The organism is Rhizobium lusitanum (genome assembly GCF_014189535.1).
Lineage (GTDB): Bacteria > Pseudomonadota > Alphaproteobacteria > Rhizobiales > Rhizobiaceae > Rhizobium > Rhizobium lusitanum_C.
Genome location: NZ_CP050308.1, coordinates 563,758 through 679,100, shown reverse-complemented (window position 1 = coordinate 679,100; position 115,343 = coordinate 563,758). Strand labels below are relative to the sequence as shown.

Genomic DNA, 115,343 nt, shown 5'->3' with positions numbered 1-115,343 from the left:
GCTGACCCGCAAAATCGGGCCGCGCATGCGCCGGCACCAGCTGATGCTGACCAATCTTCGCAATGCTTTTCCTGAGAAGAGCGAAGTGGAGATCGCTGAGATAGCATTGGCGAGCTGGGGCAATATGGGGCGGCTGGCGGCGGAGTATGTTTTCCTCGACCGGCTGTTCGATTTTGATCCATCTCGCGACGAGCCGGGCCGTATCGAAGTGTCGGGTATTCCGATCTTTCTCGACCTGCGGGAGAACCCTAGGCCATTCATCGTCTTTACCGGGCATACGGGCAACTTCGAGTTGTTGCCGGTGGCCGGCGCGGCCTTCGGACTGAAGGTCACCGTGCTCTTTCGACCGCCCAATAATCCCTATGTGGCACAGAAAGTCTTCGATTTTCGCGCCAAGCGCATGGGCAGCCTCGTGCCTTCGCATGCCGGATCGTCCTTTACCCTGGCCCGGCAATTGGAGGATGGTGGCGGGGTTGGCGTACTGGTCGACCAGAAGTTCCGCAAAGGGCTGAAGACCCTGTTTTTCGGTCGCGATGTCAAGACCAATCCGCTTTTGCCGAAGCTGGTGCGGCAGTTCAATTGCGAGGTTTATCCGGCTCGATGCATACGTTTGCCGGGCAATCGCTATCGTCTGGAGATCGAGCCGAGGCTGGAAATGCCTCGCGACGAGCGTGGAAACCTGGACTTGCCCGCTACCGCGCAAATGCTGAACGACAAGGTTGAGAGCTGGGTGAGGGAGTATCCCGAACAGTGGCTTTGGTATCACGACCGCTGGAATATCAAAAAGTCTGTTTTCTAAAATATTAGCGAAACAGAGTGGTTTGTGCCGAAATGAACCACTTTTAACCCCAATAGGTCCTGCCCCTGACCTTGGGTAAGCCTAAGCTTTCGAAAAATTCGCCTTTTCCGAGAACTTCCATTCATCATAGGATTGAACGTGAGGGTAAGTCATGTTATTTCAATTTACAGAAAGTTTGGTGAGATTGCGGACACCAAGCTGAAAATCCTTGGTCATGATGGTGTCGGGAATGAGGCCCGATATTTGTTTATGGGCAAGGGCAGGAGGGCAATTTGCTGGCACTCTTTCATGCCTTCTCCACGAAATGCGCCCAGATCCAACGTGCGATCAAGCTGGGTGATGATGAACTGGTTGGTTCTCTTGATCGCGAATTGGAGCCGCTGATAGCGGCTATTATGGCCTACAAAGCTAACAGTCTTCTTGAAATGTATATGCAGCTCCAATTCATGAGCAATCTCATTCGCGAAGAATCGGATGACCGTTCGCGTGTGTTGCGTAATTCAGCGTCGTTGTCGTTGCTGATCGATAGCTATTTTGGCGGCGCCGGCGATGCTGCGGCGGATGTGCTGATGGCTTTCTCCACGGAGAGAGACGAGCATGAGAGCGAGGCCTCGGGTTTCGACGAGGACAACGTTCTGAACGACGTCATTCTCGATAGCTTGCCGGATCGCGTCGCCGTCATCACGCGTGATTATCGTTATCTCTATAGCAATGCCGCCAATTCGGAATTCCTGAAGTCGAGGCCGATCGAGTTGGTCGGGCGGCACCTTGCTGAATTTATCGGCTCCGAATGCTTCGAGAGTAGTTTCAGGAGCAAGCTTGATGCATGCCTTGCCGGAGAGACGGTCGATTGCCTTTATCCGGCCCAGCATCCGACGGATGCCGGCAAGACCCTGCATTGCCGTATGACGCCTTTGCGGGCCACCAAGCCCAGAGGCGAGGTGATCGGTGCGTTGCTGGTTGTGCATGAAGTCAGTGTCGTTCCAGCCAACATGCTGGTGGCTTGATCACGCCGTTTCAGGCTCCGAACAACAAACGTTCGAGCGTGCCCGCAAATTTGCGGGCCGCCGGTTTGTCAACATTTGCCTCTTGATGATCGAAAGCCGTTGAAGCGGCTTTCGGGATTGCTGTCACTGGTCCTTTCTCGCCGTCTTCCGCTTCGCATTCGAAGCAGAAGCAGCGGAAGTTGATGGCTTGCGGTTTGCTCATGCGGCTGGCCTGTTCCAGCTTGCAAATGGGTCCGGCAGGTTCCTCCAGCGCTCGGGCGTGAATCCGTCTGTTTCGATCAGACAGGCATCCAGTTCCGCGGTGATCTTTTGCTGATCCATGGGATCGGCGCCGATGAAGACCAGTTCCTGGCGGCGATCGCCCCAGGTCGGGTCGAGATAGGGGCCGATGGCGCGCTTGAAGGCGGGATCGCTCGGCCATTGCTCCTGCGGTACGGCGGCCCACCAGAGGCCGATCTTGGCTGTGCGCACCAGTGCACCAGCCTGGCTCATTTCGCCGACATAATGCGGGCGGGTCGCGAGCCAGAAGAAGCCCTTGGCGCGTACGACACCAGGCCATGAGCGATTGAGAAACTCTTGAAATTTCATGGGATCGAACGGCTTCTTCGCGCGGTAGACGAAGGAGCTTATGCCGTATTCCTCCGTCTCCGGAACATGGTCCTTGAAACCGTGCAATTCCTTGTACCAGAGCGGATGCGTCTCGGCGCGGTCGATATCGAAGCGGCCAGTGCCGAGAACTTCCGCCAGCTCCACCTTGCCGAAGTCGGTCTCGATCAGACGTGCCTCCGGATTGAGGCCAACGACGATCTTACGGGCGGCATCCTGCTGCTCAGGGCTTGCCGCGCCAACCTTGTTGAGGATGACGACGTCGGCGAATTCGATTTGCTCGACGAGGAGATCGACGATGGTCCTGTTGTCGCCATCGCCGGCGGTTTCTCCACGATCGCCAAGGAAGTCGGTCGAACCGTAATCGGCCAGCAGGTTGGCGGCGTCGACGACGGTGACCATGGTGTCGAGCTTGGCGACATCGGAAAGGCTATTGCCGTCTTCGTCACGGAACTCGAAGGTCGTGGCGACGGGTAGGGGTTCGGCGATCCCGGTCGATTCGATCAGCAGGTAGTCGAAGCGATCCTGGGCGGCGAGCTGGCGCACTTCCTTCAGCAGGTCGTCGCGCAGCGTGCAGCAGATGCAGCCATTGGTCATCTCGACAAGCTGTTCCTCGGTTCTCGAGAGATTGGCGCCGCCGTCGCGCACCAGAGCGGCATCGATATTCACCTCGCTCATGTCGTTGACGATAACGGCGACGCGCAGGCCTTGGCGATTGTTGAGGATATGATTGAGCAGCGTCGTCTTGCCGGCACCGAGAAAGCCGGAGAGGACGGTGACCGGGAGCTTCTTGTTCATGGCAACCTCTTTTGTAATGTAATACTATTACATATATGGGTTTGAAAAAAGCGAGCAGATAGCTCGCTTTTTTCGGCGCTATAGGGCCTGTCTCAGGAGAGGCAGGTCTTCAAGGAGTTGGCGATGCCGCGCATCATGTCGAAATAGAGATCAGGGCCTTGCCGCAGGGTTGCCGCTTCCGGGTCAAGCACGCCGGATTTCGCGGATGTACCCTCCAGGACGACGTTGACCAGCTTCGGTTCGAATTGCGGCTCGGCGAAGACGCAGGTGGCGCCGAGTTCGGCGACCTTGCCATGAATCTCCGATATCCGCTGCGCGCCGGGAATGCTCTCCGGGCTGACCGTGATCGAGCCGGCGACACGTACGCCGTATCGGTGCTCGAAATATTGGTAGGCGTCATGGAAGACGATGAAAGGCTTGCTCTTCACCGGGGCGAGGGTCGAGACGATTTCCGCGTCGAGCGCGTCCAGCCTGTCGTCCAGTGCCTTCTGATTGGCTTCATAGGTCAGCGCATTGGCAGGGTCGGCCGCGACCAAAGTGGTGGTGATTTCGGCCGTCATCGCCTTCGCATTGTGCGGATCGAGCCAGAGATGCGTGTCGAATTCACCGTGATCGTGGTCATGATCCGCCGGTTCGTCACCATCATCATCCGCTTCGAAGGCGCCGCCCTCGCGGAACTTCAGCTTGGTAATGCCGGGCGCCTTGTCGAGTTCGACCACAAGGGCATTCGCGCTGAGAGCCGAAAGCGGCTTTTCCAGGAAGGCTTCCATACCGGGGCCGACCCAGAAGACCACCTTGGCGGCTTCCAGCGCTTTCGCGTTGGAGGGCTTCAGCGCATAGGTATGCGGCGAGGCGGCGCCATCGACGATCAAATCAGGCGTACCGACCCCGTCCATGATTGCGGCCACGAGGGAGTGGATAGGCTTGATCGACACCACCACATCCGGAGCATCGGCGGCCGTTGCGGCGGCCGCAAAAAATCCGGAGAACAGCAGAGAAGCGGCGAGGGGGAGGATGGTCTTTATCATGGTTACGCGCGATCGCCCTTGAATGGGTCTGTTATGTTATTACATCAATTGCGTTATGCTATAACGTGTGCGATAGCAAGGCGCAACAGCGCAAGTGGAAATTTCATGCTTTCTTCCGTGGACAATCAGAGACGGCCGCTGGTGTCGCTCCATGAGGTCGGCGTTCGCCGTGGCGGCCGCTGGCTGGTGCGTGGCGTCGATTTTTCGGTGAGCCGCGGCGAGATCGTCACGCTGATTGGTCCAAACGGTTCCGGCAAATCCACCAGCGCCAAAGCGGCGATCGGTGTGTTGAAGTCGGATGAAGGCAGCGTCGAGCGTATTGCAGGCCTCAAGGTCGGTTATGTCCCGCAGAATCTTGCCATCGACTGGACACTGCCGCTCAGCGTCCACCGACTGATGACCTTGACCGGGCCACTACCCGAGTCCGAATTGAGAGGCGCGCTGAAGGCGGTGGGTATCGCTCATCTAGCCAAGGCTGAAGTACAACATCTGTCCGGCGGTGAATTTCAGCGGGCGCTGTTGGCACGTGCTATTGCTCGTAAGCCGGACCTTTTGGTGCTGGACGAGCCGGTTCAGGGTGTCGATTTCAGCGGCGAGATTGCGCTTTATGATCTGATCAAATCGATCCGCAATTCCGAAGGTTGCGGTATTCTGCTGATCTCGCATGATCTGCATGTGGTCATGGCCGAGACCGATACGGTTGTCTGTCTGAACGGCCATGTCTGCTGCCGCGGCACGCCGCAGGCGGTGAGCCAGAGCCCGGAATATGTCCGGTTGTTCGGCACGCGGGCGGCACAGTCGCTGGCGATCTACAGCCATGATCACGACCATACGCATCTGCCGGATGGCCGAGTGCAGCATGCGGACGGCACGATCACCGATCATTGCCATGCTGATGACGGCCATCATGACCACGATCACGACCATCATCACGCCGAGGGAGAGCGTCATGTTTGACGACTTCTTCCTGCGCGCCGTCGTCGCCGGCGTCGGGCTGGCGCTGACCACCGGTCCGCTCGGCTGCTTCATCATCTGGCGGCGCATGGCTTATTTCGGCGATACGATCTCGCATTCGGCGCTGCTCGGCGTGGCGCTGTCGCTGCTGTTTCAGCTCAATCTGACGCTTTCCGTCTTTGCGGTCGCGGCCACCGTCTCGATCCTGCTGCTCTTCCTCCAGCGCCGGCAGGCGCTATCGGCGGATGCTTTGCTCGGCATTCTGTCGCATGCGACGCTGGCGATCGGCCTCGTCATCGTTGCTTTCATGAGCTGGGTCAGGATCGATCTTATCGCCTTTCTGTTCGGCGACATCCTCGCCGTCAGCCGCACGGATATTGCGATGATCTGGGGCGGCGGCATCTTCGTCTTGGCGGCGATTGCCTGGCTCTGGCGGCCGCTGCTTGCCTCCACGGTCAATCCGGAGCTGGCCGAGGCCGAGGGCTTGAAGCCTGAACGGGCGAAGCTGTTCTTCATGCTGCTGATGGCTGTCGTCATTGCCATCGCCATGAAGATCGTCGGCATTTTGCTGATCACCGCGCTGCTGATCATTCCGGCCGCCACCGCGCGCCGTTTTTCCGCGACGCCGGAGATGATGGCGGTGTTGGCCTCGCTCGTCGGCGCAGTCGCCGTTGTCGGCGGCCTGTTCGGGTCGCTGCGCTACGACACGCCGTCCGGCCCGTCGATCGTGGTCGCGGCGCTTATCCTATTTATCTTCAGTCTGCTGCCCCTTGTTCGCAGGGGTAGCGCGCCGGCGGCGCAACAAGGAGGACAGGAATCATGACCACTCCGATGCTCACGAAGAACCAGACCCTTGTTTTCGATGTCCTGACCAAGGCGGAGGGGCCGGTCAGCGCCTATACTATCCTCGACAAGCTGCGTGACAGTGGCTTCCGTGCGCCGCTACAGGTCTACCGGGCGCTGGACAAGCTGTTGGAATATGGCGTGGTGCACCGGCTGGAGAGCATCAACTCCTTCGTCGCCTGCGCCCATCCGCATGAAAATTGCCATAGCCACGGCCTGGTCGCCTTCGCCATCTGCGAGAGCTGCGGCCAGGTGACCGAATTCCACGACCATGAGGTGGACCATCGGCTGATGGGCTGGCTGAAATCGCAGAAATTCAAGGCGGAGAAGTCGACCATCGAAATCCGCGGCCATTGCGCGAGCTGCGCGGCCTAATCTAGGCGTTTCAAGTCCCGCGCAAAACGCTGCCAGTTGGCGACATAATTGCGAGCCGAGCGGCGCAGGCCCTCGATGGCGGCTTCGTCCAGCACGCGGATCGCCTTGGCTGGCGCGCCGACGATCAGCGAGCCATCTGGAAACTCCTTGCCTTCGGTCACCAGCGCATTGGCGCCGACCAGGCAGTTGTTGCCGATCTTTGCGCCATTCAGCACGGTTGCGCCCATGCCGATCAGCGAATTGTCGCCGATGGTGCAGCCGTGGATGATGGCGTGATGGCCGATGGTGCAGCCTTCGCCGATGGTGACAGGAAAGCGCGGATCGGTATGCACCATCACGCCTTCCTGGATGTTCGTGCCCTTGCCAACAACGATTGGCTCATTGTCTCCGCGCAGCACCGCGCCGAACCAGATGCCGACATCCTCGCCAAGCTCGACCTTGCCGATGACAGTGGCATCCGGCGCGATCCAGTAGAGGCCGGGTTGGGGCGTTTTCGGCACCAGGCCGGAAAGGGCATAGAGCGGCATGCTGTCCTCCTTGCGATCAAACCACGTTCAGCACCAGCGTTGCGACGCCATCGACGGCGCAGGTAATTCTGTCGCCGCGCGCGACGGGGCCGACGCCGGCGGGCGTGCCGGTCAGGATGATGTCGCCGGGCGCCAGCGTGAAGAGTTTTGACAGTTCGGCGATGATCTCAGGCACTTTCCAGATCATCTGCTGGAGGTCGCCGCGCTGCGCCGCCTCGCCGTTGCGCATCAGCCAGATGCCACCCTTGTCGGGATGGCCGACCTGGGTTGCCGGCACCAGCGCCGAGACTGGCGCGGAATGTTCGAAGGCCTTGCCGATTTCCCACGGGCGGCCAAGCTTCTTGGCCTCGCCCTGAAGGTCGCGGCGGGTGAAATCGATGCCGACGCCATAGCCGTAGATGCAGTCCAGGGCGCGTTCGGCCGGAATGTCGGCGCCACCACTTCTAAGCGCGATCACCAACTCGACCTCATGATGCACATCCGAGGACAGCGGCGGATAGGGGAAATCGCCCGACACCAGCAGGTTGTCCGGGTTCTTCTGGAAGAAGAAGGGCGGCTCGCGGCTGGGGTCATGGCCCATCTCGATCGCATGGTCGGCATAGTTGCGGCCGACGCAATAGACACGGCGCACTGGGAAGAAGGCATCCTCACCCTCGATCGGCAGCAGCACGGGTGCGGGCAGGGGAATGACTGTGGCAAGCGATTCGGTCATGGCTACTTTTCAACTATCCTGTCTGTATCTGGAAGACGTGCTGCCCTCCGACTCCGGTGGTCAACCTAGCATCATTGTTGCCGCCGGGAAAACTGGCCTTGGAGAAGGTTTTGGTGTAGATCGCGGGCAGAAAGGTTTCCCATGTACGCTGACGCCCTGAACAACGGCCGCAAGATTTTCGCGGTGGCCCCGATGATCGACTGGACTGACCGGCATTGCAGGTATCTGCACCGGCAGATTAGCCGCAATGCGCTGCTCTATACCGAGATGGTGGTGGCGGATGCGATCATCCATGGGCCGCGCGATCGGCTGCTGGGGCATGATGTCAGCGAACATCCTGTCGCGTTGCAGCTGGGCGGCTCCGATCCCGTCAAGCTGACTACCGCCTTGCAGATCGCCGAGGCTTACAATTACGACGAGATCAATCTCAATGTTGGCTGTCCTTCGGATCGCGTGCAGTCGGGCACTTTCGGCGCCTGCCTGATGCTGACGCCGGAGACGGTGGCGGAGTGCATCGCGGCGATGAAGGCGGTGTCCAGGGCGCCGGTGACAGTGAAATGCCGCATCGGCGTTGATGAGCAGGAGCCGGAACAGGCGCTGCCGGAGCTGATCACGCGGGTGCTCGATGCCGGTGCCGACGCCATCTGGATCCATGCCCGCAAGGCCTGGCTGAAGGGCCTGTCGCCGAAGGAGAATCGCGAGATCCCGCCGCTGGACTACGATATCGTCTACCGCATGAAGCAGCGCTGGCCCGATGTTTTCATTGGAATCAACGGCGGTATCCAGACGCTGGATCAGGCGGAAGGGCATCTCGCTCATGTCGACGGCGTCATGCTCGGCCGCGCGGCCTATCAGAACGCCGCCATCCTCGCCGATGTCGACCATCGTTTCTTTGGCGAAGCAGCCGTCGAGCCGGATTGGAATGATCTGCGCGACCGGATGATGGCCTATACCGCACGCCACATCGCCAATGGCGGCCGCGTGCACCACGTCGCCCGCCACATGGTCGGCCTTTTCACCGGTCTGCCGGGTTCCCGCCGCTACCGCCAGATCCTCTCAACCGACGCCAACAAGCCGGGGGCAGGGCCTGAGGTGATCGCGGCGGCGTTTGCGGCGGTGGATTTTGGTGGGGATGCGGAGCAGGCGAGCGCTTGATGCGGGATGCCCTATCTCGCCCCTTGCGGGCGAGAAAGCAAAATCAGCATTTAGCTTCAGCTAAGTGCTAGATTTTGCAAGAGATGGGGTAGGCAGGGACGCACGAAAACCCTGACTATGTTGTTCAAGAACGTGACCCCCGCTCTTGCAATTTCACTGGCTTAGAAATTGCGCTGAGTTTTGAGCATGTAGAGCGTCCGGGTTCGCAATTCCTAAACCAGTGAAATTACTTTCTCGCCCGCCAGGGGCGAGATAGGATCCTGAGCCTGCCGTTACCCCATCCCACGCAACAAAAAACGGCGCGGTTTGCACCACGCCGTTCGAAATCTCGTCTTTGGTATCAACTAAGACTTAGGAAGCCTGGATGTTGACAGCCTTCGGGCCCTTGCCCATGCGATCCGGCTCGGTGTCGAAGGTGACCTGCTGGCCTTCGCGGAGCGACTGGATGCCGGAAGCCTGGAGAGCGGAGATGTGAACGAATACGTCCTTAGCGCCGCCATCAGGAGTGATGAAGCCGAAGCCCTTGTCCTGGTTGAAGAATTTTACGATGCCCTTGGTGGCCATTTGGGATAGTCCTTTTCCCTACAGTCTGAATATCTGTCCGGAAAACTCCCGGACGGCTTTGCCCCCGCAAAATGCGAAAGCCAGTCGAGAAGTTCACGAACGGGGAAAGAACGTCTACGCAGAGGTTAACCCCCTGAGGCTGCCTCGCGCAGTCGGCATTGCCAAATCAGTCCAGTCACCGGCATGCAAATGCCCGAGCGCAATATGGGTGACAGGATTTTCGGGAAAAGGCAAGAGGGAATATTAGGACGGAGCCAAGAAAGAAGAGGGATTGGAGGGGGATTTCAAGGGGTTGGAAAGGAGAGCATCACGATCGCCGCCAGAAAGCGTATAGCTAAATGCTATTTACACGAAAAGCATTGCTGACGTGCACCTTGATTGAGTTGGGGATTTAAATTCAACCTGGTCGCTACTGACTCAATTTTGGTTGTGCCACTACCGGCCTCAATCCTCCACCAAAGTAAAAACCGCACAAGGCTCCACAATCCCCCGCAACTCATGCTCGCCCAGCGGCATCAAAGCCATTTTCGTCTCCGCCGCAACCGCGCCCGAAATTAGCACATTGTAGCCAAGCGGCTTGCAGAGGCCTTCGAGGCGGCTGACCAGGTTTACGGCGGGGCCGATGGCGGTGAAGTCCAGGCGGTCGGCGGCGCCGATGTTGCCCCATAGTATCTCGCCGAAATGCAGGGCCATGCCGAAGGGGAGCGGCGGCAACCCTTGCGTCTGCCGCACGCCATCGAGATGGGTCATGCCGGCGCGGACGGCTTCGACCGCGCGCAGTGCTGCGTCGCAGGCTTCGCCCGGTGTGCCGGTGACCGGGAAAATCGCCAGTGCGCCGTCGCCGATGAATTTCAGCACCTCGCCGCCGAAGGCGTTCACCGAGCCGGTGACGCGGTCGAACCAGGCGTCGAGGATAGCGATCACTGCCGCCGGCTCCGTCACTTCGGACAGGGCGGTGAAATCGCGCAGATCGGCGCAGAGCAGGGCGGCGCGGATGGTCTCGCCGGTGCCGCGCGAAAGCGAGCCGGCCTGCACCCGGGCGGCGCTGCGCCGGCCGAGATAGGCCTCGAGCAGTGCTGACAGCGCCGCGCGCGCCGCGAGGGCGGCCAAGGGGGCGGCGGCAAAGCGTGCGGTCTCGTGCAACCGGTTGGTCTCGGCGGGGCTGAAGGGCCGGGTTCCGGCCCAGCCCAGCAGCGGACTGTCCAGCGCCGCGCCGATCGTCGTTTCCTGCACCGGGCCGAGGCCGGCCAGCCAGTCGTGCCCGGCATGGCTGAGCGGACTGCCGGCGAAACCCAGCGCCTCGATCACATCACCGATTTCCGCGCGCCATAGCCAGGTGCGGCGGGCAATGATCGGATGCGGCACCGCCAGCGTCAGGGCGCCGCCGGCCAGAGGCAGGCCGTTGGCCAGCAGCCGTCTACCGAGTTCGGCCAGGAAGGATTCAGGGCCGGGCGAGGTGCCGGCCTCGTCAACCAGCCAGGCAAGGGGGGTGGGCAGATCCATGCCGCGATCATGGCACGGCAGTCAAGGGTTGTCATCCGCGTCATGGTAATGGTGTTTGTGCCCGCCCTCTCGCACGGGTGCGCAAGAAGCGCCGATCACCCGGGAAGGGCCATCGGCTCAAGAGGAACGAAAGCGGAAAGCCGTCACACCCTGCCGGACCAAGGGTCCGGAGCCGGCTCGCGCCCGCCCGCGACCTCGGCCAGACGACCGAGGTAATGAGCCCAGCCTTCCGCATGGCCGGCGCATTGGTCGGCATTGGGCAGGCCGGTATGGGTCAGGCGCAGCAATGTTCCGTCCGGCTGTTCGATCAGGTCGATCTCGACCAGGCTCGACCCAGGCGGCACGATTTCACTGCCGTCCCAGCCGAAGCTGTAGGCGAGGCGATGTACCGGCACCACCTCGCGAAAGGAGCCGCGCGCAAAACGGGCGCCGGTGACATTGACGAGATAGAGCCCTCCCGGCTGAGGCTCGATCTGCGCCTCCGTTCCCATCCAGCGCAGTATCTTTTCCGGATCGGTCAGCAGGGCAAACACGGCGGCGGGCGGAGCCGCGATATGTGTCTCGCGGCGAACGACGAGGGCCTCTTGCATGTCTCTCTCCCATTGTTGTTGTCGCTTTACCCCGCTTGGCGGGGCGTCTCCTCACCCGGCAGCATGTAGGCAAAAGCGCGGACTCAACAAGGGTAGCGTGTATCCTACCGCCCGGGACGCCCCGTCTTGCCCTTTGTGCGGCTCTTGCGCTGCTTCTCGTCCACCGCATCCTCATAGGACCCGACACCCGGCTTCGCCCGAATGATCGGCTTGTCCGGCACCTTGCCGATCACCGGCTTTTCCGTGCGGCCGACGGTCATTTCGTCGAGGCTGTTTTTGCGGAAGAGCGGCGTGCCGGCGTCGCTGCCAGGACCCATTTCGTCCAGGCTTGGTTTGGCGAAGTAGGAGGTCGATTGATCGGAGTTTGCCTCTGCCGCAGCCGGTCCTCGGGTCGAGCCCGAGGATGACGGGCTCGCGCTGCGCTTGCTCGAGGATGACGGACCTTTCCCCTCGAGGCTCTTCGCCTCTTCCCTTGCCATCGGATCGTCCATGACGGCGAGTTCGGCGGCCTTGAGGCGCTTGATCTCGTCGCGCAGTCTCGCGGCCTTTTCGAAGTCGAGATCGGCGGCGGCGTCGCGCATGGCTTTTTCCAGCGCGTTGAGATGGGCCTGCAGATTGTTGCCGACGAGGTGGCCACCATCGGCGAAGCCCTTGCCGGAGACGCCGCCGATATCGGCGCGGACGTGGTCCTTCTCGTAGACGCTGTCGAGAATGTCGGAGATCCTCGCCTTCACCGATTCCGGCGTGATGCCGTGTTCGGTGTTATAGACCGTCTGCTTTTCGCGGCGGCGGCTGGTTTCTTCCATCGCCCGCTTCATCGAGCCGGTGATATTGTCGGCGTAGAGGATGACCTTGCCGTCGACGTTACGCGCGGCACGGCCGATGGTCTGGATCAGTGAGGTCTCGGAGCGTAGGAAGCCTTCCTTGTCGGCATCGAGGATGGCGACCAAGGCGCATTCGGGAATGTCGAGACCTTCGCGCAGCAGGTTGATGCCGACCAGCACGTCGAAGGCGCCCAGACGCAGATCCCTAATGATCTCGATGCGCTCCAGCGTGTCGATGTCGGAGTGCATGTAGCGGACGCGCACGCCCTGTTCATGCAGATATTCAGTCAGGTCCTCGGCCATGCGCTTGGTGAGCACGGTGCAGAGGGTGCGATAGCCCTTGGCGGCGGTCTCGCGGATTTCGCCGAGCACGTCGTCGACCTGGCTGCGGGCGGAGCGGACTTCGACGGGCGGGTCGATCAGGCCGGTCGGGCGGATGACCTGTTCGGCAAAAACGCCGCCGGATTGGTCCATCTCCCATGCGCCTGGGGTCGCCGACACGGCGATCGTGTCCGGGCGCATGGCGTCCCATTCCTCGAAGCGCAGCGGCCGGTTGTCCATGCAAGAGGGCAAGCGGAAACCGTATTCGGCCAGCGTCGCCTTGCGCCTGAAGTCGCCGCGATACATGCCGCCGATCTGGCTGACCGAGACATGGCTCTCGTCGATGAACAGCAGGGCGTTGTCGGGGATGTATTCGAACAGGGTCGGCGGCGGCTCTCCAGGGTTGCGGCCGGTGAGGTAGCGCGAATAGTTTTCGATGCCGGCACAGGAGCCGGTGGCTTCCAGCATTTCGACGTCGTAGCGGGTGCGCTGCTCCAGGCGCTGCGCCTCCAGCAGGCGGCCGGCCTTTTCCAGCTCGGCGAGGCGGATCTTCAGCTCTTCCTTGATATGGCGGATGGCGCCGTTCAGCGTCGGGCGCGGGGTGACATAGTGTGAATTGGCATAGATCTTCACCGATTTCAGGTCGCCGGTCTTCTGGCCGGTCAGCGGGTCGAATTCGGTGATGCTGTCGATCTCGTCGCCGAACATGGAGACGCGCCAGGCGGCATCCTCCAAGTGGGCCGGGAAGATTTCGATCGTGTCGCCGCGTACGCGAAAGGAGCCACGAATGAAGTCCATGTCGCGGCGCTTGTATTGCTGCGCCACCAGGTCGGCGAGCAATTGCCGCTGGTCCAGCCGGTCGCCGACATTCATCTGGAAGGTCATGGCCGTATAGGTCTCGACCGAGCCGATACCGTAGATGCAGGAGACCGAAGCGACGATGATGCAGTCGTCGCGCTCCAGCAGCGAGCGCGTCGCCGAGTGGCGCATGCGGTCGATCTGTTCGTTGATCGAGGATTCCTTCTCGATGAAGGTATCCGAGCGCGCCACATAGGCTTCCGGCTGGTAATAATCGTAATAAGAGACGAAATATTCCACCGCATTGTCGGGGAAGAAGTTCTTGAATTCGGAATAGAGCTGGGCGGCCAGCGTCTTGTTCGGCGCGAGGATGACGGCGGGGCGCTGTGTCGCCTCGATCACCTTGGCCATCGTAAAGGTCTTGCCGGAGCCGGTAACGCCGAGCAGCACCTGGCTGCGGTCGCCATTGTCGAGACCCTCGACGAGATCGCGGATGGCGGTCGGCTGGTCGCCGGCGGGCTCATAGTCCGAGACCATGCGGATCGGGATGCCACCTTCGGATTTACTTGGTCGGGCAGGGCGGTGCGGCGTCCAGAGCTTGCCGTCCTTGAAGAGCGGATTGCCGCTCTCGATCAGCGCCGATAGCGCCTCGACCGTCGCTGTCACCGCAGTGCCGGCATTGGCGGCATTCTCCAGCGAGGTGTCCATGCCGGAGACCGGGTTCAGACCGGCGGCAGCGCGCGTCTTCGGATCGGTCGAGCCGCCCATGGACGTGCCGCGTGCTGATTTGGAGGCGGCGATTTCCACCTTCTTGCGGTGCTTGCCGGCCTTCGAGGCGATCTGCCGCTGCGTCTCGATGCCGGATGTCTCGGCTTCCGATTCCAGTTGCTTCACCCAGTCGGCGACACCGCCGCTGAGCGGCGCGCCTTCAAACGGTGCTTGCGGCGCCTCTTCGAAACCGGTCGGGGCGGGGGACTTTTTCGGTGATCTGGCCATCGGGCGAATATGGCGAGAGTCAACGCCGATGTGAAGGGGGGAAGAGTACAAAAGGGAAACAAGCAGCGGATTTTTCCATTCGCCCAATATGTCAAATATGTTACAAGCCAAAGCTGGCTGGTGCGTTATCGCTGATCTCGTCGGCGTAGCGCGATCCTCACAGGCGCCAAGGGAGGAGCCGGCCGCAACGTCGACATGCCCGGCTCACGCCGGGTCCCCCCAGCTTCGACGGCATCCGGACTTTGCCCGCCTCGCCGCCGCCATCCGGTCGGAGGATTATGATGACCGCATTGGATAGCTTACGTTCTTTGTCCCCCCAGCAACGCAACACCGTCATCGCCGCCTATCTCGGCTGGACGTTGGATGCATTCGATTTTTTCATATTGGTCTTCGTTCTCAAGCATATAGCGGAGGAGTTTCATACCGATGTTCCGGCCGTTGCGGTGGCGATCTTCCTGACGCTCGCCATGCGGCCGCTCGGGGCACTGATTTTCGGTTATGCCGCTGACAAATACGGCCGGCGCGCGACGCTGATGGCGGACGTGCTGCTCTATTCGGTGTTCGAGTTCCTCACCGGCTTTTCGACCGGCCTGACCATGTTCCTCGTGTTGCGAGCGCTCTTCGGCATCGCCATGGGCGGGGAATGGGGTGTCGGCGCGTCGCTGACGATGGAGACCGTGCCGAAGGAGGCGCGTGGTATCGTGTCCGGTATCCTGCAGGCCGGCTATCCCTCGGGCTATCTGCTGGCTTCGATCGTGTTCTTTCTGCTGTTCCCGGTGATCGGCTGGCGCGGCATGTTCATGGTCGGCGCTCTGCCGGCGCTGCTGGTGCTCTATATCCGCCGCAACGTGGAGGAATCGCCGGCTTTCGTGGAGCGGCAGAAAAAGCCGCAACGGCCGTTCTTCACGGTGTTGCGTGAGAACATTCCGCTGTTCCTGTGGGCGGTATTGCTGATGACGGCGTTCAATTTCCTCAGTCACGGCACCCAGGATCTCTACCCGACCTTCCTCGAAACCCAGCGTCAATATGACAGCCACACCGTCGGCGCCATCGCCATTGTCTATAATATCGGTGCGATGATTGGTGGGCTGACATTCGGCGCGCTGTCTCAGCGCATCGGTCGGCGGCGGGGCATCGTTATAGCCGCGCTACTGGCGATCCCGATCGCGCCACTCTGGGTTTATGCGCATGGGCCGGTCATGCTCGCCGTCGGCGCCTTCCTGATGCAGTTCTTCGTGCAGGGTGCCTGGGGCATCGTGCCGGTGCATCTCAACGAGCTGTCGCCGGATGAGATACGCGGCACGTTCCCGGGTTTTGCCTATCAGCTCGGCAATCTGCTGGCCTCGGGCAATGCGTCGATTCAAGCGGGCCTGGCGATGCATTGGAACGGTGACTATGCTTTTGCGTTATTAATCGTGGCGGTTATCGTCGCTGCCGTGGTGGCGGTGCTTGCCGGCTTCGGTTTCGAGAAGAAGGATATTCGCTTCGGCGAGACAGGGGTGGAGGAGCCCCGGAGCGTGACGCAGACTTAAATCTCCGCGCCCTCATCGAAGCGTGGCCGGCGGCTTAATGCCGCCGGCCTCCAATCTATTTGCCGCAAATCTCGGAAATCTTCGCCTGCGCGAAACCGCGGGCAAGCTCCTGCATGCCCCCGACCGAGGATATCAGGATGCCCCCGACCGAGGATATCAGGTCGCCGATCGGACCGCTGATGCCGACATGCGAATCGGTGATGCGGCAAGCGCCGACATCGACCGTCACCGAGGCTTCCAGCTGTCCCTTCACCGTTGCCTGTAGCACGCCATGTGATTTGCAGGCGATATCGGCATGGGCCGTGATCTGTACGCCTCCGGGCGCGCTGCATACATCTATCGATTTAACCTCGAATTTTTCCTTGTGATCCAGCCCAGGCAGCTTCTTGCAGGGGTCGGCCTCGTTCACCGATTTCTCGATTTGCGGACCGAACTTACTTTGCAGCAGCGACCAGCAGGAGCCGGGCGCCGCCTGTGCTTGCGCGGATGCCATGGGCAGGGGCGAGAGCGGCAGGACGAAGGCGACGGCCAGCAGCCCCATACGGAGCGGTGGAAGAAGCGATGAGAGCAATGCAACGGAAGTCTTGGTCACGATGGTCGACCCCTTGGCGGCTAGGATGGGAGGCAGCGGTATTCTTCACCCATCGAGCCGATGTAGCAATGCCGCATCTGCGGCAAAGATGAGGCGTAGTGGCTCAGGCCTTCATCACTTTGCAGCCGCTGAAGCGATCATAAAGGGTTTGGCCGCGCCAGACGATCAGGGGGTAAATCCACCAGATGAGGCCTAAGATGAGGACGATTAGGGTCAGCGAACCGGAAACCGTTGATCCGCCGGCTGCGACGATGTTGCCATCACGCGCCTGCTGAATCATCTGCTGGATGAGGTGGTCGAAATCGGTCTGCACCGGTTTCGGGACGAAGAACCAGATGATATTGAGGAGGGCGAGGATGACGATCGGCAGGAATTTCAGCACTTCGCGTTTCAACTCCGTGCTGAGCCCGGGCGGTCCGCCGTCGACCGTCGCGACATGGAGGGACAGCAAGCGTTTTCCGGGCGTACGGCGGCCGTTTGCCGAGCCATAAGCGAGGGCGAGCGGCATGATGAGCAGCACGACCACGGACATCAGTGTGTTGACGGCCGTCCCCGAATCCACGGGGTTGCCGCTTTTATCGACCGCAGCTGAAAACGATCGGGTGTAGGTCATCGCGCCATCGTGCGATGAGACGGATGAGATGAATAGGTCATAGCCCTCGCTGCCAAGCCAGGAGATATGGCAGAGTTCATTGACGCGCGTTTCTCCCGGTTTCAGCGGCCATTGTGCTTCGACCTTCTCGGCAAGAGGTCCGGATGCAGCCGGCGAACATTGTCTATTCTGGAAGAACGGGATGCTCAGGTTCCACGGCGTCACCATCGAGAGTGCGAAAAACAGGATAACCAGCGCAATCTCAATGATGATGACATCGACAAGATATGCGACCACCCGTCGCCAGAAATGCCGCGGCGGTAGACTGCTGAATTGTGGTGCGGCACTCATGAGGTCTCCGATTCTGATCCGAAGCGTTAGGCTACGCCGCCCCGGCAATCGATCAACTTCGTCGCGCAGCTATCCGTGATCATTTCGTTTCATTTTTGTACTGCTGTCACTGCTGCATTTCAGCGCAGGGCTCCACTCTTGAAATTTTATGGGTAAGACTGCGCCGCTTACGCTGGGGGAACGCGTCTGCGCCTTCAACAAGAAGATGATGGAAGGCAGTTGGGTCTCAAAGGATCTGCCCGACATTGCGGAGCGTTTCGATACGCGCTGGCTTGCCGACAATTACGAAGCCGGCGATATCATGCTGCTTGGCCGCCTGCGCCTGTCGACCGACATTCGCTACCAGAATGTCGAGGATGAGATCGACGCCCGATGGAGTAACCATTGGACGCTTGGGGATATGCTGTGAGTGAGAACCTTTCCGCTCAGTTCAACTGATCGAGAATGCTCTGTGCTGGCGCATACCCTTGAGCGGCGGCTTTGCGGAACCAGGCTATCGCCATGTTGCGGTCCCTGGTGACGCCGTCGCCGCGAAGGTAGGCGTAGCCGAGGTGGAATTGCGCTTTGGGCAGGTCTTGATCGGCGGCTTTGGCAAACCAGGCGATGGCCTGGGCATAATCCTGTGGAACGCCTTTGCCCAGGGCATAGAGGCTGCCGAGATTGTCCTGCGAGGTCGCGTCTCCCTGGTCCGCCAGGGGCTGCCAGGAGGAAAGGGCGCTGCCGTAATCGCCTTTGTCATAGGCTGCTTGACCATCCTCGGCATGGGCATGGAAGGCGATCAAGAGTGTCAGCGTCAGTCCGAGGCCTATCTGTTTGAGCCGCATCCGGCGATCTCCCATTTGTGATTCCAGTTCATGCAAGAGCTAGGCCTATTCCCCGGTGCTTGGGCAAGATTGGGAACGGCCTTGTTTGTCCGCTCACCTCAGATCGGAATGCTTTTCCGCTGCAACGGCATATCCTCGTTGCCATCAGGCTCATTATCGTCGCCATTCATGGCCTTGGCCCGGCTGAACCACTCCAGGGACTTCACCCGATCCGCGGGCACGCCGTCGCCATCACGATACATGACGCCGAGATTGAGAGCCGCGTCGGCGTAGTTCTCGGCAGCCGCCTTTTTGAACCAGCCGACCGCTTCGGGACCGTTCTTCGCAACACCTTCTCCGTCGCGATACATCACGCCGAGGTTATATTCGGCCTCGACGTCCCCCTGATCCGCCGCCTTGCGAAACCAGGTGATGGCTTCGGCGTCGTCTTCAGCGATCCCATCGCCATCGGCATACATGGTGCCAAGATTATATTGCGCGTCGGCGTCGCCCTGGTTGGCGGCCTTGCGGAACCAAGCGAGGGCCTGAGCACCATCCTTGGGCACACCGGCGCCGTCGCGGTACATGACCGCGAGGTTGTATTGCGCCTCGACCTTGCCTCGGTCGGCCGCTTTGCGATACCAGGCGAGGGCCTGACCGCTGTCCTTGGTCATGCCTTCGCCGCTGTCATACATGATGGCGAGATTATATTGGGCATCGACATTGCCCTGGTCGGCGGCCTTCCGATACCAGGCGATGGCCTGGCTCTTGTCCTGATCGACGCCATCGCCGTTGTCGTACATCACCCCGACATTGAACTGCGCGTCGGCATTTCCCTGTTCGGCCGCCTTGCTGTACCAGACGAAAGCCAGGGTCCTGTCCTTAGGCACGCCTTCGCCCTCGTCATACATGATGCCAAGATTGTATTGCGCGTCGGCATAGCCTTGATCGGCGGCCTTGCGGTACCAGAGAATGGCCTGTGCATGGTCCTTGGCGACGCCTTCGCCTTTGTCGTACATGGCGCCGAGATCGAATTCGGCCTTCGCATTGCTTTGCTCGGCTGCTTTGCGATACCACTTGAGAGCCTGCTTGAGATCTTTCTCGATGCCATCGCCCAGCTTGTACATTTCGCCGAGCTTCAATTGTGCCGCCGCATTGCCCTTGTTTGCGAGCGGGCGCCAATAATCCAGCGCCGCCTTGTAGTCGCCCCGGTCATAGGCATTTTGTCCGATATCGGCATGGGCAAGGCCGCTGGATGCCAGCGCGAAGAACAGTGCGATGGCCGCTCGCTTGAAATGCAAAATCTACCCCTCAATCAGTCGTCTTTTGTGTGTGAATACTAAATAATGTGGCGGGCGAGGGCGCAAGGCGCCTCCGCGCGCATACATGATCGGCTCATGGCAACAGCGTCGCCAGTATCTGGAGAATGATCCAGCCAGGTGTTTCGCCCTGGCTGGTCTTCGTGGTCGGTTCTTCGCCGTTGGCTGCCAAATAGCTCAGGCTATGCTGCGCTTCCGGCAGTCCCTGGCTCGCTGCCTTGTGGAACCAGTTGGTGGCCTGGCCGATATCCTTCGGCACGCCGTCGCCATTATAGTACATGGAGCCGAGGCCATACTGGGCGCGGGCGTTGCCTTGTTCTGCGGCTTTGCGAAAGAAGTCGGCGGCTAGCGCATAGTCCTTGGGAACGCCACTGCCATTGTAATAGAGATAGCCGAGGGCATACTGGCCTCCCGCGCTGCCCTGGTCGGCGGACTTGCGATACCAGGTGGCTGCCTGGCCTTTGTCCGGCGCCGTGCCTTGACCCTTCTCATAGATATAGCCGAGCGCATATTGCGCGTCCGGATGGCCTTGCGCGGCTGATTTTCGGTACCATTCCAGCGCCTTGCCATCGTCCTTGGAAAGGCCACGGCCGCCGGTATACATGGTGGCAAGGGCGTATTCGCCCTGCGCGTCGCCTTGAGTAGCGGCTTTGCGGTACCATTCGACAGCGACGTCGTTGTTGACCGCAACGCCCTTGCCGTTGGCATAGAGATAGCCGACGGCATATTGCGCATCGGCGCGGCCCTGATCAGCCGCCTTGCGATACCATTGCAGCGCCAGCTTGTAATCCCGGGGAACGCCGAGGCCGTTGGCGAAGCTGTAGCCAAGCCCATATTGCGCGTCGGCTTGGCCCTGCTCGGCGGATTTCTTGTACCAGGAATAAGCCAGAGCATCGTCCTGATCGACGCCCCGGCCGTTGGTATAGGCGTAGCCGAGCGCATATTCGCCCTGGGGGTCACCCTGATCCGCAGATTTTTGATACCAGTCGATCGCCAGATTTTGGTCCGCAGCCGTGCCAAGGCCGTTTTCGTATATGTACCCGAGCGCATACTGCGCATCGCTGCGCCCCTGATCGGCCGATTTGCGATACCAGCTGAGCGCTATCGCATCGTCCTTGGGCACCCCGAGCCCCTGCGCGTACATGTAGCCGAGTGCATATTGCGCTTGTGCTTGATCGAGAGCGGCGGATTTTTGATACCAGCCGACCGCCTGCTCGTTATCGACATCCATGCCACGGCCATTGGCATAGGAATAGCCGATGGCATATTGGGCGTTGGCATAGCCCTGTTCTGCCGCCTTGCGATACCAGGCGTTCGCCTGTTTCAGGTCTTTATCGACACCGAGGCCGTTGGAATACATATAGGCGAGGGCATATTCAGCCTGCACATTCCCCTGCGCGGCAGCCTTTCGATACCATTGCACGGCCTGCGCGTCGTCATGCTCTACGCCCTGGCCCTTGGCGTAACGATAGCCGAGGCCATATTGGGCGGTGGCATTGCCGTCCTTTGCGAACTGGATCCAATATTTCAGCGAGATCGATGTATCGCCGGATGCTGGGGCTGGATCTTCGGCATGAGCAAGTGGCGCCAGCGAAAGGGCTATCGCCAGTCCAAATGCCAATCTTCCGATTTTCAAAGCTTACTCTCCCCGCCCGCGCTGAGGCGCAATCGATCTGAACAATATGGCGATGTCTTGGCCGATGGTGGCAAGGTCTGGGGATGAAGGGTGTTTTCTTGTGATCGCGCCCCATGACGGATCACTGCTTCTATCCCGGCAGCAGGTCATATTGCCGGAAGATCCAGGTGATTTGATAGATCAAGCCGATGATCACGAAGGCGGCCTGGAAGCGTCTGTTAGCGGTGATAGCGGCGATGATGCAAAGGACGATGTAGACGATGTTGCGGGTCGGATATTCCCACCCGAGCGATCGGAAATAGGTTTCTCCCTTGAGCAGCGTGTCGATGAGATCGACGGCATAGGTGACGGCGAGGAGACCGAAGAACCAGCGGCGGCGGGAGATGAAGTATTCCTCGAAGCCGCCATAGTCCTCGATCGAGGGAGGGTTCAGCAGCACGCAGAGGAAATAGAACAGGCAACAGAAGCAGATGAGGAAGAGGTAGACGCCGAAACTGATCTCGGCCACGGATTGCAGCCGATATTCCCACCACCAGAAATGGATGATGAACAGGAACATCGACAGCACCCAGCCGAGATGGACGAGATAGACGCGGTGCTTGCCTGGCGCCTGCACGAAGCCGGCGAGCCGCGTCAGGAGCTGGGCGAGCGAAAGGCCGATGACCATGCTCATGACCGTCCTGATATAGACGTAAACCTCCGGCGTCCGCGCGGCTTCCATCATCCTGTCAGCTCTCCGCGGGAACCGGTTTCGGCGCGCCGTTTTCGTCGAGCGCGACCATGATGAACGTCCCGGCGATGACCTTCTCCATCTGGTTATAGCGCGAACGGTGCGCCCAGGCTTCGACGACGAGCGTGATCGAGGTGCGACCGACGCGTTCAATTTCGGTATAGACGCTCAGCGTATCGCCGATCTTCACCGGCAGTTCGAACGCCATCTCCTTGACGGCGGCTGTGACGACGCGGCCGCGCGCGCGCTCGGCGGCGCGGATGCCGCTCGCCAAGTCCATCTGCGCCATGACCCAGCCGCCGAAGATGTCGCCGGCGGGATTGGCATCGGCGGGCATGGCCAGCGTGCGCAGGGTCAACTCGCCTCTCGGCTTGGGGCTGTCGTTCATTCACTCGCTCCTATCGATCAAGGCTTGATTCCGGTATTCAACCTACGCAATCGCGCCGGAATGGGAAAGCTCCGTCAATGTTTCGTCACCAGTCAATCGCGCTCGAAAGTAACCTTTCCCTATAGGTCTCATGCTTTTTGCGGGCGTCCCGATAGACGGCCACATGGACGGTAAGCATTCATTCACCGTTTTTATTTAATCTTCGTAAGTGTTGTCGACCGTGGCTGGGGCAGCGAGAGCGGATTCTAAGTATGGCGTATTTATCCTTTCTGCGGCGGGCGGCGCTGCCATTGCTGTTGTCGTCGGCGCTGGTCGCCTGTACGGCCGATAGCCTCGTGCCGCCGTCGGGCATCGACAGCAGCCGCGTAGGCTCGATCAAGCCGCACCGTAGTGTGCCATCGCGGCAATTTACCTATCAAGGTGGCCAAGCGCCCGTGAACTCCGCTTCCACCAACTATGCCAACACCTATGATGCCTCCGGCAATCCGCAAAATGCAGCGTCATTGCCGGCGGCCAAGCAAGGGCGCCTGCCGACAAGCGGCAGTGACGAGGCCGTCACCACCACGGATGTCGAGCAAGGTCTGACAAGACAGTCGAACATGCCGTCCCAAGGCGTCAACATGGATGCCGAGCTCGGCGTCGGACCGGACGAGGAGACCCAATCCGGGTCGGTTGTCGGGCTGGCGCAGGAAGAAGAGCAGAACATTGCCGAAGGCCAGACCGAACAGCCGGTTGTCGATGGCATCGGCTCAGACGCGCCGGTGCAGACCAACCGATCTATCATTCAGCGCCCGGCCGCGCAGGCTGAACTGAACCAGTCGCCGATCCGCCGGCAACAGCCGGACACGCAGGTGGCAATGTTGCCCCGCGTCGACAATCCAATGCCGCGGATCGACCGGCAGATGGAGGCGCCGCAGTCATTGCCAGGCATGATGCCAGCTTCGGAAATCGCCTGCCGACAAGAATTGCAGCGCATGGGTGTCGCTTATACCGACAAGCCGGCGATCTCCAACGGCGCAGCCTGCCAGGTTCCTTACCCGGTTTCGTTGAGTGGCCTCTCTGGCAATATTGCCGTCAGGCCGGCTGTGACCCTGAATTGCCAGGTGACGCTCGCCTTCGCCAAATGGGTAAAAAACGAATTGGCGCCGGCGGCGCGCACGCGCTACTGGTCGGGCATTGGCACGATCGTGCCGATGGGAGGCTATTCCTGCCGACGGATGAACAATAGCCGGCAGCGCTACAATCCGATGTCGGAACATGCGCATGGCAACGCCATCGATATCGGCACCTTCATCCTGAAGAGTGGGCATGTGATCGATGTGCGCAAGAAGGGTCTGTTCTCCTTCCGCGAGGGGCGGTTGCTGAAGGCGGTGCGCAGCGATAGCTGCCGCTATTTCGACACCGTGCTCGGTCCGGGCAGCAACGCCGAACACTGGAATCATTTCCACTTCGATCTCAGGGATCGCAAGGGCGGGCGGCGTTACTGCAGCATGTAACAGCCGGTTTGCCGGGACAAACGCGGTTTACCCCTAAGGGGAATCGCAGTTAACTACGGCTCGCTAAAGTAGGAGAATTATTCGATGGAAGACGTTCCGAGAAGGAAGGGAAGCTTTGGGAAGGCGCTGATCGCGGCCCTGGTTGCGATCGTTCTCGTGATCGGCGGCCGCTGGTATGCCTATGTCGCTTATGCCGACGATCCGTTCGATGAAGTCGGCATCGGTCTCAACACGATGATGCCAGGCCCGATCCGCGAAAAGGGCTGCGCGATGCTGAAGGCTCGCTTCGAGAACAAGACGCTTCCGCCGGCCGGTTGCGGCGTGAACGGCAGCTGGTAATCCGCTGCCCTTTTTAGCGATTGATCGATACTTAGCCGGCAAAAAAAAAAGCCGGCACGAGGGCCGGCTGTAGTGGTGCTCAGCTAGGACAGGGGATCTTTGCTGGCTCCAGAAAAAACTATATCGCGCAATGATGCATGCAATATGGATACGAGGGCAATCAGTCTTCAAGTATCATCGGCGCTGACACTGTCGCCAAGAGGCATTGGGCGGGGTTGCGACAGCCGTTGCTCACCTAGCCAAAGATATGCCCGACCAAAGTCACGGTTTGATGACAACCTATTCGTTTAGGCGAACGCACTGTTCCGTCATGCGGGATGGTAAAAGCCTGTTCCCGGCTATATAGCGAGCAAACGCCGCGAAAATAATCACAAAGCCGGACTTTGCCTGCATCATGGCCCCGATCATTTCCATTCGTAATCTTACCAAGACCTATTCTAATGGGTTTCAGGCGCTAAAAGGTATCGACCTCGATATCGAACGGGGCGAAATCCTGGCGCTGCTCGGACCGAACGGTGCCGGCAAGACGACGATGATCTCCATCGTCTGCGGCATCGCCAATCCGAGCGGGGGCATGGTGACTGTCGGCGGTCACGACGTGGTGAAGGAGTTTCGCGCCACGCGCGCGATGATCGGGCTGGTGCCGCAGGAGCTGACCACCGACCTGTTTGAAACTGTATGGAACACGGTGAGCTTTTCACGCGGCCTGCACGGCAAGAAGCCTGATCCGGCTCATATCGAGCAGGTCCTGCGCGACCTGTCGCTCTGGGACAAGAAGGACAACATGCTGCGCCAGCTCTCCGGCGGCATGAAGCGGCGTGTGCTGATCGCCAAGGCGCTGTCGCACGAGCCGGAGATCCTCTTTCTCGACGAGCCGACGGCGGGCGTCGACGTGACGCTGCGCAAGGATATGTGGCACGTTGTCGAGCGGCTGCGCGCCAACGGCACCACCATCATCCTGACGACGCATTATATCGAGGAAGCCGAAGAGATCGCCGACCGCGTCGGTGTCATCAATGGTGGCAAGCTGCTGCTGGTGGAAGATAAGAAGACGCTGATGACCAAGCTTGGCCGCAAGCAGCTCATTCTCGACTTGACCGAGCCTCTGGATGCTGTCCCACCTTGCCTCGACGGCAATGGTCTCTCGCTGGGGCCGAACGGCACGACGCTGATCTACGATTTCGATGCGGAACATGAGCAATCGAGCATAGCGGTGTTGCTGTCACGCCTGTCGGCTGAGGGCATTCATTTCAAGGACCTGTCGACGCGGCAGAGTTCGCTCGAGGACATCTTCGTATCGCTGGTAGGAGAGAGCAAATGAACTTCGAGGCGATCAAGGCTATTTATGGTTTCGAGATGGCGCGCACGCGCCGCACGCTGTTGCAGAGCGTCGTCTCGCCGGTCATCTCGACGTCGCTTTATTTCATCGTCTTCGGCGCCGCGATCGGTTCGCGCATCCCACAGGTGGAAGGCGTCTCCTATGGGGCTTTCATCACGCCGGGACTGATCATGCTGACGCTGCTCGGCCAGTGCATCAGCAACGGTTCCTTCGGCATCTACTTCCCGAAATTTTCAGGCACGATCTACGAGGTTCTGTCCGCACCCGTTGCCATGACGGAAATCGTGCTTGGCTATGTCGGCGCGGCTGCGACCAAGGGAATGCTGATAGGGCTGATCATTCTGCTGACGGCCAACTTCTTCGTCGATATCACCATCGAACATCCGTTCATGATGATCCTGTTTTTCGTGCTGACGGCGGTAACCTTCAGCCTGCTCGGCTTCATGATCGGCATCTGGGCCGGGAATTTCGAGCAGCTCAACCTCATTCCCATGCTGGTCGTGCCGCCGCTGACCTTCCTTGGCGGCAGCTTCTATTCCATCAATATGCTGCCCCCCTTCTGGCAGGCGGTCAGTCATCTCAATCCTGTACTCTATCTCGTCAGCGGCTTTCGCTGGAGCTTTTATGGCATTGCCGACGTCAACCCGGTGTTGAGCCTTGCCATGATCACGCTATTTCTCGTCATCTGCCTTGCGACCCTTTGGTGGATTTTCAAGACGGGGTATCGGTTGAGGAGCTGATCGGCAGAGCGTTTTTTCCGCAAACATCACGGTTGCAATCGCGGTTCTCGCGGCTCATAAACTTCGCGCCCATGTCGCAGGCGGAGCAGGGTGGTAGGTCATCGGGAAGCGGGGGCGAGATGACGGCCATGCAGCATGCCCGGGCATTCAAGTCGATCCTTTTTGCAGGTGTTCCATGCCCTTAGTCCCCCAGCAGCATTTACTGCCCGATGTTCTCTCGCGCCTCGACCGGTTGACCAATTGGGAGCGCAAGCCGCGCGGGGAGATGCGGGTTGGCCTTGAGCCGATGCTCGATCTCATGCAGCGGCTGGGCAATCCCCACCAGAGTTTCCGCGCCATCCATGTCGCCGGCACCAAGGGCAAGGGGTCCGTTTGCGCGCTGGTCGCCGCCGCCTTACTGCGGGCGGGATGGCGGGTCGGCCGTTATGCCTCGCCGCATGTCGACCATGTGAACGAGCGCATCAGTGTGTTGGGCGAGGAGGTCGGTGACGACCGTTTGGCGGAAGCGCTGGAAAAGGTGCTGGACAGCTACGAAGCCGCAAAGCGCGAGGCAACGCCGGGCGAGGACGCCACCTGGTTCGATGTGATAACAGCCGCCGGTTTTGTTGTCTTCAGGGATGCCGGTTTGGACTGGGCCGTGGTTGAGGTTGGGCTAGGTGGCCGCCTGGACTCCAGCAATGTGGTCTTCGGTGAAGTTGCCATTCTTACCAATATCGAACTCGAGCATACGGAAATTCTTGGGACAACGCGCGAAGCGATCGCGAGCGAGAAGGTCGGTATCTTGAAACCCGGCGCGACGCTTGCCACTACGCTCCCCGCCACGGACGCTGCCGGTCGTGTCTTGCAGCAGCGTGCCGATGAACTCGGTTGTCGCGTATTGCGCACGGACGTTGCCGAGGATGTGACGATCGCGGACAAGAATGCTGCGCTGGTCGGTCTGGTTCTCGATCATTTGGGACAACAGGGCGAATGCGCGCGCGGGGGCGCTGAAACAGGCGCGCCAATCGGTGCATGGCTGCTCGATCAGACTGTCAGGGAGAGTGCGCGTCTGCCTGGGCGGATGGAGCAGTTTGCTTTCACGCTTCCCTCCGTGTCGACTACCGCGCGGCGCGTGGTGCCGATGGTGATGGACGGCGCTCATGTTCCGTTCAATATCGAGGCTGTCCTGCGTGATATCAGGCGCTCTTCCGACATCAGCGGCCAATGCGTGGCCATCGTCGCGCTGGCGTCCGACAAGGATGCAGAGGGCTTCCTGACGGTCCTGTCCCGATATGTCGCTTATGCCGTCTTTACGGAAGCGTCCGGGTCCGGCCGCTCTCATCCGACCGATGAATTGGCAACGCTGGCAACATCCATGGGAATGGCCTGCGAAGCCGAGCCTGATCCGCGCAAGGCGCTGGACCGTGCTGCGGTGAAGGTATCGGAAGATGGCGGCTGGATCCTCGTGACCGGGTCGCTCTATCTGGTGGGCGCGCTGCGAGGCGTCGTGCTGAAAGGGGCCGATTGAGATGGAAATTACAATTCGGCCGGCTCTTCCCGAGGATGCCGCAGCGATAGCCCGCCTGCACCTCGCAGTCTGGCGGGAAACCTATCGGGAGCTGGCCACGCCCGAAGCCTTTCGCATCATGGATGAAGCTTTCCGGCGAGCGAGATGGACGGCCACCTTGTCCGAGCCAGGTCGCGATCAACTGGTGCTTCTCGCTGAACAGAATGGGTGTTTGGTCGGTATTGGCGCGGCCGGTGCGCCGTCACTGGCTATTTTCGAGGGGCGGGGAGAGATACGATCGCTCTACGTCGATCCCGCCATCAAGCGTCAGGGTATCGGTCGCCGCCTCATGCGCGAACTGGCGCTACATTTAGCTACCTTGAATTATCCCGGCGCCGCGCTCGGCGTCGTCGTCGGCAACGATCCGGCGATTGCATTCTATCAGTTTCTGGGTGGGCGAATGGCCGGGCATTACACCGATCCCGGCCCGGTCTGGCGATCCGAAAACATCGTCCTCGTCTGGGATGACCTGTCGCTGCTGATCTAGCATCGCGCCGGTTTTCACCCTCTGACGGTCTTTCTCCGGGGCGCCATCGTCATGGCCATCACGCCGATGATGACGCAGACGAGACCGATGCCGGCCGTCTGGGTCAAGGGTTCCCCGAGGAAGACGACGCCAATGGCGACACCGATCGGGACACGCAAATAGGCCTGCGCGGTGGTGCCGATCGAGCCGAGGGTCTGGATCAGCCGGAAATAGATCGAAAAGGCGAGTGCGGTCGACAGTATGGAGAGCGCCAGGAGCGCCAGGATCGATGCCGTGGAGGGTGCGAGCGTCCATGGCCGATCCACGACAAGGCTGACCGGGATGAGAATGACGGCGCCGCAGAGCAGGGAACCGACGGCGGGCATCATCGGATCGAGGCCTTTGAAATTGCGGCCGAACAGGGCAGCACCTGCGTAGCAGATCGACGCCGCCACGACGGCGAGCTGCGCCGGCAATTGATGGCCGAAGCCGTTTAAGGCGTCGAAGCCGATAATGAAGCAGATGCCCGCCAATCCCACTGCAATACCAAACAGCTTGCGTGCGGTGACGCGCTCGTTACGCAGCAATATGGCAGCCAGCAGGAAGGTGAAGATCGGCGTGGTGGAGTTCAGGATAGTCGCCAGGCCGGCATCAACCGTGCGTTCGGCCCAGGCGATCAACGTAAAGGGTATGACGCTGTTGAGGCAGGCCTGAATGAGGAAACGACGCCATATCTCCGGCTCCTTGGGAAGGCTCAGCCCTCGCCAGCGGATTATCGCAAACAGTACGCCGCCGGCAACAAGCGTGCGCGCGGCAATGAGAGTGATCGGAGGGATTGTCGCTACGCCGATCCGGATGAACGTGTATGAGGCGCCCCAGAGGGTCGCGAGCATCAAAAGGAGCAGAAGCTCCGTCGTGGTGTTGGTTTTGGTCTGTGGCATGACGGCTGAACTTTCGGGATCAATACTGGGATATATGCCGTCATCCCTAGCGTGTATTCGGCTCGCGATGCTTCGGGCGTCATCGAACTATTGCGCTCAATCCCGCAGCCGCAGTTCGTCGGTCTGCATCTGCATCGATCCCAGCGTTTCGAGGAAACTCATGCCGAGCAGGCTCTGGTCGAGCTTGCCTTCCTCGGCGACGGTCGCCCGGACGTCGCGACGTACGATCGGGCCGATGGCGACGGAGCCTAGCTCGACGGGGGCGGCTCTTGCCCGGCCGTTCGCGGTGATCATGGTCAAGGAATAGGTGAGGTTTTCCGGGATGATGCCGACGCGCTCGGCGTCCTCTCGCGATAGCGCGATGGAACTGGCGCCGGTGTCGACGAGCATGTCGATCGGCTGGCCGTTGATCATCACTTGTGCCTGAAAATGGCCATTCGAGAGCTTGTGAAGAATGACCTCCTGGCCGCCCTCGCTGGTGGTGACGACCACGGCATGTCCGGGCACCAGCCCGGCGAACAGCCGGCTGCCGACTTCCTGGGCGTCGCGCCGGTAAACATAGGCCGTCGCCAGCGCCATGATAATCACCAGCCAGATCAGCAGATTGCGCAGCGACTGGCTGACGGTTTGGCGGCTCGCCCAGATGCCGGCGGCCATCATCAGCGTAAGGGGCATTAGATAGACGATACGGGCAAAATCGTCATTGGGCATGCCGAACGTCATGCCGCTATTATTGTTGAAGAGCAGCAGTGCGAGACCGATGCCGATAATAGCGAGGGCGATGTTCAGACGATTCATACAGCGCTACGCTCCCGCGCCAGCCGGTTGCGGCGGGTTTCGCGGCGCGGCTTGCGCTCGACGGTTGCCAGGCGCTCCGGCAGAACTTGCATAATGTCCCGGCGTTCGTCGTCGCTATAGGTCATCCATCCGCCGATTTCTTCGCGCGTTCGTCCGCAGCCGAAGCAATAGCCGGTGTTGATATCGATGGAGCAGACAAGGATGCAGGGTGTTAGCATAAGGTCATATATCGATGCTTCAGACGCACATGGCAAGAGTACAGAAAGCGGCGATCTCGCAAATTTGCTGTGCAGCACCGATGGTGTCTCCGGTGTGACCGGAAAGCCGTTGACGTACACGCCGGGTGAAGAGAAATGCCGCTAAGGCGGTGACAAGAAGGCAGATGACAAATGCTGGAAGCCTGAGGCTCGGCCAGAGCAGAAACGCCGCGAGCACCAGCGCGGTGATCAAGGCGATCTGCATGGGGCCGTAGTCCGGTTTGCCCGCCGAGGCGGCGACCCCGTCCGGCTTGGCCGCCGGCAGCGCATACCAGTGCCAGACCATGGCGCCACGGCTCAAGACGGCGGCGGCCGGGATGGTGAGCGCCGCGTCAAGGGGAGCGAGGCCGCGACCGATAGCGGCAAGTGCGGCGGCGCGCAGACCGAAGGAAAGGATCAGCGCCACCGCGCCATAGGTGCCGATGCGACTATCCTTCATGATGGCAAGCGCCCGGTCGCTATCCTTGCCGCCACCCAGGCCGTCGGCTGTATCGCTAAGGCCGTCTTCATGCAGCGCGCCGGTCGTTACCGTGTGGACGGCGAGCGCCAGGAGTGCTGCCATCAGCGGATCGGCGTCGAAGGCCAGCAGCACGCCGAAGGTGATTGCGGCGGGCAGGGCGATCAGCAGGCCGGCGAGGGGAAAGGCACGCGAGACGCGGGTAAGCTTGCCGTCATCGCCCTCGAAGAAGGACGCGGGCACGGGAATGCGGCTCAAGAAGGCCGTGGCGCGGGCGATGTCGTCGGTATATTCCCGAATATTCATTCTCTCCCCGTTACTTCCGCGACAGCGTCGGGCGCTTTTTGCAGTTGTTCGCGCCCGTGCCGAAGACTAATAGAGTCGCACGCAAAAAACCTGATTTGAGACCAAAAGACAAGGAACGGCATTCATGAGCGTTACCGGCCTGCCATTCGACGATTTCCGCACGCTGCTGCGCGACCTTCCTGGCCCGGATCCCCGAGCGCTGGTTGCGGCGCGCGAGCGCGACGCGCAGCTCACAAAGCCGCCAGGCGCCCTCGGTCGCCTGGAGGAGATTGCCTTCTGGCTCGCGGCCTGGACCGGCCGTCCACCCGCCGTCACCCGCCCGCTTGTCGCGATCTTTGCCGGCAATCACGGCGTCACCAAACAGGGCATCACGCCGTTTCCGCCTTCGGTAACGCAGCAGATGGTGGAGAATTTCGCCGCCGGCGGCGCGGCGATCAACCAGATCTGTGTCACCTATGATCTCGGCCTGAAGGTATTCGATCTGGCGCTCGACTACCCGACCGGGGATATCACCGAGGAGCCGGCACTTTCCGAGCGCGATTGCGCCGCGACCATGGCCTTTGGCATGGAAGCGATCGCTGGTGGCACGGACCTGCTCTGCATCGGCGAAATGGGCATCGGCAACACCACGATCGCCGCCGCCATCAACTACGCGCTCTACGGTGGTACGGCAGCGGAATGGGTTGGCCCCGGAACCGGTTCGGAAGGCGAAATGCTGAAGCGCAAGATTGCCGCTGTCGAAAAGGCTGTGGCGCTGCATCGCGAGCATCTCTCCGATCCGCTGGAAGTGCTGCGTCGCCTCGGTGGCCGCGAGATTGCCGCCATGGCCGGCGCCATTCTCGCCGCCCGCATGGAGCGCATTCCTGTTATCATCGACGGCTATGTGGCGACCGCAGCAGCCTCGATCCTCAAGGCCGCCAATCCGTCCGCTCTCGATCACTGCCTGATCGGCCACGTCTCAGCGGAGCCGGGACACCTGAAAGCCATCGACAAGCTCGGCAAGACACCACTTCTGGCGCTTGGCATGCGGCTCGGCGAGGGTACGGGCGCGGCGCTGGCCGCCGGTATCGTCAAGGCCGCTGCCGCCTGCCATTCCGGCATGGCGACCTTCGAGAGCGCTGGCGTTACCAACAAGCACTGATGAGCAAAACGGCGAGGCGCGACGATTGTGCGCCTCGCCTCCAAAATTCCGTCCGAGTTTTGATTTATGTCATAAAGCCGTAACAAATTCTGGGGCCGACTCAGTGGTCGGCTTGCCTTGGCGATGACGAGACTGTATTCGCAAGGCAGCTAAATTGCAGTCAGGACTGCGCGGACAGGGCGAAGATGGCCGAGTTTTCGAAATCAGCGGTAACCAAGGAAACGGGTATCCGGCATTTTTTTGCCGCCGCCAGCTATTCCTGGGGCGGCTTTCAGCGCCTGTTGCAGGAAGCGGCGTTCCGGCAGGAACTGCTGTTCGCGGCGGTCGCACTGATCCTGTTGATCGCCGTTGGCGCCACGCTTGGCGAGATCATGATTGCCGTCGTGTTGTTTCTCGGCGTTTTCGCGGTCGAAGCGATGAATACCGCGGTTGAAGAAGTGATCGACCGGATCTCACCCGAGATTTCCAATGTTGGCAAGCATGCGAAGGATCTGGGATCCTTTGCCGTTTTCTGCATGCTCGTCGCGTCCGGCCTCTATCTGCTGTATACCATCGGCTACCACCTGTTTTTCCGCTAGTCGTCTGCGGTTCGAGCGTCAGGCAAAGCTTTTCTTGCGGCGTTCGACCGACGGCGCATCCTCGACGGCCGGCAGGCTTTGCAGCACGCGCTTGGCCGGCAGGATGGCGATGACCTCCGTGCCTTCACGCAGCCGGGATTTCAGCATGAACTGACCGTCGTGCTTGGCAAGGATCGCCTGGACGATCGGCAGGCCGAGCCCCGTTCCCTGTTCCGCGCTCTTGATGGCGATCGAACCCTGACCGAAGGCGGACAGAACCACCGGTATCTCCTCCTCGGGAATGCCGGGGCCATTGTCCCTGATCGCCACATATTGCCCGCCGCCGGAGGTCCAGCCGACCTTGACGGTGATCTCGCCGCCTTGGGGCGTGAACTTCACGGCATTGGACAGGAGATTGAGGATCACCTGCCGGATGGATTTCTCGTCGGCCCAGACGGAGGGAAGCTGAAGTTCGAACTGTGGTGCGATGGAGATATTCTTGCCGCGCGCGCGCAACTGCACCATGCCGATGCAATCCTCCGCGACATCCAGCAGCGAGATCGCTTCTTCGTTCAGCTCATATTTGCCGGCTTCGATGCGCGAGAGGTCGAGAATCTCGTTGATCAGATTGAGCAGGTGCTGCCCGGAGCGATGGATATCGGTGGTGTATTCGCGATAGGTGGCGTTGTTCAGTGGTCCCATGACTTCAGCCGACATGACCTCGGAGAAGCCGAGGATGGCATTCAGCGGCGTTCTCAGCTCATGCGACATCGACGCCAGGAAGCGCGATTTGGCGAGGTTGGCCTCTTCGGCGCGGCGGCGCGCTTCGTCCGACATGGATTTGGCGACCTCGAGCTCGGCGATCAGGTCGTCCTTCTCCGATTGGAAGGAGAGTATCTTCAGATTGGATTGAAACATCCGCTTGGTGATGAAGGTGAAGAAGACGACGGCGACAGTGATGGCGGCGGCAAGCGTGATATCGAGCGGATCGCGGCCGAGGGTCGCTTTGACGGCAAGCGCGACGATTGCTGGGGCAAAGGCGAAAGGCACCGCGCGCGGCAGCATGAAATTCGCCATGGTGGTAACGCAGATGGCCACCAGCAGCGTCGCGCCCTTGTAGAGTACGAAGCTGTCGCCACCGCAGGCGGAGCAGCCTTGCATGGCAAAGAACGCCCAGCAGATCCCGATGAGCAACTGGCCAAGTAGCAGGATATTGCGCCATTTCTTGGCGCGTCCGGCACTCATCTCGTATTTTTTCGCCCGGCGGCCAAGCAGCATGTTGATGGCATGCACCGTCAAGGTCGGAATGGCCCAGATGAGGATCTGCGCGTCGCGGGTAAGATAAGCGCCAAGCGCCGCGGCGACGATGACGAAGATTGGCATGACCGAGGCACCCTGCAACAGGGTGTCGACATGCATCATCATCAATTCGCGGTCGAAACTCCGGCTGTGGCCGGTTTGCAGGCGCTCGCGGGTCTGCCTCACGGCCTTCGACACAGCCCGGTTACGGTGACTGCGCGATCGGTCGACGATGATTTTATCTGTCGATGTGCTGACGCCGTTACTCATGGTTGCGTTGAAACTTGGCTTGCTGGAAGCTACAGACTAACGGCCAAATCTTAAGAAGATGCTGCCTGAAATGTTTTGTTTGCCATCTTTACCAAGGGTTTATTCGTGAAGGAGGCAAAAGCGTGACGCGATCTGGCCGGCTGTTTCGTGATGGCGTAACAACATTCGCCCTGCTGGCGCTGCTCGCTTTGCTGGCGTGGAAGTTGAATAATCGCCCGGAACTTATTCAAACTGGAAGATTTTATGTCGTCGATGGCGACACGCTTGCTCAAGGCGGCGAGCGTTTTCGGCTGCGCGGCATCGATGCGCCGGAATATCGGCAGCAATGTCAGCGCAATGGTGCAGACTGGGCCTGCGGTGAAGAGGCGCGTAGAGCCCTTGATAGATTTATGAAGACGGGTGCCCCCGAATGCCGGGGTAACGAAAAGGACCGTTATGGCCGGCTGCTGGTGATCTGCAAGGCTGGGGATGTCGATATCAACGCCGCCATGGTTCGCAGCGGCATGGCCGTGTCCTACGGCGGCTATACCGCAGAAGAGGCCGTGGCGCGGCAGGCAAAGGCCGGGCTTTGGGCCGGTAATTTCGAGCGGCCGCGCGACTATCGACGCGAGGAGCAGATGCAACATGCGTCCAGTGGCGATCCGCTTGGCGGGCTGGTCGATTATCTGCGAAAGCTGGTTGGATGGGGCAATGACGATGACGGGCGATGAATTGCAGGTGCTGCGTGACGCGATTGCCGCCTGTCGTATCTGTCGCGACACCCCGGCGCGCGGGGAGGCATATAGGCTGCCGCATGAGCCGAGACCGGTCGCCGTCTTGTCAGCGACGGCGCGCATCCTGATCGCCGGGCAGGCGCCGGGGCTGCGCGTTCATGAAAGCGGCTTGCCGTTCAACGATGCCTCCGGCGATCGGCTGCGGCAATGGCTGGGCGTCGACCGCGACAGTTTCTACAATCCCGATCATTTCGCCATCGTTCCGATGGGCTTCTGTTTCCCCGGCTATGATGCCGCCGGCAGCGACTTGCCGCCGCGTAAGGAATGCGCGCCGCTCTGGCGGCAGAAAGTTCTGGATGCGATGCCGCAGGTCGAGCTCGTCCTCGCCATTGGACAGTATGCCCAGGCTTGGCACCTAGGTGCGGCGCGAATGGCGTCGATGACGGAAACCGTTTCGGAATGGCGGCGTTATCTTCTGACCAACCGGTCGCCGGCCGTTCTGCCGCTACCCCATCCAAGCTGGCGCAATAGCGGCTGGCTGAAGCGCAATCCCTGGTTCGAGGCGGAGTTGCTGCCGGTGTTACAAGAACGTGTGAGAATCCTCGTTTCTTGAAACAAGTTTCTTTTCTTTCGTCAAAAACACGCTATAGAGAGAATATAATTCGAAAGGATAGCCGAAATGGACCGTCTTGACCGCAAAATCCTGCGCCTGCTGCAGGAAGATTCCACTCTGGCCGTGGCCGATCTTGCCAAGAAGGTCGGGCTGTCGACGACACCATGCTGGCGCCGCATTCAGAAGATGGAAGAGGATGGCGTCATTCGCCGCCGCGTAGCGCTGCTCGATCCGGAAAAGGTCAACACCAAAGTTACCGTTTTCGTGTCGATCCGCACCAACAGTCACTCGATCGAATGGCTGAAGCGCTTTTCCGAAGTGATCGCCGATTTCCCGGAAGTGGTCGAATTCTACCGCATGAGCGGCGATGTCGACTATCTGCTGCGCGTCGTCGTTCCCGATATCGCTGCCTATGATGCTTTCTACAAGCGCATGATCGCCAAGATCGAAATCCGTGACGTCTCCTCGGCCTTCGCTATGGAGCGGATCAAGTATTCGACGGAACTGCCGCTGGACTACATGCTGCTGGATACCGCGAAGTCGCAGGAGGACTAAGCGCCACATTTGCAATGGCGCTTAGTAAAGAGCGGCGGGCTAAATTACTTCCTGTCCAGCCGCGCCAGGAGCGACGAGGTGTCCCAGCGATTGCCGCCCATGGCCTGGACATCGCCGTAGAATTGGTCGACCAGGGCGGTCAGCGGAAGCTTGGCCTCGTTGCGGCGGGCTTCCGCCAATACGATGCCGAGATCCTTGCGCATCCAGTCGACGGCGAAACCGAAGTCGTATTTTTCGGCGTTCATGGTCTTGTGGCGGTTTTCCATCTGCCACGAGCCAGCCGCACCCTTGGAGATGACATCCACGACTTTTTCGATGTCGAGGCCGGCCTGTTTGCCGAAATGGATGCCTTCCGCGAGGCCCTGGACGATGCCGGCTATGCAGATCTGGTTGATCATCTTGGTGAGCTGACCAGCGCCGACGGAGCCCATCAGGCCGACCATGCGGGCATAGGCGTCGATGACGGGTTTTGCCTTTTCGAATACAGTCTCATCGCCACCGCACATGACGGTCAGCACGCCATTCTCCGCGCCAGCCTGGCCGCCTGAGACGGGGGCATCGATGAATTCAACACCTTTTTCCTTGGCCGCAGCATGGAGTTCGCGGGCAACTTCGGCGCTTGCCGTCGTGTTGTCGATCAGGATCGCGCCCGCCTTCATGCCCGAGAGCACGCCGTCCTTGCCGATCGTCACCGAGCGCAGGTCGTCGTCGTTTCCGACGCAGGTAAAGACGAAATCGGCGCCTTCGGCCGCAGCGGCGGGAGTAGGGGCAAATTTGCCGTCAAATTGCTTGGCCCAGGCTTCCGCCTTGGCGATGGTGCGGTTGTAGACGGTGACGTCGTGGCCACCCTTGGTCTTCAGATGCCCTGCCATGGGATAGCCCATGACGCCCATGCCGATGAAAGCGACCTTTGCCATTCGCGAAACTCCCTTACGAATTTTGACTGAAGGCTTAGCGGAAAGGTGAGGGGGACGGAAGACCGATTTGTCGGCGAACTTGTCTCGGTGTCATAGGTCTTGGAAGATAATTCCGCATATTGGTTGTTTGCCGAAATCGAATTTCGATACATTCGTAGAAATTCACAATATCAGATGTCGATATAATCCATGGATTTGCAATCCTTAGGGCATCAATAGCAATGCCGGTGGCAACGGGATGCGTCCCGATCCGGTGGGGAAAGGACTTTTCATGATCTCGCGCAGACAGACACTCAGCCTTCTCGCCGCCACGGCCGCCGCCTTGGCGCTGCCTTCCATACGGTCGGCGCGCGCGGCCGCTGCAACCACCCTTCGTATAGGCTGGCAGAAGAACGGTGTACTTGCGCTGGCCAAGCGCAAGGGTTCGCTGGAAAAGCTTCTCGCCGGTCGCGGCATCTCTGTTGAATGGTCCGAATTCACCTCCGGTCCGCCGCTTCTCGAAGCGTTGGGTGCCGGCGCGCTCGATTTCGGCGCGACGGGCGATGTGCCTCCGCTTTTCGCGCAGGCCGCTAACGGAAATCTGCTTTATGTGGGGCAATACTCTGGAAGCCCGGAGGGCTCGGCCATTCTGGTGCGCAAGGATTCGCCAATCCAGACGCTAGCGGACCTCAAGGGCAAGAAATTGGCCTTCAAGCGCGGGTCCAGCGCCCATAACGTTGCCGTAAAGGCGCTTACCAAGGGTGGCCTGACGGTGAACGACGTCCAGGCGCTCGATCTCGCGCCGCCGGATGCTTCCGCAGCCTTCAAGACCGGCGCGATCGATGCCTGGTCAATCTGGGATCCCTATCTCGCCATCGCCGAGGCCGATCCGGATACCCGCATCCTGGCAACGGCGCGTGGCCTGCTCGATTCCTACAGCTATTTCCTGGGAAATGCCGATTTCACCAAAGACAATGGCCAGGTTATCGTGGATGTGCTCGGTGAACTCGCCAAGGTTGGTACCGCGGCGCAGACCAATCTTGACGATACCGTTGCGGCGCTTTCAGAGATCACCGGCGTGCCGGCCAATATTACGCGGGTGGCGCTGACGCGCCCTGATTTCAATCTTGGCGCCGTCTCGACCATCACCGACGCAGCCATCGCCTACCAGCAGGGATTGGCGGACTCGTTCTACGACCTCGGGATCGTTCCGAAGAAACTTGCTATCACCGATATCGTCTGGCGGCCGAAAGCAAGCTGAGCGACGAACACTCACTCCTCATGACCGATATAGCCCCGCTCGCAACATGACGGGTGCGGGCCGTCTCGTGGAAAAATATTCCGCGAGACGGCCAGTAATAGAAAATCTGCATTGTCGATATAATCGGTAGTCTATGCCACTATCCCTTGGAAGCCCCAAGGGACATGCTCCCGATGATACGCGCCTAGAAGACAGGAAAACACCATGACCGCGACTGCCAAACCCATCGACTTCCTGTGGTTCATTCCGACCTCCGGCGACGGCACCTATCTTGGGTCGGCCGATCTCAACCGCGGGCCGGAAATCGGCTATCTCACGCAGATCGCTCAAGCTGTCGACAGGCTCGGCTTTTCCGGCGTGCTGCTGCCGACTGGCGTCTCCTGCGAGGAGTCCTTCATCACCGCCGCTGCTCTGTCGGCGCACACACAGAAGCTGAAGTTCCTGGTGGCTATTCGCCCCGGTACGGCATCGCCGGCCTATTACGCCCGTCTTGCCTCGACGCTTGATCGCGTTTCGAACGGTCGTGTGCTTCTTAACATCGTGGTTGGCGGCAGCCCGGCTGAACTGGCGGGCGACGGCATTCATCTCGAGCATGACGAGCGCTATGCCCATGCCGACGAGTTCTTCACCGTTTGGGAAGAGCTTATGGAGAAGGGCTCTTCGACATTCGAAGGCAAGTATATTACGGCGACCAACGCAAGGCTTGGCCTGCCGCCGGTGCAGTCGCCTCGTCCGCCGCTTTATTTCGGTGGTTCGTCGGATGCCGGCATCGATTTCTCGGTTGGTCGCGTCGACAAGTATCTGACCTGGGGCGAGCCGCCGGCACAGGTGGCCGAGAAGGTCGAGAAGGTCCGCGCCGCCGCCGCCAAGAAGGGTCGCGAAGTCAGCTTCGGCATCCGCCTGCATTTCATCGTCCGCGAGACGGACGAAGAGGCATGGGCCGCAGCCGACCGGCTGATCTCCAAGCTCGATGACAAGACGATCAGCGAGGCGCAGGAACAGTTCGTCAACCAGTCCGACTCCGTCGGCCAGAAGCGCATGGCAGCTCTTCACGGCGGTCGCCGCGACAAGCTTGAAGTTTCGCCGAACCTCTGGGCAGGCGTTGGCCTCGTCCGTGCCGGTGCCGGCACGGCGCTTGTCGGGTCGCCACAAACTGTTGCCGCAAGGCTCCGCGAATATCAGGATATCGGCATTGAGACAGTGATCGGTTCTGGCTATCCGCATCTAGAAGAAGCCTATCGCGTCGCGGAACTGCTGTTCCCGGAACTCGGGCTCTCCCGCGACGAGCAGCGAGCCGGTTTCCGCAACGAATTCGGTGCAAAGCAGATTTTCGCCGGCGGTAGCCATGGCGGTAATCTGAAAGTCGTTTCCGGATCTTAACGCGAACAATTCAGGGAGATTCTCATGTCGGCATTCGACACGTCCTTCGTTCGCGTCGCTGCGCAAAGCCGGGTCCGCCCGGCCAAGCCGACGCGGACCGCCATCTCCCTGGAGCGGTTCTTGCCTTTCCTGCTACCTGCCGTGATTATTGCGGCCTGGCAGCTCGGTTCGTCGGTCGGATGGATCTCCACTCGCATCATGCCGTCGCCGGCGGATGTCGTGATTGCATTCTGGCAGACGACGATCTCCGGGCAATTGCCGCATAACATCCTTGTCAGTGCCGGCCGGGCCTTTGCTGGCTTGCTGGTCGGCGGCTCGATCGGCTTTCTGCTTGGCATCGCCAACGGCGTGTCGCGGCTGTCGGAGAAGCTGACCGATACCACGCTGCAGATGCTGCGTACCATTCCGCATCTGGCCATGGTGCCGCTGGTCATCCTCTGGTTCGGGATCGGCGAAGAATCGAAACTATTCCTGACGGCGCTCGGGGTCATGTTCCCGATCTATCTCAATACCTATCACGGCGTTCGAAATGTCGATCGCGGCCTGATCGAGATGGGCCGGGTCTATGGCATGAGCAACTGGACGCTGTTCAAGAAGGTGATCTTCCCCGGCGCGCTGCCGTCGATCCTCGTCGGCCTGCGTTTCGCGCTCGGCATCATGTGGCTGACGCTGATCGTGGCGGAATCGATCGCCGCGTCCTCGGGCATCGGTTACATGGCTAACAACGCCCGCGAGTTCGGCATGACCGATGTCGTGGTGTTGACGCTGGTCATTTACGCCATACTCGGCAAGCTCGCCGATGTCGTCGCTCGGGCATTGGAGCGCAGGGCCTTGCGCTGGAACCCGGCCTATCAGAATTGAGTGAGGAAGCATCCATGACCGCTATCGCATTGGAACGCGCTCATCAGGGCTCCTCCGCGAACGCCTCGTTGCAGACAGGCGCTGCCGCCATCCACATCAAGGGGCTGGAAAAGAGCTTTGACAATAATCGCGTGCTGCGCGGCATCGATCTCGATATTCCCGCCGGCCAGTTCGTCGCCATCATTGGCAAGAGCGGCTGCGGCAAGAGCACGCTGCTGCGCATCCTGATGGGGCTAGATGAGCCGACGGCGGGCCATCTGCGTTTCGAGACTGCTGACGCGGATGGCGCAGCGCCGAATGCCCGTATCGTCTTTCAGGAACCGCGATTGCTGCCCTGGCTCTCCGTTGCCGACAATGTCGCCGTTGGGCTTGGCGAGGGCTTGCAGCAACAGGTGGTACGAGCCGAAACTGCAGCGGTTCTTTCCGAAGTACAGCTGGCGGAAAAAGCCAGAGAATGGCCGTCGCGGCTTTCCGGTGGTCAGAGGCAGCGCGTGGCGCTTGCCCGCGCACTGGTCAGCAAACCTGGCGTCCTGGCGCTGGACGAGCCGCTTGGTGCATTGGACGCGCTCACCCGCATCAGCATGCAGGAACTGCTGAACCGCGTCTGGCGCGAGCTCGGCTTCACCGCCGTGCTCGTGACGCATGACGTCAGTGAGGCCGTGCATCTGGCCGATCGCGTCGTCGTGCTGGATGAGGGACGGATCGTGCTCGATATCGCGGTTCCCCATCCGCATCCTCGCCGCCATGGCAATCCGGCGCTGGCCGAACTCGAAGGCCAGTTGCTGGCCGCCATCCTCGGTGATGCCAGGCCAAGCTAATTCGGCCTTCGACATAGAGCCGCAGGCGGATCGAATGCTCAAGCATTTGGGCGTTTCGGACGGAACCGGGCGGGCAGTTTTTCGTGATAGGGATAGTATTGGAAGTAAGGCATGGCTTCTTCCAGCACGCGCGCGAAGGAAGGACGCTCGAGCAGGCGCTGATAATAGCGCTTCAGCCGGGCGTGTTGTTTGCCAAAGGGCACCAGTGTCTCGGCGTAGAATAGTGCGGGAGCGGCGGCGCAATCCGCCATGGTGAAGGCGTCACCGACAATCCATAGCTTTTCGCCCAATTGCTGCTCGATCATGCCATATGCGGTGTTCAGCAATGCCTGTGCCTCGGCCACGGTCAGGGGATCGCGTTCATCTTCCGGGCGCCGCTTGTCGGCGACGATCTTCTGCATTGGTTCCTGAACATAGTGATCAAAGAAGCGGTCCCAGAGGCGAACACAGAGCGCGTCGGTTGGATCGGGCGGCAATAGCCGCGTCGGGCCGGGGTAATGCTGGTCGAGATATTCGATGATGACACTGGTCTCGGGAACCGTGCTGTCGAGCGTCTCGTCGCGCAGGACGGGAAATTTGCCGATCGGCCAGAGCCGCAGCAATGAGGCACGCGATTCCTCGTTGCCGAGATCGATGATCCGGCTTTCGAACGGCGTTCCATTCTCATAGAGCGCGATCAGCACCTTATGACAAAAGGAGGCGAGGGGATGCTGATAGAGGATGAGCGACATGCGGCAACCTTTCCTGCATCGAGGTCTTGCGACTATTACCCGGCCGAATGGCGAGGTAATGGCTCACTTGTCCTAGCGAAGGAATAATTATCCGATTGGATCGCTATTCCAACCCCCATGGTGGATCAGCTCATTCCGCGACGAGGCGCGCGATGATCAGATGGCCCGGTGTCGGCTGGCCGTCTTGCATGCGGACATTGATGTCGGTGATCTCGATCAGCTCGAAGCCGGTCGCCTTGAGACGTTCCTGCACGTAGCTTTCGGCGTGGGCGAAGCGCTGATGCGGGCCGACCATATAGGGCCGGCCGGCAAGCGCACTCTCCGACAGGGTCTCGGAGGAGAAGATGAAGAGGCCGCCTGGCGTCATGTTTTCAGCGGCGCCGAAGAACAGCGGCTCCAGTGCGCCGAGATAGGGCAGGACGTCGGTGGCGGTGATCAGGTCGAAAGGTTCCTCGTCATTGTCGTCGAGGAAGTCCTCGACCTCGGCGACGAACAGCGTCTCGTAGAGGTCTTTCTCATGAGCGACTTCGACCATGTTTTCGGAAATGTCGATGCCGGTGATATCCTCGACGATGTCGCGCAGCGTGCCGCCGGTCAGGCCTGTACCGCAGCCGAGATCGAGCATGCGCTTGAACGGGCCGAGGCTGAGCGCCTGCAGCCGCTGGCGGACGAGAACCGGAACGTGATAACCGAGCTGTTCGACAAGTACATCTTCGAAGACTTCGGCATGCTGATCGAACAGGGTTTCGACATAGGCGTCCGGCGCCTTCACCGGCGTTTCGCCGTGGCCCATCGAGGCGATGCGCACTGCCGCGCCGCCATGGTCGTCAGGATCGATCGCCAGCACTTGCTGGTAGGCCCTGACGGCAGCATCGATGTCGCCGGCCTTTTCCAGCGCGAGCGCGCGATTATAGGCTTCCGCCAGCGCGTCTTCGTCGATCTTCTTCTTAGCCATGGGACACCAGCCTTTCCGTTTGTCAGGCAGGCATTAAGGCGCTTCCTTGGCTTTTGCAAATAGTTTGGGGCTTTTGCAAATGGTTTGGCAGCCCGCGCTAGTGCAGGATGAACTCTCCCTTCAGCGCCCGCCACTCCGTCGCCGAGATCAGCTTGCGGTGGACATAGCGCACCGAATGCAGCGGTCCGTCCAGTTTCTCCTGCCAGAACTTCAGGAAGCCGTGCATCTCGGGAAAGTTCGGGGCGAGATCATAGTCCTGCCAGATATAGGTCTGCAGAAATTGAGGGTGATCGGGCAGGCGATAGAGGATCTGCGCCGTGGTCAACCCGTAGCCTTGCAACTGCTTTTGCATTTCGTCATGCATGAGGTCTCTCTTTCTGTTCCCATTGTCTTGCGAGACTCGCGGGTACGGAGAAATGGAAACGCCTCATGATAGGCCTGAGTGTTATAAAAGTGTTGTAAAAAAGAATTTTCTTCACAAAAAAACAATATGATAGCAGCCTTGTACGGCGAGTGCTGCCAAGGAAGCAGGCGGCGCAACCAGACGCCGTCCGCTCTACGGGATCATCGCTTCAAGTGGCGCGTCAGATAGGTTTCCATTCGGGCCCAGCCGTTGCGCATGACTTCGACGATCGAAAGATAGAAAATCGCCGCCCAGAGATAGGCCTGATAATCGTAGGTCTGCGAGAAGGCATAGCGCGTCTCGCCCATCAGGTCATAGACGGTAATGATCGAGACGGTCGCCGAACTCTTGATCAGCAGGATGATCTCGTTGCCATAAGGACGCAGCGCCACGATCAAGGCTTGCGGCATGATGACCTTGTAAAAGGTCACAAGCTTGTGGAGGCCGAGCGATGCGGCGGCCTCGCTCTGGCCGCGATGGACGCTCTGAATGGCGCCGCGCACGATTTCCGCCTGATAGGCCGCCGTGTTCAGTGTGATGGCAAACAGACCGCAGTTGAAGGGATCGCGGAAGAACCACCAGAGACCAATATAGTCGAGGAAGCCGCGCGCCTGCGGAAAACCGTAGTAGACGATGAAAATCTGCGCCAGCAACGGCGTTCCGCGGAAGAGATAGACATAGCCATAGGTCAGGCTGTTCAGGATCTTGTTCTTCGACATTCTGGCAAGTGCGAGCGGAATCGAGAGTATCGCGCCGAGAATGAAGGAATATCCAACCAGTGTCACCGTGATCCACAGACCATGCAGGAAACGCGGGCCGAACTTGAAGAACTTTGCGTTATCCCAGTTGGTGATCATCATCGTGATCAACGCGATGCCGAGCAGCGCCCAGATGAACAGGAAAAAGTAGCCGACAATACGGGATTTGGAGACGCGCTTCATCGTCTCCGGTGGTGCCGGCTGTGCCGGGATCAGGGCTTCAGCATAGCTCATCGGCGAAACTCCGCACGCTTGGCCCAGCGGTCAAGATAGGACAATCCGGCCGAGGAGATGATGGCGAGGACGAGATAGAGGGAGCAGGCAATCGCATAGAAGAAGAAAGGCTCCTTCGTCGAGCGCACGGCAAGGCCTGTCTGGCGGACGATATCGGCGAGCCCGATAATGGAAACATAGGACGTGTCCTTCAAGAGGTTCATCCAGAGGTTTCCGAGATTGGGAAGAGAAATGCGGATCAGTTGCGGCAGGATGATCAGACGCATCGTGCGGACGCGATGAAAGCCAAGGGCGTCGCCCGCCTCATACTGCCCCTTGGGGATAGCCCTGAAGGCCGACAGCAGCACTTCCGAGCAATAGGCCGAAAAGACGATCGAAAGTGCGATCATACCGGCAACGAAGGCATTGATCTCGACCGGTCCGTCGTAGCCGACATATGCGAGGGCTGTTTGCAGCAGGATCTGCATGCCGTAGTAGATGATGAAGAGGGTCAGAAGCTCCGGCAGGCCGCGGAAGATGGTGGTGAACACACCGGCGGCGAGCCGCAGCGACCGTTCCTCGGATTGCTGCGCCAGCGCGACCAGGAAGCCGGCGATCAGGCCGAGAGGCAATGTCAGGACGGCCACCGTTATCGTGACCCTGAGGCCACCAGCGATCTCGTCGCCCCAACCGGTATCGCCGCAAGCGATCACGGTGTTCTGGCCGAACAGGGTGAATAGTCCGACCGGGCCGCACAGCGGATCGAAAATATTACTCAGCCAAGCCCATAGAGAACCCAGCGCGGAAAACAATCCGCCCATACTCAACTTCCCCTCACGGCTTTTGCCGCGTTTCTCTTATTTATGTAGGAGTTGTCAAATAAAAACGGCGGAAGAGCAAGCTTCCGCCGTCGTCTTTTCCCAAGAAATCGACGGGCGATCAGTTGCCGTAGACGTCGAAATCGAAATACTTGTCCTGGATCTTCTTGTAGGTGCCGTCAGCGCGGATCGCGGTAATGGCCGCGTTGAACTTGTCCTTGAGCGCGGTGTCACCCTTGCGAAGGCCGATGCCGGCGCCGATGCCGTTGATCTCCGGATCGATCTTCAGCGTGCCGAGAAGCTTGCAGCAGCTGCCGGCGTCCGACTTGACCCATTCCGAGAGGACGACGACATCGTCGATGACGGCATCGATACGGCCGTTCGAGAGGTCGAGCTTGTATTCGTCCGGCGACGGATAGAGCTTGAGTTCGGCATCCTTCAGGTGCGCCGTGGCGTAGTTGGCGTGCGTGGTCGAGGATTGCGCGCCGATGCTCTTGCCCTTCAGGGCCGCATCGCTCGTGTCGGCAATGGTCGAATCCTTCGGCACGGCAATTGCTGGCGGCGTGTTGTAGTACTTGTTGGTGAAGTCGATGGCCTTTTCACGCTCTGGCGTGATCGACATGGACGAGACGATGGCGTCGAATTTCTTGGCCTGGAGCGCCGGGATGATGCCATCGAAATCCTGGTTTACGAAGGTGCACTTGACCTTCATCTGATCGCAAAGCGCATTGGCTATATCGATGTCGAAGCCGACGATCTTGCCCGAGGCATCGAGCGATTCGTAGGGTGGGTAGGTTGCGTCCGTGCCGATGACGATCAGAATCGCCGTCCGCGAGCGCGGCACCGGCGAAAAGCGACATCGCTGCAAGCGATGTTGCGGCGAAAAGACGAGTGGAGATGCGCATTTTGATCCTCTCTGTTGGTGACCGGCAGCTCTTTTTCTTCACTGGCAACCGGCCGGAATGGAGCGGGCGAGGGGCCTGCCTTGGCAGGATAATCGTACTTTTTTTTCACAAATTGCAACTGGAATTACGAAGTGCTTCCGCACTGCACACGGTCTTCAAAGTGCTTCGCATGACGTCACAAACTGAATGAAAGCCGTCCGGCGCATTCAGCCAGGGTTAATTCAGGCCTCCTAATAGTGCGGGAACAATATGACCACCTGCCGCGATTAAGCCCTATGAGCAACGAAAATCGGCCGGGATCGTGAGGCATCGCCTCTGTGGGCTTGGATCCGCAGTTCGGCGGACAATGAAGAAAAGATAAGAGGAGACCCATCTATGGGAAAGCGATCCAGACTATTTGCCAGCGCTGCATTTCCGCTGCTTTCGCTGTCGCTAGCGTTTGAGCCGGCGGCGGCTGCCGCGTTGAGAGGGCAGGCCATCATGCCATTGAGCAATGATGTAGCCGGCTCGGCTGCCACCAATGCTGGTGCAAGTTTCGAAGTTGCCCAGGAACAGCCTCAGGGCGGTCAGTCCGAGGAAGAGCTGCGTAAGCACAAGAAGCCGGGTGAAGCCGAGCAAGGCGCACCGCAGGGCCAGAAGCACGAGGCCGCGCCTGCCCAGCAGCGGGAAGCCGAGCCGCAGCACAAGCCAAAGGAGGCCGCACCCGAAGCGGCACCGCAACCGCAGAAGCATCAGCAGGAAGCGCCGCAGCCGAAGGCCGCCGAGCCGCAGGCGGCTCCGAAACAGCAACATGAGCAGCCCGCAGAGAAGCCGCCTGCACAGAAGCCGCAGGCTCAGCCTGAGGCCAAGCCGCAGCCGAAGGCAGTAGAACCACAGGCGCAAGAACCGAGCCAGCCGGTGCAGAAGCCGCATAAGCAACCTGCCGAGCAGCAGCCCGCAGCTGAGCCGGAAACAAAGCCACAGCCGAAGGCCGCACCTGAGACGCAGCAGCAAGGCCAGCCCGAGCAAAAGCAGCACCGGAAGCCGCAAGGCCAGCCAGCCGAGCCGGCACAACAGCAGACAGCACCGGCCAAGCAGCCGGCACCGGCCGCACAACAGCCTCAGGCCCAGCAGGCTCAGCCGGAGACTGAAACTCAGCCCGCGCAGAAGCCACATCAGAAGCCGCAGGCCCAGCCTGCTGAGACAGCGCCACAGCAGAAGGCACCGGGGCAGCAGCCGGCCGAACAACAGCCGGCACCGGCCACGCAACAGCCTCAGGGCCAAAAGCCCCAGCCTGAAACACAGGTGGCGCCCGGTAGCCAGCAGGGACAGAAGCCCGGCGGTGACAAGACGCACGGCAAGCCGCAGCAGGGTGAGCAGCAGCCCGCACCGAAGGGCGAGCCGCAAGGTCAGCAGGGCCAACAGCCAAATCAGGCGGCTCCGCAAACCGGCAAGCAACCGCAGCCCACCAATGAAACCGGTGCTCCCGCACAGGGCACAGCCACGCCTGCGCCTGCCAACGGTACGGCGCAGCCCAACGGCGCAGCCCAGCCGGGTGCCGAAACGGCGGTTCCCGCCAGCGCACCGGTGTCGCCGCAAGAACTGGAGCGTCGCAAGAAGATCGCGGAAAATCCCGCCGAGAGCAAAGGCCCCGTCATCCTGCCGGTGCAGAACGGCGCTGCCGTGCTGGATAGCGACAAGGATGCGGCCCGTCGTGGACACCGCCAGGGTGGCCAGAACCCCGGCGGTCAGGGTCAGGGTCGCGGTCAAGCAGGGCAGCAGGGCCAAGCAGGCCAAGCTCCGGTAGGCCAGGGCCAGGCCGTGCAAGGGCAAAATGCCCAGACACCGCCGCCGGCCGCCTACACGAAGCCGCCGACCTCCGATGCCGAGGCACAGCGCGCAACGGGTGGCCAGCAACAGCCGCCTGTGAAGATGGAAGCCGTGACCAGCGAGCAGGGCCGCCGGATGGATGGCCGGCCGAATTTTACGGCTCCGGGCGGAACGACGGTCCAGACTATCGTCAATCAGGACAATCGCACCATCGTGAATGTCGACAACAACTACGTCGTTCGCCATGACGATACCGAGCGCTTTGTCCGCGGCGGTGAGCGCCCGACCTACGAACAGCTTCCGCGGGATCGTTATCGCGAGACGATCGATCAGCCGGACGGCGATCGAATCATCACCGTGCGCAACCGGTATGGCGATATCATCCAGCGGTCGCGCGTCGATGCGGACGGCCGCGAATATGTGCTGTTCTATTCACCGGAGCTCGAACAGCAGCCGGATCACGACGACTATTTCCGCGATCCGGGCGACAGCCTGCCGCCGATGCGTCTGCTCATCCCGCTGAGCCAGTACATCATCGACACCGGAAGTGAGCGTGACTCGGACTATTACGACTTCCTGCGCGAGCCGCCGGTCGAGCCTGTTGAGCGCATCTATTCGGTCAATGAAGTGCGCTATTCCGCCCGTATCCGTGACAAGGTGCGCCGCATCGATCTCGATACGATCACCTTCGCAACTGGCAGCGCGGAAATCCCGATGTCGCAGGCGAGCACGCTGCGCGGTGTCGCCGACGCCATTGGTCAGATCGTCAAGAAGGACCCGACGGAGACCTTCATGATCGAAGGTCATACGGATGCCGTCGGATCTCCGGAGAGCAACCTGATCCTTTCCGACCAACGGGCAGAATCGGTCGCCAAGGTGCTGAGCGATGTCTACGGCGTTCCGCCGGAAAACCTGGTGACCCAGGGCTATGGTGAGCAATATCTGAAGGTGAACACGCAGGGACCGGAGCAGGAAAACCGCCGCGTCACCATCCGCCGCATCACGGCGCTGGTGCGTCCGGTCGCTTCCAACCGGTAAAGCCACCCAATCTTATGCATGCAAAGGCCGTCGGGAAACCGGCGGCCTTTGTTATTTGGCGGGTGTGCCAAGCTCGACCGTAGCTGCGATGAAATCGGCAATGGTCATGGTGTCGTTCAGATCGAAGACGGTCAGCGCGCCGGCATCCTCCACCGGATGATCGGCGGCGATGGCGACGATATGAGGGTCTTGCGGTGCCAGCGGCTCGTTCTTCGCGGCCTCGAGCCGGCGTGCTTCGATCTTCGGGATCGGCTCGCGTTTGTAGCCCTCGATCAGCACGAGGTCGCAAGGGGCGATCCGGGCGAGGATTTCTTCGAAACTTGGCTCAGGAGCACCGCGCAATTCGTGCATGATGGCGTAGCGCGTGCCGGAGACGATGGTGACTTCATGCGCTCCGGCCTCGCGATGGCGAAAACTATCGGCGCCGACCTTGTCGATGTCGAAATCATGATGGGCGTGCTTGATGGTTGAGATCTTGTAGCCGCGACGGGTGAATTCCGTGACCAGACGCACCGCAAGGCCGGTCTTGCCGGAGTTCTTCCAGCCGGCGATGCCAAAGATTTTCGGGCGCGGAGTTTTCATTGGTTGCTTTCCAGTGCCGCGAGCCATCTCCCCGCGTCGAGCAGGTCGTCCGGCGTGTTGATATTGAAAAAGGGGTCGAGCGGGCCGATCATCGTTTCGATGGCCGGAAAGTCCACCGTCCGGACGAGATGACGCGCCAGGAAATCCCGGACGCGCCGCTTCTCATCCGCGAGAAGCCAGGCTTCGAGATCGTCAGCGAGAGAGACGGGCCAGAGACCGAAGACCGGGTGATCGCGTCCCAGCGATGCGGCGATCGCGATGTCATCCCGGCCTTCGATCGGCTCCGCCAGTCGGGCAACCAGATCAATCGGGAAAAACGGGCTGTCGATCGGCACGGTGACGAGATGGGAGGCATGGGGACAATGTACAGCCGCGTGGCGCATGGCGGTGAGCACGCCAGCGAGGGGGCCAAGCTTGCCGGTGATGGTATCGGGGACCAGCCGTAGCCCCTCTGTGTCCAGCCAGTCGGCATCGGCGTTGAGCGCGACTGGGATTGTTTGTTGCTGCCCGATCCGTGTTGCTATCCGCGTTAGAAGCCTTTCGTGGCCGAGCAAAGCGAATGCCTTGTTCGCACCCATGCGGCTAGAACGCCCTCCGGCAAGCAGGAAGGGCGGGATTTCGGTGGGATCTGCGATGAAGCCGGGCATGCTGGCGACCTCAGGCGGGCACACGCGGCTCTGATTCCTGGGCGATAGGCTGAGCCGCTTGCCGCTTTCTCTCCCGATAGAATGTATAGATGCCGGAAGCGATGACAATGGCGGCGCCGATGAAGGTCCAGGCATCCGGCACCTCGCCGAAGAAGAGCAGGCCAAGCAGTGCCGACCAGATCAGGCTGATATAACGAAACGGCGCGACGAAGGAGATTTCGCCTGTCCGCATCGCCAGGATGGTCGCCTGATAGCCGATCAGCACCAGGACCGATGCCAGCAGGATATGCGAGAACGAGGTGAGGCTGACCGGTTGCCAGCCGCCGAGCGGCTCTGTCAGCAGAGCGCCGAAGATCGAAATCGAAACTGCGGTGCACACCGTCACCATCAGCGACGGTACATCCTTGCTGATGCAACGCGTGGCCAGATCGCGTGCCACGGTTGCGAACATGCAGGCGATGGAAAGCAGGGCGGCCGTCGTAAACCCTTGGGGATCGGGGCGAACAATGATCAGCACACCGACAAAACCGACGATGATTGCCGCGCAGCGCCGCCAGCCGATGGGTTCCTTGAGGAACAGCGCGGCTCCAAGCGTGACGGCGAGCGGCACCGCCTGCTGAATGGCCGAGGCATTGGCGATGGGCATCATTCCAAGCGCGGTGATGTAGGTTCCCGCCGCAATCGCTTCGCAAGCGATGCGCAGTGCGATCATCGGCTGCAGAATGACTTTCCACGAGCGCAAGGCGCCCATATGCCGGGCGATCAGGTAGACGATAATGCTGGTGAAAAGGCCGCGGATAAAAATGATCTCGCCGGCATTCATTACGGAGATGACCGATTTGGACAAGGCATCGCTACAGGCAAAACCTGCCATTGATGCGGCCATGTAAAGGGCGCCCTGCGTATTCTTGGTCCGCGGCATGAAACGATTCCCTGGATATATCAGTCTGACCTACTGCGCTTTTCGTCAAATTGGAATCGCTCATGGTCTGTCGGTGGCGGAATTCGATTGTGCGTCGCAGCGAAACTTCCGGTTGATCGCATGCCTGGCTCCGGTAAAATCGCAAAACGAGACAGAATTTCGGATTTTTCGTAGATTGCACAACCTTTTATGTGCGCGCTTAATTCTTATTCAATCTTATTTCCCGAGGCTCCCACTCGGTTTTGCATGACGCAGAAGCATCTACCGCAGCGCAGCAGGAATGATGATCCCGCCTTCGCCGGATACCAACCAATTTGATTGGGGCGTGGCATGTTCTTCATTGATCGTCTTCTGCAAAGTCGCAGGATCGTGACCAAGGTTCTTATCTTCGTCGTGCCGCTGGTGGTGCTGATCGCCGGTGTCGGTATGGTCGGCTATCACACGGCCAATATCCTCAACGGGCATATGACCGTGACGCGGGCGACGATCGAAAACATCAGCGATTTCGAGAATTTACAAGCCGCGCTACAGGAGTTCACCACCTCGCCGTCCAACGAGACGCGCCAGGCGCTCACCGACAAGATCGATGCGCAGGAAGCTGGTGTCCAGCGGCTGAACGGTTTGCTTAGCGACGACCAGCGCGCCAATATCTCCGCCGTCAGCGCTCTGGCGGACAAGATGCGCGCTCAGACGGCCACCCTTTGGACTATCAAGCAAAAGCAGGATGGCGATGTCGACGCAATCCGGAAGGCGGTGCTGGGCATTCAGACGAACGGTAAGGCCGCCGCCAAGCAGATCGACATTATCCGCAAGGAATTCAGCGACAAGGAAACCTTTGCCAAGGAGCTGCTTTACGACGCCGCTGCCTATAAGGGGCTGTCCGAAAAGATGAGCAACCTGCGCATCCAGGTACAGATGGCCGCCGATTCCGACGAGGAAATCACCGACGCGCGCACCTATGCCGACGCCATTCTGAGGCAGCTAGCGATCTCGCAAGCCCTTGTCTCCAAGCGTGGCGCCGGGCTGGTCAACAATGCAGCCGACGCAGCCAACAAGCTCGACGCCTTGTTGAAAGGCAGCGGCACGTCCGACCAGAAGGTCGAGGCGATGGGTCCCATTCTTCAGGCCTTTGTTAAGATCGAGGGCGACATGACCCTGCAATCGGCCAAGAACAGCGATACCGCCGCGGACCGCTTCGTCAGTCTCGATAAGATCATCGATGGCCAGAAGGAACTTCTGGCTCATGTCGATGAAGCGCTTGGCATTATCGATCGTGTGACGCTGCATGCGGCGCGCATGGAAAGTGTCCGCGATGCCGCTTCGCGCGAAGCCGTGATCAGCGATCTGAAGGAACTGCAGGATGTGGCCGTGAAGATTTCGGCGCTCGGTCCGGCCAATGCCACTATGCGCGACTTTGCTTCGCATGTTCAGCCCCTGATCGACGGCGTGACCAAGGGATCGGCCGATCTGTTGCAAACGTCGGCCGATTGGAAGACGACACGTGTCGAATCCAACGGCATCCTGGCGGAAGCGATGACATCGCTGCGCAGCTTCGTTGCACAGGCGCAAGAGATCGGCAAGGAAGACAGCGAGCGCTCGGCCAATGTCTCCGTTATCGCGATGATCTTCGGCACGCTGCTTGCGATCGTCGGCGGCCTGATGCTGGTGGAAACGCTGCGCGGACCACTGAAGCGGGTGACCGAGATCATGACGCGACTGGCAAGCGGCGATCTGGAAGTGGCGATCGACGGCCGCAACCGCGGCGACGAGATCGGCGACATGGTGCGCTCAGTCACCGTCTTCCGCGATGCCGCTGTCGAAAACGTCCGGCTGGAGCGGGAAGCGGAGAGCGCTCGCGCTCTGTCGGCGGAAGAGGCTGAACGCCGGGCCGCAGACCGCGCCCGCATCGAAGCCGAGCAGAAGCAGGCGTTGAATGCGCTGGCCGACGTTCTCGCCAAGCTTGCCGACGGCAATCTAGAGGAAAGCATGCGGGAAGATCTCTCCGCCGACTTCGTCGAAATGGCCTTCACCTATAATCATGCAATCGAAGCCCTGCGGGAAACGCTGACGGATGTCCGCTACACCGCCGAGGAGATCAAGGGCGGCACCGGCAATCTTGCCATGTCCGCCGACGACCTGGCGCGTCGCACCGAGCAGCAGGCGGCAGCGCTCGAGCAAAGCTCGCGGGCTCTGCATCGCCTCAGCGATGTCGTGCGCTCCACGGCCGATCGTGCCAAGCAGACGGCGGTGTCGGTGAACGAGACCCAGGCCTATGCAACCCAGTCCGGCGAAGTCGTCGCCAAGGCCGTCGGCGCCATGAGCGAGATCAATCGCTCGTCGGAGAAGATCGCCACCATCATCGGCGTCATCGACGAGATCGCCTTCCAGACCAACCTGCTGGCGCTGAACGCAGGCGTGGAGGCAGCTCGCGCCGGCGATGCCGGTCGTGGCTTTGCCGTCGTTGCCCAGGAAGTCCGCGAGCTTGCGCAGCGCTGCGCCAATGCGGCGAAGGAGATCAAGGGGCTGATTTCCGCAAGCTCGGCGCAGGTGCGGAGTGGCGTTCATTTGGTCGAGCAAACCGGCTCGGCGTTGAACGAGATCATCAAGCATGTCACCGGCGTCCAGAAGCTGGTGTCCGATATTTCCTCCGCGACGGCCGAGCAGTCCACAGGCATCGAGGAGGTGACACGGGCGGTTGGCGAGGTCGAGCTGATTACGCAGAGAAATGCTGCGATGGTCGAGGAAAACAATGCCGAAATCCACGGCCTGCGTCAGCGCGTCGACACGCTCTCCGAGAAGATCGACCGCTTCCGCACGGGCGATGGAGACCAGACGTATGAAAGCTACGATACTGGCAAAAACCGATATCGCGCCGCTTAAGGTGTTACTTTAGAAAACAGAGATAAATAATAAAAATGCCGGGCTTTTGACCCGGCATTTTCTTGATTTGATATCGCTGAAAATCAGCCCCCGGTCACGCTCATATGGCGTGCGACCGCAGGCCTGTTGTGGGTGCGATCGATGATGAAATCGTGGCCCTTCGGCTTGCGAGTGATGGCTTCATCAATGGCGGCGTAGAGGAGACCATCGTCTTCGGTGGCGCGGAGCGCCGTGCGCATGTCGGCGGCGTCGTTCTGGCCGAGACACATATAGAGCGTGCCGGTGCAGGTCAGGCGAACGCGGTTGCAGCTCTCGCAGAAATTATGGGTGAGAGGCGTGATGAAGCCAAGCCGGCCGCCGGTTTCCGCGACTTCGACATAGCGGGCCGGGCCGCCGGTCTTATAGGGAATCTCGGTAAGCGTGAATTGCTGTTCGAGGTCGGCGCGCAGCTTGGAGAGCGGAAGATACCGGTCGGTGCGGTCCTCCTCAATCTCGCCCATCGGCATCGTCTCGATGACGGTCAGGTCCATGCCTCGGCCATGGGCGAAGCGCAGCATTTCGGGTATCTCGGCCTCGTTGAAGTCCTTGAGCGCTACGGCATTGAGCTTGATCTTCAAGCCCGCCTTCTGGGCGGCATCAATGCCTTCCATCACCTTGGCGAAATCGCCCCAGCGGGTGATGGCGCGGAACTTGTCGGGGTCGAGCGTATCAAGCGAGACGTTGATGCGGCGCACGCCGCAATCATAGAGCTCGTCGGCATGGCGAGAAAGTTGCGACCCGTTGGTGGTCAGCGTCAATTCCTCAAGTTCGCCGGTCTGGACGCGCTTGCCGAGTTCGCGCACCAGAAACATGATGTTCTTGCGTACCAGTGGCTCGCCGCCGGTCAACCGGATCTTGCGCACGCCCTTGGCGATGAAGGCGGAACAGAGCCGGTTCAGCTCTTCCAGCGTCAGCAGGTCTTTCTTCGGCAGGAAGGTCATGTTTTCCGCCATGCAGTAGGTGCAGCGGAAATCGCAGCGATCGGTCACGGAGACGCGCAGATACGTAACCGCCCGCCCGAATGGGTCGATCATGGGTGACGCATCCGCCACCAGGGGCGATCCGTTGCCTATCGTACCGACGATGCTGTTCACGAAAACCTCCGTTACCATGTTAATGTGTGCATAGGCGATTGTCGCGTCAAGGGAAATGCATTTCGAATGCACTTGCGCGTGAAGAAGCGCCGGCCTACTTCTCCGGACAGGCATTGAAACGCATGGGATAATCGATGAGCGACGTCTGGCCAACCGAATTGAGAGTATCGAAGGACCGCCATCGTCTGGTGGTGAGCTTCAATGATGGCGCAAGCTTCGATCTGCCGGCGGAAATGTTGCGCGTCCTGTCGCCATCTGCCGAGGTGCAGGGGCATGGGCCGGGGCAGAAGGTCACCGTACCGGGCAAGCGCAATGTCGGTATCATGTCGATGACCCCGACCGGAAACTACGCCGTGCGCATCGGCTTTGACGACATGCACGATACCGGCATTTTCACCTGGACCTATCTTCGCGAACTCGGCGAAAAGGGTTCGGAGCTTTTCGCGGTCTATGAGGCTGAATTGAAGAATAAGGGCTTGAGTCGCGACGTGGCGGGCAAACCGCACTAGCATCGATTTTTCGGCAAGAAGGGGGCAGGCATGGTCGGTCGGGGTAGGGAAAGCTGGCTGCGCGCCAAGGGCAGCAAGAACGAGAGCAAGGTCTCATTCGTCGAACTATTTTTCGATCTCGTCTTCGTCTTTTCGATCTCGCAGCTTTCCCATGCACTCGCCGGCCATTTTACGCCGCTTGGCGTTCTCGAAGCCATCATGTTGGTCTTCGCGGTCTGGTGGGTGTGGGTCTTCACCGCCTGGGTGACGAACTGGCTCGATCCCGACCGCATGCCGGTCCGCATCATGCTGTTCGTGTTGATGTTTGCCGGGCTGGTGCTTTCGGCGTCGATCCCGGATGCCTTCGGCGAGAAGGCGATCTTCTTCGCCGGCGCCTATGTCTTCATGCAGGTCGGGCGCTCGCTGTTCACGGCCTATACCTTGAGGGGTGTCAACGCAGGCAATCACCGCAATTTCCTGCGCATCTCGAGCTGGTTAGCCCTGTCGGGCATCTTCTGGATTGGTGGCGCGCTTGTGGGAGGCGAGACGCAGGTGGCGCTGTGGCTTGCGGCGCTGGTGATCGAATATGCAGGCCCCGCTCTTGGTTTCCGCGTGCCCGGTCTCGGCAAGTCGACCACCGCGGATTGGAATATTTCCGGTGCGCATCTTGCCGAACGCTGCGCCCTGTTCATCATCATCTGCCTGGGGGAAGCGGTGCTGCTGGCGGGCAAGACCTTTGCCGAAGAACCGCTTTCGCTGCTGATGATCCTGGTGTTCGTCACTACTTTCGTCGGCACAGTCGCGATGTGGTGGATCTATTTCCAGTTCGGTCATGAACGCGCCGCCCATCGCATCGAGCATGATGAAACACCCGGCAGCCTGGCGCGCCAGGCTTTCACCTATGCGCATATCCCGATTCTCGCCGGTATCATCCTGAGTGTCGTCAGCGACGAGTTCCTGTTTTCGCATTCCCACGACCAGGCCGACCTGCACATGGCAGCCGCGATCCTCGGCGGCCCGGCCGTGTTTCTCATCGGCAATCTCTGGTTCAAAGGCGCGACGACCGGCCGGCCGCCGCTATCGCATCTGGCCGGGCTTGTCGGACTGGCGCTGCTGCTTTTGACGCTGCCGATGGTCGTCGTCTATCAGCTCGGCATTCTTGCGACGTCCGTCCTGGTGGTCGTGGCGATCTGGGAATACGCATCGCTGACGCGCGCCGTGCCGCTTGCGCGCCCGCCCAGTCATCATTGATCGGTAACGGTTTCCAGTGGTTCCCGTTCGTCCTGCAACAACAGGCCGATGATCCGCTCCATATGCGTAGCCATGAGTTCACATTCCTCGAGCGGCGCCTCGGAGAGCATGCGGTCGATCAGGCCAGTCTGGATGGCCATGGCCTCTCCAGTCACACGCCGGCCGTCCTGGGTCAAATAAAGCCGCAGGACGCGCTTATCGTGTCTGTCGCCGCGCCGCTCGATCAGGCCGCGCTTTTCCATCTGCGGTAAGAGCATGCTCATGTTGGAGCGCCCGACCAACAGCTTGCGGGCCAGTTCCTGCTGCGAAATGCCCTCGAATCGAAAGAGATTGACGAGGATATCGAGATGGGGCGGCTTGATGTCGAGATGGGCGAGCGCCCGGCCGAGTGACTGTTGCATCAACTGGCAGGCGCGGGCAACGGCGATCCAGCTGCGAAAACGCGGATGGTCCCAGGGTAGGGATTGATTTTTGTTCATCGTTGTACTTTATTGTTCATAGTTGAACATTTTTTGGATTCTCACTATGCCATCCTTTGTGCTCAAGGTCACCCGGCTGGGATTATCCGGCCTCAGCCGTGTCTCGCCGCAGCTCGCCGGCAAGGCCGCCTTCAAGCTCTTTTGCCTGACGCCGTCGCGTCTGCCCCAGGGCGCCAAGGCCAAGGCCGCTCATGCCGAGGGCAGGGCGCGGCTTGCTTCCGCCGAGGCGGTCATGCTGTCTTTCCCTGGAGGACGGGCAATGGCCTATCGTTTCAACGGCGGCGCGAAAGGCCGACGCCGGCGCTATCTTGTCGTCCATGGCTGGGTCTCCAGCAGCGAATACACGTCGGAGCTTGCCGCCTTTCTCGCGGATACCGGCGCCGAAGTGGTCTCGCTCGATCTGCCGGGCCATGGCCGTTCGCCGGGGCGTTTCCTCAATCTGCGTCTAGCCGTTTCCGCCATTGCCGCTGCTGCGGAACGATTCGGCAGCTTTGATGCGACGATCGGTCACTCCTTCGGCGGCGCTTCTGTCGCGCTTGCAGCGGCCGGGTTCCTGCCGGGTATTGAGCCGGTTCTGCCGGAACGCCTGGTGTTGATCGGCGCACCAAGCGCGATGGGTTGGTTGTTCACTGATTTTGGCGGGCTGATGAGGCTCGACCCGAAGACACAAGCGGCGCTTGAGGCGCAGGTCGGGCGGGTCACCGGTAGGCCGTTGAAGGATTATGATGCTGTGCGCGGCGTTCGTGATCTCGGCAGGCCAATGCTGGTCATCCATGCCGAGGACGACAAGGAAGTAAGTGCTGACCATGCTCGCGCTTATGAGAGGGCAGGCGGCGATGTTCGCATGCTCTGGGCGAATGGTTTCGGCCATCGCCGCATCGTCAGTGCCGTTCCAGTACTGGAGGCGATCGGCGAATTCCTGGCGGAAGCGCAAATCTCCGCCGAGGACAAAAATGCTCTCGAAACCGACAACGAAACGGTGATATCGTTTTTCCGGACTCCGGTGCGGCGCGTGTCATAGCCACGTCATGCCTTGCGCCTAACCCACCGGATCCGGTTCGAAAAGACGCGAGGCAACATGACGATCATCACATCCGTTGAAGAATTGAATGAGCTTTACGGTGGCGCCGGCGAGGCCGCGACCGCCAAGGTGACGAATGCGCTGACGCCGCTTTATCGCCGGATGATCGAGGCTTCGCCCTTCATGGCCCTGGCAACGGTTGGCCCGGAAGGGCTGGATTGCTCGCCGCGCGGCGATCTCGGCGGCATCGTGCGGGTAGAGGACGACAAGACGCTGTTGCTTCCCGACTGGCGCGGCAACAATCGCGTCGATTCGCTTGCCAATATCGTCCGCGATCCCCGTATCGCGCTGATGTTCCTGATCCCAGGCTCGAACACGACGATGCGGCTCAATGGCCGCGCGGTCGTTTCCATCGAAGAAGGCCTGCTGGCAAGTTTCGAAATGGATGGCAAGCATCCGCGCAGCGTCGTGGTGATCACTATCGACGAGGTCTATTTCCAGTGCGCGCGGGCGGTGATGCGCGCGGAGCTCTGGAATTCGGAGAGATTTGTCGATCCGGCGAGCCTCCCGACGCCCGGCATGCTGCTGAAGGCGGCGAAGGGCGATTTCGACCAGGAAACCTATGACCGCGAATGGCCGGTGCGCGCTGCCAAGAGCATGTGGTAATGAAAGTCGTCGGCGCTTCCAGAAGGATGGCGCCGGCGACCGTTGGCCTCGATTTTATTTCTTGTAGATAAGCCAACTTTTCGCGAAGTCTTTCTGCATGCCGCTCTGGTAGGCGTAGCTGCAATTGCGGCCGGCATTCTTGGCGGAATAGAGCGCGATATCGGCCTTGCCATAGAGTTCACCGGGGTCGGTGGCGTCGGAGGCCATGCAGACGCCCAGCGAGATGGTGATTGGGCCGTAATTCACCCTGGTGCGTGAATTCTTGAATGGCGTTGCCTCCAGCGCGCGGCGGATGCGTTCGCAGGTCGCAAGCGCGTCCTCCGGCGTATAGCCTTCGAGGATCAGCGCAAACTCCTCGCCGCCGGTACGGGCGACGAAGGCCTCGCGGCGGACGTTGGCGCGAATAACGGAGGCAACGGTTGCCAGGATCTTGTCGCCAACCGGATGACCGTAGTTGTCGTTGATCTTCTTGAAATGATCGATGTCGGCCAGCACCAGTGCCGTCACGGGCCGGGCCATCTGATTGTCGAAGACCGAAGCCAGGCGGTCGTCGAAGGCGCGGCGATTGGAGAGGCGTGTCAGTGCGTCGGTGTTGGCGATACGCTTGTATTCGTCCAGCTCCTTGCGGACCTGGTCCATTTCCTGGCTGCGCTGGTTGACGTTCTCGACGGTCCGCTCACCATGGGCCATGGTGTCGCCGGTCGCTTCGGTCAGGATGTCGATGGCCCCGCGCAGCAGGTCGACGCTATTGTGATTCTTGGACATGATGCGCTGGCAGGTTTCGCCGAGCAGCCGGTTGTAGCTTTCCAGAGAGGTCTGCTCCTGCTGAAGCGCGCGCAATACGCCATCCAATTCGGTGATGATGCGGGTATGAGCGTCATCGAAAATACGACCGGAATGGCGGGCGAAATGCCGCGCGTTGATCGCGTCCAGCTCTTCTTGCGTGGCGTTGCTGCCGAGGGCGGCGAGTTCGCGGGTCAGGATGGGATTGGAGCCGATATAGGCTTCATAGAACAACTCATAATTCCGCGGGATGGGGGCGACACCCATGGAGCGCATGGCATAGGTAATCTGCCCTGCCACGTCGGGAACTTGCGCCTTGGGCGCAACCACCGTATTCATTCGCGAACTCCATAATATCTATTCATGAAAGCAGTAGCTTTACTTAGTCTACGATTCTTTGAAAAATATTAAAGCAATAAAAATAAAACTTTACCAGTAATTTCAGGTCGGGAAATAGCTGTATTACTACATAGAAATACTTTTGAAAAAAAGGCGCCAGAACGGCGCCTCCCCTTTGTTTGTCGGCCGGCAGTGTGTCAGCCCAGATTGAGCTCCTGGAAGAAGTCGTTGCCCTTGTCGTCGATGACGATGAAGGCGGGGAAATCTTCCACTTCGATTTTCCAGACGGCTTCCATGCCGAGTTCCGGATATTCCAGCACTTCGACCTTTTTGATGCAGTCCTGGGCAAGGCGCGCGGCGGGGCCGCCGATGGAGCCTAGATAGAAGCCTTTGTGCGTCTTGCAGGCCTCGCGCACGGCGCGCGAGCGGTTGCCCTTGGCGAGCATGACCATCGAGCCGCCGAAGGACTGGAACTGATCGACATAGCTGTCCATACGCCCAGCCGTCGTCGGACCGAAGGAGCCGGAGGCGTAACCCGCCGGTGTCTTGGCTGGTCCAGCGTAATAGACCGGGTGGTTCTTCAGATATTCGGGCATGCCTTCGCCCTTTTCCAGGCGCTCGCGGATTTTCGAATGTGCCAGGTCGCGGGCGACGATGATGGTGCCGGTCAAGGACAGTCGGGTCTTCACCGGATGGCGTGACAGTTCCGCCAGGATGTCGGCCATCGGCCGGTTGAGGTTGATGCGAACCATCGATTCGGACAGCTTCGCCTCATCGATCTCGGGCATGTATTTCGACGGATCGGTTTCGAGCTGCTCGATGAAGATGCCGTCGCGGGTGATCTTGCCCTTGGCCTGACGGTCGGCGGAACAGGAGACACCGAGGCCGATCGGCAGCGAAGCGCCGTGGCGGGGCAGGCGGATGACGCGGACGTCATGACAGAAATACTTGCCGCCGAACTGCGCGCCGACGCCGAGGCTCTGCGTCAGCTTGTGGATTTCCTTTTCCATTTCGATATCCCGGAAGGCATGCCCGCTTTCGGAGCCCTCCGTGGGAAGACAGTCCAGGTATTTCGTCGAGGCGAGCTTGACTGTCTTGAGGGTCATTTCGGCCGATGTGCCGCCGATGACGATCGCCAGATGGTAGGGGGGACAGGCAGCCGTGCCGAGCGTCAGGATCTTCTCTTTCAGGAAATCCAGCATGCGGTCATGGGTGAGCAGCGACGGCGTGCCCTGGTAGAGGAAGGTCTTGTTGGCCGAGCCGCCGCCCTTAGCGACGAAGAGGAATTCGTAGGCGTCGGTGCCTTCCTCATAGATATCGATCTGGGCGGGGAGATTGTTCTTGGTGTTCTTTTCCTCGAACATCTTGATGGGAGCAAGCTGTGAATAGCGCAGGTTCTTCTTCTCGTAGGCGTCCAGTACTCCCTTGGCCAGCGCCGCGTTGTCGCCGCCCTCGGTCCAGACGCGACGGCCTTTCTTGCCCATGATGATCGCCGTGCCGGTATCCTGGCACATGGGCAACACGCCGCCAGCTGCGATATTGGCGTTTTTCAAGAGGTCGTAGGCAACAAAACGGTCGTTTTCTGTCGCCTCCGGGTCTTCGAGAATGGAGGCGAGCTGCTTGAGGTGGCCGGGGCGCAGCAGATGATTGATGTCGGCGAAGGCCGTCTCGGCAAGCAGTCGGATGCCCTCGGGATCGACGGTCAGGATGTCCTGGCCCTTGAACGTATCGACGGAGACGTAATCGCTCGAAATCTTGCGATAGGGAGTGGCGTCGGCGCCGAGGGGAAAGAGATCGTCAGCCATGCGTGGACCTTTCAATGCCTTGAAGTGGCGGAAGAGACGTTTGGAAACGGTCTAAATCCGGTAGGGTCCAAATGCAATTGCTTGGCTGCTATGATGGAATTTCAAAATGGGAGATTGTCGGTGAGAGATGCGCAGGTCGGGTAGATTTTCCGATGCGGAAACATTGTACCCGGCCCCTCACCTTAGCCCTCTCCCCGTTTGCACGGGGAGAGGGGACGATCGCGCAAGATAAGCGGTCTCCGCAGCCTGGATAGAGGCTTAGGGCATCGTAAAACTCCCTCGCCCCGCATGAGCGGGGAGAGGGTTGGGGTGAGGGGCCAGGCAGATAATTGCGTCACTGGCGAACGTGCCTGACCATCACCAAACCACGAGCCTACTTCGGCCCGATCATCATTTCTGGCCGGACGATGGCATCATATTCTTCCGAAGACACCAGCCCGCTCGCCAGGGCTTCTTCCTTCAGTGTCGTGCCATTCTTGTGCGCGGTCTTCGCGATCTTGGCGGCGTTGTCGTAGCCGATTTTCGGGGCGAGCGCCGTCACCAGCATTAGCGAGCGTTCCAGACCCGCCTTGATGTTGTCTTCGCGTGCCTCGATGCCGGCGACGCAATTGTCGGTGAAGGAGACGGCGGCGTCGCCGAGCAATTGCACCGATTGCAGGAAATTATAGGCCATCATCGGGTTGTAGACGTTAAGCTCGAAATGACCCTGGCTGTCGGCGAAGGTCAGGGCGGCATTGTTGCCGAAGATGTGGATGCAAACCTGCGTCAGTGCTTCGCACTGTGTAGGATTGACCTTGCCGGGCATGATCGACGAACCCGGCTCATTTTCCGGCAGCGACAATTCGCCAAGGCCGGCGCGCGGGCCGGAGCCGAGAAAGCGGATGTCGTTGGCGATCTTGAAGAGAGCGGCCGCAGCAGCATTGATAGCGCCGTGGCTGAAGACCATCGAATCATGAGCGGCAAGCGCCTCGAACTTGTTCGGCGCGCTGACGAAGGGCAGGCCGGTGATCTTGGCGATCTCGTCGGCCACCTTTTCGGCAAAGCCGATCGGCGCATTGAGGCCGGTTCCCACAGCCGTGCCGCCCTGGGCGAGTTCGCTGAGGCCCGGCAGCGTCAGTTCGATACGCTTGATGGCCGAGGCCACCTGGGCCGCATAGCCGGAAAACTCCTGGCCCAGCGTCAGCGGCGTCGCGTCCTGGGTATGGGTGCGGCCGATCTTGATGATATGGGCGAAGTCGGCAACCTTCTTCTCAAGGGCCGCATGCAGGTGCCGCAGGCTTGGCAGCAGATGATGAACGATCTGTTCGGCGCAGGCGATATGCATCGCCGTCGGATAGGTGTCGTTCGACGACTGGCTCATGTTGACGTGATCATTCGGATGCACCGGCTTCTTGGAGCCCATGACGCCGCCGAGAATCTCGATCGCGCGGTTGGAGATCACTTCGTTGGCGTTCATGTTCGACTGCGTGCCGGAGCCGGTTTGCCAGACGACCAGCGGAAAATGATCGTTGAGCTTGCCGTCGATGACTTCCTGTGCCGCCTCGGCGATCACTTTACCGAGAGCGGGGTCCAGTTGGCCAAGTTCCACATTGGCGCGGGCAGCTGCCTGCTTGACGATGCCGAGCGCACGGACGATCGACAATGGCTGCTTCTCCCAGCCGATTTTGAAGTTGCCGAGCGAGCGCTGCGCCTGCGCGCCCCAATAGCGGTCGCTTGCGACTTCGATCGGGCCAAAAGTATCGGTTTCGGTGCGGGTGGAGGTCATGATCCCTGATCCTGCTTTTCCGTTGAAAAAGATAGATGCCATATAGGTCCGAATAACGCCTAAGAAAACAGCTGAGGCGTGCATTTCATGACTAATTTAATCATGTTTTTGAAGGTGCGGGAAATGCGTGTTCTTTTTGACACGCTCGGTGGATATTCTTTGTTGCGTATTTATGAGCGCGTGAAAACAGCAGGAAAATTCAATAAAAAATTAACTAATAATATCATAATTTTGTGTGAATTAAATCGCGAAGCACGCCTTTGCTTTCTCACACGAAGTTGAGGCATTGAACAAAAGGTGGGGCTGGTCGTTTTCATTTTGATGGTTAAACGATGTTAGGAATATCGTGGCCGATTTGAAAACAGCACCGTCTGTCTCGAAGCTACAGCATGACACGGGGACTGATTAGAGAATGAAACTTGTCACCAAAGCCGCAGCATCCGTCCTGGCTCTTTCCTGCTGCATCTCCGCCGTCGGCGCGACATCCGCGAACGCGATGACCCTCATGGACTTCATTCGTGGAGGCCAGGGGCGTCAGCAGAGCACGCAGGTCTCCGCTCCGGTCCCCGCCAATCCGGCTCAGGATACCCTAGGCTCCAACCCGACGCCGCAGGTAAAAGGGCCGCTGCCAAAGGTTGATGCCCCGCAATATTATACCTATAAGCCCGAAGCCATGCGGCTGGTTGCATCGAACCGTTTTGCGGATCCGGTGGTAACCGGGGCTGTCGCCGATGCTTCGGCCACGCCGGTTGCGGTTGATTCGAGCGCTTCGCAGCGGCATCATCTGACCGAAGTTCGCGTCATGGCGACGAACGACGTCGCCAAGGCAGTCGAGTCCTATTATGCCGACCAGAGCAAGCCGCTGGTCTGGGTTGCCGACAATACCATCAGCGAGAAGGCGAAGGCCGCCATGGCGGTTCTGGCCGATGCCGCCTCCGTTGGCCTCGATCCCGCCGACTATGCCGTGACGCCGCCGAATTTCGACCAGTCGAGCGTCGATCAGGAGATGCGTGACCGTGCCCTGATGCAATTCGAGCTGACGCTCTCCACCAAGGTGCTGGTGTTCATTCAGGACACGATCCGCGGTCGTCTCGACCCAAACAAGATCTCCGGTTATCACGACTTCAAGCGTAAGGACGTCAACCTGATGCCGGTGCTTGGCATGTTGGGCGCAAGCCCGGATGTCGCCGCCTATCTCAATAGCCGCAGTCCTTCCAACCAGCAGTTCATGGAGTTGAAGGCCGAGCTTGCAAAGCTCAAGGGTGCAAGCGGCGGCGATGGCAATAATATTTCCGTTTCGCTGACCGGCATTCTCAAGCCGGGCGGCAGCTCGCCCGAGATGGCCAATATCGTCAAGGCGATCCAGCATCGCGGTTCCGACGTGCTGAAGACGGCTCATGCAGCCACGCTCGACGCCTATCAGGGGACGCCGGATTATACCCCGGATCTCGTGGCGCTGGTCGAGGACTTCCAGAAAGAAAAGGGCCTGACGTCCGATGGCGTCATCGGCCAGTCTTCGGTCCGCGCCATGGTCGGCGAAAATAATAATGTGAAGATCCAGAAGCTGGTTGTCGCCATGGAACAGCTGCGCTGGCTGCCGAATGAACTCGGACCGCGCTACGTTCTCATCAACCAGCCGGCCTTCATGGTCTACTACCACAACAATAATCAGGAGCAGCTGTCGATGCGTGTCGTCGTCGGCGGCAAGCAGCATCAGACCTTCTTCTTCGAAGATCAGATCCAGACGGTCGAGTTCAACCCGTTCTGGGGCGTTCCGCAGTCGATCATCATCAACGAGATGCTGCCGAAGCTGCGTGCCGACCCGAACTATCTCGACCGCATGGGCTATCAGGTTGAAGTCGGTGGTCGTGCTGTCGCTTCGTCCAGTGTCGACTGGTACGGCTCGACCAAGAGCGTCGCCGTCCGCCAGCCGCCGAGCAGCGACAATGCATTGGGCGAGCTGAAGATCCTCTTCCCGAACTCGCATGCGATCTACATGCATGACACGCCGCAGAAGAGCTTCTTCAAGAAGGACATGCGTGCCCTCAGCCACGGCTGTGTCCGCCTTGCTGATCCGCGCGCCATGGCTGCTGCCGTGCTCAACACCACAGTTGCGGATGTTGCAAAGCAGATTGCCGGCGGCCAGAACAAGGCCGTTGCCGTGCCGCAGAAGTTGCCGATCTATATCGCCTACTTCACCGCCTGGCCGAACAAGGACGGCGTCGTGCAGTATTTCAACGATGTCTACGATCGCGACGCGGCAACGCTAAAGGCACTCGACGCGACGACCAAGTCCCGCACGGCGCAGATCTGATTGCAGTTCGATATTTGAACAAAGAAAAGGCGGTCCATGGGGCCGCCTTTTTCATATTCGATCAAGAAAATTCGCTCCGGATCAGGCCGCGAGCAGTCCCTGGACCAGCGCCGGTGTCAGTTCGTCATAGTGGCTGATGATGCGGCTTGGGCCGAGCGTTTCTACGCTGACGTCGGAATAGCCGAAGGGCACGGCGATCGAGGGGACGCCGGCGTTGCGGGCGACGAGGATATCGTTGACGCTGTCGCCGATCATGACTGTGCGGTTGAGATCGCCGCCGGCGCGCTCCACGGTGCCGATCAGATGTTCGGCATTCGGCTTGCGAACGGGGAAGGTGTCCCCGCCGGTGATGGCTTCGAAATAATGGGTGAGATTCAGTCTCTCAAGCAGCGTGCGTGCCAGGGATTCCATCTTGTTGGTGCAGACCGCCAGCTTGTAGCCCTGGCTCTTCAATGCATCCATGGCGGCCAGCAATCCCGGATAGGGTTCGGTCAGGCCCGGCATCGTCTCGCTATAATGCGTGATGAAGCGCTGAAGGAGTGCCGGCAGCTCTTCCGGGGCTAGCGTATAATCCCGCAGCTTGCAGGCGCGTTCGATCATTACCTGCGCGCCGTTGCCCACCAGATGCGTCAGGTCGTCATAATTGACGGGCGCGAGATGGAGTGCTGCAATCGTGTGATTGAGGCTGGCGACGAGATCGGCATGGGTGTCGAGCAGGGTACCGTCGAGATCGAATACGACAAGGGGAGATTTCACCAGGAATCAGCCTTTGGAAAAGAAGAGAAAAGCAAGTCTTCGGAGTTAGAAGATCGGGCCGGCAATTGCAACTAATGGCGCCACGAGCCGCTTCGAATATGGTCCGGGATTTCTATGAAAGGCCGTTATTTTGGCTTTCGTTTGCCTGGAGAGCCGTGTAAACAGCACCCAACGTAACTATCGGGAGCAGGTGGCGCATGGACGCCCGCCAAATGAAGATCGAGGCTGCAAGAGCGGCTCTGGCCTATGTCGAGAGCGGTATGCGGCTTGGGATTGGCACGGGCAGCACGGCCGAGGAATTCGTTCGGTTGCTTGCCGAGAAGGTAGCGGATGGCCTCGTGATTGAGGGGGTTCCGACCTCCGAGCGAACAGCTCGTCTCTGCGTCGAGCTCGGCGTGCCGTTGAAGTCGCTCGACGAGCTTCCTGAACTCGATCTCACCATCGATGGTGCCGACGAAGTGGACGGTGCCCTGCGGCTGATCAAGGGCGCCGGCGGTGCGCTGCTGCGCGAGAAGATCGTTGCGGCCTCGTCGCAGCGGATGATCGTCATTGCCGACGAAAGCAAGGTTGTTCAGACGCTTGGCGCCTTTCCGCTATCGATCGAGGTGAACCCGTTTGGCCTCGTTTCCACGCGTATTCAGATCGAGAAGATGGCTGCCCGCCTTGGCCTTTCCGGCGCACTCAACCTGCGCCAATCGGAAGACGGCAACTTCACGACTGATGGCGGGCATTTCATCATCGACGCATCTTTTGGCCGTATTCCTGATGCAGAGGCGCTGTCTATTGCGCTGAATTCCATTCCCGGTGTTGTCGAACACGGGCTCTTTATCAACATGGCGACACTTGCGATTATTGCCGGTCCCTCCGGCGCACGCACGTTGCAGGCGAACAATACATAGGAGCACTGAACTCATGATCAAAATTGCGGGTCTTGGCCGTTTTGCCGCTGCGACCATCGTTCTTTCTGGTATCGCGCTTAGTTCCGTCAGTGCGCAGGAAGTCTCGGAAGAGCAGATCAAGGCCGCTCGTGCCGCGATCAACGCGCTCGGCGTCACGAACCAGTTCGACAACATCCTGCCGAATCTCGCCGAGCAGCTGAAGAGCACGATGATCCAGGCGAATCCGAACTTCGGCGACGCCATCAATTCGTCCGTCGATGCAACCGCACTTGCTCTTGCGCCGCGCCGCGCTGACTTGGAGCGTGAAGCTGCCGTAACATTCTCGAAGGCATTTACGACAGACGAACTCAACTCTATCGCCACGTTCTTCTCCTCGCCAACCGGCAAGAAATTCTTGCAGGACAATCCGGTTGCTTTGCGTGAGCTTTATAAGGCCGCGGACATCTGGGGCCAGGGCATTTCCCGCGACCTCGCCAACCAGAGCAGCGACGCTTTGCAGAAGGTGGTGAAGGCGCCGGTCGCTCCTGTGTCGACTGATGCTGCCACCGATGCCCAGCCAGCACCGGCACCGGCAACGAAGAAGTAAGCTTGACCTTTGGTCGTGATCCTATCCGAATATAGCGTCGGAGTTTTCGGGATTACGCATTTCAGCTCTCGGAATTTAAAAGCCCGGATATCGTTCCGGGCTTTTCTTTTTGTATGTCGAGATCCTATATCAGTGCCGACCCCTATGAGCGCTTCGTGCGCCGCCCTTATTTCCGCAGGAGTATGCGATGTCTTCCTTTGATTTCGATCTTTTTGTCATTGGCGGCGGTTCTGGGGGTGTACGCAGTGCGCGTGTTGCCGCCTCGCTCGGCAAGAAGGTCGGTATTGCCGAAGAATATCGTTATGGCGGCACCTGCGTTATCCGCGGCTGCGTGCCGAAGAAGCTTTTCGTCTACGCCTCGCAATATAGTGAGCATTTCGAGGATGCCGCCGGCTTCGGCTGGACGGTCGGTAAGAGCACTTTCGACTGGAAAAAGCTGATCGAGGCGAAGGACAAGGAAATCGATCGCCTGGAGGGGCTCTATCGCAAGGGCCTCGACAACGCCAAGGCCGAGATCTTTGATACGCGTGCCGAGCTGGTCGATGCCCATACGATCCGCCTCCTGAAGAGCGGCAAGACTGTCACAGCGGAAACGATCGTCGTTGCCACCGGCGGAACGCCGAACCTGCATACGGCGCTGCCCGGCCACGAATTCTGCATTTCCTCGAACGAGGCTTTTCATCTCGACGAGCTGCCGAAATCGATCCTGATTGCCGGCGGCGGCTACATCGCCGTGGAATTCGCCAATATCTTCCACGGTCTCGGCGTCGAGACGACACTGATCTATCGTGGCGCCGAGATCCTGTCGCGCTTCGACCAGGACATGCGCAAGGGCCTGCATGAGGCCATGGAAGCCAAGGGCATCCGTATACTCTGCCACGATATCATCGAGAGCGTGACGAAGACAGAAGAGGGCCTTAGCGTGCGGACGAAGAACGACAAGGCATTGACGGTGGACACGGTGATGCTGGCGCTCGGCCGCACGCCGAACACGAAGGGTCTCGGGCTCGAGGCCGCTGGCGTGGCGATCAACGAACAGGGCGCTATCATTGTCGATGAATATTCGCGCACATCGGTGCCGAGCATCTATGCGCTTGGAGACGTCACCGACCGGGTACAATTGACGCCGGTGGCGATCCATGAGGCTATGTGCTTCATCGAGACCGTCTACAAGGACAATCCGACCCGCCCGGATCACGAGCTGATCGCGACGGCCGTCTTCTCGCAGCCGGAGATCGGCACGGTCGGTCTGAGCGAGGAGGATGCCGCCAAGCGTTATCCGGAACTCGAGGTTTACCGTGCTCAGTTCCGGCCGATGAAGGCAACATTGTCCGGCCGCAGCGAGAAGATGATTATGAAGCTGATCGTCAACGCCGCCGATCGCAAGGTGATTGGTGCGCATATTCTCGGCCACGATGCCGGCGAGATGGCGCAACTACTTGGAATTCCCCTGAAGGCCGGCTGCACCAAGGAAGATTTCGATCGCACCATGGCCGTTCATCCGACGGCGGCCGAAGAATTGGTGACGATGTATTCCCCAAGCTACCGCATCCGCAACGGCGAGCGCGTGTAAGCAATAGGGATAGTATTCCCAGACGTACAAAAGACCTGCCGAATAGTTGGTTCGCCTTTGCAAGTGGTCGGCAAAGGTTTATAAGCGCGCACAATTTACGGCGACGGGCACTTGGCGAAAAGACCAGGCGCGGAAACAGGTGAGTGAGATGGCACAGAATTGGACACCGAGCACTTGGCGGCAAAAACCGATCCAGCAGATGCCGGAATATCCGGATGCGGCGGCGCTGGCGGCAACGGAAGCGCAGCTTGCCAGCTATCCGCCGCTCGTTTTTGCCGGTGAGGCTCGCCGTCTGAAGGCGCATCTTGCCAATGTCGCCGAAGGAAATGGCTTCCTGCTGCAAGGCGGCGACTGCGCCGAGAGCTTTGCCGAGCATGGCGCCGACACGATCCGCGACTTCTTTCGCGCCTTCCTGCAGATGGCCGTCGTCCTGACCTTCGGCGCCCAGCTGCCGGTGGTGAAGGTTGGCCGTATCGCCGGCCAGTTCGCTAAGCCGCGTTCCTCGGGCATTGAAACCCAGGGGGCGTATCGCTGCCGAGCTACCGTGGCGATATCGTCAACGGCATCGAATTCAACGAAGAAGCGCGTATCCCCAATCCGGAACGCCAGATGATGGCTTACCGCCAGTCGGCGGCGACGCTCAATCTTCTGCGCGCCTTCGCGATGGGCGGCTATGCCAACCTTGAAAACGTGCACCAGTGGATGCTCGGCTTCGTCAAGGATAGCCCGCAGGGCGAGCGCTACCGCAAGCTTGCCGACCGCATCAGCGAGACCATGGATTTCATGAAGGCGATCGGTATCTCCTCGGAGAACAATCCTAGCCTGCGCGAGACCGATTTCTTCACCAGCCATGAAGCGCTGCTGCTCGGCTACGAAGAGGCTTTCACCCGCGTCGACTCCACCTCTGGCGACTGGTATGCGACCTCGGGCCATATGCTCTGGATCGGTGACCGTACGCGTCAGGCCGACCATGCGCATATCGAATATTTCCGTGGCATCAAGAACCCGATCGGCTTGAAGTGCGGTCCTTCGCTGCAGGCGGACGATCTGCTCAACCTGATCGACATCCTGAACCCCACCAACGAAGCTGGCCGCTTGACGCTGATCTGCCGTTTCGGCCACGACAAGGTTGCCGACAACCTGCCGCGCCTCATTCGTGCCGTCGAGAAGGAGGGCCGCAAGGTCGTCTGGTCCTGCGATCCGATGCATGGCAACACGATCACGCTCAACAACTACAAGACCCGGCCGTTCGAGCGCATCCTGTCGGAAGTCGAAAGCTTCTTCCAGATCCATCGCGCCGAGGGCACGCATCCAGGCGGCATCCACATCGAGATGACCGGCAAGGACGTGACCGAGTGCACAGGCGGCGCTCGCGCTGTCGGCGCCGATGATCTGCAGGATCGCTACCATACCCATTGCGACCCGCGTCTGAACGCAGATCAGGCCCTGGAGCTGGCCTTCCTGCTGGCCGAACGCATGAAGGGCGGCCGCGACGAGAAGCGTCTCGCCGCACACGGCTGATCGTAGGCTACCAGATCATCTCTCATGAACGGGCCGGTCCAGAACCGGCCCGTTTGCTTTTGTGCCCTTGCGATCAATCCGGCTGAAAGCTGCTTCATTTCTTTGCGTTTGACGCTCACGCTGCCGCCGTCGAGTTTGTCTGCAAAAGAGAGGGTTCAGAATGAGTGACGAACACACCGGCGCCTGCCTTTGCGGCAGCGTACGTTTCAAGACACGCGGCGCGTTGCGGGAGGTTGTCGGCTGCCATTGTTCGCAATGCCGCAAGCAGACAGGGCTCTACTTCGCCGCCACGGATGTTTCTCTCGACAATCTCAGCATCGAGGGTGAAGAGGCGATCACATGGTACCGTGCCAGCTCGTCTGCCCGCCGTGGCTTCTGCCGCACCTGCGGTTCCGCACTTTTCTGGGTGGCTGACAACGCCGAGAAAATCTCGATCATGGCAGGCCTCTTCGATGAGCCGAGCGAGCTGACGCTGGGCTACCACATCTATTGCGCCGACAAGGGTGATTTCTATGAGATCACCGATGGGTTGCCACAGTACCCGCAGGGGCGGCCGTGATTGTCGAGGAGGGGCACCGGAGTAATTAGAGGCGGGGCAGTTAAGTTTTTAGCTGGTTAGGTCCGCTATCTTCGAAATCGAAATCGTCATCAATCGCAAGGCCGGGAGGTCGCTGATGGCCGTGGCGAACAGCTCTGATCTCTATGAAATCACCAGCAATTTCGTAGTCGACCAAATAATCTCCCATGGCAAACCTCAGGATACCCGGGATCGGCAATTCATCGCTGTGAAAGCCCATTTGAGGGAAAAGAAGCAGGTTGGTTTTTAGCCGATTGAGGTCATCGAGGAAGCGGAGAGCCGCCGCGGGATTTCTATCTTTTAGGTATTGCACTTCTGACTTGATGTAGGCTCTGGCACCTGCCGAAAGACGAATTCTCTTCAAGCAGCCGCTCCTTTGACCGCCTTCGTCACTTCGCTGATGACATCGTCGAGATCGTAAGCTTCGCCGTTCGCCATGTCTCGACGCGCTTTCGCTATCTCTAATACTTCGCGACCTTCGGATGCGAGGTATGATTTAAGCGCTCTTACAAAAACCCAGCTGCGCGTTCGCTCACAGACCTCGGCGATCTCCTCGATTTCAGCGAGGATGTCGGCGGGAACGCGCAAGGTGATAGGATCTGAGAGGTCTCGTTGATTTTTCATAAGCATTATCTCCTTTTGTATTACAAAATAGAAGAATCGCGTGAAAAGTCAATTTCGGCCATGAGGGAGCACCCCACATCACCCCCGTTCTTCGCCGTCACCAGCTTGCTCAGATTCGCGATTTCCTCACGTAGCGCCGAAAGCTCTGTCATAACACGCAGGTCGATCTTCTGGTGCAGCGAAAGGACTTCGAGTTCGGCCTTGAGGTTGACTTCGTAATCCTTGGCGGCCTCGAAACGGTCGCGTTCGGTCTGGCGGTTCTGCGACATCATGATGATCGGCGCCTGGATGGCGGCGATCATGGAGAGGAGCAGATTGAGGAAGATGAAGGGGTAGGGGTCGAAGGCGTGGGTGAGGAGGACGATGGTATTGACGACGCACCAGAAGACCAGGAACAGCAGGAAGCAGATGATGAAGGACCAGGAACCGCCGACGCGGGCGATGCCGTCTGCGAGGCGTTCGCCATAAGAGGCTTTGGCGGAGAAAGCCGCATTGATGTCGGTGGAAACGATCTTGCGCTCATGCGCCTTTTTCAGCACGCGCTTTTCGATCTCGCCAAGCTCCTCAGCCGTCTTGTCGAAATGCTGATGAACGAAATTGGGCAGATTATACATGGGAACACTCCGAGGACTTGATCGCTTTGAGTGCCAAGTATTCGACTGCCCGATGGAAATGCAATGTGAAAAGGGTCGCAGCCTAGCTCCCCTGGTTGACCAACCAGGCATGCGACGGGAAGAAGCGGTCTAGTCCGTATTCCCGTCCGAACATCAGGTCATGCTCCAGATAACGATAGTCGCGCACCAGCGGATCGAGATCCTGCTCCTTGCGGCCCCAGTCCGGGAAAACCTTGTCGTCACGCGTCGCAAGCTGATAGCGATCGACGATACTGTATTTCTTCTGCAGCCGGCCGAGGAAGCCGGTGTAGAAAGGGTGCTCGTATCCAGCGGTCTTAAGGATGTGATAGGGCAGTTGCGATGGGCTGATCGTGCCGACGTCCTTGCGGACGCCCTTCTTGTTGGACCAGATGACCAGCGGCGTTTCATGCTCTCGCTTCATGACGTCGAGCGGCGCCTTTCGGGTCGCTACCGGTTCTGGCATGTAGCCTGTGTTCGGATAGACCGAGCCGAGCGGCGGCAGGTGATCGCCCCAGAGGACGATAATGGTCTCGCGGTCGCGATTGGAAGCCCAGTCCATCAGCATTTTCAGGCTTTGGTCGGCTTCCCGCACACCCTGCGCATAGGTGGCGAGCGTGTCACGATCGGTATCGGTGAGGTTGCCCTTGATATCGATCGTGTTCTCGACATAGCGATTTGCTTCATAAGGGCCATGACCCTGCAAGGTGACGGCGAAGAGGAAGAACGGCCGATCCATTGCGTCGCCCTCGCGCATGATCTCTTTCATCAGCGAGTCGTCCGAGGCAAAGACACCGCGCTTCTCCATGGGGGGCATGGTGTCTTCGGTGAGGAATTCCTCGAAGCCGAAAGCTCTATAGACCTCGTTGCGGTTCCAGAACCAGCCGCTGAACGGATGGAGCGCGCGCGCCGCATAGCCTTCTCCGCGGAAGAAAGTGGCAAGCGACGGGATCGGCTTGCGAACATATTGCTGGTAGGGAATGCTGCCATACGGCAGAAACGCGTTGGAAAAGCCCGTCAGCGCCTCGAACTCGACATTGGCGGTCATGCCGCCGAATTCCGGTGAGAAGACATGGCCGGACTGCGCTGCGCGGATGTTCGGCATCGGGTCGGGAGTCAAGCTCACGTTAGAAAGCCGGGTCGGATCCCAGAAGGATTCGCTCATCAGCATGATGACGTCAGGCTTTTGGCGTGGGCCGGAGAGATATCCATAATTGCGCGCGGGTATGGCGTCGATCGCATCTTGCCCGTAGCCCGCCGGCGCTTTGACATCAGCCATGGGCAGGTTCAGCGAGAAGGCTATAATGAAGCCGTTATAGCTGTAATTTTCCTTCTGATCCCAGACGATGGGGATGATGCGCAGTTTCTCGCGGATAAACGAATATTGCGTCGGGTCCATCTGCGAGACGAAGAGGGCTGCAAGCGGCAGGCAGATGGAGAGCCGGGCCCCGCGTGCCTTTTTCGACAGCATGGCGGCGCGTTGCCAGCCATAGCGCCACAGAAAGGCGAGGATGGCCAAGGACGCTATGATGCCGATAGTGAGCGCCACGGCGGTCCAGGGCTTGTCCCGAACCATTACCGGCATCAGTTCCATGATCTGGCGGGCAAACAGGAAATCCGACGGATAAAGCGGATCGGAGAGGAAGTTCTGTTTCTGATTGGAGATGAACGCCGGAACGAGCAGCAGTGGGGCAACCATCAGGATCGATTGATGCGCGCGGCCGAAAATCGCATCCAGCAATATCATCAGCAGCATGACGATGCCGATGGTGGTGAAGCCAGGACGAGTCGGAGAAAGCAGGTAGGACGGAACGGCCGCGAACTCTCCTCGAGCAATCCATTCGACGGCGACAACGGTCGACAGCGCGAGCAGGAAGGTGAGGGTGAGGCTCAAAATCTGGCGCAGGACCGCCGATTGCCGTCTCGCTGCGCCGATCTTCTGGAAAAGAACGAACCTGCCTGCCAAAGCAGAACCGATGACCAAAGCGACCAAAGATTTCTCCGAATGCTATAAAATATTCATATAATTGTCGTGCTTTTGTCATGAATACCGAACGAACCGCAAGGCGGACTTAGTATTTTTCGGGGTAAAAATATCACTTGCGCGTATGACGCGATTTTGCCGCATGCAGGATGGCGAAGGCTGTTGCGGAACAGGGCCACCGTCGTTAAATATATGGCATGACAGAACAAAGCCCCATCACCCAGACGATCCGCATCGCTGTCGCGCAGCTCAATCCGACGGTCGGCGATGTCTCCGGCAACCTTTCAAAAGCGCGTGAAGCGCGGGCCGAGGCGGCGCGCGAGGGCGCGCAGCTTGTTTTGTTTACAGAATTGTTCATTTCCGGCTATCCGCCGGAGGACTTGGTGCTGAAGCCAGCCTTTATCCGCGCCTGCCAGAAAGCCGTGGACAGCCTTGCCGCCGATACCGCCGATGGCGGACCGGGCATCATCGTCGGCTTTCCGCGTCAGGATGAGACTGGCCGCTACAATTCGGTCGCTGTGCTTGATGGCGGCAAGGTCATCTTCATCAGGGACAAGGTTGATCTGCCAAACTACGGCGAGTTCGACGAGAAGCGCGTCTTTGATGAGGGGACTATCGCGGGGCCGGTCAATTTTCGAGGCGTCCGGATCGGCATCCCGATTTGCGAGGAGATCTGGAACGATCTTGGCATCTGCGAAACGCTGGCCGAAAGTGGCGCGGAAATTCTTTTGGTTCCGAATGGCTCGCCTTACTATCGTGGCAAAGTCGACGTCCGTTATCAGGTCGTGCTCCGCCAAGTGATCGAGTCTGGCTTGCCGCTCATCTTTGCAGCCCAGGTTGGCGGCCAGGACGAGTATGTTTTCGATGGCGCGAGCTTTGCTTTTAACGCCGACAAAACGCTGGCTTTCCAGATGAGCCAGTTCGAAACCGCCCTGGCTGTGACGACCTGGAAGAAGAACGGCGACGTCTGGCATTGCAGCGAAGGTCCGATGGCGCATATCCCGGAGGGCGAGGAGGCCGATTATCGTGCCTGCCTGTTGGGCTTCCGCGATTATGTGAACAAGAATGGCTTCAAATCGGTCGTGCTCGGCCTCTCGGGCGGTATCGACTCGGCGATCTGCGCCGCGATTGCTGTCGATGCGCTCGGCGAGGAGCGGGTGCGCACCGTCATGCTGCCTTACCGCTATACCTCCGAGGACTCGCTGAAGGATGCGGCCGATTGCGCCAAGGCGCTTGGCTGCCGCTACGATATCGTGCCGATCGAGGAGCCAGTGACTGGCTTTACCTCGGCACTGGCCGATCTGTTTGAAGGCACCGAGAGCGGCATCACTGAGGAAAACCTGCAGAGCCGCGCCCGTGGCACCATCCTGATGGCGATCTCCAACAAGTTTGGCTCGATGGTGGTCACCACCGGCAACAAGTCGGAAATGTCGGTCGGCTATGCCACACTCTATGGCGACATGAACGGCGGCTTCAACCCGATCAAGGACCTTTACAAGATGCAGGTCTATGCGCTGTCGCGCTGGCGCAACCAGCATGTGCCGCCGGGCGCGCTCGGCCCTTCGGGCGAGGTGATCCCGTACAACATCATCGACAAGGCGCCGTCGGCCGAATTACGGCCAAACCAGACTGACCAGGATTCGCTGCCGCCCTATCCGGCGCTCGACGATATCCTCGAATGCCTGGTTGAAAAGGAAATGGCGGTCGATGAGATCGTGGCGCGCGGGCATGATGTCGCGACGGTTCACCGCATCGAGCATCTGCTTTACCTTGCCGAATACAAGCGCCGGCAGTCGGCGCCGGGCGTGAAGATCACAACGAAGAATTTCGGTCGCGACCGGCGCTATCCGATCACCAACCGGTTTCGCGATCGTTGATCGTAACGCCCTCCGGCGAATGGAGAAGCAATGCGCAGTTCGGTTGAGATCTACAATATCCGCACCGGTGAGAACCGGATCGTCTGGCAGACGGAGAGGTTGATCGAGGCGCCGAATTTTTCGCCGGATGGGCGCTATCTCTTGTTGAACGCAGATGGACTGCTCTATCGGATTGTCCTCGACGGGACGAGTGAACCGGTTCAGGTCGATACCGGCTTTGCGACGCTCTGCAATAACGATCATGGCATTTCGCCCGATGGCTCGCTGATTGCCATTTCCGACAAGACCCAGCATGGCAAGTCCTGCATCTACGTCCTGCCGGCCGAAGGCGGTACGCCGCGACAGGTCACCACCAATCTGCCGTCCTACTGGCATGGCTGGTCGCCTGATGGAAAACGCTTCTCCTATTGCGGTATTCGCAACAACGTCTTCGACATCTATACGATCTCGGTCGATGGCGGCGAAGAGACGCGGCTGACGCATGGCGAGGGCCGCAATGACGGGCCTGATTATTCCGCCGATGGGCAATGGATCTACTTCAATTCGAGCCGCACCGGCCTGATGCAGATCTGGCGCATCCACCCGGATGGCGCTGGTCTCCAGCAGGTGACAAGTGACAATTACGGCAACTGGTTCGCCCATCCGTCGCCGAAGAACGACAAGGTCCTGTTGATCTCCTACGACCCCGATGTCTTCGATCATCCGCGTGATTTGAATGTTCGTATGCGGTTGATGGACATGGATGGCGGCAACCTCACGACATTGTTCGAACTCTTCGGCGGGCAGGGCAGCATCAATGTGCCCAACTGGTCGCCCGACGGCGATGAATTCGCCTATGTCCGCTACGAGCCGGCTTGACGCCTCTGGACAGGCCGCGCGCTCCGTTATAGATCTTTGGCCGTTCTCAGGGCGCATCCGATCCGCGGGAAGGGCAAGGCCCACCTGATGCATAGAACGTAAAGACTGCCACACCTCTTTTCAGTCTGTGGGCGCGGATACCGGACGTGAATGAAAGGAGGTCTTTGTGACCACGCGCTCTCTGGCGGGCAACGCCACCCTCGATTCCCTCAAAAAGCAGGCCAAGGCTTTTCTGAAAGCCGTTCATTCCGGCGATGCATCGGCACGAAGCCGTGTCGCGCCCTATTTTGCCAATGTTGCCGATATCGGGCTTCAGGACATTCAGCTTGTCGTCGCCCGCGAGCATGGCTTTTCCAGCTGGGCGAAACTCAAGACGCATCTGGAAAGCGGCAATCGCGGAGAGGTCCCGCTGGATCAGCTTGCCAATCAATTCCTGTCGCTGGCGACGGTTTCCTATTTCTCTCACACTGCGGCTGATCCGGCGCGCTTTGACGAGGCGTTGCAACTGCTGGAGGCCAATCCCGACATTGCCGGCGACAGCATCCACATTGCTGCTGCTCTCGGTGACGCCGACGGCGTGGCGCGCTGGCTCGATCGCCAACCGCAGCTTCTCGACCGCAAAGGCGGGCCCTATGATTGGCCGCCGTTGCTTTATGCCTCCTATGCCCGGCTGCCTAGCCGATCTAGTCTGTCGGCGGCAAGGGTCCTGATTGAGCGCGGCGCCGATCCCAATGCCTTCTTTCTCGACAGCGGCCAGTATCGCTTCACGGCGCTGACCGGCGTTTTCGGCGAGGGCGAGGCCGGTAAGATCCGGCAGCCGCAACATCCCGAATGCGAGGCCTTCGCGCGCCTGTTGCTTGATGCCGGTGCCGAGGCGAATGACAGCCAGGCGCTTTATAACCGGATGTTCGAGCCGGATGATACTTGCCTGAAGCTGCTGCTGGAACATGGCCTTTCGGCCAAAGACAAGAACAACTGGCTGGTGCGCGAGGATGGAAGGCTGGTCGCGAATTCGCAGACCGTATTCGACTATCAACTGGCCTGGGCCTGTGAGAAGCGTATGGGGGAGCGTGTCCGACTGCTGGTCGAGCACGGAGCTGATGTTAATAGGCCCGTCAACGGCCGAACGCCTTACGAATGGGCGCGGCTGGGTAATGACAAGGATCTGGTGCTGTATCTCGTTCAGCAGGGAGCTATAGCCGTCCGTCTAAAGCAAGAGGATTGGATCTATATTCTGCTAACAACCGGCGATGTATCCACCGATCAAGCGGTATTCGTCGACCATGTAAAAAGAGTTGCAAGTGACATCGATATTCCCGATGCGATGCGACGGGCTCACCCCGCCATAATGCATGAAGCGGCCGGAGAGAATGCTCTAGAGCGCGTTCGCCGTATGCTGGCGCTCGGCCTCGACATCAATGCCATGACCAGCCGCACGCCGCTGCATGAGGCCGCTTTGCACGGCGACATCGAGATGGCGACGCTTTTGATCGAGCATGGTGCGGATACCAGCATCCGCGATCCCTATTATTATGCGCCGCCGATCGGCTGGGCGGAGTATAACGGCAGAGCGGAGATGGTGGAATTCCTGAAGACGCAGCCGCTCGATATCTTTGCGGCCGCTGCCTATGGCCAGATCGAGCAATTGGCCGTGCATCTGGATGCTCACCCTGAACTGATCAACATGCGCTTCGGTGATTTTCGCCCGCATGGAGAGGCAAGTCCGGATCGCGACTGGATGACGCCGCTTGGTTTTGCCATCCTCAATCGCCGAGCCGATGCGGTGGGCTTCCTGCTGGAACGCGGGGCCGATCGTTCCGTGAGAGATGCCTCCGGCCGGTCCTATCGCGATCTGTCGCGGGAGGTGGGCGACGAGGCGATCATGTCGCTGTTGAGGGTGTCTATTGCGCCGGCTGCGGGCCAATCTCTTTCGGATGCTTGAGATCGAGCGTGCCTTGGTCGGTCGCAAGAAATTGCGGGCCGACCTGGCGCACCTTGTTGGTCGCGGGATCGTAGGGCCGGTCAGGTTGCAGTTGTTTCGGCTGAACTGGAGTGATTTCTGGAGTTGGCATCGCCGCCGTCTTCTGCTGTGGCAATGCGGCGGCGTCCGTCTTGGGCTTCTGCGTCTCGATCGTCGTGATCGAGCTTTCCGGCTGCACCAGCGACTGTTGCTCGGGTGCTGAACTCTCGGGTCTTACGCGGGTGTCGATGACGGTGTCCGGCGTGGCCGACATCGGAGCGCTACAGCTGTTTCGTTGCATGTCATCGAGCAATCGCCGCCTCTCCAAGCCCGCATCGTCGATGCGGGACACGCTTACCTCACGCTCGTCCATCAGCGATGCAAGATCATCGCGCATCCGCTCCATCGCATCGTGCATGTCATCACAGGCGGCTTCATTGTCCGAGCCGAGTATCGTCAAACTGCTGTCGGTTGTGCAGCCCTGATTGCGCATGTCACTCTTCAGGCGCCGTATCGCCATGTTTTGCTGAACGATGGATCGCGAAAGCTGTCGCGTCTCCGCATTGGCGCCAACAATCTCCGTGACGTCGGCATAGCGGCCACGCAATTCGTCGCAGATGGCATTCGCCTGCGCAAGGGCCGGCGTCGCCGCCAGCAGGGATAGCAAAACAGAGGAATAAAATTTTTTGCCGCGGTTCACGTTGTGCTCTTCGAAAAGCGGTTAGATCTCTATGGAGAATATACCGTGTAGCTTAACAACGTACCCATCAAAACAGGCTGATTACGAAAGATTTTTTCGGTTAGACTTGGGATCGAATTTGGCTTGGGGTTCATCGGCGGAGCGAGGCCTCTAAATGAGGCATTGCCGACGAGGTCAGGAATGTCGAAAGAGGTAATTTAGTCGGCTAATTATTGTGCTATTCACGCTGGACGGCCGCCTTTGGAGACGGCCGTCCAGCGTGAATGTCAGATCAATTCGGTTGCGATGCTTCGACCACTGCCAGAGCCGCCATGTTGACGACGCCGCGCGAGGTGACGGAGGGCGACAGGATGTGGGCCGGAAGCGCCGTGCCAAGCAGGATCGGGCCGACATGCAGGCCGTCTGTCATGGTCTTGACCACGCCAAGGGTGATGTTGGCGGCATCGAGATTAGGGAATACGAGCAGGTTTGCCTCGCCGGAAAGCGTGCTGTCCGGCATCACGTGGCGACGCAGGCTTTCGGAAATGGCGCTATCGCCGTGCATTTCGCCGTCGACTTCCAGCTCCGGTGCCGCTTTACGCACGAGCGCCAGGGCATCGCGCATCTTGGTGGCACTTTCCGATTCCCGCGAGCCGAAGTTCGAATGCGAGACAAGGGCGACGCGCGGTGCGATGCCGAAGCGCTTGATCTCTTCGGCAGCGAGGACGGCTGACTGGGCGATCTCGGCGGCATTCGGATTAAAGGTGACATAGGTGTCGGTGTAGAAGGTCGCGCCGCGCTGCGAGATCAGCAGGCTGAGGGCCGAGAAATCGCCGACATCCGGGCGCTTGCCGATGATCTGGCGGACGATGCGCAGATGGCGCTCATAACGGCCTTCGAGACCGCAGATCAGTGCGTCGGCATCGCCACGCTTCAGTGCGAGGGCGCCGATGACGGTGGTGTTGGTACGGACGATCGTTCTAGCGGCTTCTGGAATGACGCCGCTGCGGCCGACGAGCGAAAAATAGAGCTCGACATATTCACGGAAGCGCGGATCGTCGTTCGGGTTGATGACGGCGAAGTCGGTATGTGGACGGATCTTCAGGCCGTAGCGCTTCAGGCGGGTCTCGATGACGTTGGGGCGGCCGATCAGGATCGGCACGGCGGTGCCTTCTTCAAGAAGGACCTGGGCGGCGCGCAGAACGCGCTCGTCTTCGCCTTCGGAGAAGACGACGCGCTTGCGTTCGGCGATCTTGGCGGCGGCGAAAATCGGCTTCATGACGAAGCCGGAGCGGAAGACGAAGCGGTTGAGCTCGTCCATATAGGCGTCGAAATCGGCGATCGGACGCAGTGCCACGCCGCTTTCGGCGGCGGCTCTCGCAACAGCCGGCGCGATGCGCAGGATCAGGCGTGGATCGAAGGGCGAGGGGATCAGATACTCCGGCCCGAACACCGGCGTCTCGCCGCTATAGGCGCGGGCGGCGACATCCGAAGGCTCTTCGCGGGCAAGCGATGCGATGGCGCGCACGGCCGCCATCTTCATTTCCTCGTTGATCGTCTTGGCGCCGCAATCAAGCGCGCCACGGAAGATATAGGGGAAGCAGAGAACGTTGTTCACCTGGTTCGGGAAGTCCGAACGGCCGGTGCAGATCATCGCGTCCGGCCGGGCGGCGCGGGCGAGGTCCGGCATGATTTCCGGCGTCGGATTGGCCAGCGCCATGATCAGCGGCTTTTCCGCCATCTGTTCCAGCAGTTCGGGCTTCAATACGCCAGCGGCTGACAGGCCAAGGAAGACATCGGCGCCGCCGATCGACTCGGCAAGCTCGCGCTTGTCGCTCTTTTGGGCATAGACAGACTTCCATTCGTCCATCAGAACGTTGCGGTCTTCGTAGACTAGGCCCTCGATATCATGGACCCAGATGTTTTCGCGCTTGGCGCCGAGAATGACCAGAAGGTTGAGGCAGGCAAGCGCTGCCGCGCCGGCGCCGGATGCGACGATCTTGATGTCCTCGATCTTCTTGCCGGCCAATTCCAACCCGTTGAGAATGGCGGCGGCGACGATAATGGCGGTGCCGTGCTGATCGTCGTGAAAGACTGGAATATCCATCTTCTCGCGCAGACGACGCTCGACCTCGAAACATTCAGGTGCCTTGATGTCCTCGAGGTTGATGCCGCCGAAGGTGGGCTCGAGTGCTGAAATTGTGCTAACCATCTCATCGACGGTGGGTGCCTCAATTTCGATATCGAAGACATCGATGCCGGCGAATTTCTTGAAGAGGACGGCTTTGCCTTCCATCACCGGCTTGGAGGCCAGCGGCCCGATATTGCCGAGGCCGAGCACGGCCGTGCCGTTGGAGATGACCGCTACGAGATTGCCGCGTGAGGTATAATCGAAGGCCATTTCCGGATTGTCACGGATGGCGAGGCAGGGGGCGGCGACGCCGGGAGAATAGGCAAGCGCCAGGTCGCGCTGGTTTCCGAGCGGCTTGGTCGCCTGGATTTCCAGCTTGCCGGGGCGGGGATAACGATGAAAGAAGAGAGCCTGTTCGTCGAGATTGCCACTCGCCATGTTCTTGGCTGCCTTCGATGTGTCGTTCGTATCCATCCCGCTTCTCCATGTCCTGCTTGCGCGCCTGCGCCTCAAGCCCTCTCCTTACATCAATCGTTCGGAGTGCACAGTATGGATTTGACGCTGCTGAAGGGTTTTTTGTCGCGGCAAGCGCATATTTCCCCTTGGCGGAAATGACGGCTTTGCAGAGCGACAGCCGGCAGGCGGCCGCGTCATACGAGGTTCATGGCGGGAGGCTAGGAGGGTGAAAAACAGAGAGATCCCTCATGACCCTCATCGCCTCTCATCGCGGCGGCACGCATCTGTGGCCTGAAAACACCCGGCTTGCCTTTTCGAACACCGCCAAGCTCGATGTCGATCTCGTCGAGTTCGATGTGCACCAGACGCGAGACAACAGGATCGTCGTCCATCACGATGCGCTGATCGACCGCATGACGGATGGCAAAGGCGCGATCGCCGATTTCAGCTACGACGAGCTGATGCGCCACATCGTCATCGGCAGCGGCGGCGAGACCATTCCGACCCTTGCCGAAACCATCGACATTTTCGGGCCTTCCGCGATCGACCTTCGGCTGGAGATCAAGACAAAGCCGGACGGCAAAGCCTATGACGGCATGGAGGGCCGCATCGCGGACGAGCTGCTGGCGAGCGACATGCTGGGGCGGACCATGGTGACCAGCTTTTCGCTTTCACGCCTCGAAGCCTTTGGTATGGCGCTTGACGAGCGCGACCTGAATGTCGGCGAGCTCCTCGGTTTTGTCTTCTTGTGCTCGCCGCAGACGGTTGCGCAGCTTGGTTGGGAGGGCATCCTTGCCGCGCTTGGCCGGTTTGGTGTCCGTGACATCGCCTTGCGGGCAGACACAATCGACGTCGAGGTGATCGACCTGTTCGGGAGGAACGGCGTGACGGTGCATGGCTGGGCGGCGCATACGAGCGAGGCGGCGCGGGCGATGTTTCGTCTTGGGGTCGCCAGTTTCACAACCGACCGGCCGGATCTCGCAATAGCTGCAAAACACGGCTGATTTCCCACTGTGAGCGCTCCACACAGCATTTGTCATCATCCTGAAACACGAGTCTGATTTTGGAATAGCCAACGTAGGATAGGGCACGGACAAATGTTCGTGAATGAAAACATGGACACTCGGCAGTTTCGGACGCTGTTCATTTCTGACGTGCACCTCGGCTCGAAAGCCGCCAAGGCGGACTTTCTTCTCGATTTTTTGCGTCTTCACGAAGCTGACACCATCTACCTTGTCGGCGACATCGTCGATGGTTGGCGGCTGAAGCGCAATTGGTACTGGCCGCAGGATTGCAACGACGTCGTGCAGAAGCTTTTGCGCAAGGCGCGCAAGGGCACGCGCATTGTTTATATCCCCGGCAATCACGACGAATTCCTGCGGGACTTCCCAGGCATGCATTTCGGCGGCATCGAGGTGGCCCAGCGGGCGATCCACGAGGCGGCGGACGGCAAGAGGTATCTCGTCCTGCATGGCGACGAATTCGACGTCGTCGTCCGCAATGCCCGTCTGCTCGCCTATCTCGGCGACTGGGCCTACGACATGGCGATCCTGATCAATATCGGTCTTGCAGCGGTTCGCCGCCGCCTGAACATGCCCTACTGGTCGTTTTCGGCCTGGGCGAAGCTTCAGGTCAAGCATGCCGTCAACTTCATCGGCGAGTTTCAGCGTGTCGTCGTCGAAGAGGCCAAGCGCAGCGATGCAGACGGCGTCATCTGCGGCCATATCCACCATGCCGTCATCGAGGATTTCGATGGCATCCGCTACATCAACACCGGCGACTGGGTGGAAAGCTGTACGGCGATCGCCGAGCACGAAGATGGCACATTCGAGTTGATCACCTGGCGATCGATTACCGAAACTCAGCCCGTTGCCATTGCTGGCGAGGAACTGCCGGAATCGCTTGGAGCGCAGGCGGCGTAATACTTCGCCGCCTCACGGGCCCAATAACGATCCGTCACAATTATTGATCACCGGGATCCCTCTGCTTTCGCCATTTTGGGCTGAAACGTTGCAGCAAGGCCATTTCCCGCCATAGTCGTGATATCGATAGAGTGATAGGAACACATCAGTTCCCATCAGGTCTTTCATGATTCCCGCGACAAAATCTTTGCAGGGCGAGGTTGCGCCTCCGCATTTCCGGTTACGTACCGCCTTGTCCTATTGCGCTCCGTTGATCGTCAACGGGATTGCCTTGCCGTTTTTTCCGGTCTGGCTGGCCGGGTTGAATTTTACTGATCGCGAGATCGGTCTGATCCTCGCTGTGCCGATGGTGGTGCGGGTTCTTGTCGTGCCTATTGTCGGCATGCTCGCGGATCGTGTGGAGGAGCGCGCCAATGTGCTGTTCTGGTCGGGCGCCCTGTCGCTGCTGACGGCGATCGCGCTTTACTGGACGAGCGACTTCTGGCCGGTGCTGTTGGTCTACGGTATTCAGGGAGCGACATACGCGCCTTACGTGCCGATCGTCGAATCGATCGCCGTTTCCGGCGTGCGGCGCTGGGGTTTCGATTACGGCTCGATGCGCGTCTGGGGGTCGATCGCTTTCATCATCTCGACCCTTATCGGCGGTCAGATGATCGGCAAATGGGGCGGCACGACGGTTCTTCCCGCCATGGTCGCGGGCTTTGTCCTGACAACGCTGATGGCCTTCTTCTGTCCGCGTATCGGGCCGACGCGACGGCGCAACCAGCCGATCAATCTGCAGGCGTCGACCAGTTCGCTCCGCTCGCCGCAATTGCTGGTCACCATGATCGGTGTGTCGGTGCAGCAGTCGAGCCATGCCATGATGTATACGTTCGCGTCGATCTATTGGCGCCAGCTTGGCTTTTCAGGCACGCAGGTCGCCATCCTCTGGTGCGTCGGGGTGGCGGCGGAGGTCATGGTATTTTTCATGTCGAGGATGCTGGGTCGGCGGTTCAGCGCCTGGACGTTGATCTTTTTCGGCGCGGCCGTGTGCGTCGTTCGCTGGATCCTGTTCCCGATCAACCTCGGTTTCGCCGGCTATTTCGTGCTGCAATGTTTGCATGCCTGCACTTTTGCCTGTGTGCATACCGGCATTCAGCGCCGCATCGTCGCTTCGGTGCAGGAAACGCAGGAGGCTTCTGCCCAGGGCGCCTATTTCTTTTACAACGGCATGTTTCTCGGACTGATGACGCTGGCGTCCGGCTATCTCTACGCTTGGTTCGGCCTTTCCAGCTACTACATCATGTCTGGCGTTGCGGCTCTCGGCCTTGCCATATTGATCGTCGCCCGCAACCTCCAGCCCCGGAGTTCCGCAATTGGTGGAAGAATGAGCGAAGCTTCGTAAGGCGCCTCAAAACGAATTCATTTGGATATCAAAATGCCGTGGCTTATTTTCGACGTTTGCACGACATAGAAATCTCCTATGAACTCGGTGTATTAACCACTAGCGTCGCACGGGCTCCCCGAGTCGGCGATTGAGCCGAAAGACCTGAAAGACGTATGAGTTTGAAAGCAGTCGAACAGAAACCCGACGCACCGAGGATCGACGACGAGCCCGATGGCAACGGGCATCGCTATCGGCTGGAAGGCAATTGGCGCAGTGCCAATGTCCATGGCGTGCTGCGGCGCATCGATCAGCTGACGACACGGAACAGCGGTGGCAACATCGTGATCGATCTTTCTGATCTGGTTGATGTCGATACCGCCGGCGCGCTGCTGATCCGCCGTCTTAAGGAAAGCCAGGAGGCGCATGGCGCCAGCGTCAGCATCGAAGGCTCCAATCCACATATCGACGAACTGCTGACAGCCTTTACCGAGGACCCTGATGCCGGGAAGGCGGAGCCCAGGCCGAAAAAGTCCAGGGCGGAGCGCATCTTCGCGCCGATCGGCGAAACCGTCTACGACGTTTGGGGCAATCTCGTCGCGGCCATGTATATCCTCGGTTCAGCAGTGCGTGGCGCGCAGCTGAAGTTTGGACGTGGCAGCGGCGTCTCGCCAGCCTCGATCGTCAACCAGATCGATCATATGGGCGTGCGCGCCGTCCCGATCATCCTTTTGATGTCCTATCTGATCGGCGCGATCATCGCGCAGCAGGGTGCATTCCAGCTGCGCTATTTCGGCGCCGAAGTCTTTGTTGTCGATCTCGTCGGCATCCTGCAATTGCGTGAAATCGGCGTGCTTCTGACCGCCATCATGATCGCCGGCCGTTCGGGCAGCGCGATCACTGCCGAAATCGGCTCGATGAAGATGCGCGAAGAGGTAGACGCGCTGAAGGTGATGGGGCTGAACCCGATCGGCGTCCTGATCTTCCCGCGGCTGGTGGCGCTGACTGTGGCGTTGCCGCTGCTGACGATTCTTGCCAACTTCGCCTCGCTCTTCGGTGCGGCAACGGTGACCTGGGCCTATTCCGGCATTACCTTCGCTACCTTCATTGCGCGCCTGCATGAGGCAATCAGCCTTTCCACCGTCATCTCGGGCATGATCAAGGCGCCGTTCATGGCATTGGTCATCGGTATTGTCGCCGCGGTCGAAGGATTGAAGGTCGGCGGCAGCGCCGAATCGCTCGGCCAGCATGTGACCGCCTCGGTGGTGAAGTCGATTTTCGTGGTGATCCTGATGGACGGGCTGTTTGCCATGTTCTATGCCGCGATCGATTTCTGAGGGATATCAACGATGAGCGCGCTTCACTCGGAAATCCCCTTGGAAAAAGATGAGCATGGCAGGGATATCGTGCTGTCGGCACGGGATGTCACCGTCGCTTTCGGTTCGAAAGTGGTTCTCGATAAATTGAACCTCAATATCTATCGCGGCGAAATCCTGGGCTTCGTCGGCGCTTCAGGTGCGGGCAAGTCGGTGCTGCTGCGCACGGTACTGCGGCTACTGCCGCGCCGCTCGGGCAAGATCGAGATCCTCGGCGAAGACTATGACAAGCTCTCCGAGCCGGAGCGCAACAGGCTCGACATGCGCCTCGGCGTGCTCTTCCAGCAGGGTGCGCTGTTTTCCTCGCTGACGGTGAAGGAGAACATCCAGGTGCCGATGCGGGAATATCTCGACCTGCCGATGAGCCTGATGGATGAACTGGCGCATTTGAAGATCCGCATGGTGGGCCTTGCCGCCGATGCCGCCGACAAGTACCCGTCCGAGCTTTCCGGCGGGATGATCAAGCGCGCAGCTCTTGCGCGGGCCCTAGCACTCGACCCCGACCTCGTCTTCCTGGACGAGCCGACATCCGGCCTTGACCCGATCGGCGCTGCGGAATTCGACGAGTTGATCGCCAAGCTGCGAGACACGCTCGGCCTGACCGTCTATATGGTGACTCACGACCTCGACAGCCTGTTTTCCGTTTGTGATCGAATTGCGGTTCTCGGACAGAAGCGGGTCTTGGTGGAAGGAACGGTTGAGGACATGCTCGCCTGCGACGACCCCTGGGTTCAGTCCTATTTCCGTGGTAAACGCGCACGTTCGATCGTGCCGACGGAAAGGGTTGGAAACCGCAAAGACGACAACGGCGCTGGCGCCCACAGCCGCGAGAAGTAATTGGAACGATGGAAACCAAAGCCAACTATACGATCGTCGGGTTCTTCACACTGCTGGTTATCGCGGCCGCCTTCGGCTTTGTCTATTGGATGGCGGAATATGGGCGGGGCGGTCCGATGGTCGAACTGGTCGTTCGCATTCCGGGCTCGGCAAACGGCCTGAGCGTCGGTTCGCCGGTGCGCTTCAACGGCATTCAGGTCGGCTCTGTCCAGGGGCTTTCGATCGATGCCGACGATCCGAACTATTCGCTGGCCTTTACCGAAGTGCGCGCCGACGCGCCGGTCTACACGTCCACCAAGGCCATTCTGGAGATCCAGGGCCTGACGGGTGCTGCCTATATCGAGCTTTCCGGCGGTCGCAACGGCGACGAAAACATTCTCAAGCGCTCGACCGATACCGGTAAACGCGCTGTGTTGCTCGCCGATCAGTCGAGCGTCACGAACCTGCTCAACACCGCTGATAAAATCCTGAACCGCGCCAACGACACAATCGGCGACATCCAGGGATTCGTCTCGGATTCGCGCGCGCCGCTGACGGATACCGTGCGTAACGCGCAGACTTTCTCCAAGGCATTGTCGGACAATTCCGACAACATCGACAAGTTCCTTGCCAGCATGGGACAGCTTTCCGATACCTTCAAGACCGTGTCGACGCGCATCGACTCGACGCTGGAAGCCGTCGAGAAACTGGTGCGTGCGGTCGATGCCAACAAGATCAACGAGGTCGTGAATAACGCCAACAAGATCACCGCCAATGTGGCGGACGCGACGACCGATCTGAAGGCGACCGTGGCCGCGTTCAAGCAGACCGCCGACACCTATAATGCCTTCGGTCAGAAGGCACAGCAGACGCTGGACCGTGTCGACGCCATCGTGGCGCAGATCGATCCCGCCAAGCTGAAAGGTTCGGTCGACGACATTACGCAGGTGACCAAGGACGCCCGCGCGGCCGTCACATCCATCCGCGATGTCGCCAATTCGGTTGCCGCCCGTCAGCAGGATATTGACCAGACGATTGCCAATGCCAGGTCGATTTCCGAGAAGCTGAACTCGGCGTCCGGCAAGGTCGACGGCGTTCTCAGCAAGCTCGACTCGCTGCTCGGCTCCGACAGCACGCAGTCGCTGTTTGCCGAAGCCAAGGACACGCTCGAATCCTTCAAGAAGATGGCGGACAATCTCAACGCCCGGATCGGGCCGATCGCCGACAATTTGCAGAAGTTCTCGAGCAGTGGTCTGCGGGATGTCCAGACGCTCATCAACGACATGCGGGGCACGGTTGACAATCTCAACAGCACGATCACTAACTTCGATCGCAATCCGCAGCGCCTGCTGTTCGGTGGCGATACGGTCAAGCAATATGATGGCCGGGCGCGGCGTTGATGGATAGCGGTTTTTGGACTGTGAGGGATATGCGGAATATGGTCGGTTGCGTTTCGAGTGAGCGTTATCAGGTGTACCGGAAGGCAGCGATCGTTCTGCCGCTGCTTGCGGCCCTGCTTAGCGGCTGCGGTTCCAAGGCATCCAACGATACCTATGATCTCTCGGCCTCGGTCAAGGCGAGCGGTCCGTTGATGAAGGGCAAGCAAATCCTGATTCCGCCGCCGACGGCATTGCAGGCGCTCGACAGCAATCTGATCGTCATCCGCGTCTCGCCCTCTGAAATCCAGTATCTCGGCAAGGCACAGTGGAGCGACAAGCTGAGCCGGATGGTGCAGTCGAAGCTGGTCGAAGCTTTCGAGAATACCGGCAAGCTTGGTGGCGTCGGCGTGCCGGGGCAGGGGCTCGCGATCGACTATCAGATCGTCACCGATATCCGCTCCTTCGAGATCGATGCTGCCGGCGGCCAGAAGTCCGCCGCTGTTGAAATCTCGGTTAAGATCCTCAATGACCGTACGGGCACGATCAAGGCGCAGAGCGTCTTCCGCAAGGCCGTTCCGGTCACCGGCGGCAGCAACCCCGATTTCGTGAAAGGGCTCGACACGGCCTTTGCCGGTGTGACTGCCGAGATCGTCGACTGGACGCTGCGCTCGCTTTGAGGTTTGCCTCTATCGCTCCATGAACGCCTTCAATGTGTTGAGATCCTTCAGCACATGCGCTGCATCGGCTGCGAATTGCTCGTCCGTGATTCCGGGCAATCTCAGCAGCGTGAACATGACTTCACAGCCATCGCCATTTGGCACGACCCTCAGCGCATTATAGACCTGCAAGCCGGTGTCGAGAGTCACCGTATGGTCGATGACGCCGAAGTCGTTGCGGTGTGCGAAGCGGACACGGACGGTGCCGAGAATGCCTTTGGCGATCCAATCCTCACCATCCAGTTCCAGTCCGGATGCAAGTCCTGAGGCCCAGAGCGGCATGTTTTCCGGGCGGCCGGCAAAGCCATAGACCTCCTGCCAATGGCGGTCGATGGAGACATGGACGATCTTGGCGGACATGGTCGACATGGATGTTTCCTCCTCTATATCCGTCATTCGATGGACCGTCGGGCAAGTTACCGGAAGCCGGCCTTTTGAAAAATCCTGCAGCATTCTTGCCCGGTTCTGCAATGGGGTCGATTCGACGCTGGCGAAGGCTTGCCGTTTCGCGCCCGGGGTGCAACAACACGCCCAACGCATAACTCCCGAAAGGCAGTATCGGTTTCGGGAAAGGCTTAGGCGTCGTTTCAAAATATCACTGCGTCCTCCGCGCATGCGATGGGATATGAGGCGCAGCAAGAGAATTATTGGAGGATTGTCGTGGAAAAGGCAGAAATCGGACTGATCGGTCTCGCTGTGATGGGATCGAATCTGGCGCTCAATATTGCCGAGAAAGGCAATAAAATCGCTGTGTTCAACCGTACAACGCAAGTGACGGATGAGTTTTACGCGAATGCGGGCGCTCTGAAGGACAAGATCATTCCCTGCAAGACGATCGAAGAGTTCGTCGAATCGATCCGCCCACCGCGGCCGATCATCATCATGATTAAGGCCGGCGAGCCGGTCGACCAGCAGATGGCGGCTCTGCAGCCGTATCTGGACAAGGGCGACATCATGATCGATGCCGGTAACGCCAATTTCCGCGATACGATTGCCCGCTTCGACCGCTTGAAGGATACCGGCCTGACCTTTATCGGCATGGGTGTCTCCGGTGGCGAGGAAGGTGCGCGCCATGGCCCGTCGATCATGGTTGGCGGCACCGAGGATTCCTACAAGCGCGTCGAGAAGGTGCTGACCTCGATCGCCGCCACATACAACGACGATCCCTGCGTTGCCTGGCTCGGCAATGACGGGGCAGGGCATTTCGTCAAGACCATCCACAACGGCATCGAATATGCCGACATGCAGATGATCGCCGAAATCTACGGCATCCTGCGCGATGGCCTTGGCAAGAGCGCGGCTGAGATCAGCGGCATTTTCGGCGACTGGAACAAGGGTCGCCTGAACTCCTACCTGATCGAGATCACCGAAAAGGTGCTGGCTGCCAAGGATCCGGCAACCGGTAGCGCCATGCCGGACGTCATCCTCGACAAGGCCGGCCAGAAGGGCACCGGCAAGTGGTCTGCGATCGAAGCGCAGAACATGGGCATTCCGGCCACCGCCATCGAAGCCGCCGTTGCCGCCCGCAGCCTGTCAGCCATCAAGAGCCAGCGTGAAGCTGCCGAGAAGATCTTCGGCACGCCGGACTACAAGTTCCCGATCGGCTTTGGCCCCGACCTGCTGAAGGACCTGGAGCTGGCACTGTTCGCCGCCAAGATCGGCGCCTATGCGCAGGGTTTTGCCGTCATGGCTGAGGCGTCGAAGGAGTTCAACTGGTCGCTGCCGATGCCGGTCATCGCCAAGATCTGGCGCGCGGGCTGCATCATCCGCTCGCAGTTCCTCGACGAGATCACCAGCGCCTTCACCAAGACGCCGGATGCTGCAAACCTGATCGTTACCCCGGCCTTTGCTGAGATGGTCAAGGAATCGATCCCGTCGCTGCGTCGTATCGTTTCGGCTGCCACGGCCTCCGGCCTGCCGGTTCCGGCCCTGGCCTCGGCACTGACCTATTTCGACGCCTATCGCCAGGCTCGCGGCACTGCCAACCTGATCCAGGCACAGCGTGACTTCTTCGGCGCCCATGGCTTCGATCGCGTCGACGGCAAGGATATTCACCACGGCCCCTGGGGCAGTGGCGCGAACGGCTGATATTTTCGGCTGATTTTGAAGATCAAGGAGCCCGCCGGATATATTCGGCGGGCTTTTTCGTGGCCGTCAGTCCTTCGGCCAGATGGGGGAGCTGATGCTCTGCAGCAGTTCCGGTTCTATACCGTCGATACGGGCGATGACGGCTTTACCCAGTTCGCGGCCGGCATGGCGGAAGTCCTCGTGGATCGCGATGATCTCCGGGCGGATCCAACTCAGCACATCGGTCGATTGTTTGGCGACCATGTCGATATCCTGACCGAGGTGGAAGCCTGCCGCCTCGATGCCGGCATTGACGGCGATGGCGCCGGCGCTGCTGGCGCAGACGATACCGTCGGGCGCGTGCGGGGAGCGCATCAGCGCCTCGACTGTATCCTTGATGTCGGCAAGCGTCGTGTCGGTGCTGGCCCTCAACGGAACCTCCTGAGCCTGATATTCGCGCAAGCCCGTCTGAAAGCCGATCTGGGTGTGGAGGTAGTAATTGAGCTTGCCCGGTGGCTGCAGCAGCGCGATGCGGCGGCGTCCCTTGGCAACCAGCGCACGCACCGCTTCGCGGGCGAAAGCTTCGTTGTCGAAGTCATGAAAAGGATGGATAATTCCCATATTCGTGCGCCCATGCGTGGCGAAGGGCATACCGCGCTGATGCATGAGCTCCACGCGCGGATCGTCCGGCTCCGTGCGCGATATGATGACGCCATCCGCCGAGCCTGTGTCTAGGATATAGCGCACCGGCACCAGCGGGTCCTTGCTGTGCGAATGCGGTGTGATGACGAGATGATATTGCGTTCCCGCCAGAACCTCGGAGATGCCGAAGACCATGTGGCTGGTGAAGCCCATGATTTCCTCGTCGATGCTGAGAACCAGCGCGATGACATTGGTCTTGCCTGTTCTCAGGCGCACGCCGGCGCGGTTGGGCTGGTAACCCAATTGGCGGGCCACCATGCGAACACGCTCCTTGGTTTCAGCACCGATATCCGGAGCGTCCTTCAAGGCGCGCGAAACAGTCGTTATTCCAAGGCCGGTCATGAAGGCGATTGTCTTCAGCGTCGGCCGCTCGGGCGTGGGTTGAATGCCGCTGCCTGTAATTTTCTTGTTATCCATCTCGTCCAAGCCTGCCTCCCGGCCGCCTCTCCCGCGACCATGCGCTTATATCGCCTGCGGCAGCGCCGCAAGCACATGCGTGATACGGCCGCTCCTCCCTCGTTGCAGAAATCTGTAACGATACAGTAGAAAAGTCGAGCGCTTTTTCTGCCGTGATGTCAAATAAGATATCCAGGGGTTGAATCCACAGCTACAGGCGAAAAATTTTGCATTCGCGAAAGGGAATGCAGCGTTTATGGAGCACTGCAGCAATTTTAATCTAAAAATATCAATCAACTAATGCGAAATATCATTGACGCTTATGTTTGACGAGTTTTCAGGCATGCCGCAATTTTTGCAAGCATAAAGGTAATCTGAAATCGGATGCTCGGACTTTCGAGAAAATTTCGCGGACAGGCGGTTGCGCGTTGAAAATGATTAGACTACGTTTTTCCGGCAACGTTTCAGTGAGGGAGGAAAACTCATGAATATTCGTTTAATGGCGGCTGCGCTTGCTGCGTCGGTCGTATTGCCACTCGGAGCGGCCAACGCGACCGATCTGGAAGTAACCCATTGGTGGACGTCCGGTGGCGAAGCTGCCGCGGTGGCCGAGTTTGCAAAGGCGTTCGACGCCACCGGCAATCACTGGGTCGATGGTGCGATTGCCGGCTCCGGCGGTACCGCGCGTCCGATCATGGTCAGCCGCATCACCGGCGGCGATCCGATGGGCGCCACCCAGTTCAATCACGGTCGCCAGGCCGAGGAACTCGTGCAGGCAGGCCTCATGCGCGACCTGACCGATGTCGCCACGAAGGAGCATTGGAAGGACGTCATTCGCCCATCCAGCCTGCTCGACTCCTGCACGATTGACGGCAAGATCTATTGCGCTCCGGTCAATATCCATTCCTGGCAGTGGCTCTGGCTCTCGAATGCAGCCTTCAAGAAGGCCGGCGTTGAGGTTCCGAAGAACTGGGATGAGTTTGTAGCCGCTGGCCCCGCGCTGGAGAAGGCTGGCATCGTTCCGCTCGCCATCGGTGGCCAGCCCTGGCAGGCTACGGGTGCCTTTGACGTGTTGATGGTCGCTATCGCCGGCAAGGATAATTTCCAGAAAGTGTTCGGCGACAAGGATGCGAAAGTGGCGGCCGGGCCGGAAATCGCCAAGGTTTTCAAGGCTGCCGACGATGCCCGCAAGCTGTCCAAGGGCTCTAACGTTCAGGACTGGAACCAGGCCACGAACCTGGTCATCACCGGCAAGGCCGGCGGTCAGATCATGGGCGACTGGGCACAGGGTGAGTTTGCCCTCGCGGGCCAGAAGGCCGGCACGGATTATACCTGCCTTCCGGGTCTCGGCGTCAACGAGATTATCTCGACGGGTGGCGATGCATTCTACTTCCCGCTGCTGAAGGACGAAGCCAAGTCGAAGGCGCAGGAAGTGCTGGCCAAGACGCTGCTCGATCCGAAGACGCAGGTCGCCTTCAATCTGAAGAAGGGCTCGCTGCCCGTGCGCGGCGACGTGGATCTTGCGGACGCCAATGACTGCATGAAGAAGGGTCTCGAGATCCTGAAGAAGGGCAATGTGATCCAGGGTACGGACCAGCTTCTCTCTGCCGACACTCAAAAGCAGAAAGAAGACCTGTTCTCCGAGTTCTTCGCAAATCCTGCGATGACGCCGGAGGCGGCGCAGAAGCGCTTTGCCGATATCATCGCTGCGGCTGATTGATCTCTATCTTCTCGCTGTTGTGATGCCGGCCTCGCGGTGAGGCCGGTATCACGGTCGGGACACATCATGTGACCCCGGTTTGCAACAGCGCCCCTGATGGGCGGCGGACCCGAAGTTATAGGACGGTCACCGTGGATGAGGGGGAAGCGCAGGAACCGCGGTCACTGACCCAGTTTCTGATCATCGAAGTAGTTGCGACGCAGAGGAGCTAAAATGACGGGTCAAGCGAAAGCCGGCCGGCCAAATCAATATCTGCGCAATCTGAACTCGAAGATTGCATCCATTCCAATGATCCTGACGGCTGTCGTCATCTTCCTTGGCGGTTCAGTCTGGACGGTGGTTTATTCCTTCACCAATTCAAAGCTGCTGCCTCGTCTCAGCTTTGTCGGACTGGACCAGTACCACCGCTTGTGGGCGGCGCCGAGATGGATCATGTCCATCGAAAATCTTGCGGTTTACGGCATCCTTTCCATGATCTTCAGTCTCGTTATCGGCTTCGTGCTGGCTGCGCTGATGGACCAGAAGATCCGGTTTGAAAACACCTTCCGCACGATTTTTCTCTATCCTTTTGCCCTTTCTTTCATTGTCACCGGCCTCGTCTGGCAGTGGCTGCTCAATCCCGAATTCGGCATCCAGTCCGTGGTGCGTTCGTTTGGTTGGACAAATTTCACCTTCGATCCGCTCTATACGCCGAGCATTGTCATCTACGGCGTGCTGATCGCCGCGCTCTGGCAGGGAACGGGTCTTGTGATGTGCCTGATGCTCGCCGGCCTGCGCGGCATCGATGAGGACATCTGGAAAGCCTCCCGCGTGGACGGGATCCCGATGTGGAGGACCTATCTGTTCATCATTATTCCGATGATGCGTCCGGTCTTCATCACAACGCTCGTCATCATCGCCAGCGGTATCGTCAAGGTCTACGACCTCGTCGTCGCGCAAACGAGCGGCGGCCCCGGAATCTCGTCGGAAGTCCCGGCAAAATATGTCTACGACTACATGTTCCAGGCGCAGAACCTCGGTCAGGGTTTCGCAGCCTCCACCATGATGCTGGTGACCGTCGCCATCATCATTATCCCCTGGGCCTATTTGGAATTCGGCGGAGGGCGCAAGCGTGGCTGATCCTGTTACACTCAAGAATGCGAATAGCAGTGAGGCCGCGAGCGGCAAGACCTTCTCTGGGCCGAACGGTCGCAAGCCGCGTCCGGCGCTTTCCGGCCGCAACATCATGCTTTATGGCACGCTTTTCGTTGCTGCCGTCTACTACCTGCTGCCGCTCTATGTGATGATCGTCACCTCGCTGAAGGGGATGCCGGAAATCCGCATGGGCAACATCTTCTCGCCGCCGCTCGAGATCACGTTTGAGCCATGGGTGAAAGCCTGGGCAACGGCTTGCACCGGTCTCAATTGCGACGGTCTTTCCCGCGGTTTCTGGAATTCGGTGCGCATCACCGTGCCGTCCACGATCCTCTCGATCGCGATTGCCTCGGTCAATGGCTACGCGCTTGCCAACTGGCGGTTCAAGGGAGCGGATCTATTCTTCTCGATCCTCGTCGTCGGCGCGTTCATCCCTTATCAGGTGATGATCTATCCGATCGTCATCGTGCTGCGCGAAATCGGTATCTATGGCACGCTGAGCGGACTTATCCTGGTCCACAGCATTTTCGGCATGCCGATCCTGACGCTTCTATTCCGCAATTACTTCGCGTCGTTGCCGGTGGAGCTTTTCAAGGCTGCGCGCATCGATGGCGCGGGCTTCTGGCAGATTTTCCTGCGCATCATGCTGCCCATGTCGTTGCCGATCTTCGTCGTCGCCATGATCCTGCAGATCACGGGTATCTGGAACGACTTCCTGTTCGGCGTCGTCTTCACCAGGCCGGAATATTATCCGATGACCGTGCAGCTCAACAATATCGTCAATTCTGTCCAGGGCGTGAAGGAATACAACGTCAACATGGCGGCAACGATCCTGACGGGTCTTGTTCCGCTGGTCGTTTATTTCGTCTCCGGACGGCTTTTCGTCCGCGGCATCGCCGCCGGCGCAGTGAAGGGTTGATTCATGAACAGCAGTGTTTCCATCAAAGACCTGTCGCTCGATTTCGGCGCGGTCACCGTTCTGAAGAACCTCAATCTTGAGATCGACGACGGCGAATTCCTTGTTTTGCTCGGTTCGTCCGGCTGCGGCAAGTCCACGCTTCTCAACTGCATTGCGGGCTTGCTCGACATCACCGAAGGGCAGATCTTCATCAAGGGCAAGAACGTCACCTGGGAAGAGCCGAAGGACCGTGGCATCGGCATGGTGTTCCAGTCCTACGCGCTCTATCCGCAGATGACGGTCGAAAAGAACCTTTCCTTCGGATTGCAGGTCGCCAAGGTGCCGCAGGCGGAGATCGACAAGCGTATCGCCCGCGCCGCCGAAATTCTGCAGATCCAGCCTCTGCTCAAGCGCAAGCCGGCGGAGCTTTCCGGCGGCCAGCGTCAGCGCGTGGCGATCGGCCGCGCCCTGGTGCGTGATGTCGATGTGTTCCTCTTCGACGAGCCGTTGTCGAATCTTGATGCCAAGCTGCGCTCGGAGCTGCGCGTCGAGATCAAGCGGCTGCATCAATCGCTGAAGAACACCATGATCTACGTTACCCACGACCAGATCGAGGCTCTGACGCTCGCCGACCGCATCGCCATCATGAAGAATGGCATCATCATGCAGCTCGACGATCCCACAACGATCTACAATGAGCCGCGCAACCTGTTCGTCGCCGGCTTTATCGGTTCGCCGTCTATGAATTTCCTGAAAGGCGAATTGGTCAATCGTGAAGGCAAGGTCGCCTTTGCAACCAACGATGTGATCTTCTCGCTCGAAGGGTATAAGGCCGGCGAGGCGATGGAAGCAGGCCGCAAGGTCGTTCTCGGGGTCCGACCGGAGCACGTCAAGGTCAACGAGGATCTGGGTCCCGGCACGGAAACCCACAACGCCACCGTTGATATCGAGGAGCCGATGGGCGCGGATAACCTGCTCTGGCTCAACCATGCCGGTCACACCATGTCGGTGCGCATCAATGGCTCGCGGCGCTTCAGCCCGGGATCGCCAGTCAAGCTCGTCTTCGACATGACCGTCGCCTCGCTCTTCGACGCGCAAACAGAACTCAGAATCTAGTCATAAACGGGGGCGGCTTTTCCGCCTCCGCCCATAGCGGTCCGAGGAGACCCGATGTCGTCCGCATTCAATGATGATTTTAATGTCGATTTGGCTGGTTTGTGGCGGTTGACGTCGCCCGACAGCGATCATTCCCTCTCGATGCCGGTTCCCGGCGACGTCCATACCGCGCTTCATGTTGCCAACCTCATTCCTGATCCCTATTTCGGCCGGAATGAAGAGGTGGTGCAGTGGGTCGCTAATCAGGACTGGCAGATCACGCGCAGCTTCAATGTCGATGATGCCAGCGGTGACTGGTATCTGGATATCGACTATCTCGACACGGTGGCGAGCGTCTATGTCAATGACGCGCTCGTGCTTGAGGGCAACAACAGCTTCCAGCGTTACCGACCCGACGTTTCCAAGGCGCTGAAAGCCGGCGAGAACACGATCCGCATCGTGCTGCATTCCAGCGTTAAGGCGGGCGCGGAACTGCAGGCGAAGCAGCCGTTCTATATCCCTTACAGCACGGCCAATTCGCCGATTCCGAATGGCAACATGCTGCGCAAGCCGCAATGCCATTTCGGCTGGGACTGGAATATCGCCGTCGCGCCGTTGGGCCTCTACGGCACCATCGCGCTTAAGAAGCTCGAGATTGCCCGCATCGAGAATGTCGTCACGCAGCAGTTTCACAATGCGGATGGCTCGGTCGATATCAAGGTGACCGCAGCGTTGTTTGCCAAGGGCACCGGCGTTGCCCAGGTCTATTTCTCGCTCGATGACGAGCGGCTGCGGCTCGACATCGGCGTCAATGCCGGCGAGACTTCGATCACCCATGTCTTTCATGTAGACAAGCCGAAGCTCTGGTGGCCGGCCGGCAGTGGTGAGCAGGCGCTCTATGCGCTCTCCGTCGAGACCCATTCGGAAACTGTGACGCGGCAGATCGGCCTGCGTACCGTCGAACTTATCACCGACGAGGACGAGGCGGGCAGCCGTTTCGCGCTCAAGGTCAATGGTCGCGAGATCTTCGCGCGCGGTGCCAACTGGATCCCGGCGGACGCTCTGTTCTCCCGTTCCAGCCCGGCCTTGACCGAAGACCTGTTGCAGTCGGCAGCAGCCGCCAACATGAACATCATCCGCGTCTGGGGCGGCGGCTTTTACGAGCATGACTGGTTCTACGACATCTGCGACCGGCTCGGCCTGATGGTCTGGCAGGACTTCATGTTCGCCTGCAATCTCTATCCCTCGACCGGCGACTTCCTCGAGAATGTCGCGGACGAAGTCAGCTATCAGGTTCGGCGGCTGGCAACGCATCCGTCGATCGCACTCTGGTGTGGCGACAATGAGTTGGTCGGCGCGCTCACCTGGTTCGAGGAATCCCGCAACGACCGCGACCGCTATCTTGTCTCCTACGATCGTCTGAACCGGACGATCGAACAGGCGATGAAGAAGGCAGCACCGGACGCGATCTGGTGGCCGTCGAGCCCGGCGTCCGGCTATCTCAACTTCGGCGATGCCTGGCATGCCGACGGCTCCGGCGACATGCATTACTGGTCGGTCTGGCACGAGAACAAGTCTTTCGACAATTATCGTTCCGTGCGTCCGCGCTTCTGCTCGGAATTCGGTTTCCAGTCCTATACGTCGTTGCCGGTCATCAAGACTTATGCGGACGCCAAGGACATGAATATCGCTTCTCCGGTGATGGAGCTGCATCAGAAGAACGCCGGCGGCAACGAGCGCATTGCCGGCACGATGTTCCGCTATTTCCGTTTCCCGAAGGATTTTCCGAACTTCGTCTATCTGAGCCAGGTGCAGCAGGGCCTCGCCATCAAGACGGCAGTTGAATATTGGCGCTCGCTGAAGCCGCATTGCATGGGCACGATCTACTGGCAGCTCAACGACACATGGCCGGTGGCCTCATGGTCGAGCCTCGATTACGGCGGGCGCTGGAAGGTAATGCACTATCTGGTGCGCCGCTTCTTCCAGCCGGTCTCTGTCGCGGCTATCCCGTCCGAGGACAACAAGACCATCCGCTTGTCACTGGTCAACGACACCAACGTCGATGTCACCGTCGATATCGCGGTGTCGCTGCTCAAGCTCGATGGCGTGCGCGTGCCGCTGACGACAGCGCATGCGGTCTGCACGCCGGATGCGGCCGTTACCTCATTGTCCATCGATGCCTCGCAGGTACCGGCCGATTGCCTGCTGGCGTGGCACTTCACCGCATCGAACGGCATGGGCGGCGAGGGGCATTATGTCCACGGCACCTACAAGGCGCTGGAGCTTCAACCGGCGGGCCTGGTGGTCCTGAGGGAGGAGACTGAAGAGAACGGCACGGTCGAACTCACCGTCACCGCGAAGGGATTGGCGCTGTTCGTGATGATCGAAAGCGAGACTGAGGGGCGCTATTCCGACAACGCCTTCGATCTTGCCGCCGGCGAAAGCCGCCGTATCGTCTTTACGCCGACACAGCCGCTTGTCGGTGTGGTTCCGGACTTCCGCATTTACGACCTCCAGTCCAGCCAATCGGTGGACTGAGGATATCCAGCCGCCATCCGGCGGTATTTCAGGGCCGTTGGCCCATGACAGAAGGCCGTTAGGCCATTGGAGAGCATGACGATGACGAAACTTGGATTTCAGATTTATAGCGCCCGCAACTTCCAGCCCTATTCCGACGTGTTCGTAAAGCTCGGCAAGGCCGGCTATGCGGAAGTTGAAGGTTTCGGTGGTATCTATGCCGATCTCGACGAGGCCGGCCTGAAGAGCCTGCGCGCTGAGCTCGACAAGAACGGCCTGGTGATGGCGAGCGGCCATTTCAGCCCCGATTTCCTCGACGGTCAGGTGCAGAAGTCGCTGACGATCGCCAAGACCCTCGGCATGGATTCGATCTACGCGCCGCATCTGGCCGCCGATCAACGCCCGACAGACGCGGCCGGCTGGCTCGCTTTCGGCAAGCGCCTGCAGGAGATGAGCAAGCCCTACAAGGACGCCGGTTTCGAATTCGGTTGGCATAACCACGACTTCGAATTCATCAAGCAGGCCGACGGCTCGCTGCCGATCGAGCAGATCTTCGAAGGCGCTCCGGACATTTCCTGGGAAGCCGATATCGCCTGGGTCATCCGTGGCGGTGGCGACCCCTTCGCCTGGATCGAGAAGCTCGGCTCGCGTATCACCTCGGTTCACGTCAAGGACATTGCTGCTGCCGGCGAAAACAAGGACGAAGACGGCTGGGCCGACCTCGGCCATGGCACCGTTCCGTGGCAGAAGCTGCTGAAGGTACTCACCGGCACCAAAGCCAAGCACTACGTCATCGAGCATGACAATCCGAGCGATGTCGATCGCCTGATCACCCGCTCCATCGCATCCTTCAAGACTTACTGAGGCACTATCCCATGGCTAAGGAACTTGGCGTCGGCATCCTCGGATGCGGCAATATCTCAACGACCTACTTCAAGCTTTCTCCGCTCTTCAAGGGCCTGAAGGTACTCGCCTGCGCTGATATCAACATGGATGCGGCGCGCCTGCGCGCCGAGGAATATCAGGTGAAGGCACAGACGGTGGACGAATTGCTCGCCAATGACGAGCTCGACGTCATCGTCAACCTGACGATCCCGGACGCGCATTTCCCGATCTCCAAGCGCATTCTGGAGGCCGGAAAGCACGTCTATTCCGAAAAGCCTCTGGTGCTGACGCTGGAGCAGGGTGAAGAACTGCGCCGCATCGCCAAGGAGAAGGGGCTTGCCGTCGGCTGCGCTCCCGATACCTTCCTCGGCGGCGCGCACCAGCTTGCCCGCAAGTTCATCGATGACGGCGGTGTTGGCCGCATCACCTCGGGCACTTGCCACGTCATGAGCCCGGGCATGGAGATGTGGCATCCGAACCCGGACTTCTTCTTCCTGCCGGGCGGTGGACCGATCCTCGACCTCGGCCCTTACTATGTCGCCAACCTCATCAACCTCATCGGTCCGGTGAAGCGGGTCGGCGCGATGACCTCGATGGCGTCGGAAACCCGCACCATCACCAGCCAGCCGCGCAATGGCGAGACTATCCCGGTGAAGACGCCGACGACGATCCAGGCACTGCTGGAATTCGTCAGCGGCGCCACGATAACGGTGACGGCGAGCTGGGATGTCTGGTCGAACCGTCACGCCAATATGGAGCTCTACGGCACCGAAGGCTCGCTCTACGTGCCGGATCCGAACTTCTTCGGCGGTGTGGTCGAAGCCAGCGGTCGCGACAAGGATATCAAGCCGCTTGCCGACTGGGCGCATCCTTTTGGTATCGCCAACCAGGAAAGCCCGAGCGGCAAGCGCGCCAACTACCGCACGGCCGGTCTTGCAGACATGGCGGCATCACTGATCGACGGCCGCGACGCGCGTTGCTCGCTCGACCGCACACTGCACGGCGTCGATGTCATGACCTCGATCCTGAAATCGGGTGCGGAAAACCGCTTCATCGATTTGACCACGACCTGCACGCAGCCAGCAGCACTTGGCATCGAAGAAGCTCAGGCGCTCTTGAAGTAGACACAGGAAAAGCTAGTTTGCGCGCGGGTGGATAACCCGCGCGTTTTTATCTCAAAGGAATTGGCATCATGTCTTGGCAACCGGCATCTGACCGTTATGCAAAAATGAAATACAACAGAACGGGCCGTTCCGGCCTGAAGCTGCCGGCGGTTTCGCTGGGGCTTTGGCACAATTTCGGTGGCGACACGCCGCATGACCGCAAGGTCGATATGTGCCGTACCGCCTTCGATCTCGGTATCACCCATTTCGACCTCGCCAATAATTACGGCCCGCCTCCCGGCAGTGCAGAAACCGCTTTCGGCGAGATCCTGCGCACCGACTTCGCCGGTCTGCGCGACGAGTTGATCATCTCGTCGAAGGCCGGATACGACATGTGGCCGGGTCCTTACGGCGAGTGGGGCAGCCGCAAATATCTGATCGCATCCTGCGACCAGAGCCTGAAGCGCATGGGGCTCGACTATGTCGATATCTTTTATTCCCATCGTTTCGATCCGGATACGCCTCTCGAAGAGACCTGCGCGGCGCTCGATCATATCGTCCGCTCGGGCAGGGCGCTCTATGTCGGCATCTCCTCCTACAACTCGCAGCGCACGCGCGAAGCCGCCGCTATCCTTAAGGAACTCGGCACGCCCTGCCTGATCCACCAGCCGAGCTATTCCATGCTCAACCGCTGGGTCGAGGATGACGGTCTGGTCGATACGCTGGAAGATCTGGGCATCGGCTCGATCGTCTTCTCGCCGCTTGCCCAGGGCATGCTGACGACGAAATATCTCGGTGGCATCCCCACCGACAGCCGCGCCGCTCAGAACCACTTCCTGAAGCGCGACTTCATTCGTCCGTCGATCCTCGAGAATATCCAGAAGCTCAATGAGATCGCCGAAAAGCGCGGCCAGACGCTGGCGCAGATGGCAATCGCATGGGTTCTGCGCGGCGGCCGTATCACCTCCGCTCTGATCGGCGCCAGCCGCTCGTCGCAGATCGTCGATTGCGTCAAGGCGCTCGACAATCTCGAATTCACCGCGGAAGAGCTGAAGGATATCGATGTCTACGCCCGCGAGGCCGACATCAATCTCTGGGCCAAGTCGGCCGAGCGCGACTGATCAATCGTAAACGCCCGGAACCTTGTTCCGGGCGTTTTTCTTTGTCTTGATTTCCTATTGCCGTTCGAACGGCGCATAGTGGTGTGTTCTCAGGAGGAGATGTCCCATGATCCGCAACCCGATCCTGCCGGGCTTCAACCCCGACCCGTCCATCTGCCGTGTCGGCGAGGATTACTACATCGCCACGTCGACCTTCGAATGGTATCCGGGCGTGCAGATCCATCACTCGCGCGATCTGGTGAACTGGACGCTGGTGCGCCGACCGCTGGAGCGGGCCTCGCAGCTCGACATGCGGGGCGAGCCCGATAGCTGCGGCATCTGGGCGCCATGCCTCTCCTATGCCGACGGTCTGTTCTGGCTGGTCTATACCGACGTTAAGCGCTACGACGGCAATTTCAAGGATGCTCATAACTACATCGTGACGTCGTCGACGATCGAAGGCGAATGGTCCGAGCCATCCTATGTCAATTCCTCGGGCTTCGACCCGTCGCTGTTCCATGACGACGACGGCCGCAAATGGTTCGCCAATATGCAATGGAACCAGCGCACGGAAAGCTATGGCGGCTCGCCGAAGACGCCGGCTTTCGATGGTATCCTGTTGCAGGAATGGGATGCCGCGACGAAATCGCTGAAGGGTCCGATCAAGAACATCTTCGCCGGCACCGAACTCGGCCTGGTCGAGGGTCCGCATCTCTTCAAGCGCAACGGCTGGTATTATCTGACGACCGCCGAGGGCGGCACGGGCTATGACCACGCTGTCACCATGGCGCGTTCGCGCAATATCGATGGCCCCTACGAGCTGCATCCGAACAAGCATCTGATCACCTCGAAGGATCGTCCGGACGCGGCCTTGCAGCGGGCAGGGCATGGCCAGTATGTCGAGACGCCGGATGGGCAGTTCTACCATACGCATCTTTCCGGCCGTCCACTGCCGCCGCATCGCCGCTGCACGCTTGGCCGCGAGACCAGCCTGCAGAAATGTGTCTGGAAAGACGACGGCTGGCTCTATCTGGATAACGGCACCACCGTTCCCGATGTTGAAGTGCCCGGCCTGAATGGTGCTGAGCGTATCGAGAAGCCGCGCCGCAGTGGCTATAATTTCGACGGTGGCAAGCTGCCGGCGGATTTTCAATGGCTGCGCACGCCGCAGCCAGAGCGTATCTTCAGCCTGACGGATCGACCCGGTCATCTCCGCCTGCTCGCGCGCGAAAGCATTGGCTCCTGGTTCGAGCAGGCGCTGGTCGCCCGCCGGCAGGAGCACCACAGCTTCCGCGCCGAAACCGTCGTCGAGTTTCAGCCGGATACCTATCAGCAGGTGGCGGGCCTGACGCATTACTACAATCGCTTCAAGCTGCACGCGATCGCCGTGACCCTGCATGAGAAACTCGGACGCTGCGTCACCATCATGACCTGCCCGGGCGACTATCCGAACGGCCGGCTGACCTTTCCGATCGATGGTGGTGTTGCCACTCCCGATGGGCGCATCCAGCTTGCCATGGAAGTCTACGACAATGATCTGCAGTTCTTCTGGCAAGCCGAAGGCATGAGAGCGTGGCAGGCGATCGGCCCTGTGCTCGACGCCGGCGTGATTTCCGATGAGGGCGGCCGTGGCGAACATGGCTCCTTCACCGGCGCCTTCGTCGGCATGTTCGCCTTCGATACGTCGGGCCGGGCAAAGACCGCCGATTTTGATTGGTTCAATTACGACGAACTTTGATTTTCCCGATTATCAGCACGCCCATATTTGCAAACAGAAGGAGGTATTTTTCCAGATGCTGACTGTCGGTGAGCTGTCGGTCTCATTTCATCAGTAAATCCCTGTAGGCATCTAATTTCTATTACAAAAATGTAATATAATCGTCAGGTTCACTTCATCCTTTGCGGGGTAGAAGCCTCTTTTACAGATAACGAATCGAGGAAATATCCCAATGAGAAAAATCCTTTCCATCCTTCTCGCCGCCTCGGTTCTGACAACGCCGCTGGTAATGGTCACCGAGGCCAATGCAGCCCAGGTGAACAAGCAGGTCGTTGTCGTCAAGAAAGACGTGGCCAAAAAGAAGGTTGTCGTTCGCAAGGGTGGCTGGGTAACGGGTCGTCGCTTGTCGGCATCCGATCGCCACCGTACCGCCAACGTCGATTATCGCCGCCACCATCTGTCGGCTCCGCCGCGCGGCTATCACTGGGTTCGCATCAAGAATAACTTCCTGCTCGTCGGCATGACCAGCGGCTTGATCTCCAAGGTGGTCACCGCACGCTGAGGGCGACCTCAATCCGAAATGCAGGAGAGACGGTCAGGTGGGCTGCCTTTCGTTCAATGTAGCGTCGCCATTGGGCCGGAGCCTAAAGCCACTTGCAGCAGACCGCCGCAGGTGGTTTCTTTGTTTTCAATGCTCTGCCGGTGCTGCCAGCCGTAGCAATCCAGTTCTGCGGCGATGGAGAATGTCGTCTTGATCGGGCCATTCCCGATGAAAGGAGTGGCAATGAAAAAGATCGCTGCCGGTGTACTCGACGTCGCCTATAAGGAGACCGGCCCAGAAGATGGCTTGCCCGTCCTGCTGCTCCATGGCTTTCCCTACGATGCGCATGCCTATCATGATGTCGCGCGGCAACTGGCAGGCAAGGGCCTACGTTGCATCGTCCCGTTTCTTCGAGGTTACGGCCCGACGCGTTTTCTCTCGGAGGAGACGCTCCGTTCTGGTGAGCAGGCCGCTCTTGGAGCGGATTTAGTGGCCTTGATGGATGCGCTCTCAATTGAGAGCGCTATTCTCGGCGGCTATGATTGGGGCGGCAGGGCGGCTTGCATCGTCGCCGCGCTCTGGCCGGAGCGTGTTCGGGGTCTGGTGAGCTGCGGCGCTGGCTATAATATCCAGAATATCGCCAAGGCAGGGCTGCCCGTTTCTCCTGAAGAAGAGTTTCGGTACTGGTACCAATATTATTTCCACTCGGAGCGCGGCAGGGCTGGCCTTGCCGCAAACCGACGTGAGTTCTGTCGCCTCCTCTGGCGGCTATGGTCTCCGACATGGGCGTTTGGCGACGAGACCTTTGACCGCAGTGCCGTCGCTTTCGACAATCCCGATTTCGTCGATGTCGTTATTCACTCCTATAGGCATAGATTTGGCGGCATTGCCGGCGACTCTGCTTTCGCAGAGATCGAGGCGCGTCTGGCGAAACAGCCCGATATCACCGTGCCGACAATCGTGTTGCAGGGAGCGGACGACGGCGTCGATCCACCGCAAGCGGCTGACCGCGATGTGGCGCACTTCTCCGCGTTTTATGAGCGCCGGATCATAGCAGGCGTGGGCCACAATCTGCCGCAGGAGGTACCGGGCGCTTTTGCGGAGGCGGTGCTTTCTCTCCTATAAGTCGGGCAAGTTGATCCGGCTGCTTTGCCTATCCGCAGGAGAAGTCCAGGCCAAGACGGGGTTCGGGTGCCTTGCCTGCTGGAGCGAAGTCGACCTCATCACCGCGACCACCGCGCTTCTCTGGTCTAACAAGCCCAAATTTCCCCAGATACTGGAGGTTGGCGTAATATCGCGAGTTGGGCGGCAATGTTGGAATTGTCCCACGTTGATCAGCTTCAATGTATTCGAAAAGATGCCACGCGCCAGGATCCAAAGCCTCGATGGCTTCATAGTTTCTCAATTTCGAAATCTCGTCACCTAGCGAAGTATAAGCTGGGATATTGCCTTTGTCGCAGGATGCCACCAAGTCCCCTGACGGGGCATGAAACCAAAACAGCTGATACGAGAGACCTAGATAGTAGGTTCTTCCGTCCAAAGTTCGGTAGAGAGCGATCCCGGAGTTATAGGGCCTTTTCCAGATATCTATCCAATCGCTGGATGGTCCGGATAACAGCGCTCCGATCGGCGTTATGCTGAACCGCTCCTCCATCCCCCAGCCCCATGCCATTGCATAGGTTAGATTATATGGGGTCGGTTCCAACGATATTGTCGCAGAGCGTGTCATCTGGGCCTTCCAAAGGAAGTATCCCCCGCAGATAAGCACCAGGCCTATAGCTACCGAACGCCTCATGCTTTTTGCTCCGCCTATGTTTTCGGCAAGGGTATCCCGACCAGAATCAAAAATCCCCGGCACAATGACCGGGGATTTTTTGTTTCGCTTATCGTTTTGACCAATCAGCTCAGACGGCCTGCTGCGTGGGCCAGCATGGTGTAGACCTTGCCGGTGTCGGAGGTCAGGTAGGACTGGGTGACGGTACGGTCGCGGTCGGTGCGGGCGACGTCCGCCAGCAGCTTTTCGAAATCGGCGATGTAGCGGTCGACGGCGGTGCGGAATTCAGGTTCGCGGTCGTACTTGCGCTTGATCTCGTCAAAGGTCTGCTGGCCCTTCAGCGTGTAGAGACGACGTGTGAAGACATCCCGTTCGCCGCGCTGATAACGGCGCCACAGGTCGACAGAGGCGTCGTGGTCGATGGCGCGGGCGATGTCGACCGAGAGCGAGTTCAGCGATTCCACCACATGGCGCGGATTGCGTGCGGCGGGTGTCGATTCCGTCTGTGCGCGGGGCGTGGCCTGACGCGCGGGCTGCAGGTCGGCATTTTCATCGCGCGATGCGCCACGCAGGAGATCGCTGATCCAGCCGCCGCCAGCCGTTTCCTGGCGGGCGGGAACCGGCGTTTCGGCCGGACGCGGCTGCGGAGCGACGGGACGTTCGGCGGCGATGCTGCCGCGCAGGCCCAGAGCCTCGATCGTCGGCTGCTGCGGCTTCGGAGCCGGTTGTTGTGGGGCAGGCTGCGGTACTACCTGCTGAGCGACCGGTGCCTGCGGAGCAGGCTGCTGAGGCCGGGGAGCCGGAGCAGCGGCGACTGGCGCCGGTGCGGCCGGACGCGGACGCTGGGCCGGCTGTGCTTCGGTAATCGCGCGGGCCGTCGGCTCGGAGATTTCGAGGTGCTGCGTCGAGCGGCCGACGATCTGCGAAATGTCCTGCAGGGCCTTGATCTGCTCGGCGACGGCACGGCGCATGGCGGCCGCGCTTTCCTTGGCTTCTTCCGGCAGGTCGAAGGCGCCGCGCTTCAGTTCGCTGCGGGTGAGGTCGAGCTCGCGGCGAATGTCGCCCGCCGAACGGCGGATTTCATCGGTCGCGCCGGAGAAGCGGCCAACAGCGTCGTCGACGGCAACACGCAGCGTTTCACGGAGCTGCTGAGCGGCACCGTCCGAGGACTTGCCGGCTTCGCTGAGCATCTGTTCGACATCGGCGATCGAAGCCGAGAGGCCACCGCGAAGACGGTTCGTCAAATCGCCCGAGCGGCGCTCGGCATTGGCGAAGGTGCTCTCGATGGTCTGGTTGGCTTCCTCACCGGCCTTCTGAAGCGTGCCGCGCATAGTCTCGGCCGCCTCTTCTGCGCGCTTTTCCGCATCGGAAAGAACGCGGCCGATATCGGCGAAGGAGGACTGCACACCTTGACGCAGATTGCCGGTGACCTGATTGGAGCGCTGCTCGGCGCGGTCGAATGCGGTCTCCACCATGCTGCCGAGGGCGCGCATGGTGTTCTCGATCTCTTCCGAGCGCTGCACCAGGCCGATTGACAGGTTCTGCAGCGCGGTTTCGCGTTCTTCCAGCGTCGAGACGAGGTTGGACTGCGCGGCACCCAGAAGCTGGGAGGCCTGCGTCAACACCTGGGAATGCTCGTCGAAGCGGCCAATGATGCCGCCGACCTGCGACAGCGTCTTGCCGGAGATGTCCGAGAGCTTGTCAACCTTGCCTTCGAGAAGGCGGGTCGAAGCAGAGACCATTTCGCCGGCCTTCGACGCGGAGTCGGCAAACTGGACGGACGTGGCACTGAGGCGGTCGTCGACAGCGGCGAACTCCTGAGCGGCATTGTGCAGCATGCCAACGATGGTTGAGTTATTGTCCGCCAGCCGCTCGATGATGCCGTTGACGCTAGCAAGCAGGTTGTTTTCCAGCGAGCTGACCGTGTTGGTGGCATGTTCGGTGCGGGCGGAGATTGCCGCCAGCGTATCATTGGTGCGCGATGCGATGGCGTCGATCAGGGCTGCATTTTCCGCACGCAGGCGGTCGGTACTTTCCTGAGCGGCCTGTGTGATGAGCGCTGCTGCTTCCTGGCCGGTCGCGGCGTAGCGGTCAACGATCGGGCGGGCCTTTTCATCGATCAGGCGCGACAGTTCGCTGGAGCGGCCGGCGAGCATGGAATTGAGCTCGCGGGTGCGTTCGTCAAGCGAGGTGCGGATCGACGTGCCACGCGCTTCCAGAGCCTTGTCGACATCGGCAAGCGTCGCATTGATCTCGTTGGCGCGCGCTTCCAGGTTAGAGCGGATCGCATTGCTGCGTTCGTCGAGCGCGCGCTCGACTTGCGCCATGGTGGAGGCGATCTGTTCGCTGCCGCCGGCAAGCGTGTTGCGGATGGCAGAGCCACGGGCTTCCAGCGACTGTTCGGCGGAAGACAGCGCCTGCGAGATGGCGTTGACTTGATTGCCGACCAGGGTCTCGGCTTCGGCGACCTTGTTGACGATCGCGTTGCCGGCTTCCGAGAAGGTCTGGGCGACGGCAGCTGCCTGGCTCGCCAGACGATTGTGCGTTTCGGAGACGCGGCCGACGATTTCTTCCGAACGCTCGCTCATGACGCGGGTGAAGGCGTCACTGTGGTTTCCGAGGTCGTCGGCGAATTGCTGGCCGGTGCGGGCGAGCAGATCGGCAGTGCGCGTGGCTTCGCTGTCCATGCCCTGAGCGGCATCGGCAACGGCGGTGCGCAGCGTCGTGGCGAGGTTGGTGGCTTTGCCTTCGATGGTGCGGTTGACGGCTTCGAGGCCGACGTTCAGCGCCCGGTCCATGGTCGACAGACGTTCTTCGATGCGGGCACTGCCGCTTTCGAGCGCCTGGTTCAGATGGGTCGTACGGCTGTCGAGTGCTTCGGCCAAGGTTGCCAGACGCTCGTCGAGCGCGGAGGTGAGGCGGGTCGCCGCATCGCCGCCGCTGCTGTCGATGCGGGCAGCGCCGCTGGCCAGCGTGTCAGACAGGCGGTTTCCGGCAGCATCGACCTGAGCGGCAACGCCGCCGACGCCTTCGTGAATGCGATTTTCGAGGGCAGACAGGCTGGCTTCGACGCGCGAGCCGGTTTCGGCAAAGCGGCTGGTCATGCCGTCGACCGACTGGTTGAGGTTGGTGGAGAAGCCCTCGGCCGAACGCTGGATATCGCCGGCTGCCTGCTGGATACGACCGGCAATATCGCCGGCGCCGCTGTGCAGGCGCTCCTCAAGCGTTTTCGCGCTGGCATCAATGGTCTGTCGCAGCGAAGCTTCGCGATCCTCGAGCGACATTTCCAGCATGCTGGCGCTGGTAGCGATCGAAGTTCCGATCGCAGTCGCTTGTTCCATCAGGGTATTGTCGATCTGGGCATGGGCGTCGCGTAGCGTCACGCTGATAGCGTTGCTGCGATCGTCCAGGGTGGAACGCATGCGCTCATAGGCGGAAGCAAGGTTCTCATCCATTTGCGACAGACCGGCGCCGAGCGCCTTCTCGACCCGTTCGGCCGAGCCGCCGACGACGGTTTCGATACGGTCGCTGCTGCTGCCGAGCAGGCCTGAGAGTGCATCGGTATGGGCGGTGAGCGAACGGTCGAGGCGCTCCTGATTTTCGGTGTAGGCGGCGCGAATGGCTTCGGCCTTGTCACCGAAGGCGCCGGCGACGCGGGATTCCGCACCGGATACGCTGTCGAGCAGGGCATTGGCCCGGGCTTCGAGCGTGCTTTCGAAACGGCTTTGGTTTTCGGCGAGCGAGATGGCGAATGCCATGCTCTTGTCGTCGAGTGTGTCCGTCAGAGCTGCGTGGCCATGATTGATCGACTGGGCGATTGCGTCTGCGCTGTTTGCCAGCGTTTCCTCGATCCGGGCCTGATTGTCGGACAGGGCGATGGCAAGCGCCAGCGTCTTGTCGTCGAGGCTGTTGACGATCTTGTCATGCGTGCCGGCGACGGTGTCGGCGAGTGCATCCATGCGGCTGGAAAGCGAATTTTCCAGGCGTGCTTGCGTATCGGCCAGCGAGGCGGCCAAGGCGACGGCCTTCTGATCCAGCGTGTCGGCAACGGCGTTGTGGTTGCCTGAGAAGGCGTTGGTGATCGCTTCGGCACGATGCGCCAAGGTTTCCTCGAGGCGCGACTGGCCGTGGGTCAATGCGGCGGCGAGTGCCTTGGTCTTGCCGTCCATCGTATTGGCGACCGCTTCGGCATGGCCTGCAACGGTGTCGTCCAGCCGTGCCTGGCTTTCCGAGAGTGCAATGGCAAGGGCCATGGCCTTATCGTCGAAAGTATCGGCGATCTTGGCATGCGTATCGGCCAATGTGCTGGTCAGGATTTCGGCACGGTTGTTCAGTGTATCTTCGATGCGTGACTGGCCATCGGAGAGAGCGATGGCAAGAGCCATGGCCTTGTCGTCCAGCGTGTCCGCGAGCTTGCTGTGTGTGTCGGCGACGGTATTGGCAAAGGTGTCGGCACGGCTTGCGAGCGTATTTTCGAGACGAAGCTGGCTTTCGGAAAGCGAATTCGTCAGCTTCGATGTGCGCTCATCGAGAGCCGAAGTCAGGTTTTCGTGGGTGCCGCTGACGGCATTGAGAATGCCAGCCGAGCGCTCGGCCAGGGTCTGCTCGAAGCGTGTCTGGTGGTCGGAGAGGGCGCCGAACAGAGCGCTGCTGCGCTCGGCCATGACGGTATCGATATGTTCATGCGCGGAACCCAGCGCCTGGGTGATTTCACCTGTGCGGGCAGAGAGCGTGTTGTTGATCTCGTTGGCGCGGCCGAGGAATGTATTTGTGAGCTCGCTCGTGCCCTTGTTCAGCGCAGAGGAGATGTCCGACGTAGCCGTCTGCACGGACTTGGTGAATTCACCGGAATGAGCTGCCAGCGTATCGTTCAGTTCGGCGGAGCGGCCTGCGAAGGCCGAGGTGAGCTCTTCCGTGCCGCTCTGGAGGGCGGTCGAAACATCGCGTGTCACGCCCTGTACGGCAGAGGTAAAGGCACCGGCATGCGCGGCGAGGGTGGAGTTCATCTCGCTGGTGCCGGAAGTCAGGGCCGAGGAAATATGCGTCGTCGCGCCCTGGAGAGCGGTAGCAATTTCACCGGCCTTGTCGCCGATTGCGCTTTCCAGCAGTTCCTGGCTGGTGGCGAACGTTGTTGCCAGGGCGAAGGACTGGTCGGTCAGCGACGAGCCAAGGCGATCGATGCTGGAGGTCAGAATACCGTCAATGGCATCCGATCCGCCGCCGAGCGTCTCGTTGATCCGCGCCAGGCTTTCCGACAGCTTGCTATCCAGCGAGCCGGCACGCTTGTCGAAGGCGGAGGTGAATTCGGAGACACGTTCATCGAACGTGGTCGAAAGATGCGCAACGGTCGACTGGAAGCGCTCCTCGAAGAAGCCAGAGCGAAGGTCGATATCCATGATGGTATCGTCGGCAGTCGATTGCAGGCTCTGGCGGAAGCTCGCGCCCTTTTCGTCGAGGCTGCTGTTCAGCTTGGAGAGAACTGCGTCGAGCGTGCCGGTGATCGAGCGCTCGCTGCCGGTCAGGCTCTCGCTGATTTCGCGGGTGCGGGCGACCAGCGTTTCGTTGAGCTGACGGGCGCGCTCATTGAGAGCGGTGTTCAGCTTCTCGGTATTGGCATCGAGTGTCGATGCGCGGGTCTCGAATTGGCCCACCAATTCCTTGCCGCGTTCGGCGAGGGTGGAAGACAGGGATTCCAGGCGTGCATCGAATTCCTGGCTCAGCGCGAAGCCGGAGGCGTTCAGGTTCTGCAGCAGGCTGTCGGTCTTGGCGGACAGCAGGGTGCCGAGCGCGTCCACGGCGGCGTCGGATGTCTCCATCAGCGTTGCGGCGCGCGTGTCGATCATCGAGGCGAAGGCCTCGCCGGAGGTCGACAGGCGGACGGCGATTTCTTCGGTCGCCAGCGATAGATCTTCGCGGATCTGCTCATGCACGCCAACGATCGAAGAGCGAATACGTTCGGCATGGTTGACGATCGCGTCGCGCTCCGAGCCGAGTTCATGCACGAGACCGCGCACGCGCAATTCGTTGTCGGCGTAGCTGCGCTCCAGCGCGTTGACTTCGGTGTGAACCAGCGTCTCAAGCTCGGTGGCGCGGGCAATGGTCCGCTCTATGCCTTCGTTCATGGCCGAGACTTCGCGGCGCACGGCCTGGCCGACCGTCATGATGCGCTCGGAGGCGACGGTTTCAGGTTCGACGAGGCGCAGGGCCACTTCCGCCATGGAGCGGGCGGCGTTGCGCATGTCCTGGGCACGCGAAATCATCATGCCAAAGGCGTAGAACAGAAGGACGGGAACGACGATGCCGATGATGCAGGCGATGACGCCGGGAAGGGCGGCGAGATCGGCGAGGGTGCGGATGCTACGGATCTGATCGCCGTAAAGCAGGAAGGTGAGGCCGGCCCCGCCGATGATCCAGAACAACGAGAAGATAGTCGCATTGCGGACGGCGTTGCTTTGGGAGCCGCCGTCGAGAGCTTTCAGAATGCTCGCCGGGCTGGCGCGGTTGGCGTCATTGGCAGGAGCAAAGACCGGGGTCTTCGGCTGTTCGGCCGGGCGAGCCGCTGCTGCGGCAGTGCTGCGCGCTGCGGATGCCTTGCGGGCCGTATCCTCTTGGGGCTGTGCTGCAGGCGGATTTGATGGCTCAGACACTTTTGCCTCCGGGGCATCTGGCGTTGAACCGCCGCGAGACTCCAAGCTATCCTCACTGAAATCGATCTGTAAAGCTTCGTCCAATGCCTGAAAGGCTTTGTCCTCGATCGACTCGATGTACTTTTTGTTCGCCATACGGTTACGCCTCGTTACAACTCAGTCGGGCCTGCCGTGTCTTTTCCGGAAAATCCGCCACGTCCGGAAAAGACGAACCCTGCCTCCCGCGAGGTCACCCGTCTTCGACTGATGTCGAGATGGATTTCCC

100 protein-coding genes and 4 pseudogenes (1 of these 104 running past the window's edge) are annotated in these 115,343 nt (G+C 59.8%); 57 read left to right on the top strand and 47 right to left on the bottom strand.

What is annotated here, in order from left to right:
* Together HB780_RS17110 and HB780_RS17105 are read left to right on the top strand one after the other, a co-directional pair.
* Window positions 1–799: the 3' portion of a lipid A biosynthesis lauroyl acyltransferase gene (locus HB780_RS17110; protein ID WP_183694036.1), read on the top strand. It extends 134 nt beyond the left edge of the window; the window shows 799 of its 933 coding nt (coding positions 135–933); the start codon falls outside the window, past its left edge; the stop codon is at window positions 797–799.
* Window positions 800–1,071: 272 nt separating this feature from the next.
* Window positions 1,072–1,806, top strand: a complete 735-nt coding sequence (locus HB780_RS17105) for a PAS domain-containing protein (protein ID WP_183694034.1) — start codon at window positions 1,072–1,074, stop codon at window positions 1,804–1,806.
* 10 nt (window positions 1,807–1,816) lie between these two features.
* Here HB780_RS17105 and HB780_RS17100 read toward each other — a convergent pair whose 3' ends face one another.
* The 3 genes from HB780_RS17100 to HB780_RS17090 all read right to left on the bottom strand — a co-directional run bounded on the left by HB780_RS17100 (window position 1,817) and on the right by HB780_RS17090 (window position 4,238).
* Window positions 1,817–2,008 carry a hypothetical protein gene (locus HB780_RS17100; RefSeq protein WP_183694031.1) on the bottom strand — a complete coding sequence of 64 codons (192 nt, stop codon included), beginning with the start codon at window positions 2,006–2,008 and terminating at the stop codon, window positions 1,817–1,819.
* The gene (gene zigA / locus HB780_RS17095) at window positions 2,005–3,210 is read right to left on the bottom strand and encodes a zinc metallochaperone GTPase ZigA (RefSeq protein WP_183694028.1); all 1,206 of its coding nucleotides are present in this window, start codon (window positions 3,208–3,210) and stop codon (window positions 2,005–2,007) included. Before zigA ends, HB780_RS17100 begins: the two co-directional genes overlap by 4 nt.
* Window positions 3,211–3,302: 92 nt before the next feature.
* A complete protein-coding gene (locus HB780_RS17090; protein WP_183694025.1) occupies window positions 3,303–4,238 on the bottom strand; it encodes a zinc ABC transporter substrate-binding protein in 936 nt (311 codons plus the stop codon).
* A gap of 105 nt (window positions 4,239–4,343) precedes the next feature.
* Here HB780_RS17090 and HB780_RS17085 point away from each other — a divergent pair, with 105 nt between their 5' ends.
* Genes HB780_RS17085 through HB780_RS17075 form a run of 3 tightly spaced genes read left to right on the top strand, consistent with a single transcriptional unit; the run spans window position 4,344 to window position 6,410 of the window.
* On the top strand, window positions 4,344–5,195 hold the full coding sequence (locus tag HB780_RS17085) for an ATP-binding cassette domain-containing protein (RefSeq protein ID WP_183694023.1): 852 nt from the start codon (window positions 4,344–4,346) through the stop codon (window positions 5,193–5,195).
* Entirely contained in the window at window positions 5,188–6,015 is an 828-nt protein-coding gene (gene znuB / locus HB780_RS17080; RefSeq protein ID WP_183697195.1) for a zinc ABC transporter permease subunit ZnuB, read from the top strand. Before HB780_RS17085 ends, znuB begins: the two co-directional genes overlap by 8 nt.
* A complete protein-coding gene (locus tag HB780_RS17075) occupies window positions 6,012–6,410 on the top strand; it encodes a Fur family transcriptional regulator (protein ID WP_183694021.1) in 399 nt (132 codons plus the stop codon). The genes znuB and HB780_RS17075 overlap by 4 nt, the downstream gene beginning before the upstream one ends.
* Here the strand turns inward: HB780_RS17075 and HB780_RS17070 are convergent.
* Window positions 6,407–6,937, bottom strand: coding sequence for a gamma carbonic anhydrase family protein (locus HB780_RS17070; RefSeq protein ID WP_183694018.1), 531 nt, complete (start codon window positions 6,935–6,937; stop codon window positions 6,407–6,409). The two genes, HB780_RS17075 and HB780_RS17070, sit on opposite strands and share 4 nt — an antisense overlap.
* A 16-nt stretch (window positions 6,938–6,953) precedes the next feature.
* Window positions 6,954–7,649, bottom strand: coding sequence for a fumarylacetoacetate hydrolase family protein (locus HB780_RS17065; protein ID WP_183694015.1), 696 nt, complete (start codon window positions 7,647–7,649; stop codon window positions 6,954–6,956).
* A 141-nt stretch (window positions 7,650–7,790) separates the two neighbouring features.
* Here HB780_RS17065 and dusA point away from each other — a divergent pair, with 141 nt between their 5' ends.
* Window positions 7,791–8,804 (top strand): tRNA dihydrouridine(20/20a) synthase DusA, encoded by a 1,014-nt coding sequence (gene dusA / locus HB780_RS17060; RefSeq protein ID WP_183694012.1) that lies wholly within the window; start codon window positions 7,791–7,793, stop codon window positions 8,802–8,804.
* A gap of 351 nt (window positions 8,805–9,155) precedes the next feature.
* Here dusA and HB780_RS17055 read toward each other — a convergent pair whose 3' ends face one another.
* From HB780_RS17055 to uvrB, 4 genes are all read right to left on the bottom strand, one after another.
* Window positions 9,156–9,368, bottom strand: a complete 213-nt coding sequence (locus HB780_RS17055; protein WP_007696646.1) for a cold-shock protein — start codon at window positions 9,366–9,368, stop codon at window positions 9,156–9,158.
* A 444-nt stretch (window positions 9,369–9,812) separates the two neighbouring features.
* Complete coding sequence (locus tag HB780_RS17050) at window positions 9,813–10,871, bottom strand: adenylate/guanylate cyclase domain-containing protein (RefSeq protein ID WP_183694009.1); 1,059 nt, start codon at window positions 10,869–10,871, stop codon at window positions 9,813–9,815.
* Window positions 10,872–11,014: 143 nt separating this feature from the next.
* Window positions 11,015–11,461, bottom strand: a complete 447-nt coding sequence (locus HB780_RS17045; RefSeq protein WP_183694006.1) for an SRPBCC family protein — start codon at window positions 11,459–11,461, stop codon at window positions 11,015–11,017.
* A gap of 104 nt (window positions 11,462–11,565) precedes the next feature.
* Entirely contained in the window at window positions 11,566–14,400 is a 2,835-nt protein-coding gene (gene uvrB, locus HB780_RS17040; protein WP_183694004.1) for an excinuclease ABC subunit UvrB, read from the bottom strand.
* Between the two features lie 281 nt (window positions 14,401–14,681).
* Here uvrB and HB780_RS17035 point away from each other — a divergent pair, with 281 nt between their 5' ends.
* On the top strand, window positions 14,682–15,932 hold the full coding sequence (locus tag HB780_RS17035; protein ID WP_183694001.1) for an MFS transporter: 1,251 nt from the start codon (window positions 14,682–14,684) through the stop codon (window positions 15,930–15,932).
* Window positions 15,933–15,987: 55 nt separating this feature from the next.
* On the opposite strand, the gene HB780_RS17030 is transcribed toward HB780_RS17035, so the two are convergent.
* Together HB780_RS17030 and HB780_RS17025 are read right to left on the bottom strand one after the other, a co-directional pair.
* Entirely contained in the window at window positions 15,988–16,524 is a 537-nt protein-coding gene (locus tag HB780_RS17030) for a hypothetical protein (protein ID WP_286203125.1), read from the bottom strand.
* 103 nt (window positions 16,525–16,627) lie between these two features.
* Entirely contained in the window at window positions 16,628–17,467 is an 840-nt protein-coding gene (locus HB780_RS17025) for an RDD family protein (protein ID WP_183693998.1), read from the bottom strand.
* Between the two features lie 145 nt (window positions 17,468–17,612).
* On the opposite strand from HB780_RS17025, the pseudogene HB780_RS17020 reads away from it, so the two are divergent.
* A pseudogene (locus tag HB780_RS17020) lies at window positions 17,613–17,876 on the top strand (phytanoyl-CoA dioxygenase family protein); the annotation flags it as partial.
* 16 nt (window positions 17,877–17,892) lie between these two features.
* Here the strand turns inward: HB780_RS17020 and HB780_RS17015 are convergent.
* The 5 genes from HB780_RS17015 to HB780_RS16995 form a co-directional block, all read right to left on the bottom strand.
* Window positions 17,893–18,291: a tetratricopeptide repeat protein gene (locus HB780_RS17015; RefSeq protein ID WP_183693995.1), complete on the bottom strand. Its 399-nt coding sequence runs from the start codon at window positions 18,289–18,291 to the stop codon at window positions 17,893–17,895.
* 98 nt (window positions 18,292–18,389) lie between these two features.
* Window positions 18,390–19,571: an SEL1-like repeat protein gene (locus tag HB780_RS17010; protein WP_183693992.1), complete on the bottom strand. Its 1,182-nt coding sequence runs from the start codon at window positions 19,569–19,571 to the stop codon at window positions 18,390–18,392.
* A gap of 94 nt (window positions 19,572–19,665) precedes the next feature.
* Window positions 19,666–21,225 carry an SEL1-like repeat protein gene (locus HB780_RS17005; protein WP_183693989.1) on the bottom strand — a complete coding sequence of 520 codons (1,560 nt, stop codon included), beginning with the start codon at window positions 21,223–21,225 and terminating at the stop codon, window positions 19,666–19,668.
* A gap of 130 nt (window positions 21,226–21,355) precedes the next feature.
* Window positions 21,356–21,946 (bottom strand): hypothetical protein, encoded by a 591-nt coding sequence (locus HB780_RS17000; protein WP_183697191.1) that lies wholly within the window; start codon window positions 21,944–21,946, stop codon window positions 21,356–21,358.
* 7 nt (window positions 21,947–21,953) lie between these two features.
* Complete coding sequence (locus HB780_RS16995) at window positions 21,954–22,343, bottom strand: acyl-CoA thioesterase (protein ID WP_007696590.1); 390 nt, start codon at window positions 22,341–22,343, stop codon at window positions 21,954–21,956.
* Window positions 22,344–22,594: 251 nt separating this feature from the next.
* Here HB780_RS16995 and HB780_RS16990 point away from each other — a divergent pair, with 251 nt between their 5' ends.
* The 6 genes from HB780_RS16990 (at window position 22,595) to HB780_RS16965 (ending at window position 28,290) form a co-directional block, all read left to right on the top strand.
* Complete coding sequence (locus tag HB780_RS16990; protein WP_183693986.1) at window positions 22,595–23,839, top strand: extensin-like domain-containing protein; 1,245 nt, start codon at window positions 22,595–22,597, stop codon at window positions 23,837–23,839.
* Window positions 23,840–23,923: 84 nt separating this feature from the next.
* Window positions 23,924–24,178, top strand: a complete 255-nt coding sequence (locus HB780_RS16985; protein ID WP_183693983.1) for a hypothetical protein — start codon at window positions 23,924–23,926, stop codon at window positions 24,176–24,178.
* 394 nt (window positions 24,179–24,572) lie between these two features.
* Window positions 24,573–25,499: an ABC transporter ATP-binding protein gene (locus HB780_RS16980; protein ID WP_183693980.1), complete on the top strand. Its 927-nt coding sequence runs from the start codon at window positions 24,573–24,575 to the stop codon at window positions 25,497–25,499.
* A complete protein-coding gene (locus HB780_RS16975) occupies window positions 25,496–26,257 on the top strand; it encodes an ABC transporter permease (protein ID WP_183693977.1) in 762 nt (253 codons plus the stop codon). Before HB780_RS16980 ends, HB780_RS16975 begins: the two co-directional genes overlap by 4 nt.
* Window positions 26,258–26,432: 175 nt before the next feature.
* Entirely contained in the window at window positions 26,433–27,764 is a 1,332-nt protein-coding gene (locus tag HB780_RS16970; RefSeq protein WP_183693974.1) for a bifunctional folylpolyglutamate synthase/dihydrofolate synthase, read from the top strand.
* 1 nt (window position 27,765) lies between these two features.
* Entirely contained in the window at window positions 27,766–28,290 is a 525-nt protein-coding gene (locus HB780_RS16965) for a GNAT family N-acetyltransferase (protein ID WP_183693971.1), read from the top strand.
* Window positions 28,291–28,304: 14 nt separating this feature from the next.
* Here HB780_RS16965 and HB780_RS16960 read toward each other — a convergent pair whose 3' ends face one another.
* The 4 genes from HB780_RS16960 to HB780_RS16945 form a co-directional block, all read right to left on the bottom strand.
* Window positions 28,305–29,210 carry a DMT family transporter gene (locus tag HB780_RS16960; RefSeq protein ID WP_183693968.1) on the bottom strand — a complete coding sequence of 302 codons (906 nt, stop codon included), beginning with the start codon at window positions 29,208–29,210 and terminating at the stop codon, window positions 28,305–28,307.
* Between the two features lie 96 nt (window positions 29,211–29,306).
* On the bottom strand, window positions 29,307–30,008 hold the full coding sequence (locus HB780_RS16955; protein WP_183693964.1) for a TIGR02281 family clan AA aspartic protease: 702 nt from the start codon (window positions 30,006–30,008) through the stop codon (window positions 29,307–29,309).
* Window positions 30,005–30,226, bottom strand: coding sequence for a DUF1289 domain-containing protein (locus tag HB780_RS16950; protein ID WP_183693961.1), 222 nt, complete (start codon window positions 30,224–30,226; stop codon window positions 30,005–30,007). Before HB780_RS16950 ends, HB780_RS16955 begins: the two co-directional genes overlap by 4 nt.
* Window positions 30,227–30,245: 19 nt before the next feature.
* The gene (locus tag HB780_RS16945) at window positions 30,246–31,028 is read right to left on the bottom strand and encodes an adenosylcobinamide-GDP ribazoletransferase (RefSeq protein ID WP_183693958.1); all 783 of its coding nucleotides are present in this window, start codon (window positions 31,026–31,028) and stop codon (window positions 30,246–30,248) included.
* 124 nt (window positions 31,029–31,152) lie between these two features.
* On the opposite strand from HB780_RS16945, the gene cobT reads away from it, so the two are divergent.
* Together cobT and HB780_RS16935 are read left to right on the top strand one after the other, a co-directional pair.
* Window positions 31,153–32,169 (top strand): nicotinate-nucleotide--dimethylbenzimidazole phosphoribosyltransferase, encoded by a 1,017-nt coding sequence (gene cobT, locus HB780_RS16940; RefSeq protein ID WP_183693955.1) that lies wholly within the window; start codon window positions 31,153–31,155, stop codon window positions 32,167–32,169.
* A gap of 185 nt (window positions 32,170–32,354) precedes the next feature.
* Window positions 32,355–32,747, top strand: coding sequence for a diacylglycerol kinase (locus HB780_RS16935; RefSeq protein ID WP_183693952.1), 393 nt, complete (start codon window positions 32,355–32,357; stop codon window positions 32,745–32,747).
* 18 nt (window positions 32,748–32,765) lie between these two features.
* Here the strand turns inward: HB780_RS16935 and HB780_RS16930 are convergent, their stop codons facing one another.
* Complete coding sequence (locus HB780_RS16930) at window positions 32,766–34,295, bottom strand: sensor histidine kinase (RefSeq protein WP_183693949.1); 1,530 nt, start codon at window positions 34,293–34,295, stop codon at window positions 32,766–32,768.
* 122 nt (window positions 34,296–34,417) lie between these two features.
* Here HB780_RS16930 and HB780_RS16925 point away from each other — a divergent pair, with 122 nt between their 5' ends.
* From HB780_RS16925 to HB780_RS16915, 3 genes are all read left to right on the top strand, one after another.
* Complete coding sequence (locus HB780_RS16925; RefSeq protein WP_183693946.1) at window positions 34,418–35,005, top strand: thermonuclease family protein; 588 nt, start codon at window positions 34,418–34,420, stop codon at window positions 35,003–35,005.
* Window positions 34,992–35,621: a uracil-DNA glycosylase family protein gene (locus HB780_RS16920; protein ID WP_183697188.1), complete on the top strand. Its 630-nt coding sequence runs from the start codon at window positions 34,992–34,994 to the stop codon at window positions 35,619–35,621. Before HB780_RS16925 ends, HB780_RS16920 begins: the two co-directional genes overlap by 14 nt.
* A gap of 66 nt (window positions 35,622–35,687) precedes the next feature.
* Window positions 35,688–36,176 carry an Lrp/AsnC family transcriptional regulator gene (locus HB780_RS16915; protein ID WP_007696539.1) on the top strand — a complete coding sequence of 163 codons (489 nt, stop codon included), beginning with the start codon at window positions 35,688–35,690 and terminating at the stop codon, window positions 36,174–36,176.
* A 44-nt stretch (window positions 36,177–36,220) separates the two neighbouring features.
* Here HB780_RS16915 and HB780_RS16910 read toward each other — a convergent pair whose 3' ends face one another.
* Window positions 36,221–37,093: an NAD(P)-dependent oxidoreductase gene (locus tag HB780_RS16910; protein WP_183693943.1), complete on the bottom strand. Its 873-nt coding sequence runs from the start codon at window positions 37,091–37,093 to the stop codon at window positions 36,221–36,223.
* A gap of 271 nt (window positions 37,094–37,364) precedes the next feature.
* Between HB780_RS16910 and HB780_RS16905 the strand changes: the two genes are divergently transcribed.
* From HB780_RS16905 to HB780_RS16890, 4 genes are all read left to right on the top strand, one after another.
* Window positions 37,365–38,333, top strand: coding sequence for an aliphatic sulfonate ABC transporter substrate-binding protein (locus HB780_RS16905; protein ID WP_183693940.1), 969 nt, complete (start codon window positions 37,365–37,367; stop codon window positions 38,331–38,333).
* Window positions 38,334–38,537: 204 nt separating this feature from the next.
* A complete protein-coding gene (gene ssuD, locus HB780_RS16900; RefSeq protein WP_183693938.1) occupies window positions 38,538–39,713 on the top strand; it encodes an FMNH2-dependent alkanesulfonate monooxygenase in 1,176 nt (391 codons plus the stop codon).
* Between the two features lie 24 nt (window positions 39,714–39,737).
* Window positions 39,738–40,574 carry an aliphatic sulfonate ABC transporter permease SsuC gene (gene ssuC / locus HB780_RS16895; RefSeq protein ID WP_183693935.1) on the top strand — a complete coding sequence of 279 codons (837 nt, stop codon included), beginning with the start codon at window positions 39,738–39,740 and terminating at the stop codon, window positions 40,572–40,574.
* Window positions 40,575–40,588: 14 nt separating this feature from the next.
* Window positions 40,589–41,392, top strand: coding sequence for an ABC transporter ATP-binding protein (locus HB780_RS16890; protein ID WP_183693932.1), 804 nt, complete (start codon window positions 40,589–40,591; stop codon window positions 41,390–41,392).
* A gap of 38 nt (window positions 41,393–41,430) precedes the next feature.
* Here the strand turns inward: HB780_RS16890 and HB780_RS16885 are convergent, their stop codons facing one another.
* The 6 genes and pseudogenes from HB780_RS16885 to HB780_RS16860 form a co-directional block, all read right to left on the bottom strand.
* Window positions 41,431–42,123, bottom strand: coding sequence for a glutathione S-transferase family protein (locus HB780_RS16885; protein ID WP_183693929.1), 693 nt, complete (start codon window positions 42,121–42,123; stop codon window positions 41,431–41,433).
* A 130-nt stretch (window positions 42,124–42,253) separates the two neighbouring features.
* A complete protein-coding gene (locus tag HB780_RS16880; RefSeq protein WP_183693926.1) occupies window positions 42,254–43,078 on the bottom strand; it encodes a class I SAM-dependent methyltransferase in 825 nt (274 codons plus the stop codon).
* Between the two features lie 97 nt (window positions 43,079–43,175).
* Entirely contained in the window at window positions 43,176–43,442 is a 267-nt protein-coding gene (locus HB780_RS16875) for an usg protein (protein ID WP_183693923.1), read from the bottom strand.
* A 200-nt stretch (window positions 43,443–43,642) separates the two neighbouring features.
* Window positions 43,643–44,473 carry an ABC transporter permease gene (locus HB780_RS16870; protein ID WP_183693920.1) on the bottom strand — a complete coding sequence of 277 codons (831 nt, stop codon included), beginning with the start codon at window positions 44,471–44,473 and terminating at the stop codon, window positions 43,643–43,645.
* Window positions 44,470–45,273 (bottom strand): ABC transporter permease, encoded by an 804-nt coding sequence (locus HB780_RS16865; protein WP_183693917.1) that lies wholly within the window; start codon window positions 45,271–45,273, stop codon window positions 44,470–44,472. Before HB780_RS16865 ends, HB780_RS16870 begins: the two co-directional genes overlap by 4 nt.
* Window positions 45,274–45,391: 118 nt before the next feature.
* Window positions 45,392–46,175 (bottom strand): annotated as a pseudogene (locus tag HB780_RS16860) (ABC transporter substrate-binding protein).
* 375 nt (window positions 46,176–46,550) lie between these two features.
* On the opposite strand from HB780_RS16860, the gene HB780_RS16855 reads away from it, so the two are divergent.
* On the top strand, window positions 46,551–49,022 hold the full coding sequence (locus tag HB780_RS16855; RefSeq protein ID WP_183693914.1) for an OmpA family protein: 2,472 nt from the start codon (window positions 46,551–46,553) through the stop codon (window positions 49,020–49,022).
* A gap of 51 nt (window positions 49,023–49,073) precedes the next feature.
* On the opposite strand, the gene mobB is transcribed toward HB780_RS16855, so the two are convergent.
* The 3 genes from mobB to HB780_RS16840 are packed head-to-tail and all read right to left on the bottom strand — an operon-like array spanning window position 49,074 to window position 51,173.
* Complete coding sequence (gene mobB / locus HB780_RS16850) at window positions 49,074–49,604, bottom strand: molybdopterin-guanine dinucleotide biosynthesis protein B (protein WP_183693911.1); 531 nt, start codon at window positions 49,602–49,604, stop codon at window positions 49,074–49,076.
* The gene (mobA, locus tag HB780_RS16845) at window positions 49,601–50,251 is read right to left on the bottom strand and encodes a molybdenum cofactor guanylyltransferase MobA (protein ID WP_183693908.1); all 651 of its coding nucleotides are present in this window, start codon (window positions 50,249–50,251) and stop codon (window positions 49,601–49,603) included. The genes mobB and mobA overlap by 4 nt, the downstream gene beginning before the upstream one ends.
* A gap of 10 nt (window positions 50,252–50,261) precedes the next feature.
* Window positions 50,262–51,173, bottom strand: a complete 912-nt coding sequence (locus tag HB780_RS16840; protein ID WP_183693905.1) for a DMT family transporter — start codon at window positions 51,171–51,173, stop codon at window positions 50,262–50,264.
* A gap of 330 nt (window positions 51,174–51,503) precedes the next feature.
* On the opposite strand from HB780_RS16840, the gene HB780_RS16835 reads away from it, so the two are divergent.
* Complete coding sequence (locus tag HB780_RS16835; RefSeq protein WP_183693902.1) at window positions 51,504–54,053, top strand: methyl-accepting chemotaxis protein; 2,550 nt, start codon at window positions 51,504–51,506, stop codon at window positions 54,051–54,053.
* An 83-nt stretch (window positions 54,054–54,136) separates the two neighbouring features.
* Here HB780_RS16835 and moaA read toward each other — a convergent pair whose 3' ends face one another.
* The gene (gene moaA, locus HB780_RS16830) at window positions 54,137–55,186 is read right to left on the bottom strand and encodes a GTP 3',8-cyclase MoaA (protein WP_183693899.1); all 1,050 of its coding nucleotides are present in this window, start codon (window positions 55,184–55,186) and stop codon (window positions 54,137–54,139) included.
* 134 nt (window positions 55,187–55,320) lie between these two features.
* Between moaA and HB780_RS16825 the strand changes: the two genes are divergently transcribed.
* Window positions 55,321–55,695 (top strand): gamma-butyrobetaine hydroxylase family protein, encoded by a 375-nt coding sequence (locus HB780_RS16825; RefSeq protein WP_183693897.1) that lies wholly within the window; start codon window positions 55,321–55,323, stop codon window positions 55,693–55,695.
* Between the two features lie 30 nt (window positions 55,696–55,725).
* Entirely contained in the window at window positions 55,726–56,925 is a 1,200-nt protein-coding gene (locus HB780_RS16820) for a low temperature requirement protein A (RefSeq protein WP_183693894.1), read from the top strand.
* Here the strand turns inward: HB780_RS16820 and HB780_RS16815 are convergent.
* Window positions 56,919–57,404: a MarR family winged helix-turn-helix transcriptional regulator gene (locus HB780_RS16815; protein ID WP_183693891.1), complete on the bottom strand. Its 486-nt coding sequence runs from the start codon at window positions 57,402–57,404 to the stop codon at window positions 56,919–56,921. The genes HB780_RS16820 and HB780_RS16815 overlap by 7 nt on opposite strands.
* Window positions 57,405–57,450: 46 nt before the next feature.
* On the opposite strand from HB780_RS16815, the gene HB780_RS16810 reads away from it, so the two are divergent.
* Both HB780_RS16810 and HB780_RS16805 read left to right on the top strand, forming a co-directional pair.
* Window positions 57,451–58,425: an alpha/beta hydrolase gene (locus HB780_RS16810; protein WP_183693888.1), complete on the top strand. Its 975-nt coding sequence runs from the start codon at window positions 57,451–57,453 to the stop codon at window positions 58,423–58,425.
* Window positions 58,426–58,482: 57 nt separating this feature from the next.
* Window positions 58,483–59,091: a pyridoxamine 5'-phosphate oxidase family protein gene (locus tag HB780_RS16805; protein ID WP_183693885.1), complete on the top strand. Its 609-nt coding sequence runs from the start codon at window positions 58,483–58,485 to the stop codon at window positions 59,089–59,091.
* Between the two features lie 54 nt (window positions 59,092–59,145).
* On the opposite strand, the gene HB780_RS16800 is transcribed toward HB780_RS16805, so the two are convergent.
* The 3 genes from HB780_RS16800 to fumC all read right to left on the bottom strand — a co-directional run bounded on the left by HB780_RS16800 (window position 59,146) and on the right by fumC (window position 63,783).
* Window positions 59,146–60,213 (bottom strand): GGDEF domain-containing protein, encoded by a 1,068-nt coding sequence (locus HB780_RS16800; RefSeq protein WP_183693881.1) that lies wholly within the window; start codon window positions 60,211–60,213, stop codon window positions 59,146–59,148.
* A gap of 197 nt (window positions 60,214–60,410) precedes the next feature.
* Window positions 60,411–62,018 carry a fumarate hydratase gene (locus HB780_RS16795; protein ID WP_183693878.1) on the bottom strand — a complete coding sequence of 536 codons (1,608 nt, stop codon included), beginning with the start codon at window positions 62,016–62,018 and terminating at the stop codon, window positions 60,411–60,413.
* A 373-nt stretch (window positions 62,019–62,391) separates the two neighbouring features.
* Window positions 62,392–63,783 carry a class II fumarate hydratase gene (gene fumC / locus HB780_RS16790; protein WP_183693875.1) on the bottom strand — a complete coding sequence of 464 codons (1,392 nt, stop codon included), beginning with the start codon at window positions 63,781–63,783 and terminating at the stop codon, window positions 62,392–62,394.
* Window positions 63,784–64,195: 412 nt separating this feature from the next.
* On the opposite strand from fumC, the gene HB780_RS16785 reads away from it, so the two are divergent.
* A complete protein-coding gene (locus HB780_RS16785; RefSeq protein ID WP_183693872.1) occupies window positions 64,196–66,097 on the top strand; it encodes a L,D-transpeptidase family protein in 1,902 nt (633 codons plus the stop codon).
* Between the two features lie 81 nt (window positions 66,098–66,178).
* Here HB780_RS16785 and gph read toward each other — a convergent pair whose 3' ends face one another.
* On the bottom strand, window positions 66,179–66,853 hold the full coding sequence (gph, locus tag HB780_RS16780) for a phosphoglycolate phosphatase (protein ID WP_183693868.1): 675 nt from the start codon (window positions 66,851–66,853) through the stop codon (window positions 66,179–66,181).
* 197 nt (window positions 66,854–67,050) lie between these two features.
* On the opposite strand from gph, the gene rpiA reads away from it, so the two are divergent.
* The 5 genes and pseudogenes from rpiA (at window position 67,051) to HB780_RS16755 (ending at window position 71,991) form a co-directional block, all read left to right on the top strand.
* A complete protein-coding gene (gene rpiA / locus HB780_RS16775; protein ID WP_183693865.1) occupies window positions 67,051–67,752 on the top strand; it encodes a ribose-5-phosphate isomerase RpiA in 702 nt (233 codons plus the stop codon).
* A 13-nt stretch (window positions 67,753–67,765) separates the two neighbouring features.
* The gene (locus HB780_RS16770; protein ID WP_183693862.1) at window positions 67,766–68,338 is read left to right on the top strand and encodes a DUF2059 domain-containing protein; all 573 of its coding nucleotides are present in this window, start codon (window positions 67,766–67,768) and stop codon (window positions 68,336–68,338) included.
* Window positions 68,339–68,525: 187 nt separating this feature from the next.
* Window positions 68,526–69,911, top strand: coding sequence for a glutathione-disulfide reductase (gor, locus tag HB780_RS16765; RefSeq protein ID WP_183693859.1), 1,386 nt, complete (start codon window positions 68,526–68,528; stop codon window positions 69,909–69,911).
* A gap of 148 nt (window positions 69,912–70,059) precedes the next feature.
* A pseudogene (locus tag HB780_RS16760) lies at window positions 70,060–71,432 on the top strand (class II 3-deoxy-7-phosphoheptulonate synthase).
* Window positions 71,433–71,592: 160 nt separating this feature from the next.
* The gene (locus HB780_RS16755) at window positions 71,593–71,991 is read left to right on the top strand and encodes a GFA family protein (RefSeq protein ID WP_183693856.1); all 399 of its coding nucleotides are present in this window, start codon (window positions 71,593–71,595) and stop codon (window positions 71,989–71,991) included.
* 40 nt (window positions 71,992–72,031) lie between these two features.
* Here the strand turns inward: HB780_RS16755 and HB780_RS16750 are convergent, their stop codons facing one another.
* The 4 genes and pseudogenes from HB780_RS16750 to HB780_RS16735 all read right to left on the bottom strand — a co-directional run bounded on the left by HB780_RS16750 (window position 72,032) and on the right by HB780_RS16735 (window position 75,258).
* Window positions 72,032–72,364, bottom strand: a complete 333-nt coding sequence (locus HB780_RS16750; RefSeq protein WP_435693939.1) for a type II toxin-antitoxin system RelE/ParE family toxin — start codon at window positions 72,362–72,364, stop codon at window positions 72,032–72,034.
* A gap of 5 nt (window positions 72,365–72,369) precedes the next feature.
* Complete coding sequence (locus HB780_RS16745) at window positions 72,370–72,633, bottom strand: CopG family ribbon-helix-helix protein (RefSeq protein ID WP_183693850.1); 264 nt, start codon at window positions 72,631–72,633, stop codon at window positions 72,370–72,372.
* A gap of 89 nt (window positions 72,634–72,722) precedes the next feature.
* Window positions 72,723–73,247, bottom strand: a pseudogene (locus HB780_RS16740) (DUF1003 domain-containing protein); the annotation flags it as partial.
* A gap of 82 nt (window positions 73,248–73,329) precedes the next feature.
* Window positions 73,330–75,258, bottom strand: a complete 1,929-nt coding sequence (locus HB780_RS16735) for an LTA synthase family protein (RefSeq protein ID WP_183693847.1) — start codon at window positions 75,256–75,258, stop codon at window positions 73,330–73,332.
* Between the two features lie 188 nt (window positions 75,259–75,446).
* Between HB780_RS16735 and HB780_RS16730 the strand changes: the two genes are divergently transcribed.
* The 3 genes from HB780_RS16730 to HB780_RS16720 all read left to right on the top strand — a co-directional run bounded on the left by HB780_RS16730 (window position 75,447) and on the right by HB780_RS16720 (window position 79,926).
* A complete protein-coding gene (locus tag HB780_RS16730; RefSeq protein WP_183693844.1) occupies window positions 75,447–77,126 on the top strand; it encodes an NAD+ synthase in 1,680 nt (559 codons plus the stop codon).
* 30 nt (window positions 77,127–77,156) lie between these two features.
* The gene (locus HB780_RS16725; protein WP_183693841.1) at window positions 77,157–77,984 is read left to right on the top strand and encodes a TolB family protein; all 828 of its coding nucleotides are present in this window, start codon (window positions 77,157–77,159) and stop codon (window positions 77,982–77,984) included.
* 166 nt (window positions 77,985–78,150) lie between these two features.
* The gene (locus HB780_RS16720) at window positions 78,151–79,926 is read left to right on the top strand and encodes an ankyrin repeat domain-containing protein (protein ID WP_183693838.1); all 1,776 of its coding nucleotides are present in this window, start codon (window positions 78,151–78,153) and stop codon (window positions 79,924–79,926) included.
* Here HB780_RS16720 and HB780_RS16715 read toward each other — a convergent pair.
* The gene (locus HB780_RS16715; protein WP_183693835.1) at window positions 79,886–80,644 is read right to left on the bottom strand and encodes a hypothetical protein; all 759 of its coding nucleotides are present in this window, start codon (window positions 80,642–80,644) and stop codon (window positions 79,886–79,888) included. The two genes, HB780_RS16720 and HB780_RS16715, sit on opposite strands and share 41 nt — an antisense overlap.
* Window positions 80,645–80,915: 271 nt before the next feature.
* Window positions 80,916–83,228, bottom strand: a complete 2,313-nt coding sequence (locus HB780_RS16710; RefSeq protein ID WP_183693831.1) for an NADP-dependent malic enzyme — start codon at window positions 83,226–83,228, stop codon at window positions 80,916–80,918.
* 230 nt (window positions 83,229–83,458) lie between these two features.
* On the opposite strand from HB780_RS16710, the gene HB780_RS16705 reads away from it, so the two are divergent.
* From HB780_RS16705 to HB780_RS16675, 7 genes are all read left to right on the top strand, one after another.
* The gene (locus tag HB780_RS16705) at window positions 83,459–84,214 is read left to right on the top strand and encodes a glycerophosphodiester phosphodiesterase (RefSeq protein ID WP_183693828.1); all 756 of its coding nucleotides are present in this window, start codon (window positions 83,459–83,461) and stop codon (window positions 84,212–84,214) included.
* Window positions 84,215–84,292: 78 nt separating this feature from the next.
* Window positions 84,293–85,132 carry a UDP-2,3-diacylglucosamine diphosphatase gene (locus HB780_RS16700; RefSeq protein WP_286203210.1) on the top strand — a complete coding sequence of 280 codons (840 nt, stop codon included), beginning with the start codon at window positions 84,293–84,295 and terminating at the stop codon, window positions 85,130–85,132.
* A gap of 166 nt (window positions 85,133–85,298) precedes the next feature.
* Window positions 85,299–86,516: an MFS transporter gene (locus HB780_RS16695; RefSeq protein WP_183693823.1), complete on the top strand. Its 1,218-nt coding sequence runs from the start codon at window positions 85,299–85,301 to the stop codon at window positions 86,514–86,516.
* 155 nt (window positions 86,517–86,671) lie between these two features.
* Window positions 86,672–87,832 carry an ABC transporter permease gene (locus HB780_RS16690; protein WP_183693820.1) on the top strand — a complete coding sequence of 387 codons (1,161 nt, stop codon included), beginning with the start codon at window positions 86,672–86,674 and terminating at the stop codon, window positions 87,830–87,832.
* 12 nt (window positions 87,833–87,844) lie between these two features.
* Entirely contained in the window at window positions 87,845–88,708 is an 864-nt protein-coding gene (locus HB780_RS16685) for an ABC transporter ATP-binding protein (RefSeq protein WP_183693817.1), read from the top strand.
* An 8-nt stretch (window positions 88,709–88,716) separates the two neighbouring features.
* Window positions 88,717–90,087, top strand: coding sequence for an MlaD family protein (locus HB780_RS16680; protein WP_183693814.1), 1,371 nt, complete (start codon window positions 88,717–88,719; stop codon window positions 90,085–90,087).
* Window positions 90,088–90,125: 38 nt separating this feature from the next.
* Window positions 90,126–90,743, top strand: coding sequence for an ABC-type transport auxiliary lipoprotein family protein (locus HB780_RS16675; protein WP_183693811.1), 618 nt, complete (start codon window positions 90,126–90,128; stop codon window positions 90,741–90,743).
* A 9-nt stretch (window positions 90,744–90,752) separates the two neighbouring features.
* On the opposite strand, the gene HB780_RS16670 is transcribed toward HB780_RS16675, so the two are convergent.
* On the bottom strand, window positions 90,753–91,151 hold the full coding sequence (locus HB780_RS16670) for an SRPBCC family protein (RefSeq protein WP_183693808.1): 399 nt from the start codon (window positions 91,149–91,151) through the stop codon (window positions 90,753–90,755).
* A gap of 291 nt (window positions 91,152–91,442) precedes the next feature.
* Here HB780_RS16670 and gndA point away from each other — a divergent pair, with 291 nt between their 5' ends.
* Complete coding sequence (gene gndA, locus HB780_RS16665; RefSeq protein ID WP_183693805.1) at window positions 91,443–92,870, top strand: NADP-dependent phosphogluconate dehydrogenase; 1,428 nt, start codon at window positions 91,443–91,445, stop codon at window positions 92,868–92,870.
* A gap of 66 nt (window positions 92,871–92,936) precedes the next feature.
* On the opposite strand, the gene HB780_RS16660 is transcribed toward gndA, so the two are convergent.
* A complete protein-coding gene (locus HB780_RS16660; RefSeq protein WP_183697185.1) occupies window positions 92,937–93,968 on the bottom strand; it encodes a LacI family transcriptional regulator in 1,032 nt (343 codons plus the stop codon).
* Between the two features lie 463 nt (window positions 93,969–94,431).
* Here HB780_RS16660 and HB780_RS16655 point away from each other — a divergent pair, with 463 nt between their 5' ends.
* From HB780_RS16655 to HB780_RS16605, 11 genes are all read left to right on the top strand, one after another.
* Window positions 94,432–95,667 carry an ABC transporter substrate-binding protein gene (locus HB780_RS16655; protein WP_183693802.1) on the top strand — a complete coding sequence of 412 codons (1,236 nt, stop codon included), beginning with the start codon at window positions 94,432–94,434 and terminating at the stop codon, window positions 95,665–95,667.
* A 213-nt stretch (window positions 95,668–95,880) separates the two neighbouring features.
* The gene (locus HB780_RS16650) at window positions 95,881–96,786 is read left to right on the top strand and encodes a carbohydrate ABC transporter permease (RefSeq protein ID WP_183693799.1); all 906 of its coding nucleotides are present in this window, start codon (window positions 95,881–95,883) and stop codon (window positions 96,784–96,786) included.
* Window positions 96,779–97,720 carry a carbohydrate ABC transporter permease gene (locus tag HB780_RS16645; RefSeq protein ID WP_183693796.1) on the top strand — a complete coding sequence of 314 codons (942 nt, stop codon included), beginning with the start codon at window positions 96,779–96,781 and terminating at the stop codon, window positions 97,718–97,720. Before HB780_RS16650 ends, HB780_RS16645 begins: the two co-directional genes overlap by 8 nt.
* A 3-nt stretch (window positions 97,721–97,723) precedes the next feature.
* Entirely contained in the window at window positions 97,724–98,815 is a 1,092-nt protein-coding gene (locus HB780_RS16640; RefSeq protein WP_183693794.1) for an ABC transporter ATP-binding protein, read from the top strand.
* Window positions 98,816–98,869: 54 nt separating this feature from the next.
* Complete coding sequence (locus HB780_RS16635; RefSeq protein WP_183693790.1) at window positions 98,870–101,332, top strand: beta-mannosidase; 2,463 nt, start codon at window positions 98,870–98,872, stop codon at window positions 101,330–101,332.
* Between the two features lie 81 nt (window positions 101,333–101,413).
* Window positions 101,414–102,175: a sugar phosphate isomerase/epimerase family protein gene (locus HB780_RS16630; RefSeq protein WP_183693787.1), complete on the top strand. Its 762-nt coding sequence runs from the start codon at window positions 101,414–101,416 to the stop codon at window positions 102,173–102,175.
* 11 nt (window positions 102,176–102,186) lie between these two features.
* The gene (locus HB780_RS16625) at window positions 102,187–103,320 is read left to right on the top strand and encodes a Gfo/Idh/MocA family protein (RefSeq protein WP_183693784.1); all 1,134 of its coding nucleotides are present in this window, start codon (window positions 102,187–102,189) and stop codon (window positions 103,318–103,320) included.
* A gap of 68 nt (window positions 103,321–103,388) precedes the next feature.
* On the top strand, window positions 103,389–104,420 hold the full coding sequence (mgrA, locus tag HB780_RS16620) for an L-glyceraldehyde 3-phosphate reductase (protein ID WP_183693781.1): 1,032 nt from the start codon (window positions 103,389–103,391) through the stop codon (window positions 104,418–104,420).
* A gap of 106 nt (window positions 104,421–104,526) precedes the next feature.
* Complete coding sequence (locus HB780_RS16615) at window positions 104,527–106,137, top strand: glycoside hydrolase family 43 protein (RefSeq protein ID WP_183693778.1); 1,611 nt, start codon at window positions 104,527–104,529, stop codon at window positions 106,135–106,137.
* Window positions 106,138–106,348: 211 nt separating this feature from the next.
* Complete coding sequence (locus tag HB780_RS16610; RefSeq protein ID WP_183693775.1) at window positions 106,349–106,678, top strand: RcnB family protein; 330 nt, start codon at window positions 106,349–106,351, stop codon at window positions 106,676–106,678.
* A 222-nt stretch (window positions 106,679–106,900) separates the two neighbouring features.
* Window positions 106,901–107,782, top strand: a complete 882-nt coding sequence (locus tag HB780_RS16605) for an alpha/beta fold hydrolase (protein WP_183693773.1) — start codon at window positions 106,901–106,903, stop codon at window positions 107,780–107,782.
* Window positions 107,783–107,810: 28 nt separating this feature from the next.
* Here the strand turns inward: HB780_RS16605 and HB780_RS16600 are convergent, their stop codons facing one another.
* Both HB780_RS16600 and HB780_RS16595 read right to left on the bottom strand, forming a co-directional pair.
* Window positions 107,811–108,386 carry a hypothetical protein gene (locus tag HB780_RS16600; protein ID WP_183693770.1) on the bottom strand — a complete coding sequence of 192 codons (576 nt, stop codon included), beginning with the start codon at window positions 108,384–108,386 and terminating at the stop codon, window positions 107,811–107,813.
* Between the two features lie 170 nt (window positions 108,387–108,556).
* Entirely contained in the window at window positions 108,557–115,213 is a 6,657-nt protein-coding gene (locus HB780_RS16595) for an apolipoprotein A-IV repeat region-like domain-containing protein (protein WP_183693767.1), read from the bottom strand.
* Window positions 115,214–115,343 lie beyond the last annotated feature (130 nt).

Bases quoted from the DNA above. Each gene is read 5' to 3' on its own strand.
- HB780_RS16600 (WP_183693770.1), bottom strand. From the start codon at position 108,386: ATGACACGCTCTGCGACAATATCGTTGGAACCGACCCCATATAATCTA.
- HB780_RS16950 (WP_183693961.1), bottom strand. From the start codon at position 30,226: ATGCTAACACCCTGCATCCTTGTCTGCTCCATCGATATCAACACCGGC.
- HB780_RS17100 (WP_183694031.1), bottom strand. From the start codon at position 2,008: ATGAGCAAACCGCAAGCCATCAACTTCCGCTGCTTCTGCTTCGAATGC.
- HB780_RS16820 (WP_183693894.1), top strand. From the start codon at position 55,726: ATGGTCGGTCGGGGTAGGGAAAGCTGGCTGCGCGCCAAGGGCAGCAAG.
- HB780_RS16885 (WP_183693929.1), bottom strand. From the start codon at position 42,123: ATGTCGCTCATCCTCTATCAGCATCCCCTCGCCTCCTTTTGTCATAAG.
- HB780_RS16995 (WP_007696590.1), bottom strand. From the start codon at position 22,343: ATGAACGACAGCCCCAAGCCGAGAGGCGAGTTGACCCTGCGCACGCTG.
- HB780_RS17075 (WP_183694021.1), top strand. From the start codon at position 6,012: ATGACCACTCCGATGCTCACGAAGAACCAGACCCTTGTTTTCGATGTC.
- HB780_RS16905 (WP_183693940.1), top strand. From the start codon at position 37,365: ATGATCTCGCGCAGACAGACACTCAGCCTTCTCGCCGCCACGGCCGCC.
- HB780_RS16970 (WP_183693974.1), top strand. From the start codon at position 26,433: ATGCCCTTAGTCCCCCAGCAGCATTTACTGCCCGATGTTCTCTCGCGC.
- HB780_RS17070 (WP_183694018.1), bottom strand. From the start codon at position 6,937: ATGCCGCTCTATGCCCTTTCCGGCCTGGTGCCGAAAACGCCCCAACCC.
- HB780_RS16625 (WP_183693784.1), top strand. From the start codon at position 102,187: ATGGCTAAGGAACTTGGCGTCGGCATCCTCGGATGCGGCAATATCTCA.
- HB780_RS16630 (WP_183693787.1), top strand. From the start codon at position 101,414: ATGACGAAACTTGGATTTCAGATTTATAGCGCCCGCAACTTCCAGCCC.
- HB780_RS16870 (WP_183693920.1), bottom strand. From the start codon at position 44,473: ATGAGCTATGCTGAAGCCCTGATCCCGGCACAGCCGGCACCACCGGAG.
- HB780_RS16955 (WP_183693964.1), bottom strand. From the start codon at position 30,008: ATGAATCGTCTGAACATCGCCCTCGCTATTATCGGCATCGGTCTCGCA.
- ssuD (WP_183693938.1), top strand. From the start codon at position 38,538: ATGACCGCGACTGCCAAACCCATCGACTTCCTGTGGTTCATTCCGACC.
- HB780_RS17025 (WP_183693998.1), bottom strand. From the start codon at position 17,467: ATGAGTGCCGCACCACAATTCAGCAGTCTACCGCCGCGGCATTTCTGG.
- HB780_RS16640 (WP_183693794.1), top strand. From the start codon at position 97,724: ATGAACAGCAGTGTTTCCATCAAAGACCTGTCGCTCGATTTCGGCGCG.
- HB780_RS17090 (WP_183694025.1), bottom strand. From the start codon at position 4,238: ATGATAAAGACCATCCTCCCCCTCGCCGCTTCTCTGCTGTTCTCCGGA.
- HB780_RS16610 (WP_183693775.1), top strand. From the start codon at position 106,349: ATGAGAAAAATCCTTTCCATCCTTCTCGCCGCCTCGGTTCTGACAACG.
- HB780_RS16675 (WP_183693811.1), top strand. From the start codon at position 90,126: ATGGTCGGTTGCGTTTCGAGTGAGCGTTATCAGGTGTACCGGAAGGCA.
- zigA (WP_183694028.1), bottom strand. From the start codon at position 3,210: ATGAACAAGAAGCTCCCGGTCACCGTCCTCTCCGGCTTTCTCGGTGCC.
- HB780_RS17000 (WP_183697191.1), bottom strand. From the start codon at position 21,946: ATGGAAGCCGCGCGGACGCCGGAGGTTTACGTCTATATCAGGACGGTC.
- HB780_RS16935 (WP_183693952.1), top strand. From the start codon at position 32,355: ATGGCCGAGTTTTCGAAATCAGCGGTAACCAAGGAAACGGGTATCCGG.
- HB780_RS17045 (WP_183694006.1), bottom strand. From the start codon at position 11,461: ATGCAAGAGGCCCTCGTCGTTCGCCGCGAGACACATATCGCGGCTCCG.
- HB780_RS16890 (WP_183693932.1), top strand. From the start codon at position 40,589: ATGACCGCTATCGCATTGGAACGCGCTCATCAGGGCTCCTCCGCGAAC.
- HB780_RS16825 (WP_183693897.1), top strand. From the start codon at position 55,321: ATGAGCGACGTCTGGCCAACCGAATTGAGAGTATCGAAGGACCGCCAT.
- HB780_RS16680 (WP_183693814.1), top strand. From the start codon at position 88,717: ATGGAAACCAAAGCCAACTATACGATCGTCGGGTTCTTCACACTGCTG.
- HB780_RS16840 (WP_183693905.1), bottom strand. From the start codon at position 51,173: ATGCCGCGGACCAAGAATACGCAGGGCGCCCTTTACATGGCCGCATCA.
- mobB (WP_183693911.1), bottom strand. From the start codon at position 49,604: ATGAAAACTCCGCGCCCGAAAATCTTTGGCATCGCCGGCTGGAAGAAC.
- uvrB (WP_183694004.1), bottom strand. From the start codon at position 14,400: ATGGCCAGATCACCGAAAAAGTCCCCCGCCCCGACCGGTTTCGAAGAG.
- HB780_RS16805 (WP_183693885.1), top strand. From the start codon at position 58,483: ATGACGATCATCACATCCGTTGAAGAATTGAATGAGCTTTACGGTGGC.
- HB780_RS16655 (WP_183693802.1), top strand. From the start codon at position 94,432: ATGAATATTCGTTTAATGGCGGCTGCGCTTGCTGCGTCGGTCGTATTG.
- HB780_RS16835 (WP_183693902.1), top strand. From the start codon at position 51,504: ATGTTCTTCATTGATCGTCTTCTGCAAAGTCGCAGGATCGTGACCAAG.
- HB780_RS16880 (WP_183693926.1), bottom strand. From the start codon at position 43,078: ATGGCTAAGAAGAAGATCGACGAAGACGCGCTGGCGGAAGCCTATAAT.
- HB780_RS16985 (WP_183693983.1), top strand. From the start codon at position 23,924: ATGGAAGACGTTCCGAGAAGGAAGGGAAGCTTTGGGAAGGCGCTGATC.
- HB780_RS16660 (WP_183697185.1), bottom strand. From the start codon at position 93,968: ATGGATAACAAGAAAATTACAGGCAGCGGCATTCAACCCACGCCCGAG.
- HB780_RS16695 (WP_183693823.1), top strand. From the start codon at position 85,299: ATGATTCCCGCGACAAAATCTTTGCAGGGCGAGGTTGCGCCTCCGCAT.
- mobA (WP_183693908.1), bottom strand. From the start codon at position 50,251: ATGCCCGGCTTCATCGCAGATCCCACCGAAATCCCGCCCTTCCTGCTT.
- HB780_RS16670 (WP_183693808.1), bottom strand. From the start codon at position 91,151: ATGTCGACCATGTCCGCCAAGATCGTCCATGTCTCCATCGACCGCCAT.
- HB780_RS16710 (WP_183693831.1), bottom strand. From the start codon at position 83,228: ATGGATACGAACGACACATCGAAGGCAGCCAAGAACATGGCGAGTGGC.
- rpiA (WP_183693865.1), top strand. From the start codon at position 67,051: ATGGACGCCCGCCAAATGAAGATCGAGGCTGCAAGAGCGGCTCTGGCC.
- znuB (WP_183697195.1), top strand. From the start codon at position 5,188: ATGTTTGACGACTTCTTCCTGCGCGCCGTCGTCGCCGGCGTCGGGCTG.
- HB780_RS16685 (WP_183693817.1), top strand. From the start codon at position 87,845: ATGAGCGCGCTTCACTCGGAAATCCCCTTGGAAAAAGATGAGCATGGC.
- HB780_RS17085 (WP_183694023.1), top strand. From the start codon at position 4,344: ATGCTTTCTTCCGTGGACAATCAGAGACGGCCGCTGGTGTCGCTCCAT.
- HB780_RS16815 (WP_183693891.1), bottom strand. From the start codon at position 57,404: ATGAACAAAAATCAATCCCTACCCTGGGACCATCCGCGTTTTCGCAGC.
- HB780_RS16770 (WP_183693862.1), top strand. From the start codon at position 67,766: ATGATCAAAATTGCGGGTCTTGGCCGTTTTGCCGCTGCGACCATCGTT.
- HB780_RS16605 (WP_183693773.1), top strand. From the start codon at position 106,901: ATGAAAAAGATCGCTGCCGGTGTACTCGACGTCGCCTATAAGGAGACC.
- HB780_RS16800 (WP_183693881.1), bottom strand. From the start codon at position 60,213: ATGAATACGGTGGTTGCGCCCAAGGCGCAAGTTCCCGACGTGGCAGGG.
- fumC (WP_183693875.1), bottom strand. From the start codon at position 63,783: ATGACCTCCACCCGCACCGAAACCGATACTTTTGGCCCGATCGAAGTC.
- HB780_RS16990 (WP_183693986.1), top strand. From the start codon at position 22,595: ATGGCGTATTTATCCTTTCTGCGGCGGGCGGCGCTGCCATTGCTGTTG.
- HB780_RS16785 (WP_183693872.1), top strand. From the start codon at position 64,196: ATGAAACTTGTCACCAAAGCCGCAGCATCCGTCCTGGCTCTTTCCTGC.
- HB780_RS16965 (WP_183693971.1), top strand. From the start codon at position 27,766: ATGGAAATTACAATTCGGCCGGCTCTTCCCGAGGATGCCGCAGCGATA.
- HB780_RS16875 (WP_183693923.1), bottom strand. From the start codon at position 43,442: ATGCATGACGAAATGCAAAAGCAGTTGCAAGGCTACGGGTTGACCACG.
- HB780_RS16930 (WP_183693949.1), bottom strand. From the start codon at position 34,295: ATGAGTAACGGCGTCAGCACATCGACAGATAAAATCATCGTCGACCGA.
- HB780_RS16690 (WP_183693820.1), top strand. From the start codon at position 86,672: ATGAGTTTGAAAGCAGTCGAACAGAAACCCGACGCACCGAGGATCGAC.
- HB780_RS17035 (WP_183694001.1), top strand. From the start codon at position 14,682: ATGACCGCATTGGATAGCTTACGTTCTTTGTCCCCCCAGCAACGCAAC.
- HB780_RS16730 (WP_183693844.1), top strand. From the start codon at position 75,447: ATGACAGAACAAAGCCCCATCACCCAGACGATCCGCATCGCTGTCGCG.
- HB780_RS17065 (WP_183694015.1), bottom strand. From the start codon at position 7,649: ATGACCGAATCGCTTGCCACAGTCATTCCCCTGCCCGCACCCGTGCTG.
- HB780_RS16635 (WP_183693790.1), top strand. From the start codon at position 98,870: ATGTCGTCCGCATTCAATGATGATTTTAATGTCGATTTGGCTGGTTTG.
- ssuC (WP_183693935.1), top strand. From the start codon at position 39,738: ATGTCGGCATTCGACACGTCCTTCGTTCGCGTCGCTGCGCAAAGCCGG.
- HB780_RS16615 (WP_183693778.1), top strand. From the start codon at position 104,527: ATGATCCGCAACCCGATCCTGCCGGGCTTCAACCCCGACCCGTCCATC.
- HB780_RS16865 (WP_183693917.1), bottom strand. From the start codon at position 45,273: ATGGGCGGATTGTTTTCCGCGCTGGGTTCTCTATGGGCTTGGCTGAGT.
- HB780_RS16810 (WP_183693888.1), top strand. From the start codon at position 57,451: ATGCCATCCTTTGTGCTCAAGGTCACCCGGCTGGGATTATCCGGCCTC.
- HB780_RS16910 (WP_183693943.1), bottom strand. From the start codon at position 37,093: ATGGCAAAGGTCGCTTTCATCGGCATGGGCGTCATGGGCTATCCCATG.
- HB780_RS16745 (WP_183693850.1), bottom strand. From the start codon at position 72,633: ATGAAAAATCAACGAGACCTCTCAGATCCTATCACCTTGCGCGTTCCC.
- mgrA (WP_183693781.1), top strand. From the start codon at position 103,389: ATGTCTTGGCAACCGGCATCTGACCGTTATGCAAAAATGAAATACAAC.
- dusA (WP_183694012.1), top strand. From the start codon at position 7,791: ATGTACGCTGACGCCCTGAACAACGGCCGCAAGATTTTCGCGGTGGCC.
- HB780_RS16725 (WP_183693841.1), top strand. From the start codon at position 77,157: ATGCGCAGTTCGGTTGAGATCTACAATATCCGCACCGGTGAGAACCGG.
- HB780_RS16960 (WP_183693968.1), bottom strand. From the start codon at position 29,210: ATGCCACAGACCAAAACCAACACCACGACGGAGCTTCTGCTCCTTTTG.
- HB780_RS16795 (WP_183693878.1), bottom strand. From the start codon at position 62,018: ATGGCTGACGATCTCTTTCCCCTCGGCGCCGACGCCACTCCCTATCGC.
- cobT (WP_183693955.1), top strand. From the start codon at position 31,153: ATGAGCGTTACCGGCCTGCCATTCGACGATTTCCGCACGCTGCTGCGC.
- HB780_RS17055 (WP_007696646.1), bottom strand. From the start codon at position 9,368: ATGGCCACCAAGGGCATCGTAAAATTCTTCAACCAGGACAAGGGCTTC.
- HB780_RS16755 (WP_183693856.1), top strand. From the start codon at position 71,593: ATGAGTGACGAACACACCGGCGCCTGCCTTTGCGGCAGCGTACGTTTC.
- HB780_RS16705 (WP_183693828.1), top strand. From the start codon at position 83,459: ATGACCCTCATCGCCTCTCATCGCGGCGGCACGCATCTGTGGCCTGAA.
- HB780_RS16595 (WP_183693767.1), bottom strand. From the start codon at position 115,213: ATGGCGAACAAAAAGTACATCGAGTCGATCGAGGACAAAGCCTTTCAG.
- HB780_RS16975 (WP_183693977.1), top strand. From the start codon at position 25,496: ATGAACTTCGAGGCGATCAAGGCTATTTATGGTTTCGAGATGGCGCGC.
- HB780_RS16855 (WP_183693914.1), top strand. From the start codon at position 46,551: ATGGGAAAGCGATCCAGACTATTTGCCAGCGCTGCATTTCCGCTGCTT.
- gor (WP_183693859.1), top strand. From the start codon at position 68,526: ATGTCTTCCTTTGATTTCGATCTTTTTGTCATTGGCGGCGGTTCTGGG.
- HB780_RS16915 (WP_007696539.1), top strand. From the start codon at position 35,688: ATGGACCGTCTTGACCGCAAAATCCTGCGCCTGCTGCAGGAAGATTCC.
- HB780_RS16980 (WP_183693980.1), top strand. From the start codon at position 24,573: ATGGCCCCGATCATTTCCATTCGTAATCTTACCAAGACCTATTCTAAT.
- HB780_RS17050 (WP_183694009.1), bottom strand. From the start codon at position 10,871: ATGGATCTGCCCACCCCCCTTGCCTGGCTGGTTGACGAGGCCGGCACC.
- HB780_RS16920 (WP_183697188.1), top strand. From the start codon at position 34,992: ATGACGGGCGATGAATTGCAGGTGCTGCGTGACGCGATTGCCGCCTGT.
- HB780_RS17015 (WP_183693995.1), bottom strand. From the start codon at position 18,291: ATGCGGCTCAAACAGATAGGCCTCGGACTGACGCTGACACTCTTGATC.
- HB780_RS16945 (WP_183693958.1), bottom strand. From the start codon at position 31,028: ATGAATATTCGGGAATATACCGACGACATCGCCCGCGCCACGGCCTTC.
- HB780_RS16650 (WP_183693799.1), top strand. From the start codon at position 95,881: ATGACGGGTCAAGCGAAAGCCGGCCGGCCAAATCAATATCTGCGCAAT.